90 protein-coding genes, 2 tRNA genes and 2 pseudogenes (1 of these 94 running past the window's edge) are annotated in these 115,343 nt (G+C 69.9%); 45 read left to right on the top strand and 49 right to left on the bottom strand.

Annotated features, from left to right (window positions below):
- Window positions 1-117: 117 nt before the first annotated feature.
- Window positions 118-573 carry a universal stress protein gene (locus QTN24_RS09800; RefSeq protein WP_124686617.1) on the bottom strand — a complete coding sequence of 152 codons (456 nt, stop codon included), beginning with the start codon at window positions 571-573 and terminating at the stop codon, window positions 118-120.
- Window positions 574-780: 207 nt separating this feature from the next.
- Between QTN24_RS09800 and QTN24_RS09805 the strand changes: the two genes are divergently transcribed.
- Complete coding sequence (locus QTN24_RS09805) at window positions 781-2,388, top strand: L,D-transpeptidase family protein (RefSeq protein ID WP_313836693.1); 1,608 nt, start codon at window positions 781-783, stop codon at window positions 2,386-2,388.
- Between the two features lie 25 nt (window positions 2,389-2,413).
- Entirely contained in the window at window positions 2,414-2,980 is a 567-nt protein-coding gene (locus QTN24_RS09810; RefSeq protein ID WP_313836695.1) for a YcbK family protein, read from the top strand.
- Here QTN24_RS09810 and QTN24_RS09815 read toward each other — a convergent pair.
- Entirely contained in the window at window positions 2,977-4,368 is a 1,392-nt protein-coding gene (locus QTN24_RS09815) for a PLP-dependent aminotransferase family protein (protein WP_124686620.1), read from the bottom strand. The two genes, QTN24_RS09810 and QTN24_RS09815, sit on opposite strands and share 4 nt — an antisense overlap.
- Window positions 4,369-4,490: 122 nt before the next feature.
- On the opposite strand from QTN24_RS09815, the gene QTN24_RS09820 reads away from it, so the two are divergent.
- The 3 genes from QTN24_RS09820 (at window position 4,491) to QTN24_RS09830 (ending at window position 7,743) form a co-directional block, all read left to right on the top strand.
- Window positions 4,491-5,777 (top strand): hydroxymethylglutaryl-CoA reductase, degradative, encoded by a 1,287-nt coding sequence (locus QTN24_RS09820; protein ID WP_313836696.1) that lies wholly within the window; start codon window positions 4,491-4,493, stop codon window positions 5,775-5,777.
- A 78-nt stretch (window positions 5,778-5,855) separates the two neighbouring features.
- Window positions 5,856-6,335, top strand: a complete 480-nt coding sequence (locus tag QTN24_RS09825) for a hypothetical protein (RefSeq protein WP_313836698.1) — start codon at window positions 5,856-5,858, stop codon at window positions 6,333-6,335.
- A gap of 19 nt (window positions 6,336-6,354) precedes the next feature.
- Window positions 6,355-7,743, top strand: a complete 1,389-nt coding sequence (locus QTN24_RS09830) for a tripartite tricarboxylate transporter permease (protein ID WP_172966188.1) — start codon at window positions 6,355-6,357, stop codon at window positions 7,741-7,743.
- Window positions 7,744-7,761: 18 nt separating this feature from the next.
- Here the strand turns inward: QTN24_RS09830 and QTN24_RS09835 are convergent, their stop codons facing one another.
- From QTN24_RS09835 to QTN24_RS09845, 3 genes are all read right to left on the bottom strand, one after another.
- Window positions 7,762-8,178: a type II toxin-antitoxin system VapC family toxin gene (locus QTN24_RS09835; RefSeq protein ID WP_313836700.1), complete on the bottom strand. Its 417-nt coding sequence runs from the start codon at window positions 8,176-8,178 to the stop codon at window positions 7,762-7,764.
- On the bottom strand, window positions 8,178-8,414 hold the full coding sequence (locus QTN24_RS09840) for a type II toxin-antitoxin system VapB family antitoxin (RefSeq protein WP_313836701.1): 237 nt from the start codon (window positions 8,412-8,414) through the stop codon (window positions 8,178-8,180). The genes QTN24_RS09835 and QTN24_RS09840 overlap by 1 nt, the downstream gene beginning before the upstream one ends.
- Before the next feature lie 122 nt (window positions 8,415-8,536).
- Complete coding sequence (locus QTN24_RS09845; RefSeq protein WP_313836703.1) at window positions 8,537-9,478, bottom strand: GlxA family transcriptional regulator; 942 nt, start codon at window positions 9,476-9,478, stop codon at window positions 8,537-8,539.
- Between the two features lie 126 nt (window positions 9,479-9,604).
- On the opposite strand from QTN24_RS09845, the gene QTN24_RS09850 reads away from it, so the two are divergent.
- Window positions 9,605-10,405, top strand: a complete 801-nt coding sequence (locus QTN24_RS09850; RefSeq protein ID WP_313836705.1) for an SDR family oxidoreductase — start codon at window positions 9,605-9,607, stop codon at window positions 10,403-10,405.
- Here the strand turns inward: QTN24_RS09850 and argH are convergent.
- Entirely contained in the window at window positions 10,390-11,895 is a 1,506-nt protein-coding gene (gene argH / locus QTN24_RS09855) for an argininosuccinate lyase (RefSeq protein WP_313836707.1), read from the bottom strand. The genes QTN24_RS09850 and argH overlap by 16 nt on opposite strands.
- A gap of 151 nt (window positions 11,896-12,046) precedes the next feature.
- On the opposite strand from argH, the gene QTN24_RS09860 reads away from it, so the two are divergent.
- A complete protein-coding gene (locus QTN24_RS09860; protein ID WP_313836709.1) occupies window positions 12,047-12,646 on the top strand; it encodes a histidine phosphatase family protein in 600 nt (199 codons plus the stop codon).
- 2 nt (window positions 12,647-12,648) lie between these two features.
- On the opposite strand, the gene QTN24_RS09865 is transcribed toward QTN24_RS09860, so the two are convergent.
- Window positions 12,649-13,644, bottom strand: a complete 996-nt coding sequence (locus tag QTN24_RS09865; RefSeq protein WP_124686628.1) for a LacI family DNA-binding transcriptional regulator — start codon at window positions 13,642-13,644, stop codon at window positions 12,649-12,651.
- A gap of 271 nt (window positions 13,645-13,915) precedes the next feature.
- Between QTN24_RS09865 and QTN24_RS09870 the strand changes: the two genes are divergently transcribed.
- The 4 genes from QTN24_RS09870 (at window position 13,916) to QTN24_RS09885 (ending at window position 18,791) form a co-directional block, all read left to right on the top strand.
- Window positions 13,916-15,082: an L-talarate/galactarate dehydratase gene (locus QTN24_RS09870; RefSeq protein ID WP_124686629.1), complete on the top strand. Its 1,167-nt coding sequence runs from the start codon at window positions 13,916-13,918 to the stop codon at window positions 15,080-15,082.
- A gap of 86 nt (window positions 15,083-15,168) precedes the next feature.
- Complete coding sequence (locus QTN24_RS09875; protein ID WP_313837079.1) at window positions 15,169-16,125, top strand: tripartite tricarboxylate transporter substrate binding protein; 957 nt, start codon at window positions 15,169-15,171, stop codon at window positions 16,123-16,125.
- A gap of 201 nt (window positions 16,126-16,326) precedes the next feature.
- Window positions 16,327-16,512 carry a hypothetical protein gene (locus QTN24_RS09880; protein WP_124686631.1) on the top strand — a complete coding sequence of 62 codons (186 nt, stop codon included), beginning with the start codon at window positions 16,327-16,329 and terminating at the stop codon, window positions 16,510-16,512.
- 44 nt (window positions 16,513-16,556) lie between these two features.
- Window positions 16,557-18,791 (top strand): phosphocholine-specific phospholipase C, encoded by a 2,235-nt coding sequence (locus tag QTN24_RS09885; RefSeq protein WP_313836715.1) that lies wholly within the window; start codon window positions 16,557-16,559, stop codon window positions 18,789-18,791.
- A 175-nt stretch (window positions 18,792-18,966) separates the two neighbouring features.
- Here QTN24_RS09885 and QTN24_RS09890 read toward each other — a convergent pair whose 3' ends face one another.
- Both QTN24_RS09890 and QTN24_RS09895 read right to left on the bottom strand, forming a co-directional pair.
- On the bottom strand, window positions 18,967-19,926 hold the full coding sequence (locus QTN24_RS09890) for a transporter (RefSeq protein ID WP_124686633.1): 960 nt from the start codon (window positions 19,924-19,926) through the stop codon (window positions 18,967-18,969).
- A gap of 174 nt (window positions 19,927-20,100) precedes the next feature.
- Window positions 20,101-21,162 carry an SMP-30/gluconolactonase/LRE family protein gene (locus QTN24_RS09895; RefSeq protein WP_313836717.1) on the bottom strand — a complete coding sequence of 354 codons (1,062 nt, stop codon included), beginning with the start codon at window positions 21,160-21,162 and terminating at the stop codon, window positions 20,101-20,103.
- A 243-nt stretch (window positions 21,163-21,405) separates the two neighbouring features.
- Here QTN24_RS09895 and serA point away from each other — a divergent pair, with 243 nt between their 5' ends.
- Together serA and QTN24_RS09905 are read left to right on the top strand one after the other, a co-directional pair.
- On the top strand, window positions 21,406-22,611 hold the full coding sequence (gene serA / locus QTN24_RS09900) for a phosphoglycerate dehydrogenase (RefSeq protein ID WP_124686635.1): 1,206 nt from the start codon (window positions 21,406-21,408) through the stop codon (window positions 22,609-22,611).
- Between the two features lie 171 nt (window positions 22,612-22,782).
- The gene (locus tag QTN24_RS09905) at window positions 22,783-23,760 is read left to right on the top strand and encodes a tripartite tricarboxylate transporter substrate binding protein (protein WP_124686636.1); all 978 of its coding nucleotides are present in this window, start codon (window positions 22,783-22,785) and stop codon (window positions 23,758-23,760) included.
- A gap of 69 nt (window positions 23,761-23,829) precedes the next feature.
- Here the strand turns inward: QTN24_RS09905 and QTN24_RS09910 are convergent, their stop codons facing one another.
- On the bottom strand, window positions 23,830-24,153 hold the full coding sequence (locus QTN24_RS09910) for a DUF4148 domain-containing protein (RefSeq protein WP_124686637.1): 324 nt from the start codon (window positions 24,151-24,153) through the stop codon (window positions 23,830-23,832).
- Between the two features lie 97 nt (window positions 24,154-24,250).
- Window positions 24,251-24,748, bottom strand: coding sequence for a redox-sensitive transcriptional activator SoxR (gene soxR / locus QTN24_RS09915; RefSeq protein WP_313836720.1), 498 nt, complete (start codon window positions 24,746-24,748; stop codon window positions 24,251-24,253).
- Between the two features lie 129 nt (window positions 24,749-24,877).
- On the opposite strand from soxR, the gene QTN24_RS09920 reads away from it, so the two are divergent.
- On the top strand, window positions 24,878-25,318 hold the full coding sequence (locus QTN24_RS09920) for a RidA family protein (protein WP_313836722.1): 441 nt from the start codon (window positions 24,878-24,880) through the stop codon (window positions 25,316-25,318).
- Window positions 25,319-25,418: 100 nt separating this feature from the next.
- On the top strand, window positions 25,419-26,150 hold the full coding sequence (locus QTN24_RS09925; RefSeq protein WP_313836723.1) for a PIG-L family deacetylase: 732 nt from the start codon (window positions 25,419-25,421) through the stop codon (window positions 26,148-26,150).
- A gap of 61 nt (window positions 26,151-26,211) precedes the next feature.
- Here the strand turns inward: QTN24_RS09925 and QTN24_RS09930 are convergent, their stop codons facing one another.
- The 3 genes from QTN24_RS09930 to QTN24_RS09940 all read right to left on the bottom strand — a co-directional run bounded on the left by QTN24_RS09930 (window position 26,212) and on the right by QTN24_RS09940 (window position 28,616).
- Window positions 26,212-26,484: a hypothetical protein gene (locus QTN24_RS09930; protein ID WP_313836724.1), complete on the bottom strand. Its 273-nt coding sequence runs from the start codon at window positions 26,482-26,484 to the stop codon at window positions 26,212-26,214.
- 12 nt (window positions 26,485-26,496) lie between these two features.
- Window positions 26,497-26,775 carry a hypothetical protein gene (locus QTN24_RS09935; RefSeq protein WP_313836726.1) on the bottom strand — a complete coding sequence of 93 codons (279 nt, stop codon included), beginning with the start codon at window positions 26,773-26,775 and terminating at the stop codon, window positions 26,497-26,499.
- A gap of 104 nt (window positions 26,776-26,879) precedes the next feature.
- Window positions 26,880-28,616, bottom strand: a complete 1,737-nt coding sequence (locus tag QTN24_RS09940; protein ID WP_313836728.1) for a BON domain-containing protein — start codon at window positions 28,614-28,616, stop codon at window positions 26,880-26,882.
- 281 nt (window positions 28,617-28,897) lie between these two features.
- Between QTN24_RS09940 and QTN24_RS09945 the strand changes: the two genes are divergently transcribed.
- Both QTN24_RS09945 and QTN24_RS09950 read left to right on the top strand, forming a co-directional pair.
- Complete coding sequence (locus QTN24_RS09945; RefSeq protein WP_124686644.1) at window positions 28,898-29,248, top strand: hypothetical protein; 351 nt, start codon at window positions 28,898-28,900, stop codon at window positions 29,246-29,248.
- Between the two features lie 197 nt (window positions 29,249-29,445).
- Window positions 29,446-29,931, top strand: coding sequence for a hypothetical protein (locus QTN24_RS09950; protein ID WP_124686645.1), 486 nt, complete (start codon window positions 29,446-29,448; stop codon window positions 29,929-29,931).
- A gap of 3 nt (window positions 29,932-29,934) precedes the next feature.
- Here the strand turns inward: QTN24_RS09950 and QTN24_RS09955 are convergent, their stop codons facing one another.
- Window positions 29,935-30,474, bottom strand: coding sequence for a malto-oligosyltrehalose synthase (locus QTN24_RS09955; protein WP_124686646.1), 540 nt, complete (start codon window positions 30,472-30,474; stop codon window positions 29,935-29,937).
- Between the two features lie 187 nt (window positions 30,475-30,661).
- Between QTN24_RS09955 and QTN24_RS09960 the strand changes: the two genes are divergently transcribed.
- Window positions 30,662-30,967 carry a hypothetical protein gene (locus tag QTN24_RS09960; protein WP_313836730.1) on the top strand — a complete coding sequence of 102 codons (306 nt, stop codon included), beginning with the start codon at window positions 30,662-30,664 and terminating at the stop codon, window positions 30,965-30,967.
- 93 nt (window positions 30,968-31,060) lie between these two features.
- Here QTN24_RS09960 and QTN24_RS09965 read toward each other — a convergent pair whose 3' ends face one another.
- From QTN24_RS09965 to QTN24_RS09985, 5 genes are all read right to left on the bottom strand, one after another.
- Complete coding sequence (locus tag QTN24_RS09965) at window positions 31,061-31,909, bottom strand: BON domain-containing protein (RefSeq protein WP_313836731.1); 849 nt, start codon at window positions 31,907-31,909, stop codon at window positions 31,061-31,063.
- 164 nt (window positions 31,910-32,073) lie between these two features.
- A complete protein-coding gene (locus QTN24_RS09970; RefSeq protein ID WP_124686797.1) occupies window positions 32,074-33,447 on the bottom strand; it encodes an MFS transporter in 1,374 nt (457 codons plus the stop codon).
- A 305-nt stretch (window positions 33,448-33,752) separates the two neighbouring features.
- The gene (locus QTN24_RS09975) at window positions 33,753-34,178 is read right to left on the bottom strand and encodes a short-chain fatty acid transporter (protein ID WP_313836732.1); all 426 of its coding nucleotides are present in this window, start codon (window positions 34,176-34,178) and stop codon (window positions 33,753-33,755) included.
- Between the two features lie 101 nt (window positions 34,179-34,279).
- Window positions 34,280-34,807: a winged helix-turn-helix transcriptional regulator gene (locus QTN24_RS09980; protein WP_124686648.1), complete on the bottom strand. Its 528-nt coding sequence runs from the start codon at window positions 34,805-34,807 to the stop codon at window positions 34,280-34,282.
- Window positions 34,808-34,999: 192 nt separating this feature from the next.
- Window positions 35,000-36,157, bottom strand: coding sequence for a porin (locus QTN24_RS09985; protein ID WP_313836735.1), 1,158 nt, complete (start codon window positions 36,155-36,157; stop codon window positions 35,000-35,002).
- Between the two features lie 283 nt (window positions 36,158-36,440).
- Here QTN24_RS09985 and QTN24_RS09990 point away from each other — a divergent pair, with 283 nt between their 5' ends.
- Window positions 36,441-37,214, top strand: a complete 774-nt coding sequence (locus QTN24_RS09990; RefSeq protein WP_313836737.1) for a TetR/AcrR family transcriptional regulator — start codon at window positions 36,441-36,443, stop codon at window positions 37,212-37,214.
- A gap of 50 nt (window positions 37,215-37,264) precedes the next feature.
- On the opposite strand, the gene uvrA is transcribed toward QTN24_RS09990, so the two are convergent.
- Window positions 37,265-43,147 (bottom strand): excinuclease ABC subunit UvrA, encoded by a 5,883-nt coding sequence (gene uvrA, locus QTN24_RS09995; RefSeq protein ID WP_313836739.1) that lies wholly within the window; start codon window positions 43,145-43,147, stop codon window positions 37,265-37,267.
- Between the two features lie 243 nt (window positions 43,148-43,390).
- On the opposite strand from uvrA, the gene QTN24_RS10000 reads away from it, so the two are divergent.
- Both QTN24_RS10000 and QTN24_RS10005 read left to right on the top strand, forming a co-directional pair.
- Complete coding sequence (locus tag QTN24_RS10000) at window positions 43,391-43,651, top strand: type II toxin-antitoxin system RelE family toxin (protein ID WP_124686652.1); 261 nt, start codon at window positions 43,391-43,393, stop codon at window positions 43,649-43,651.
- Window positions 43,648-44,061: a helix-turn-helix domain-containing protein gene (locus tag QTN24_RS10005; RefSeq protein WP_124686653.1), complete on the top strand. Its 414-nt coding sequence runs from the start codon at window positions 43,648-43,650 to the stop codon at window positions 44,059-44,061. The genes QTN24_RS10000 and QTN24_RS10005 overlap by 4 nt, the downstream gene beginning before the upstream one ends.
- Here the strand turns inward: QTN24_RS10005 and msrA are convergent.
- Window positions 44,024-44,530: a peptide-methionine (S)-S-oxide reductase MsrA gene (gene msrA, locus QTN24_RS10010; RefSeq protein ID WP_124686654.1), complete on the bottom strand. Its 507-nt coding sequence runs from the start codon at window positions 44,528-44,530 to the stop codon at window positions 44,024-44,026. The genes QTN24_RS10005 and msrA overlap by 38 nt on opposite strands.
- A 68-nt stretch (window positions 44,531-44,598) precedes the next feature.
- Here msrA and QTN24_RS10015 point away from each other — a divergent pair, with 68 nt between their 5' ends.
- The gene (locus tag QTN24_RS10015) at window positions 44,599-45,198 is read left to right on the top strand and encodes a uracil-DNA glycosylase family protein (protein WP_313836741.1); all 600 of its coding nucleotides are present in this window, start codon (window positions 44,599-44,601) and stop codon (window positions 45,196-45,198) included.
- A gap of 10 nt (window positions 45,199-45,208) precedes the next feature.
- Here QTN24_RS10015 and QTN24_RS10020 read toward each other — a convergent pair whose 3' ends face one another.
- Window positions 45,209-45,679, bottom strand: coding sequence for an Lrp/AsnC family transcriptional regulator (locus QTN24_RS10020; RefSeq protein ID WP_124686656.1), 471 nt, complete (start codon window positions 45,677-45,679; stop codon window positions 45,209-45,211).
- A gap of 81 nt (window positions 45,680-45,760) precedes the next feature.
- Window positions 45,761-46,231, bottom strand: coding sequence for an Lrp/AsnC family transcriptional regulator (locus QTN24_RS10025; RefSeq protein WP_124686657.1), 471 nt, complete (start codon window positions 46,229-46,231; stop codon window positions 45,761-45,763).
- A 167-nt stretch (window positions 46,232-46,398) separates the two neighbouring features.
- Between QTN24_RS10025 and QTN24_RS10030 the strand changes: the two genes are divergently transcribed.
- A complete protein-coding gene (locus QTN24_RS10030; protein ID WP_313836742.1) occupies window positions 46,399-46,680 on the top strand; it encodes an AsnC family transcriptional regulator in 282 nt (93 codons plus the stop codon).
- Here the strand turns inward: QTN24_RS10030 and QTN24_RS10035 are convergent.
- Window positions 46,669-47,604 carry a LysR family transcriptional regulator gene (locus QTN24_RS10035; RefSeq protein ID WP_313836744.1) on the bottom strand — a complete coding sequence of 312 codons (936 nt, stop codon included), beginning with the start codon at window positions 47,602-47,604 and terminating at the stop codon, window positions 46,669-46,671. The genes QTN24_RS10030 and QTN24_RS10035 overlap by 12 nt on opposite strands.
- A 115-nt stretch (window positions 47,605-47,719) precedes the next feature.
- On the opposite strand from QTN24_RS10035, the gene metE reads away from it, so the two are divergent.
- Together metE and QTN24_RS10045 are read left to right on the top strand one after the other, a co-directional pair.
- Window positions 47,720-50,110 (top strand): 5-methyltetrahydropteroyltriglutamate--homocysteine S-methyltransferase, encoded by a 2,391-nt coding sequence (gene metE, locus QTN24_RS10040; RefSeq protein WP_313836746.1) that lies wholly within the window; start codon window positions 47,720-47,722, stop codon window positions 50,108-50,110.
- Window positions 50,111-50,262: 152 nt separating this feature from the next.
- Window positions 50,263-52,368, top strand: a complete 2,106-nt coding sequence (locus QTN24_RS10045) for a TonB-dependent receptor (RefSeq protein WP_313836747.1) — start codon at window positions 50,263-50,265, stop codon at window positions 52,366-52,368.
- An 8-nt stretch (window positions 52,369-52,376) separates the two neighbouring features.
- Here QTN24_RS10045 and QTN24_RS10050 read toward each other — a convergent pair whose 3' ends face one another.
- The 15 genes from QTN24_RS10050 to QTN24_RS10120 all read right to left on the bottom strand — a co-directional run bounded on the left by QTN24_RS10050 (window position 52,377) and on the right by QTN24_RS10120 (window position 69,065).
- Window positions 52,377-54,038 (bottom strand): M30 family zinc metallopeptidase, encoded by a 1,662-nt coding sequence (locus tag QTN24_RS10050; protein WP_313836748.1) that lies wholly within the window; start codon window positions 54,036-54,038, stop codon window positions 52,377-52,379.
- Window positions 54,039-54,229: 191 nt separating this feature from the next.
- Window positions 54,230-55,639 carry a DUF1254 domain-containing protein gene (locus QTN24_RS10055; protein ID WP_313836750.1) on the bottom strand — a complete coding sequence of 470 codons (1,410 nt, stop codon included), beginning with the start codon at window positions 55,637-55,639 and terminating at the stop codon, window positions 54,230-54,232.
- Between the two features lie 299 nt (window positions 55,640-55,938).
- Window positions 55,939-56,015, bottom strand: a tRNA-Arg gene (locus QTN24_RS10060).
- A gap of 82 nt (window positions 56,016-56,097) precedes the next feature.
- Window positions 56,098-56,886 carry a hypothetical protein gene (locus QTN24_RS10065; protein WP_253700238.1) on the bottom strand — a complete coding sequence of 263 codons (789 nt, stop codon included), beginning with the start codon at window positions 56,884-56,886 and terminating at the stop codon, window positions 56,098-56,100.
- Between the two features lie 505 nt (window positions 56,887-57,391).
- A tRNA-Leu gene (locus QTN24_RS10070) sits at window positions 57,392-57,478 on the bottom strand.
- Window positions 57,479-57,582: 104 nt separating this feature from the next.
- Complete coding sequence (locus tag QTN24_RS10075) at window positions 57,583-58,863, bottom strand: amidohydrolase family protein (RefSeq protein ID WP_313836751.1); 1,281 nt, start codon at window positions 58,861-58,863, stop codon at window positions 57,583-57,585.
- Window positions 58,864-58,895: 32 nt separating this feature from the next.
- A complete protein-coding gene (locus tag QTN24_RS10080; protein ID WP_409559004.1) occupies window positions 58,896-59,849 on the bottom strand; it encodes an ABC transporter permease in 954 nt (317 codons plus the stop codon).
- The gene (locus QTN24_RS10085; RefSeq protein WP_313836755.1) at window positions 59,846-60,937 is read right to left on the bottom strand and encodes an ABC transporter permease; all 1,092 of its coding nucleotides are present in this window, start codon (window positions 60,935-60,937) and stop codon (window positions 59,846-59,848) included. The genes QTN24_RS10080 and QTN24_RS10085 overlap by 4 nt, the downstream gene beginning before the upstream one ends.
- Window positions 60,927-62,486, bottom strand: a complete 1,560-nt coding sequence (locus QTN24_RS10090; RefSeq protein ID WP_313836757.1) for an ABC transporter ATP-binding protein — start codon at window positions 62,484-62,486, stop codon at window positions 60,927-60,929. The genes QTN24_RS10085 and QTN24_RS10090 overlap by 11 nt, the downstream gene beginning before the upstream one ends.
- A 75-nt stretch (window positions 62,487-62,561) precedes the next feature.
- Entirely contained in the window at window positions 62,562-63,569 is a 1,008-nt protein-coding gene (locus QTN24_RS10095) for a BMP family protein (RefSeq protein WP_313836759.1), read from the bottom strand.
- Window positions 63,570-63,623: 54 nt separating this feature from the next.
- Window positions 63,624-64,313: a TetR/AcrR family transcriptional regulator gene (locus QTN24_RS10100; RefSeq protein WP_409559005.1), complete on the bottom strand. Its 690-nt coding sequence runs from the start codon at window positions 64,311-64,313 to the stop codon at window positions 63,624-63,626.
- 28 nt (window positions 64,314-64,341) lie between these two features.
- On the bottom strand, window positions 64,342-65,031 hold the full coding sequence (gene upp / locus QTN24_RS10105; RefSeq protein ID WP_313836763.1) for a uracil phosphoribosyltransferase: 690 nt from the start codon (window positions 65,029-65,031) through the stop codon (window positions 64,342-64,344).
- 111 nt (window positions 65,032-65,142) lie between these two features.
- A complete protein-coding gene (locus tag QTN24_RS10110) occupies window positions 65,143-66,450 on the bottom strand; it encodes a URC4/urg3 family protein (RefSeq protein ID WP_313836765.1) in 1,308 nt (435 codons plus the stop codon).
- Complete coding sequence (locus QTN24_RS10115) at window positions 66,447-67,685, bottom strand: GTP cyclohydrolase II (RefSeq protein ID WP_124685180.1); 1,239 nt, start codon at window positions 67,683-67,685, stop codon at window positions 66,447-66,449. Before QTN24_RS10115 ends, QTN24_RS10110 begins: the two co-directional genes overlap by 4 nt.
- Before the next feature lie 276 nt (window positions 67,686-67,961).
- Window positions 67,962-69,065, bottom strand: a complete 1,104-nt coding sequence (locus tag QTN24_RS10120) for an acyltransferase family protein (protein WP_124685181.1) — start codon at window positions 69,063-69,065, stop codon at window positions 67,962-67,964.
- 242 nt (window positions 69,066-69,307) lie between these two features.
- On the opposite strand from QTN24_RS10120, the gene QTN24_RS10125 reads away from it, so the two are divergent.
- Both QTN24_RS10125 and QTN24_RS10130 read left to right on the top strand, forming a co-directional pair.
- Window positions 69,308-70,210 carry an amino acid ABC transporter substrate-binding protein gene (locus QTN24_RS10125; RefSeq protein WP_313836768.1) on the top strand — a complete coding sequence of 301 codons (903 nt, stop codon included), beginning with the start codon at window positions 69,308-69,310 and terminating at the stop codon, window positions 70,208-70,210.
- A 156-nt stretch (window positions 70,211-70,366) separates the two neighbouring features.
- Entirely contained in the window at window positions 70,367-70,648 is a 282-nt protein-coding gene (locus QTN24_RS10130; RefSeq protein WP_313836770.1) for an amino acid ABC transporter permease, read from the top strand.
- Window positions 70,649-70,740: 92 nt separating this feature from the next.
- Here QTN24_RS10130 and QTN24_RS10135 read toward each other — a convergent pair whose 3' ends face one another.
- Window positions 70,741-71,580 carry a hypothetical protein gene (locus QTN24_RS10135; protein WP_253700240.1) on the bottom strand — a complete coding sequence of 280 codons (840 nt, stop codon included), beginning with the start codon at window positions 71,578-71,580 and terminating at the stop codon, window positions 70,741-70,743.
- Between the two features lie 409 nt (window positions 71,581-71,989).
- Between QTN24_RS10135 and QTN24_RS10140 the strand changes: the two genes are divergently transcribed.
- Genes QTN24_RS10140 through QTN24_RS10170 form a run of 7 tightly spaced genes read left to right on the top strand, consistent with a single transcriptional unit; the run spans window position 71,990 to window position 79,102 of the window.
- Window positions 71,990-73,705 carry a glycosyltransferase family 39 protein gene (locus QTN24_RS10140; RefSeq protein WP_124685184.1) on the top strand — a complete coding sequence of 572 codons (1,716 nt, stop codon included), beginning with the start codon at window positions 71,990-71,992 and terminating at the stop codon, window positions 73,703-73,705.
- On the top strand, window positions 73,702-74,073 hold the full coding sequence (locus tag QTN24_RS10145; RefSeq protein ID WP_124685185.1) for an SMR family transporter: 372 nt from the start codon (window positions 73,702-73,704) through the stop codon (window positions 74,071-74,073). The genes QTN24_RS10140 and QTN24_RS10145 overlap by 4 nt, the downstream gene beginning before the upstream one ends.
- A 4-nt stretch (window positions 74,074-74,077) precedes the next feature.
- Entirely contained in the window at window positions 74,078-75,253 is a 1,176-nt protein-coding gene (locus QTN24_RS10150; protein ID WP_313836775.1) for a DegT/DnrJ/EryC1/StrS aminotransferase family protein, read from the top strand.
- Window positions 75,232-76,224 (top strand): glycosyltransferase, encoded by a 993-nt coding sequence (locus tag QTN24_RS10155; protein WP_124685187.1) that lies wholly within the window; start codon window positions 75,232-75,234, stop codon window positions 76,222-76,224. The genes QTN24_RS10150 and QTN24_RS10155 overlap by 22 nt, the downstream gene beginning before the upstream one ends.
- Window positions 76,212-77,135, top strand: coding sequence for a formyltransferase (locus QTN24_RS10160; protein ID WP_313836779.1), 924 nt, complete (start codon window positions 76,212-76,214; stop codon window positions 77,133-77,135). The genes QTN24_RS10155 and QTN24_RS10160 overlap by 13 nt, the downstream gene beginning before the upstream one ends.
- Window positions 77,136-77,145: 10 nt before the next feature.
- On the top strand, window positions 77,146-78,198 hold the full coding sequence (locus tag QTN24_RS10165) for a bifunctional UDP-4-keto-pentose/UDP-xylose synthase (RefSeq protein WP_124685189.1): 1,053 nt from the start codon (window positions 77,146-77,148) through the stop codon (window positions 78,196-78,198).
- A gap of 7 nt (window positions 78,199-78,205) precedes the next feature.
- The gene (locus QTN24_RS10170; protein ID WP_313836782.1) at window positions 78,206-79,102 is read left to right on the top strand and encodes a polysaccharide deacetylase family protein; all 897 of its coding nucleotides are present in this window, start codon (window positions 78,206-78,208) and stop codon (window positions 79,100-79,102) included.
- A 3-nt stretch (window positions 79,103-79,105) separates the two neighbouring features.
- On the opposite strand, the gene QTN24_RS10175 is transcribed toward QTN24_RS10170, so the two are convergent.
- Genes QTN24_RS10175 through QTN24_RS10185 form a run of 3 tightly spaced genes read right to left on the bottom strand, consistent with a single transcriptional unit; the run spans window position 79,106 to window position 83,647 of the window.
- Entirely contained in the window at window positions 79,106-81,445 is a 2,340-nt protein-coding gene (locus QTN24_RS10175) for a heavy metal translocating P-type ATPase (RefSeq protein WP_313836784.1), read from the bottom strand.
- 56 nt (window positions 81,446-81,501) lie between these two features.
- Window positions 81,502-82,959 (bottom strand): heavy metal sensor histidine kinase, encoded by a 1,458-nt coding sequence (locus tag QTN24_RS10180; protein WP_313836786.1) that lies wholly within the window; start codon window positions 82,957-82,959, stop codon window positions 81,502-81,504.
- A gap of 10 nt (window positions 82,960-82,969) precedes the next feature.
- Window positions 82,970-83,647 (bottom strand): heavy metal response regulator transcription factor, encoded by a 678-nt coding sequence (locus QTN24_RS10185; protein ID WP_124685192.1) that lies wholly within the window; start codon window positions 83,645-83,647, stop codon window positions 82,970-82,972.
- 213 nt (window positions 83,648-83,860) lie between these two features.
- On the opposite strand from QTN24_RS10185, the gene QTN24_RS10190 reads away from it, so the two are divergent.
- Window positions 83,861-84,307 (top strand): hypothetical protein, encoded by a 447-nt coding sequence (locus QTN24_RS10190; RefSeq protein ID WP_313836789.1) that lies wholly within the window; start codon window positions 83,861-83,863, stop codon window positions 84,305-84,307.
- 45 nt (window positions 84,308-84,352) lie between these two features.
- Here QTN24_RS10190 and QTN24_RS10195 read toward each other — a convergent pair whose 3' ends face one another.
- A complete protein-coding gene (locus QTN24_RS10195) occupies window positions 84,353-84,658 on the bottom strand; it encodes an H-NS family nucleoid-associated regulatory protein (RefSeq protein ID WP_313836791.1) in 306 nt (101 codons plus the stop codon).
- A gap of 316 nt (window positions 84,659-84,974) precedes the next feature.
- On the opposite strand from QTN24_RS10195, the gene QTN24_RS10200 reads away from it, so the two are divergent.
- A complete protein-coding gene (locus QTN24_RS10200) occupies window positions 84,975-85,235 on the top strand; it encodes a copper resistance protein CopQ (RefSeq protein WP_124685195.1) in 261 nt (86 codons plus the stop codon).
- Between the two features lie 59 nt (window positions 85,236-85,294).
- Here QTN24_RS10200 and QTN24_RS10205 read toward each other — a convergent pair whose 3' ends face one another.
- On the bottom strand, window positions 85,295-87,361 hold the full coding sequence (locus QTN24_RS10205) for a putative bifunctional diguanylate cyclase/phosphodiesterase (RefSeq protein ID WP_313836795.1): 2,067 nt from the start codon (window positions 87,359-87,361) through the stop codon (window positions 85,295-85,297).
- A gap of 396 nt (window positions 87,362-87,757) precedes the next feature.
- Between QTN24_RS10205 and QTN24_RS10210 the strand changes: the two genes are divergently transcribed.
- On the top strand, window positions 87,758-87,889 hold the full coding sequence (locus tag QTN24_RS10210; RefSeq protein ID WP_409559006.1) for a glycine zipper 2TM domain-containing protein: 132 nt from the start codon (window positions 87,758-87,760) through the stop codon (window positions 87,887-87,889).
- Window positions 87,890-88,361: 472 nt separating this feature from the next.
- Here QTN24_RS10210 and QTN24_RS10215 read toward each other — a convergent pair whose 3' ends face one another.
- The 3 genes from QTN24_RS10215 to QTN24_RS10225 are packed head-to-tail and all read right to left on the bottom strand — an operon-like array spanning window position 88,362 to window position 90,988.
- Entirely contained in the window at window positions 88,362-89,534 is a 1,173-nt protein-coding gene (locus tag QTN24_RS10215) for an acyl-CoA dehydrogenase family protein (protein WP_313836798.1), read from the bottom strand.
- A 12-nt stretch (window positions 89,535-89,546) separates the two neighbouring features.
- A complete protein-coding gene (locus tag QTN24_RS10220) occupies window positions 89,547-90,530 on the bottom strand; it encodes a tripartite tricarboxylate transporter substrate binding protein (protein WP_313836800.1) in 984 nt (327 codons plus the stop codon).
- A gap of 50 nt (window positions 90,531-90,580) precedes the next feature.
- Window positions 90,581-90,988 (bottom strand): cupin domain-containing protein, encoded by a 408-nt coding sequence (locus QTN24_RS10225; protein WP_313836802.1) that lies wholly within the window; start codon window positions 90,986-90,988, stop codon window positions 90,581-90,583.
- Window positions 90,989-91,232: 244 nt separating this feature from the next.
- On the opposite strand from QTN24_RS10225, the gene QTN24_RS10230 reads away from it, so the two are divergent.
- The 8 genes and pseudogenes from QTN24_RS10230 to QTN24_RS10265 form a co-directional block, all read left to right on the top strand.
- Complete coding sequence (locus QTN24_RS10230; protein WP_124685201.1) at window positions 91,233-92,306, top strand: NAD(P)-dependent alcohol dehydrogenase; 1,074 nt, start codon at window positions 91,233-91,235, stop codon at window positions 92,304-92,306.
- A gap of 160 nt (window positions 92,307-92,466) precedes the next feature.
- On the top strand, window positions 92,467-92,688 hold the full coding sequence (locus tag QTN24_RS10235; protein WP_313836804.1) for an MbtH family protein: 222 nt from the start codon (window positions 92,467-92,469) through the stop codon (window positions 92,686-92,688).
- A gap of 2 nt (window positions 92,689-92,690) precedes the next feature.
- Window positions 92,691-93,422 carry an alpha/beta fold hydrolase gene (locus QTN24_RS10240; RefSeq protein WP_313836806.1) on the top strand — a complete coding sequence of 244 codons (732 nt, stop codon included), beginning with the start codon at window positions 92,691-92,693 and terminating at the stop codon, window positions 93,420-93,422.
- Between the two features lie 65 nt (window positions 93,423-93,487).
- Window positions 93,488-98,017, top strand: a complete 4,530-nt coding sequence (locus QTN24_RS10245; RefSeq protein ID WP_313836808.1) for a condensation domain-containing protein — start codon at window positions 93,488-93,490, stop codon at window positions 98,015-98,017.
- A gap of 3 nt (window positions 98,018-98,020) precedes the next feature.
- On the top strand, window positions 98,021-101,083 hold the full coding sequence (locus QTN24_RS10250) for an amino acid adenylation domain-containing protein (protein ID WP_313836810.1): 3,063 nt from the start codon (window positions 98,021-98,023) through the stop codon (window positions 101,081-101,083).
- Window positions 101,084-101,107: 24 nt separating this feature from the next.
- Window positions 101,108-108,552, top strand: a pseudogene (locus QTN24_RS10260) (amino acid adenylation domain-containing protein); the annotation flags it as partial.
- 114 nt (window positions 108,553-108,666) lie between these two features.
- Complete coding sequence (locus QTN24_RS24930) at window positions 108,667-108,894, top strand: phosphopantetheine-binding protein (protein WP_409559007.1); 228 nt, start codon at window positions 108,667-108,669, stop codon at window positions 108,892-108,894.
- A pseudogene (locus tag QTN24_RS10265) lies at window positions 108,895-115,343 on the top strand (amino acid adenylation domain-containing protein) (its annotated part continues 1,381 nt past the right edge of the window); the annotation flags it as partial.

Raw genomic sequence — 115,343 nt, forward strand, 5'->3', positions numbered from 1 at the left:
GGGGGTTGGGGGGCTGTCATCGGCGGGAGTCTAGCACCGGCGTCCTCGCGTTGCGATAACTTTTCTTATCGCAATGGCTTGCGGTGCTACCCAAACCTTCCCGCCGCAGTTTGATGGTTAGTGGACCGACTCGCCCCGGATCAGCAGTACCGGCTTGGCCGACTTCGAAATCACGCCTTCGGAGACGCTGCCCATGATCACGCGCCGCATGCCGCGCCGGCCGTGGGTGCCCATCACGATCAGGTCGGCCTGCCATTGGTCGGCGTGGCTGACGATGGTCCCCGAGATGTTGCCCGGCGACACCGGCTTTTCGGCCAGCGCGGTCAGGCAGCGCACCCCGGCGTTCTCGAAGCGCCGCGACGCGGCCGCCAGCGCCTTCTGCCCCACGTGGACCATGCCGTTGACGATTTCGGTGGGATCGATATAGGCGTGCTCGAAGAACAGTTCGCTGTCATCCACCACGAACAGCACCTTGACTTCGGCCTGCAGTTGCTTGGCCAGGCCCACGGCCTGCGCGATGGCCAGTTCGGAGGACGGGCCGCCATCCACCGCCACGAGAATCCGCTCGTACATCGATGCACCTCTTGCGTCTGCGTTGTCGTTGCTACCAAGCATAGTTCCCGCGAAGCCGTGCAAATTGACCTGAATCAAGCGCGACGCAATCGTAGAAACTTTATTTCCAGATGTTCAAAGGGGTGGATCGATCACGATGATCGGATAGGATAGGCAGACGCCGAACGCAATCGACCTCATACGATGACTGTTGCCGCTGTTGCATGCATGACCCGGAAGTTCACGCCGGCCGCACTGCCCACGCGGGTCCGCCGGTCCCTCAATCAGGTGTTCGCCAGCGCCGGCACGGCATGGCTGCTCTGCAGCGCCACCGCCGCCCTGGCCCAGCCCCCGCAGGACCTGCTCTGGTTTGCCGAAGGCCGGCCTTCGCAGGCCGCGCAGGCCGCAATCAAGGCGCTCAGCGATTCGCCAGCCGACGGCCTCGATCCGCGCGACTACGACGCCGAGGGCCTGCAACGCACGCTTGGCGAGCTGGTCGGCGCCCCGGCCGCGTCGCCCGAAGCCGCGCAGCGCTTCGACACCGCGCTGACCCGCGCGATGACGCGCTACCTGGCCGACCTCCATCGCGGCCGCGTGGATCCACGCAAGGTCCACGCGAATTTCTCGGCCAGCAACCTGCCACCGTTCGATCCCGAGGCCTACCTGCGCAACGCCATGACCGCCAACCGGCTGGCCGACGCGCTGCGCGAGGCCGCCCCGTCGTTCCCGCTCTACGGCACGCTGCGCACCGCGCTGGCCAGGTACCGCAAGCTGGCGGCCGAGCCGTACTGGAAGGCGCCGCTGCCCGCACCGGCCGGCGGCAAGCTGACGCCGGGCCAGCCCTACGCCGCCCTGCCCCAGCTTGCGCAACGGCTGGAAGCGCTGGGCGATCTGGCGCCCGGCACCGCCGTGCCGCAGCGCTACGAAGGCGCGCTCGTCGATGGCGTCAAGGCGTTCCAGAAGCGCCATGCGCTGGATACCGACGGCGTGATCGGCGCCGGCACGCTGACGCAGCTCAATGTGTCGCCAGCCGCCCGCGTGGCGCAGATCGGCCTGACGATGGAGCGCCTGCGCTGGACGCCGCTGGCCGAGGGCCCGCGCATGATCGTGGTCAACGTGCCCGAATTCGTGCTGCGCGCCTACGACTATTCCGAAGGCAAGCTAGACATCAAGCTGGAGATGAAGGTCATCGTCGGCAAGGCGCTGGACACCCGCACGCCGCTGTTCAAGGAGGACATGCGCTACATCGAGTTCAGTCCGTACTGGAACGTCCCGTCGTCGATCGCGCGCAAGGAGGTCATTCCGAAGGCGCAGCGCGACCCCGGCTATTTCTCGCGGCAGGGCTTCGAGTTCGTCTACGGCACGCAGGCCAACGCCACGCTGAGCCAGGCGAACATCGACGCGGTGCTGAACGGGCAGGCGCGCATCCGCCAGCGCCCCGGCCCGCTGAACGCGCTGGGCGACATCAAGTTCATCTTCCCGAACAACCAGGCCATCTACCTGCACCACACGCCCACGCCGCAGTTGTTCAAGCGCGAGCGGCGGGACTTCAGCCACGGCTGCATCCGCGTGGAAGCGCCGGTGGCGCTGGCCCAGTTCGCGCTTCAGGGGATGCCCGAATGGACCGAGCCGCGCATCCGTGAGGCAATGACGGCTGGCAAATCGAAGACCGTCGCGCTACAGCAGCCCGTGCCCGTGGTGCTGGCGTACGGCACCGCCGTCGCGCGTGCCGATGGACGGGTATACTTCGTGCCTGACATTTACGGACAGGACAAGTTGCTGGACCAGGCGCTGCGGCAGCGCGCGGGCGCCAGGCCTGCCGTACGGCCTTCCTGAACGCCGCACCGTTGTAAAAGTTTCCATGTCCGATTCCAGCACCTCCCAGCGTCGCCGTTTCTTTCACCGTGCCGGCGCCATCGCGCTAGGCGCGGGCCTGTCGACGCTGGCACCGCGTGCCGCGCTGGCAGCGCTGGGCCCCGATGCCCGCTCGCTTTCCTTCGAACACACCCACACCGGCGAGCACCTGTCGCTGGTCTACGCGATGGGCGACCAGGTGCTGCCGCAGGCGCAGACGTCGCTCAATCGCTTCCTGCGCGACCACTATTCGGGCACGGTCGGCGAGATCGATCCGAAGCTGTTCGCCCTGCTGTTCAGCCTGCGCCGCGAGGTGGGCAGCAACGCGCCGTTCCAGGTGATCTCCGGCTACCGCTGCCCGCTGACCAACGACCGCCTGCGCAAGACGCGCGGCGGCGGCGTGGCCCGGCGCAGCCTGCACATGGACGGCATGGCCATCGACATCCGGCTGCCCGGCGTGCCGCTGGCAGACCTGCGCGACGCCGCGCAGTCGCTGCAGGTGGGCGGCGTGGGCTTCTACCAGTCCGACAACTTCCTCCACGTCGACACCGGCCGCGTACGCCGCTGGGGCTAACGCCGCTCCAGCACCTTGAGCAGGGCCGCCTCGAAGCGCGGGTCCTGCAGCGCGCCGACGTTGTAGCGCGACCACGGCTGCGGCGAATCCGCATCCACGCGGAACACGCGGCCGGGCGCGATCATCACCTTCTCCTGCAGCAGTTGCTCGGCCAGCGCCAGCGTGTCCGGCACGCCCGGCAGCGCGGCCCAGATGTACAGCGACTGCTCGGGCCGCACCAGCACCTCGGCGCCCAGCCGGTCGAACAGGGCCAGCGCTCGGCTCGTGGCCTCGGCCAGCCGCGCGCGCAGCCGCGTGATGTAGCGCTGGTAGTGGCCCTCGCTCAGGATCACGTCGACGGTCCGCTCGCAATATTCCGAACTGCTCACGTGGATCAGCGCCTTCAGGTCGGCCAGATCGCTGGCCAGGTCTGCCCCGCAGGCGATAAAGCCCACCCGCAGCGCCGCCGAGCATGACTTCGAGAAACTGCCGATATAGAGCGTCCGGTCGAGCTGGTCCAGCGCGGACAGCCGCGGCAGCGTGGCCGGCTTGAAATCGGCCAGCGGGTCGTTTTCCACCACCTGGATGTTGTATTTCTGGGCCAGTTGCAGCACCCGGAATGCCTTGGCCGCCGACAGGTCCGAGCCCGTCGGGTTGTGACCCACGGACTGCGTGAAGAACAGCCGCGGCCGTTCGCGGATCAGGATCTGCTCGAATGCCTCCAGGTCCGGCCCATCGGCCAGCCGCGGCACACCGACGATTCGCACACCCGCCAGCTTGAGCTTGCCGAACAGGGGGTAGTAGCCCGGATCGTCCACCAGCGCCGTCTCGCCCGGCTGAAGGAAGTAGCGGATGACCAGGTCCAGCGCGTCGTTGGCGCCGTGCGTCAGCACGATCTGCCGTGCTTCGGCGCCGATGCCCAGGTCGCCCAGCTTGCGCACCAGATGGTCGCGCAGCGGCGCGTAGCCGAACCGGTTGCCATAGCGGAACAGCGCACCCAGCCCGGTGCGCACGACCTTGTGGTGGTACTTGTCCAGGCGCGCCTCGGACAGCCATTCGACGGGCGGAAAGCCGTCGCCCACCGCCAGCACGTCGGGCCGGCTCTTGAGCTGCTCGCGCATCAGCCAGACGATGTCCATCGCCCGGTTCAGCGAGCCGGCATCCTCGTCCGGCTTCGGCCGGGCCGGTTGGGACGTCACGAAGTAGCCCGCGCCGCGCCGGGGCTCCACCAGCCCCCGCCCCACCAGGATTTCGAAGGCGGCGACGATCGTGTTTTTGCTATGGCCCTGCAACTGGGCCAGCTCGCGCAGGGACGGCAGTTTCTCGCCGCTGCGGTAGGCACCGTCCAGGATCTGGCGCTCCAGCATATCGGCCAGCGAGACGGAAATCGGCGTGGATTTTGGGCTCATAGGGGCACAGACCATCACAAGGGGAGGACAAGGTGGGCGCGACTGTCCCGCCAAACTGTACCTTTCGATACTGGTACAGCGTCCCTAAACTGTCTCCATCTTATACACATATGGAGACCTCAATGGCAACCGATTCCGCGCTTCCGAACTTTCGCGCGCTCACTCCGGCCCAGCGGCTCGAACACGTCGCCGCCGTGACCGGGCTGACCGCGGACGAGGCGCGCCTGATTGCCGAGCCCGGCGCGCTCGGCACGGATCGGGCCAACGGGATGATCGAGAACGTGGTCGGCACGTTCGACCTGCCGCTCGGCATCGCCGGCTACTTCCAGATCAACGGCCGCGACTACGTGGTGCCGATGGTGGTCGAGGAACCCTCGGTCGTTGCCGCGGCATCGTTCATGGCCAAGCTGGCGCGCCAGGACGGCGGCTTCCAGGCATCGAGCTCCGGCCCGCTGATGCGGGCGCAGGTCCAGGTGCTGGGCATTGCCGACCCGTTCGGCGCGCGCCAGGCACTGTTGCGCCGGCGCGACGAAATCGTCGCCCTGGCCAACAGCCGCGACAAGGTGCTGATCGGCCTGGGCGGCGGCTGCCGGGACATCGAGGTCCATGTGTTCCCCGACACGCCGCGCGGCCCGATGATCGTGATGCACCTGATCGTCGACGTGCGCGACGCCATGGGCGCCAACACCGTCAACACGATGGCCGAGGCTGTGTCGCCGACGGTGGAACGCATTACCGGCGGATCGGTAAGATTGCGCATCCTGTCGAATCTGGCGGATCTGCGACTGGCCCGGGCGCGCGTGCGGCTGACCGCCGACACGCTGGCCACGCGCGAGCGCAGCGGGGCCGAGATCATCGAGGGCGTGATCGATGCCTACACGTTCGCGGCCATCGACCCGTACCGGGCGGCCACGCACAACAAGGGCATCATGAACGGCATCGACCCGGTCATCGTGGCCACCGGCAACGACTGGCGCGCCGTGGAAGCCGGCGCGCACGCCTATGCCTGCCGCGGCGGCCGCTACACGTCGCTCACGCATTGGGAGAAGGACAACACCGGCGCGCTGGTGGGCACGATCGAGATGCCCATGCCGGTGGGGCTGGTTGGCGGGGCCACCAAGACGCACCCGCTGGCCCGGCTGGCGCTGAAGATTCTCGACGTGGATTCCGCGCAGACGCTGGGCGAGGTTGCCGTGGCGGTGGGGCTGGCCCAGAATCTGGGCGCCCTGCGCGCGCTGGCCACGGAGGGCATCCAGCGCGGGCATATGGCGCTGCACGCGCGGAACATCGCGCTGGTGGCCGGCGCGGTGGGCGAAGAAGTCGACCGCGTGGCGCGCCGCATGGCCGAGGAACACGATGTACGCACCGATCGCGCGGTGGCGCTGCTCCAGGAGCTGCGCAGCCGCTAGTCAGCAGTTCATCCTTGAAGAAAGAGCTGGCCAGGCGTGCAAAGGCATGCCCAGGCCAGCCGATATCGGAGACAAATCATGCATCCACACGAGAATGCATCGGAACGCCGCCTGGTGGAGGTCTGGGGCGACACGGCCGATACGACGCACCTGGCGTGGTCCATCGCCATCGGCGCCGCGGTCAGCCTGACCTGCTACTGGGCCGCGAGCCGGCTGCTGGCCGCCGTGGTGGATTCGCCCGAGCTGGCGCGCGCCTACGCCATGCTGGCCGGCCTGTTCGGCTGCCTGGTAGCCGGCCTGATCTGCGCCATGCTGTTCAAGCCCAAACGCATCGTCGTGGAAAACGAGACCGGCCAGACTGCGGCCCGCCTGGACGCGCTGCGCAAGCTGGCCGAAGACGCCGGCGGCATCGGCCCGATCCACGCGCTGCCGCCCGTGGTGGTGGCCGAACTGCGCGAGCTGCAACTGCTGGAACTGTTTCATTCGCCAGAACATCCCGGTGCCGCACCGGCCGGCGCCCCCGTGGCGCAGGCACTGGCGCAGCGGCAAGCGGTTTGAAGTCCCGGGGAGACCATTCATGATCGAATCCACACTGTTCTCGCATATTCTCGTCGCCGCCGGCATGGGGCTGGCCGGCGCCATCGTCTTTGCCGCCATCGGACTGATTTCCGGCACCGATGAAACCACCACGCTGGCGCCGCTCACGCTGCTGGTGGTGCTGCTGGGCGTGCCGCCCGAGGGCGTGTTCACGTTCTTCCTGGCCGGCGCCGTGGCCAAGCACATGACCCATGCCATTCCCACCGCGCTGCTGGGCATTCCCGGCGACACCATGGCCACGCCGCTGCTGCAGGACGCCAACCACCTGCGCAACCTGGGCGTGCCGCACATCGCGCTGCGCAAGATGATCTCGGGCGCCATTATCGCGGCCTTCGTGGCCGTGCCGCTGGCCGTGCTGTTCGCCGTGCTGCTGGCACCGTTCGGGCCGACCATCACCAAGGCGGCGCCGTGGATCTTCGTGGCGGCGGCCGTGATCATCGCCTACAGTTCGGCGGGCCGCTGGGCGTCGGTGGCCGCGCTGCTGCCGTTCGTGGTGGTGATCGTCGCGCTGCAGACGCTGACGGCCAAGTTCGGCGTCAAGCTCAGCATCAGCTACTTCCTGGGCATCGCCATCGGGCCGCTGATCGCAGACCTGTTCTCGTCGATCTCGCCCGTGGAACGCCCGCGCATGCGGCGCGACAAGGTGCGCACGTTCTCGCTGGCGCCCGACGTCAAGGGCTGGGCGGGCTATTTCCCGAACCCGCTGCGCGTGCTGGACCGCAGCCAGGTCAAGTGGACGCTCGGCACCGCCGTCATCTCCAGCGCCACGTTCGTGTTCAGCCCCGTGGCGATGACCGTGGTGCTGGGCGAACTGGTCGGCTCGCGCGTGCGCCACGCCTACCATCGGCTGACCACGGTGCTGAGCGCCCGCAACGGCGTGACCGAGGCCACCTACATCGCCGAGGCGCTGATCCCGCTGATCGCCTTCGGCCTGCCGCTGAGCCCGGTGGCCGCCGGCCCGGCCGCGCCGCTGTTCAACGCGCCGCCGGTCTACACGGTCGACGCCGGCGGCGGCCAGACCCACAACCTTCACAACCTGCTGAACCACTGGGAATTTCTGGGCTACGGCATGCTCGCCGTGGTGCTCGCGGCGCTGGTGTCCTACCCGTTCGCGATGAACCACGCGCGCCGCGCGGCCCTGTTCGTGGCCCGCAAGATCTCCCACGAGGCGATCATCGCCACGTTCGTCGGCCTGATCCTCGTGATCAGCGTCTGGGAAGGCAACTTCCTGGGCCTGCTGGTGATCCTGACAATGGGCCTGCTAGGCGGCCTGCTGTCGCGCACCATCGGCTTCAACACCGGCGTGCAGTTCATGGGCTATTACACGGCCGTGCTGACGGTGCCGGCGGTACTGAAGCTGGTGGGGTAAGGTCGGGCTGCCCCGCGGCTAGTGTTCGCGCGGGGCGGGCTGGGTCCAGTCTTCGATCTGGATGCCCGGATACGACGCGAAATCGCTCACATTGTTGGTGACGACGACTGCGCCGACGGACCGGGCGTGCGCGGCAATCAGCTTGTCGAGCGCGTCGGACTTTCGATGGCGCGTGGCCTTGCGGATGGCGCCATAGGCGTGGGCGGCGGCAGGCGTCAGCGGCAGCACCGGCACGCGTGCGACGAGCGCCTCCAGTGCGTGCCGGGCATGCTCGGGGGCGCTGGAAACCGATACACCGTATTCGAGTTCCGCAAGCGTAATCACCGACAGCACGACCTCACCCTCAAAGCATTCCGCCAGCCGCGCCGCAACCTGCGGCGGCTGCCGCTTCATCAGGTAGATGCAGATATTGGTATCCAGCATGTAGGTCGGCATCAGAGCGGATCCCTTTCCGACTGCGACTGCTCCTCACGGCCCTCGGCCATGAAGTCGGCCGGAAAACTGGCGAAGACATTCAGCAGTCCGGTGAGACGCCTGCGGGCCGGGCGGATGCGCAATTCATCGCCCACCCGCTCGATCTCGAATGGAATATCGGTATCCGGATAGGCAAGATCGGCGGGAATCCGAATGGCCTGCGAATTGCCGTTTCGGAAGAGTTTCGTGCGGTGCATGGCGGCCTCTGAACAGATAACGAAACCAGTATACGCCGCCGACGCCAGATGTACATACCGTGTGTACATCTGGCTCACATGCATGCTTGGCGTCACATTTCCGAACCATGCCTGGGAATTGGTCAGCTTCTCGCCTCCCGCCGCACCGCCTGCGGCGGCATGCCGAAGCCGCGCAGGAAGGCTTCGCGCATGTGGCGGCGGTCGCGGAAGCCGGTTTCGCGGGCCACTACATCCAGCGGGTGGCGGCTTTGTTCGATCATCAGGCGGGCGGCTTCCAGGCGCAGGCTTTCGATGGCCTTGGCTGGCGACTGGCCGGTCTCTGCCGTGAATACGCGGCTGAACTGGCGGGGGCTCAGGTGGACGGCGGTGGCCAGGTCTTCCACGGTCAGCGCGCGGTGCAGGTTCTTGCGCGCGTAAGCGAGCGCGCTCTGGATGCGGTCGGACTTCGGCGCCAGGTCCAGCAGTTCGGAATGCTGCGACTGCCCGCCCGCGCGGCGCTGGTACATCACGAGCTTGTGGGCCACGGACCGCGCGGCGTCGGCGCCGAGGTCCTTTTCCACCATCGCCAGCGCAAGATCGAAGCCGGCCGTCATGCCCGCCGACGTCCAGATTGGTCCGTCGACGATATGGATGCGGTCGTCCTCCACGCGGATCTCCGGATGGGCGCGCTGCATCTCGCGCGAGAAGAACCAGTGGGTGGTGGCGCGGCGGCCGTCGAGCAGCCCGGCTTCCGCCAGCACGAACGCGCCGGTGCAGATCGACGCCACGCGCCGCGCCCGGGGCGCCGCCTTGCGCATGAAATCGAGCACCGGGGCCGGCGCGGGGGCGGCAATCGGATCGCCCACGCCCGCGACGATCCAGGTGTCCACGGTCACGCGCGCCGTTGCCGGCCGCGCCTCGACCGTCACACCGAGCGACGACCGCACCGGGCCGCCCGGCACCGCATAGACGTCGATCCGGTAGAACGGCTCGCCCGCCACCAGGTTCGCGTACTCGAAAACAGCCTGGGCGCCCAGCGTCATCATCTGGAAGCCGTCCGTCAACAGAAACCCCACCCGGTGCATTCCCGCCCCTCGCCATGTCCGATGTCCTGAAAACGGACTATATACGTCATTTCGGCCAGGGCCAACCTTCCCTACCATGCTTCCCATGGATGCCGCGCATCCCCCACCACCCGAATGGAGAAGCTCATGTCCCCGCAACCCTACCTTGGCACCGCCCTCGTCACCGGCGCATCGTCCGGCATCGGCGCGATCTACGCAGACCGGCTGGCCCGGCGCGGCCACGACCTCGTGCTGGTCGCCCGCAGCCGCGACAAGCTCGACGCGCTGGCGCGGCGCATCACCGACGAAACCGGCCGCGCGGTCGAGGTGTTTCCGGCCGACCTGGGCGACCGCGCGTCGCTGGCCACCGTCGAAGACAAGCTGCGCACCGATGCCAGCATCACGCTGCTGGTCAACAACGCCGGCATCGGCACCCATACGCCGCTGCTGGACAGCGACGTCGACCAGATGACCAGGATGATCGAGCTGAACGTGACCGCGCTGACGCGGCTCAGCTATGCCGCCGTGCCCGGCTTCGTGGCGCGCGGCCAGGGCACCATCGTCAACATCTCGTCGATCGTGTCCATCGCGCCGGAGATCCTGAACGGCGTCTACGGCGGCAGCAAGGCGTTCGTCACGGCGTTCAGCCAGTCGCTGCACCACGAGCTGGCGGCCAAGGGCGTGCGCGTGCAGGCCGTGCTGCCCGGCGCCACGGCCACCGATTTCTGGGAAACGGGCGGCCTGCCGGTCGAGCACCTGGATCAGGCCATCGTCATGCCGGCGGCGGACCTTGTCGACGCCGCGCTGGTCGGACTGGACCGCGGCGAGCTGATCACGATCCCGTCGCTCCACGCGGTGGAGCACTGGCAAGCCTACGAAGCCGCGCGCGGGGCGATGGCCGCGGTGCTGTCGCAGAACACGCCGGCGGCGCGCTACGCCAGGGACTGAAGCCGCTCCACCGCGCGCCGCAGCGCGGCCCGGCTGGCGTCGACAGTGACACGCAGCGCGTCGATGGCCTGCCGGTCGCGCGCCAGTTCGTCGAGCTGGTCGGCCACCTGCTGCCGCACCAGCGCCGGGGCCGGCCCGCCGGCCGACTGCCGCGCCGCCACGCCCTGCACGGGATCGAGACAGCGCGCCACGACCTCTGCATCGACGTCCAGCGCCCGGCCCGTGTGCGCGGCGGCGGCCCGGTTCACCATGCCGCTGTCGATCTCGCTGGCCGGCAGGTAGCGGTCGAGCGCCTCGCGCACCACGGCGCCGACCACGTGGTGCGCCTCGCGGAACGACATGCCGGCGTCGCGCACCAGCATGTCCGCCAGATCGGTGGCCGACGAGAAATCGCAGCGGGCCCGGTCCAGCATGTTTGCGCGACGCGGCGTGGCGGTCTGCAGCACCAGCTTCAGCAGACTCGCGCAGCGCAGCGCCTCGTCGGTAGCCTCCCAGAAGCCGCGCATGCTTTCGCGGTTGCCGTCGCCGGAATGCGTGAAATGGCTGCCCTTGAGCGCCGCCAGCGACGCCGTGAGCATGCCGATCATGTGGCCACCCTTGCCCTTCAGGTACTCCAGCACCACCGGGTTTTTCTTCTGCGGCATGATGCTCGACGTGCCAGCCACGCTGTCCGGAAAGTCGATCAGCCCGAACTCGGGCGTGGCCCAGACGTAGAGGTCCTGCGCCACGCGGCCCCAGGTGACCGTGGCGATGGCCATGGCCGACAGGATCTCCCAGGCGAAATCGCGCGACGCCACCGCATCGAGCGCGTTCGGCGCGTAGGTGCCAAAGCCCAGCCAGCGGGCCGTGGCCCCGCGGTCGATCGGAAACGCGGTGCCGGCCAGCGCGCCAGCGCCCAGCGGGCAGGCGTCCAGCCGGTCCAGCGCCTGGCGCAGCCGCGCGATGTCGCGCCCCAGCGCCTGCGCCACGGCGCACAGGTAGTAGCCATACGTGATCGGCTGCGCGGCCTGCAGGTGCGTGTAGCCGGGCATCACGGCATCGGCGTGGGCATCGGCCTGCCGCAGCACCACGTCGCGCGTGTCGGCCAGCGCGGCCAGCAGCGCCAGCACGGTGTCGCGGGCGCGCAGGCGGTCATGCGTGGCCAGGATGTCGTTGCGGCTGCGCGCCACATGCAGGCGGCCGCCCGCGTCGGCGCCGGCCATCGCCATCAGGTGCGCTTCGTAGTTGAAATAGGCGTCCTCGCGCTCGGGGTCCAGCGGCACCGCATCGGGGCCGTCCTGCTCGATCCGCAGCAGCGCCCGCGCCAGCGTGGCGGCCACGTCCGTCGGCACCAGTCCGGCGCCATGCAGCATGACCAGGTGCGCCGCGTTGATGTCGGTGAGATAGCGAAAGCCGGGGGCGAACTCGCGCGCCAGGCGCGGCAGGTAGATATGCGCGCAAACCTCGGGGGCGGTGGCTTGCGTCAGGCGGCGGCTGACCTTCGATTCCATGCAACTCTCCTCGTTGATGGCGCCGAGTATGGGAATCGCACGGTCATACCGTCAAATCACAGTTTGCACGGGGGTCATACGGTTTTGTTATGCGCCTGGCCGTGGTCTATCGTGAAGGACGTCCACCCCGGACGCCCCGCCGGAGCCCGCCGTGCCCACTCGCCGCCGCCTGCTTGCCCTCCCCGCCGCCCTCTGGACGGCCACCCTGCCGGCGCTCCTGCCGCCCCGCGCGCACGCGGCAACGTCGCCCGTCGACCTGACCCGCCCGAACGTCGTGGTCGTGCTGCGCCATGCCCGCGCGCCGGGGGTGGGCGATCCCGCCGGTTTCCGGCTCGACGACTGCGCGACGCAGCGCAACCTCTCCGCGGGCGGGCGCGAGCAGGCGCGCAAGCTGGGCGAACGATGGAAGGCGGTCGGATTCCGGCCCACGCAGGTGCTCAGCAGCGCCTGGTGCCGCTGCCAGGACACGGCGCGGCTGATCGGCCTGGGGCCGGTACGCGTGGAACCGATGCTGAATTCGTTCTTCGGGTCAGACGCCGCCGCGCGTGACGCGCAGATCAAGCGGCTGTCGCGCTATATCGACCAGCTCGACCCGCGCGGCGGGCCGTACCTGCTGGTCACGCACCAGGTGGTGGTCACGGCGCTGACCGGCCATGATGCCGACAGCGCCGGCGGCGTAACAATCGAACTGCCGGTGGCGGGACAGGCGCGGCGCGTGACTGTGCTGCCCGCGCCCGAAGTGGCCGACTAGCGTCAGGTGGAGCCGCGCTCGACGATGCGGAAGCCGACGTCGACCACCGGCTGCGCCACCGTCTCGCCGCGGCAGCGCGCCAGCAGCAGCCCGGCCGCCAGCGTGCCCATGCCCGCGCCATCGACCTGCACGGACGTCAGCGACGGCACCATGTGCGCGGCAAAATCGGCGTCGCCAAAGCCGCAGACGGCCAGATCCTCGGGCACGCGCAGGCCGCGCGCCCGCGCTTCCTCGATCACGCCCTGGGCCAGTTGGTCCGAGCTGCAGAAGATGGCCTCGATGCGCGGGTCCTGCGCCAGCAGATCGCCCAGCGCCTGCCGTCCGAGCCCCAGGCTGCTGGGCGCCGGCACGCGCGCCACGGGCACGTCGTGGCCCAGTGTCGAGACAAAGCCTTCGCGCCGCACGGCGGCCCGCTGGTCGTCGCCGGTGGCGATGCCAAAGCGCCGCCAGCCCTTCGACAGGAAATAGCCCGCCACGGCGCTGCCGACCTTCAGGTGCGAGAACCCCACGGCCATGTCCACGGGCCGGTCGCTCAGGTCCCAGGTCTCCACCACGGGAATGCCAGACCGCCGCAGCCGGTCGCGCGAGGCCTGCGCGTGGACCAGCCCGGTGACGACGATGCCGTCCGGGCGGCGGCTGATCATCGTGCCCAGCAGCGCCTCCTCGCGCGCGTGGTCGTAGCCGGTCTGGCCCAGGATCAACTGGTAGCCGGCCGCGTCCAGCGCATCGGTCAGCGCCTTGACCGTCGGGATGAACTGCGCCACCGCGATATTGGGCACCAGCGCGGCCACGGTCATGGTACGGCGCGACTTCAGGCCGCCGGCCAGCAGGTTCGGGATATAGCCGGTGGCCTCCACCGCCTGGCGCACGCGGGCGATGGTCTTGTCGGAAACCAGGCCGGGGTTGCTCAGCGCGCGCGAAGCGGTAATCAGTGACACGCCGGCCTCGCGGGCGACGTCGTGCAGCGTGACAGACTTGCTGCCGGATGAATCGGACATAAGGGGTTTGCGGTGCGGGTAAACGACTACGCCAGGTGCGGCCCGCCCCGATTGACCGGGGCGGATGACAACGTTAGCATTCTTTCCATTCGCTGTCCCGGCGACGTGTTGCCGGTGACGCGAAAGCAGCTTTGGGCCATCGCCAGTCAATGCATGGCCCCGGATGATAGCAATGCCCGTGCGGCCGGTTTCGGCCGTTTTTTGACAACGATGTCATACGATGTCTGAAGTCTGGAACCTGGTTCCGACGCTTTACTGGATGCGCCCGCCCATGACCGCCCCGTCTGTCTCGCCCGCTTCGCAACGCCCCTCCGCCGCCGACGCCATCACGTCGATCCGGCTGTCGTCCTGCTACCTGCCGCTGGCCACGCCGATCAGCGACGCCAAGGTGCTGACCGGGCGCCAGAAGCCGATGACCGAAGTGGCCATCCTGTTCGCGGAAATCCGCACCGCCAGCGGCCACGAGGGGCTGGGCTTCAGCTATTCCAAGCGCGCGGGCGGCCCGGGCCAGTTCGCCCACGCCCAGGAGATCGCCCCTACCCTGCTGGGCGAAGACCCGAGCGACATCGGCAAGCTCTGGGACAAGCTGTGCTGGGCCGGCGCGTCGGTAGGCCGCAGCGGCCTGTCGACGCAGGCCATCGGCGCGTTCGACGTGGCGCTGTGGGACCTGAAGGCCAGGCGCGCGGGGCTGTCGCTGGCCAAGCTGCTGGGCGCCCACCGTGACGCCGTGCGCTGCTACAACACGTCCGGCGGCTTCCTGCACACGCCGCTGGACCAGTTGCTGGTCAACGCGGCCGCGTCGGTGGAGCGCGGCATCGGCGGCATCAAGCTCAAGGTCGGCCAGCCCGACGGCAAGCTCGACATCCAGCGCGTGTCGGCCGTGCGCGAGAAGCTGGGCGATGCGGTGCCGATCATGGTCGACGCCAACCAGCAGTGGGACCGCCCCACCGCGCAGCGCATGTGCCGCACGTTCGAATCGTTCAACCTGGTCTGGATCGAGGAACCGCTGGACGCCTACGACCACGAGGGCCACGCCGCGCTGGCGCAGCAGTTCGATACGCCGATCGCCACCGGCGAGATGCTGACCAGCGCCGCCGAGCACTGGGATCTGATCCGCCACCGCGCGGCCGACTACCTGATGCCCGACGCGCCGCGCGTGGGCGGCATCACGCCGTTCCTGAAGGTCTGCGCGCTGGCCGAGCATGCCGGGCTGATGATCGCGCCGCACTTTGCGATGGAGCTGCACGTCCACCTGGCCGCCGCCTATCCGCGCGAGCCGTGGGTCGAGCATTTCGACTGGCTGGAGCCGCTGTTCAACGAGCGGCTGGACATCGCCAACGGCCGGATCATCGTCCCCACCCGCCCCGGCCTGGGGCTGACCATCAGCGACCAGGCCCGCGCCTGGACGCGCGAGCAGGCCGAATTCGGCACGCGCTGACCCGCGCTGCCGGCCACACGCACAACACACGCACAACACACGCACAACACACGCACAACACACGCACAACGAAGGAGACAACGATGATGAAGAAAGCGCTGGTATCGCTACTGCTGGGCGCCACGATGGCCGCCGCCCACGCGGCCTGGCCCGAAAAACCCGTGACGATGATCGTGCCGTTCCCGCCGGGCGGCTCCACCGACAACATCGCGCGCATCCTGAGCGCCAAGTTCCAGCAGACGTTTGGCGGCAGCTTCGTGGTGGACAACCGCCCGGGCGCGGCCGGCATGATCGGCGCGGCGGCAGCCAGGCGCGCGCCGGCCGACGGCTACACGCTGTTCGTGTCGTCGCTGGGCCCGTTCGTGATCGGCCCCCACCTGACCAAGAACGCGGGCTACGACCCGACCAAGGATTTCGACTACATCAGCGTGGCCGTGCAGGCGCCGAACGTGCTGGCCGTGCCGGCCGCATCGCCGCACAAGTCGCTGCAGGACGTGATCGCGTTCGAGAAGGCCAACCCGAACAAGATGTCGTTCGCGTCGGCCGGCAACGGCACCAGCGACCACCTGACCGCCGAGCTGTTCTGGCAGCAGACCGGCACCACCGGCGTGCACGTGCCGTACAAGGGCGGCGCGCCGGCGCTGAACGACCTGCTGGGCGGCCAGGTGGATGCCACGTTCATGAACATCAACACCGCCGTGCCGCACCTGAAGGCCGGCAAGCTGCGCGCGCTGGCCATCACCAGCACCAAGCGCTCGCCGATCCTGCCCGACGTGCCGACCATGGAGGAACTGGGCTACAAGGGCGTGACGGTCTACTCGTGGCAGGCCATCGCCGCGCCCAAGGGCCTGCCGGCGGATATCAAGGCCAAGCTCCACAATGCCGTGGTGGCCGCGATGAACGACCCGGCCAACAAGCCCAAGCTGCTGGAACTGGGCTTCGAGGTCGTCGCCAACACGCCGGAGCAGTTCACGGCGTTCCAGGCGTCCGAGTTCGCGCGCTGGAAGAAGGTCATCCAGACCGGCAACATCACGGCCGACTGATTCGGCCGTCGTCCCCCTCCTACCACGCCTGCGGGGCGCCTTCATGGCGCCCCGTCTTATTTCGGTGATGTCGCCACAGTTTTACATTCGGTTTCACGAAGCGGCGATTGCGTCACTGGCCTGTCACGTTCCCTCCTTAGCCTTGCGGGGCTTCCGGCCATCTGCCGGAGCAAGACAACCCCTCCAGTCGAAGGAATCCCCATGCCATCCCTGCTGCGCCCTGCCCGGGTGCTGCTGGCCGTCTGCCTGACGGTCGCGGCACTGTCCGCCTGCGGCGGCAACGACGACGCCCCGGCACCGTCGAATCCGACCAACCCCGGCAACCCGTCGAACCCCTCGGACCCGTCCACCCCGTCCCAGCCCGTCGAGAAGCGCTGCGCGCCCTGATCGCCTGCCCCGCACCGCCACCAACCCTTGCCCGTTTCCAGAACATGACATCCCGCCGCAAATTCCTGCAGGCCAGCGCCGGCGCCGCCTTCTCGGCCGCAGCCCTCGCCACCTTTCCGCCCAGCATCCGCCGCGCGCTGGCCATTCCGGCCAGCAACGTCACCGGCACCATCATGGACGTCCAGCACGTCGTGATCCTGATGCAGGAAAACCGCTCGTTCGACCACTACTTCGGCACGCTCATGGGCGTGCGCGGGTTTGGCGACCGCATCACGATCCCGATGCCGAACGGCCGCAAGGTCTGGCAGCAGGAACGCGCCAACGGCACGCTGATCACACCGTACCACCTGGACGACCAGGCCGGCAACGCCCAGCGCGTGTCCGGCACCCCGCACGCCTGGGCCGACAGCCAGCAGGCGTGGGACAACGGCCGCATGTCGCGCTGGCCCGTGGCCAAGACCGACACGTCGATGGGCTACTACAAGGAAAAGGAAATCCCGTTCCAGTTCGCCCTGGCCAATGCGTTCACGATCTGCGACGCCTACCACTGCGCCATGCACACGGGCACCGACGCCAACCGCTCGTTCCACATGACCGGCACCAACGGCGCGATGCCGCAGGGCGTGGCCTTCGTCAACAACGAGTGGGACGCCATCAACGGCACGGCCGGCGACGCCAACACCGGCTACACGTGGAAGACCTACGCCGAGCGCCTGGAAGAGGCAGGCGTGAGCTGGATCAGCTACCAGAACATGCCCGACGAATGGGGCGACAACATGCTGGGCGCGTTCCGCACGTTCCGCCAGGCCAACCTGAACTCGGGCTTCCCGGTGTCCAGCGGCGGCGCGCCGGGCGCCCCGTACAACAACACGGGCCAGGCGCTGCCGTACCACGCCTACAACGCGGCCACCGACAACGCGGCCAATCCGCTGTACAAGGGCATCGCCAACACGCTGCCGGGCGCGCAGCCGGAGCAGTACCTCGATGCGTTCCGCCGCGACGTGATGAACGGCACGCTGCCGCAGGTGTCGTGGATCAACGCGCCGTCGATCTATTGCGAGCATCCGGGGCCGTCGAGCCCGGTGCAGGGGTCGTGGTTCCTGGCCGAGGTGCTGGACGCGCTGACCGCCAACCCCGACGTCTGGAGCAAGACCGTCCTGCTGATCAACTTCGACGAGAACGATGGCTACTTCGACCACGTGCCGTCGCCGTCGGCCCCGTCGCGCAACGTCGACAAGAGCTACGCCGGCAAGACCACGCTGTCCGAGGACGACCTCAAGGCCGAGTACTTCGACCACGGCCCGCCGGCCGGCAGCACCAGCCAGCCGGCCAAGGACGGCCGCGTCTACGGCCCGGGCCCGCGCGTGCCGCTGTACGTGATCTCGCCGTGGAGCCGGGGCGGCTGGGTCAACTCGCAGGTGTTCGACCACACGTCGGTGCTGCGCTTCCTGGAAGCCCGCTTTGGCGTCAAGGAGCCGAACATCAGCCCGTACCGCCGCGCCGTCTGCGGCGACCTGACCAGCGCCTTCAACTTCAAGTCGCCGAACACCGAGCCGCTGCCCGCGTTCAGCGGCCCGTCCACGCGCACCCAGGCCGACCAGATCCGCGCCGCGCAGCAGGCCCTGCCGCAGGTGCCGGTGCCGCGCGACATGCTGCTGCCGCAGCAGGCGCAGGGCACCCGGCCGTCGCGCGCGCCGCCCTACGAGCTGCACACCAGCGCCCGCTGCCACGCCAGCGGCCAGGTGGAACTGGTCTTCGCCAACACGGGCGGCCAGGCGGCCGTGTTCCACGTGTACGACGTCAACAAGCTCGACCGCAACCCGCGCCGCTACATGGTGGAAGCTGGCAAGACGCTGACCGACAGCTGGGACGCCGCGCTGGACAACTTCGGCAAGTACGACCTGTGGGTGCTCGGCCCGAACGGCTACCACCGCCGCTTCACCGGCGACGTCAAGACGCTGGGCGCGGCGCAGGCAGCGCCCGAGATCCGCGTCTGCTACGACATCGCCAACGGCAACGTCTACGTCGACCTGATGAACCAGGGCGCCAGGCCGTGCACGTTCACGGTCACGCCGCTGGCCTACCGGACCGACGGCCCGTGGAAGGCTGACGTGGCCGCCGGCGGCACGTCGACGCTGGACTGGAAGCTGGCCGACAGTGCCCAGTGGTACGACTTCGCGGTCACGTGCAGCAGCGACCCGACGTTCTACCGCCGCTTTGCCGGCCGCGTCGAAACCGGCCGCCACGGCATCAGCGACCCGGCGATGGCATTGGGTTGAGCGTGGATTGAGCTGATGGGTGGCGCCCCTCTCCCGCGCGCGGGAGAGGGGCTTCGGGAGAGGGCGTCGAGGTTCTGCTTGCCGAGTGGTGGCAACTTGTACCGCCGGCCCTCACCCCCGGCCCCTCTCCCGCGCGCGAGAGAGGGGAGAAACCCTCAGCTTGAGATGCGGGCTGTCAGAACACCAGCGTCGCCGTGGCCAGGAAGGTTGCGGTGCCGTCGAGCCGGTTCTTGCTGGCGACGGTTGGCACCCAGCGCAGGCTGAACGACAGCGGATGCTTGCCGGCCAGCCTGGTGTCGTAGGTCACGATCGGGCCGATCGCGAAGTCGTGGCCGCGAAAGCCGTTCAGGCGGTCGGCCACGGGGCCGGTATCGTCGCCGAGCTGCTGGACCGTGCCCATCACCACGCCGGCGCCCCAGGCGCCGAATTTCTTGACGCCCATGACGTCCAGCGTGAACAGCGGCGCGTTCTGGTAGTCGGTGGCGCTGTTGCGCGTGTAGAACTGAAACGCGGCCACCGCGTTGAATTCCAGCCCGTACTGCGGCATCAGGTGGGTGAACGCCACCTGCGGCACGAAGGTCCAGGTGTTCAGGCCCGGGTTGGCCAGCGCGTTCTTGTCGTACTGGCCGGTGGGGGCCCAGATGTTGAAGCTCAGCGCCATGTGGCTGGTCTTCGAGAAGTGATAGCCGGCGATGACCGGCGCGAAATAGATGTCGTAGAGGTTCGATGCCCGGTCCGAGCTGCCGCGCGAGAACGCGCCGTTGGCGCCCGTGAAGGCCGTGGTGGCGTGCACCGACGTCCAGACATAGGGCAGCGTGAAGCTCGTGGCAAAGTTCCAGGCGCCCGGGCCGGTGTTCCAGACCTTCATCACCGTTGCCAGCGTCAGCGCCAGCTTGGCGTCGATGCCGGCCGTGGTGCGTCCGCCGATGGCTACCTCGCGCCCGCCGCTGACCGACCCGTCCAGGTAAAGCTGCTGGAGGTTGCCGATCCAGACCGGCTGGTCCGGGATCACCCCCACGTTGGGCGACACGCTGGTGCCGGCCACCGGCCGCCCGAGCGCGCCTTCGGTGGCCTGCGCGGCCAGCGGTGCCAACAGCCCGGCGGCCGCCAGGGCGCCCAGACATGCGCGTTTCATGAAGGTCTCCTCGTGGGTGCGGGCAAGCCCGCCTGGACGGTGGCGAATGCCGCATCGTCGCAGATTCCACGCGGATTGGAAGTCAGTTTTCTCGGTGGGTGATTTCAATAGTTTTTGTCAGAGCCGGCGGCCCCGGCGGCCACGTATCGGCCGCCGGTGGTGCGCCAGTCAGACTCAGACCGCGCCGCGTGTTTCCACGTACAGCGCGTACACCGAATGGCTGCTGGCCATGTACAGGCGGTTGCGCTTGGGCCCGCCGAAGCACAGGTTGGGGCAGCGCTCGGGCAGGTGGATATGGCCGATGGCCTTGCCCTGCGGGCTGAACACGCGCACGCCATCGAGCTTGGCCGGGTCCGCGCCGGGCGCCCCGCTGCTGCCCCAGCCGGCCCAGATGTTGCCGTCCACGTCGACCTTGAAGCCGTCCAGCGCGCCGGGGCCGTTGGCATCGATCACGCGCGTCTTGCCGCTCAGTTGGCCGTCGGCGCCCACGTCATAGGCCCACATCACGCGGTACGGCTGCGCGCGGGACTCGATCACGTACAGCTTGCGCTCGTCGGGCGAGAACGCCAGGCCGTTGGGGCCGTTCAGGTCGGCGATGACCTGCGTCACGCTGTTGTCCTTGGGGTCGATGCGATAGACCGCGTGCGGCAGTTCCGACGCGGCCTTGTCGCCCTCCCAGTCGCCGGCGATGCCGAACGGCGGGTCGGTGAACCACAGCGAGCCGTCGGACTTGCAGACGATATCGTTGGGCGAGTTGAAGCGCTTGCCCTGGTAGCGGTCCGCCAGCACCGTGATCGAGCCGTCGTACTCGGTGCGGGTCACGCGCCGCGTCAGGTGTTCGCAGCTCACCAGCCGGCCCTGCCGGTCGCGGCAGTGGCCGTTGGTGAAATTGGCCGGCGACCGGAACACGCTCCACTGGTTGGTCGTTTCGTCGAACTTGATGATGCGGTTGTTCGGAATGTCCGAGAACAGCAGGTAGCGGCCATCGGCAAAGTACACCGGCCCCTCGACCCAGCGGAACCCGGTGGCCACCTGCTCCACGGTGGAGCTGAACAGGCGGTACTTGCCAAAGCTCGGGTCCAGGATCTCGACGGCGGGGTCGGGGTAGCGCTGGGCCGGCTTGAATTCGAAAGCCTGGGCCAGGGCCTGGCCGCTCGCGGCGGCGGCGCCAAGGGTCGCGCCGGCCTTGAGCCACTGGCGGCGGCGGGTATCGACGTTGGACGGATGCGATGCCATGCGGTCTCCTCTTTGGGATGCCGGACGGGTGCGTTGGAGGCCGCGTCCAGCGTCGTTATAGTTGTCCGACATCCTATGAGAAAGTGCGCCGCGTGACAAGCACTTGTATGATGACTGGCCGGTCCCTATGGCTTGCCCATAACCCCAGCACGGGAAAGGCTCGGTGCTATTGTCTGGTTGTGCGCGTCCGGGACAGGACGCCTGATCCGCCTTCTCAACTCCTCTGAAGCACGCCCTACCCTCATGGCAAGCGCTCTCCTGCTCGAAAACATCCACGCCAGCGGCCAGCAACTGCTGGGCCGCCATCAGATCGACGTCGCCACGCAATCGAAGGCGCTGGCCGGCGACGCCCTGCTTGCCGCCGTCCGCGACCACGACCTGCTGGGCATCCGCTCCGCCACGCACCTGGGCGCCGAACACTTTGCCAACGCCCAGCGGCTGCTGACGGTTGGCTGCTTCTGCATCGGCACCTCGCAGGTGGACCTCGGGGCCGCGGCCCACGCCGGCATTCCGGTGTTCAACGCGCCGTTCTCGAACACGCGCTCGGTGGCCGAGCTGGTGATCGGCCAGACCATCATGCTGATGCGCCGCATCCCCGAGAAAAGCCGCGCCGCGCACCAGGGCCAGTGGCAGAAGACGGCCAAGGGCTCGTTCGAGATCCGTGGCAAGACCATGGCCGTGATCGGCTACGGCAATATCGGCGCCCAGGTGGGCATCCTGGCCGAGGCGATGGGCATGCGCGTGGTGTTCTATGACGTCCGCCCGCGCCTGTCGATTGGCGGCGCGGTGCCGATGCACTCGCTCGAAGACGCGCTGGCGGCGGCCGACGTGGTGACGCTGCACGTGCCCGCCACGCCCCAGACGCGCAACCTGCTCAACGCCAAGGCGCTGGCCGCCATGCGGCCGGGCAGCATCCTGCTCAACGCGTCGCGTGGGACGGTGGTCGATATCGACACGCTCGCCGCGATGCTCGACAGCGGCCACATCGCCGGCGCCGCCATCGATGTGTTTCCGGAGGAACCGCGCAGCAATACCGATCCGTTCGTCACGCCGCTGCAGGGCAAGCCGAATGTGATTCTGACACCGCACGTGGGCGGCAGCACCGAGGAAGCGCAAGAGAACATCGGCGTCGAGGTGGCCACCAAGCTGGCCAACTTCCTGGAAACAGGCGCGACGATCGGCGCCGTGAACCTGCCGCAGATCCAGCCGAACCCGCTCGATTCCCCGGCGCGGGTGCTCAACATCCACTACAACCGGCCCGGCACGCTGTCGCACCTGAACCAGGCGCTGGCCGAGATTGGCGCCAACATCGAGGCCCAGCAACTGCAAACCGAGGGCGACATCGGCTACGTGATTACCGATATCAGCCTGGTGCCGCCGGCCGGCTGGGCCGACACGCTGATGCAGCACGAGGCATTCATCCGGTCGCGCGTGATTGTGAACAGCTAGGCCAGCCCACCCGCATGCAATGCAGGCTACGCATGCGGGCGATGAAATCGGTGGATAAGCGCGGGACCTGCGCAAAGTCCCGATGGCGAGGCGTCTCCGGGGTTGTCATACTGGCCAAACAACCTCGCAGACCGGACATGACAGATCCGGCAGACAACCCAGGAGACCCTCATGCAACGACGACGCTTGCTTGGCGCCGCGCTGGCCCTGTCCGGGCTGACGCTGGCCGCCGCCGGCCCCGCCCTGGCGGCCGACGAATTCCCCACCCGTCCCATCCGGCTGATCGTGCCCTACGGCGCGGGCGGCGTGACCGATCAGGTGGCACGCGCGCTGGCCGATGCCGCCGGCCGCGAGCTGGGCCAGTCCATCGTGGTCGAGAACAAGCCCGGTGTCAGCGGCACGCTCGGCGCCACGCAGATGGTGACCACCGAGCCAGACGGCTACACGCTCAGCATGGCGCCCGTGGTGATCTTCCGGCTGCCGCACGTGCAGAAGATGCGCTACGACCCGCTCAAGGACCTGACGTACGTGTCGATGATCGCGGACTACAACTTCGCGGTGGCGGTGCGCAAGGACGCCAAGTGGCAGACGATGCAGGAGCTGATTGCCGACGCCAAGGCCGACAAGAAGGGCATCAGCTACGGCACCACCGGCATCTACGGCAGCCAGCATCTGACGATCTCGGAACTGGCGCGCGTCACGCAATCGAACTGGACGCACGTGCCGTACAAGGGCGACGCCGAGGCCATCACCGCGCTGCTGGGCGGGTCGTCGGACGTGGCCGTGCTGTCGAACACGCTGCTGCCGTACGTGCAGAACGGCCAGATGCGCGTGCTGGCCACGCTGTCGGAGAAGCGGGCGGCCGATTTTCCGAACGCGCCGACGCTGAAGGAGATCGGCTATCCGGTCTGGTCCAATTCGCCGTTCGGCATCATCGGCCCGGCCAACATGAAGCCGGCCGTGGTCAAGCGGCTGGACGACGCCTTCCGCACCGCGCTCAAGGACCCGAAGTTCCTGACCGTGACGCGCCAGTACGGCATGGACACCAACTACATGGGCCCCGACCAGTACGCCGCCTACGCCCAGAAGGCGTTCAAGACCGAAGGCGAGATCATCCGCCGGCTGGCCGACGCGATGAAAAACCAGTAGCGCCCGGCCGCGCCGGGGAGGCGGCGGCCGGGCGCGGGACGCGGCAGGGTCATGGCAAGCCGCTCCGGGTCAGGCTCCGTCGTAGAACGCGTTGCGCGGCAGGTCGATGCGCGGCACCGTGTTGGCGGCGTGCATGCTCGCCATCGGCTGCACCGTCTGCACCGGCTGCTTCACGCCCTGTTCGGCCGCGACCTTGGCCTCGGCGCGCTGCAGGTCGACCGGATAGTCGTCGTCATTGCGGCCCGGCTGGTAGCCGGCCTTTTCCAGCGCGATCAGGTCGGCCCGCACCTCGGCGCGGGTCACCGGCGCCTGGGCGCTCTGCACGCTCTGGGCGAACGACATTGCGGGGATTGCCACGATCGTGGCGCCAATCAGCATCTTCCATGTGTTCATGATTTGCTCCTTGTGTCAGCAGGGGTTGCGAACAAGCTGAATCATGGACGTCAAAGGCCAATCGGCTTTTTCAGTTCGCACGACGGTTGTTCCGTTGTCACGGTCCGCGGCGCGCGGCCCCAGGGCAGGCGCCGGGCTCCACGTGCGCGCCCGGGCCCTCGCCGGCCATCACATCCTGCGGATTGCGTAGCGGACACGCCTTCAGCGACAGGCAGCCGCAGCCGATGCAGCCGTCGAGCTGGTCGCGCAGCAGGGTCAGCATGCGGATGCGGGCGTCCAGGTCCTCGCGCCACGCGGCGGACAGCCGCCGCCAGTCGGCCACGGTTGGCGCCTTGCTGGCGGGCAGATGCGCGAACGCGTCGGCGATCGTCGCCAGCGGCAGCCCCATGCGCTGCGCCACGCGGATGACGGCCAGCCGGCGCAGGATGCCGCGCGGATAGCGGCGCTGGTTGCCCGCGCTGCGGGTGCTGGCGATCAGCCCCTTCGATTCGTAGAAATGCAGCGCGGAGACGGCAATGCCGCTGCGCTCGGCCACCTGGCCGATGGTCAGCGGGTCTTGCGCCCGCAGCCTCGGCGCGTCTGGTGTCTTGGTCATGGTCGTCATCGGAAAGCCCTTGCACCGCGCGATGGTATCGCAACCGCGCTTGACCTCAAGTGCGCTTGAGGTCTGATACTGCCGCGACGCCTTTCCGTGGACCCTCACCCCCTACCCCAGGACCCTGCCATGCTGCTCGAATCGCCCCGCGCCCCCTATCTGCAGTTCATGAACCCGCCCGACCTGTACGACCCCCGGCTCAACGGCTATTCCCACGTGGCCGTGGCCACCCGCCCGGCCCGGATCATATTCGCCGCCGGCCAGGGCGGCGAGGACATGTGCGGCGGGCTGCGCGCCGACTTCGCGGCGCAGGTCAACCAGGCGCTGGCCAACCTGCGCGTGGCGCTGCAGGCCGGCGGCGCCGACATTCCGGACATCGCCAAGATCACGGTGCTGATCGTCGACCATTCGATGGAGCGCCTGGCCGTCTTCAGCCGGGCCTGGCAGGCGCTGCTGGGCGAATGGCCGGCGCCGCCCTGCACGTTGATCCCGGTGCCGCGGCTGGCGCTGGACGGCATGCTGTTCGAGATCGAGGCGGTCGCCGTGCTGCCCGAAGCGCCGGGGGATTGATACCGCCGTTCGCCGGACCGGCACGCGGCTTGCAACTTTTCCGATCATGCCCGGCTATACGGCCGGGTTGCCCTTCCTGACCGGCCGGAGTTGCAACCGTATGGAAATTCCACACCCCCTGACCATCATTTCGCCCCATCTGGAAGACGCGGTATTCAGTTGTGGCAGCCTGCTGGCCGCCAGCCGGCGCGCCATGGTCATCACCGTGTTCGCGGGATTGCCCGATCGCCACCAGCCCGCGCGGGCGCGCGACAGCGCGGCGGGTTTCACGTCCGCGCGGCAGGCCATGGAGGCCCGCCGCCAGGAAGACGCCCGCGCGCTGGCCACGCTAGGCGCCCAGCCCGTGTGGCTGGACTTTCTGTCGCAGGACGAAGGCCCGCGCTACGACCCGGTAACCATCGCCGTGCGGCTGGGCCGGCTGCTGGCGCTCCAGCCCGGCAGCACGATCCTGGCGCCGATGGGGCTGCGCCACGCCGACCACATGCTCGTCAATGCCGCGTGCATGCTGGTGCGTGAGGCCGCCTATGTCGACGTGCCCGAGACCGTGCCCAGCACGCACCCGACCGTCGCGTCATCGTTCCGCTGGATCTTCTACGAGGAAGCCATCCACCGCCGCGTGCCCGGCGCGCTGCAGAGCCGCATGGCCAGGTGGTGGCAGGAGGGGCTGCTGGCGTCGCCGGTGCACATGCCCGTTGGCGTGTTCACCGCGCAGAAGGCCCGCGCGGTGCAAGCCTACGAGCGCCAGCTAGGGCTGTTCTCGCCGGCACAGCTTGCCGACGTCTGCGCGCCCGAGCGCTATTGGTCGCTCGACGCGGCCGATCTGGTGCGATAGCCGATGAACCAAGCCCAGGCCCCGCGCGTGGCGGGGGCCCGGCATCGGATTGCTGCGTTGGTTACGGCCGCTTGGCCGGCGCCGTCTTCGGCGCGGAAGCGGGATAGTCGTAGGTCTGCGCCGCAGAGGCGCCCTGGTTCGACGCGGTGCCGCTGCCCGACTTGCGATGGCCGTCCTTCGACACACCCGTCGACGGCGCACCGGGCGCCACGTCCGACGCGGCCATGCCCGGCCCGCGATTATCCACCTTGGGCGTCTGGGTAGACGTCTGGGCGTGGGCCACGCCGTACATGGCCAGCAGCGCGATGGCGCTGGCAGCTATCGAATGTCGCATGGTGTCCTCCTCTCAGGAACGGTTGTCGACCGGCGGAGCGTCCGGGTCGCGGCTGCCGGGGTCCAGCAGGTCTTCGCTGCCCACGCCCGGCGGCATCTCGCCGCGCTGCGGCTCGCGCGCGGTGGCGCGTTCCTCGTCGGCCGCGCGGCGGGTGGCTGTGGGGTCCCGTTCCTCGCGCGCTTCGGTGGGGCGGGTGCCGTCCGGCTGGGCGGCGCTGCTTTCCAGCGTGTCGTGGGCGCGCCGGCGGTCGCGGTTGCGGCGGCGACGGGTTCCTGCATAGGCGAAAGGCATGGCATCTCCTCGTTGGAATGGATGGTTGGCGGATGCACGTGCGGGGCGCCACGCGCCGGTCCGGTCAGCACAGGCCGACCAGACCGGCGCGGGCAAACGCGTCGTCAGCTACCCGACTTGCCCGGCGTCGAGCCGCTGCCGAGGCCGCCCGACGTACTGCTGCTGCCCAGGCCGCTACTGCTGGTGCTGCTGCCGATGCTGCTGCCCAGGCTGCCGCTGCTGCCGGACGCACTGGACGCTGCGCTGGTGCCCTGGCCCGACAGACCCTGCGACTGGCCGCTGGTGCCGCTGGTGCCGCTGGCACCACCGCTGCCGCTGCCGCCCGATCCGCTGCCGGCCAGGCCGCCGGTGCGGCTGACACCCTGCCCGCCAGCCGAGCCCGATTCCCGCGAATCGCGCGAGTCACGCGATTCCCGCGCGACGCGGATCTGGTTGTGCACGTCCTTCACGCCGAACACGTCATCGACCATGTCCTCGATGCGGTACTTCTGCTGGCGATCCTGCACCGTGCCGCTCAGTGTCACCACGCCGCCCGAGACCGATACCTCCACCTCGCGTACGTCGACGCGGCTGGTCATCGCCAGCCGTTCGCACAGGTCCTCGCGGATGCGCTCGTCCGAGCGCTGGTAGCCCTTCGGTCCCACCCGCTGCGAGCGGCGCGCCGCTGCCGAACCACCCGCGCCACCGTAGCCACGATTCAGGTCGCTGCGCTCGTCGGCGCCGGTAAAGTGTTCGTACGCGCGTTCGTCGGGGTCATAGCGGCCCCCGCTGCTGCGTCCGCCCGAACCGTAGCCATAGCCGCCCGAGCGTTGCTCACGCCCGTAGGTCTGGCCGCGGAACTGCTCGCCGCCGCCCTGGCCGCTGCCATAGCGCTCGCTGCCGATGTCGGACTGGCCATAGCCGCCGCGATAGTGGGTGCGCATGTCGGCTTCGGATCCGGTCGGGCCCGACCAGTCGTCGCCCCAGGATTGGCCGCCACGCGACTGGCCGCCACCCGCCTGGCCCCCCTGGCTCCATTGCCCCGAGCGGCCGGACTGGCCCGCTTGCCCGAACTGACCGGACTGACCGGACTGACCGGACTGGCCCGACTGGCCCGATTGCCACGACTGTCCGCCGCGCTGGCTACCCGACTGGCCGCCCCATGACTGGCCCCGGCCCTGCGATTCACCACCCTGCGACCAACGACCCTGCCCTTCCCGTCCGCGCTCCCAGCCACCTTGGCGCTGGGATTGCCCGCCGCGTGCCGGCTGGTCCCATGCGGCGCGGCCTTGTCCCCATTCATCGCGCTGGCTGCCTTGCTGGCTCGACCATTCGCTGCCCCGGCCTTCCTGATGCCAGTCGCCCCAGCGCTCGCGCTCGTCGTGCTGCGACTGCGATCCATAGCGCTCGCGTTCGCCGCGCTGCTGGCCCTGCTGCCCGCCGGCCGACTGTCCGCCGCGCCGTTGCTGGTCGCCTTCGCCGTATTCGCCGTAGCGGCCCTCGCCGTAGCCTTCCTCGAAGCGGCGGCCCTGGCCTTCATAGCCGCCGTAGCCGCTGGACTGCGACACCGGCGACGATCCCGATCCCGACGTGCGCTGGCCGCCCCAGCTGCTGCCGCCGGCCTGCTGGCCGCTGCCCTGCCAGTCGCTGCCGGCGCCGGGCTGCTGGCTGCCACGCCCCTGCCCTTCGCTGCCGCCCTGCTGGCGGTGCGTCAGCCAGTCGCTGCCGCTGTACGCCTCCTGCTGGCGCTGGCGGGAACCCTGGCTTCGGCGGTCGTCACGGTCTTCCCGATCCTCGCCCTGGCTGCCGTAGCCGCCCTGGCGGTCGTCGTAGTCACTGTTCCTGCTATTCCCCTGGTTCATGAGCGTCTCCAGTACGTGGGTCAATACAGGGGAGGCGACGCAAGTTCCATACCGCTGCGGCCCGCGGGCGCGGAGTGCGCGCTGCCACCGCTCGCGGCGCGTCCCATGCGCCGCGCGGCACGCAGCCGGCGCGGACCGATTTACATCGGCATATAAATCCTGCCAACGTCCGCCACATGTTGTAGTCAACGACCTACAGGGGTTTCAGTCGGGCCCTCCTGAGCGGGCGGGTGCGCGGGACATATCGTGAAGTCACCGCCACCATTCCTTGGAGACGTACGATGAAACGCTTGCTTGCTATCACCGCCCTCGCGGTCAGTTCCGCCCTCTGCGTGCCTGCCATGGCACAACAGGCGCCTGTCTCGCCCAACGCACCGAACCCCAGCGCCCCGCCGGCACCGGAAGGTCCGTCGACCCAGCGCGGCAGCATGGGCACCACCACCACGCCGGGTGGCAGCGGTGCCATGACGTCCGATTCGACGATGCAGCACGACTCGATGAAGTCGTCCAAGCCCAAGAACACGGGTCAGCGCGCCAAGAAGCCGCGCGAGCAGAACGCATCGCCCACGGCCACGCCGACCGCGCCTTCGGGCCCGAAGGGGGATTCGCCGGACCCGGTGCCGAAGCAGTAACCATCGGTCCACGCAGCGGACCTGACTTTCCCCGATGTGCACGCGGCGCGCCGCACGCAGCTCTCCGGGGCGGCGCGCGGCGCGTTTTTTGCTTCTCCCCGTGGCTGGACTGCAGATTTTTCACAACGGACACGGGCTTGAAACGCTGGCCCCCGGGCGTGCGTCGCCTACATTGAATGCATGAACCGGAGACGGACATGGAAGGACTGAACACCTCGCTGGCGCGGCTCGGCCGCCATGCGATGCAGTGTGCGGAGGCGCTGTCGGCGGTGGCCGCCGCCGCGTCGGACCCGCAGATGCGGGCGGTGTTCGCGCACCGCGCCAACATGCAGCGCTGTGCGGCGGTGGAACTGGCGGCGCGCGCAGGCGCGGCCGCAGAAGGGACGTCGGCGCCGCTGCCCACGGTAGGCAGGCGTCGCGACCCACAGCAGATGCTGCCCCCGTCAGAAGCCGGCGAACTGCCGCTGGTGCGCTATGCGGCCCAGCAGGCCGGACGCGCCGCCGCGGCCTATGGCGAACTGCTGCGCGCGCCGCAGATCGAGCCCGAACTGCGACTGCTGCTGGCCCACTACTACCGGGGCGCGACCGAATTGCAGCGTCTGCTGGAGCAGCGCGCGATGGAGTTCGGCTCGGCCCGCACCGCCGGCATGGCCGCACGGCGCGCCACGCCGCCGATGCACTAGCCGTCAGACCTGCCCCGCCGGGGTCCGCAGCGCGGCCTGGCGCCGTGCGGTCAATTCCTGCTGCGGCTGGTAAGGACGAATCACCACGGCGACATAGTCCTGGTCATCGGGATTGACGACCAGATAGACCAGCCCGGACATCACCAGCGCCACCTCGCCCAGCTGCGCGGCCACGCGCGCCGCCACGAAGTACTGCAGCAGGTTGGGATCCACGGACGTGTCGATGGCCCGCGCCGCCGTGCAGATGGTCATCATGCACTGCTCCACCGCGCGGCACACCACGATCACTTCATCGAGCGCATGGCCGGTCTGGGCCGCCCGGACCAGCACGGACACGCCCTGGCTGGTGTGGGCCCGATGCCAGCCGGGCTTGGCGGCAAACTCGGGCAGCGTCAGCTTGGCCCCGGCCTCCTGGGCCGCGACATTGAATTTCTGCGCAAAGTCGTGCGGGCTGATCGACAGCAACTGCTTTTCGACGGGCGTGGACGATACGGCCACGGACGATGCCACGCTGAGGGTGGCCAGGACGGCAGTGAGGTTCATCGCTTGTCTCCCACGCACGATGCTTCCCTTGCTTCAGCAATAGCCGTTCCAGCCCGCTGGCGGGCAGTGCGGCGCCGGTCCCCTGGCTTCCACTATAGGCGTCCGTTGGCGTCCGCCACGGCTCCGCTGCAACTGGCATGCAACTTGCCGCCTCCTGCTTTTAGATCGACACGCAAAAGGAGCCACGATGAGCAAGACCACCCGACAAGGACGCCCTGAAGCCGCCGCACCGGACGTCGACCCGAGCGAGACCGAGAGCATTCCCAGCACGCTGGACCCGACGCTCGACCCGGAGACCACCGAGGAGCTGGAACGCGAGATCGGCGATATCGCGCCGGAGAATCACGAGCCGCCCGAGGACGAGATTCCCGAGGAAGCGATCTTCGAGGAAGTGCGCCGCGCCGCCGAGGAATTGCCGGCCGACACGCCCGTGGACCGTGCCGACCAGACCGACAAGCGCATGGAGAATCCGCCCAGCGGCAGCGACCTGTAGCCGGGCGCCGCCCAGCAAAAAAGCCCCGGCCAGGCCGGGGCTTTGTCCATGGCGCGCGGGTGGTCCGCGGGCGCCCGTGCGGCGGCCAGGCCGCTATTCCGATGCCAGCACGCCGTACGGGCGCACGTGCAACTGGTTGACGACGTCGGACACGCCATAGGTATCGTCGACGATGTCCTCGATCTCGTACTTCATGCGCCGGTTGTCCACCGAGCCCGTCAGCGTGACCACGCTGCCGGTCACCGTCACCGTGACATCGCTGACGTCGACGGTCGGGGCGTGGGTCAGGCGCTCGCAGACTTCCTCGCGCACCCGCTCGTCCGAGCGCGTGTAGTTCTTCGGTCCGGCCTGCCGCCCGCCGTACGGACGCTGCGATTCGCCGCCATAGGCGTACGGGCCTCGGCCCTGCACGGCGTCGCCGGTGCGCGGGCGTTGGCGGAAATTGCGGCCCGCCCGCACGCCGTAGTCCTCGTAACCGGTTTCATAGCCGCCGCGGGTGCCGGCCCAGCGTTCGTCGCTGTCGCGCGACGGGTTGCGCGCCGAAGAACGCGATGCGGCGTCGTAGCCGTCCTCGTAGCCGCTGCTGTAAGCGCTGACGTAGCCGGGGCTGTGCGGCGAGCTTTCGTCGCGCGATTCCTCGTAGGTGGAGCGGCCCGGGTAGTACACCGTGCCGCTGCGTGACCGCCATCCGCCGCTCAACTGCGCCGTGCGGCCCTGCCGCCACGCGCCTCGGCTGCGCGGGTCCTCGTCGCGGCCGCGCGTGTCGCCGTTGTCGTAGGCGTCATAGGGGTTGCGTTCGGTGGCGTTGCCATAGCGGCCTGCGGACAGGTCACGGTCGCGCCAGTTTCGATCGTCGCCAGGCACGTGGCCATAGCCCTCCTCATAGCCTCCGTAGCGCTGATCGGGCCTGCGGCGACGTCCGTAGTCGTCTGATCGGTTCATTGCCTTGCCTCCGTGTAGCTGGGGCGATACGCCCCGATACCCGGGATGCGGGCAAGTTTCATACCGATGCGCCAGCCCATGAAAAATGGCGCCCGGGCCACGGGCGCCATGCACAATCTACAAGGTCTGCGCGCAGGTCTTGCCCCTGCCGTCCGCCTTGATCGTCAGGATGACTTGCCGGCGCCCTGCATCGCCGCGCTGTCCGCGCTCTGCGGCGTGACCAGCCGCAGCCAGCTTGCGACGGCCGCCGCGGCGGCGAACCCGGCGCCCAGGCCGAGCGCCAGCGTCGGGCCATGCGCGCCGGCAATGCCGAACGACAGCGCCACCAGTGCCGCGCCAGTCGCCTGTCCCAGCAGCCGCGCCGTGGCCACCACGCCGCTTGCGCCGCCGGCCCGCTCGCGCGGCGCGCTGGCCATCAGCGCCTTGAGGTTCGGCGACTGGAAGAAGCCAAAGCCGGCGCCGCAGATCGCCATCCGGATGCCGATGTTCAGCACGCTGGCGTCGGCCGGCATCATCGCCAGCGACGCCATGCCGGCCGCCATGATCGCCAGCCCGATGCCGCCCAGCAGCCCCGGCGGATAGCGGTCCGACAGCCGCCCGGCAATCGGCGCCATCAGCGCCACCACGGCCGACCACGGCGTGAGCAGGAAGCCGGTTTCCACCGGGTTGCGGCCCAGCACGTGTTCGAAATAGAACGGCAGCGACACGAACGCCAGCCCCTGGGCCGCGAACGAGCAGACGGCGGTGGCCGTGGACAGCGCGAACATCGGCCGCTTGAGCAGGTCCACCGGCAGCATCGGCGCCGGATGGCCGCGCTCGCGGCGCAGCAGCAGGCCAAAGGCAATCACGAACACGGCGGCCGCCGCCACCACGTATTGCACCGGCTCGCGCTGCACGCCCTCGCCCAGCGCGAAGATCAGCGCGGCGAACGTGATGGCGTTGAGCACGGCCGCCACGGGGTCAAAGCGGTGCTGGCTGCGCTTGGTCTCCGGCAGCGACGGCCACGCCATGAACAGCGCCAGCAGCCCGATCGGCAGGTTGACGGCGAACAGCCACGGCCACGAGCCAAATGACAGGATGACCGACGCCACGGTCGGCCCGACCGCGAACGACACGCCCACGATGAGCGCGTTGAGGCCCACGCCGCGCCCCAGCCGGTGGATCGGAAAGATCGCGCTGATCAGCGCCGTGTTGACGCTCATGACGGCCGCCGCGCCAATACCCTGCAGCAGCCGCGCGGCCGCCAGCGTCGGCAGCGACCACGCCATCGCGCAGATCACAGACGAGACGATGAACACGATGACGCCGCCGATGTAGATGCGCCGGTGGCCGACCACGCCGCCCAGCGCCGCGAACGGCAGCAGCGTGGCCACCATCGCGAGCTGGTAGGCGTTGATGATCCAGACCGACGCCGCCGGCGTGCTGTTCAGGTCGGCCGCGATGTTCGGCAGCGCGGTGTTGGCGATGGCCGTGTCCAGCGTGGCCAGCGACACGGCAATCATGATCGCGGCCATCGCGCGCTTCTCGCGCGGGGTCATCGGGGAGTCGGCGGGTGGCACGGCGGCTTGGGCAGGCTGGCTGGCGGGGCTGGTCACGATATCGATCCGGGGGCGGCTGGTACGACGGACGGCGGCGTGAATGACGCAGCAATCATTGCGCAGTCAAGCATCGCCAGATCGAGACGATACGCCAAAACGCCAAGGCTTGCTCGGGCGCAAATCGGGACGGGGGGATCGGTCGGACGGAACCGGCGGGGCCGGGCGGGATCGACCATGCAACATGGCCGGCGTTCCGTCGGGAACGCCGGCCAATATCGTGGAACCGAAAAGAAACGAATGCCCGGCTAGTGCGGGCCGTAGCGCATCTGGACGTCGTCCACGCGCTGCGTGCGGACGTTGTAGAGGCAGGTGTAGCGGAAGCCCATTGCTTCCTCGCTGGCATCGGGTTCGAAGGTACCCTCGCCGCTCACGGCTGTCTGGTTGACGGTCTGCTGGGTGATGCGTTCGCGGTCCGGCATCATCATGACGCTGCCCGGCTGCGGGTAGCGCATCTTGACCGCGTCGGCCACGCGCTTTTCGCAGGCGTTGCCGGCAGCTTCCAGCTGCGCGCGGCTGAAGCCGCCCTGGGACGGCGTGGTGATCGTCGCGGGCGCCGTCGGCTGGGTACGCGGCGGCTGCGGTGGCGGCATCGGGGTGCTGGCACAGCCGGCCAGCCAGGCGGCCGTCAGCAAGGCTGCGGCGGTGAAAAAGGGGGTCGGGAAGCGAGGCATCAGGTCTATCCGGAGTCGGCGGGAAACCGTCGGAGGACGGGCTGCAGGTCCTTGGACTCTATGCCAGAAATGCTTTTGGAGCAACCTGGCAGCCGCCCGGCTCAGGCCGCCGGTACCTTGGCCGCCGCCGGACTGGCCATGTGCGAAGCCGCCGACGAGAGCCGGTCGCGCGTGCGATCGTCGGCCGCCGGGCCGGCGCGCATGACGTGGCGCTTGCCCATCTGCAGCGGTTCGCCGGTGGCCGCATCCACCAGCAGCGGCTCCACCACCTTGCCGGTCTCGCGGTCGACGATCTGCACGCTGGCACCCTCGGGCGCGAAATTGCGGTTGCCCCAGGCCAGCAGCGCCAGCAGCACGGGCCGGAAGTCGCGCCCGCAGTCGGTCAGCACGTATTCATAGCGCGGCGGGCGTTCCGAGTACTGGCGCTTTTCCAGCAGGCCCTCCTCGACCAGCCCGTTGAGCCGCCGCGTCAGCATGTTCGGCGCGATGTCGAGATTGCGCTGGAATTCGTCGAAGCGCTTCGTGCCGTAGAACGCATCGCGCAGGATCAGAATGCTCCACCACTCGCCCACGCGCTCCAGGCTGCGGGCGATGGGGCATTGCAGGTTGCGGAATGTCTTGCGTTGCATGGTGTTCGGACCTTTTTTGCGCCTGTGCGATGCCGATGATACGCATCTTTCGTCGCCAGCCCGCCAAAGCACCTGCCCGTCGTGATGAAAAAAGGCGCCGCACCCGATGGGCTGCGGCGCCGCAATGCCTGCGCGTCGTGGAGTTCGCGCCGGCCCCTCGCCTGGCGTTGGCGGCCCGGGCGCCGGGCCCGGTCAGAAGATGTGGCGCATGCCCAGCGAAATGCCAAGCTGGCCGCTGGCATCGGGCGTCTTGTAGTAGACCTGCGACGTCGACGGCAGGTAGCCGACCGACTGGCCGTTGGGCAGGTACGAGATGTTGTCCCAGTTCAGCGACGCATTGCGCGCGTAGTTGACCGCGAAGAACACGTCGGTGCGCTTGGACAGGCTGTAGTCGGCCAGCGCCAGGTACTGCTGCGGGTTCTTCGGATTGGTCGACACGCCGTTGATGCGCGCCGCCTTGATGTCGTCGTAGTAGTAGGCCAGGGTCAGGCGCAGCGCCGCCGACGCGTCCCAGCTCACGCCGGCCCAGTACATGTCGTCGCGATGGGGCAGCAGCGTGGGCGTGCCCGTGGCCGGCGCCACCGAATTGCCCCAGCGATAACCCGCCACCATCTTGACCGGCCCCAGCCGGTAGCTGCCGCCCACCATGGCGCGCATGTCGCGGCCGTGGTCGTTCGACCCCGACGTGCCGGCCGCCTGCGCCGTGTTCAGCGTCTTGACCTCGTCATAGGCCGCCGCCAGCCCCAGCGGCCCGGCGTTGTACTGCAGGCCCACGCCGTAGGCCGAGCCGGCCGCGAACGTGCCCGAGCGCTCGCCGAACGACCAGTGGGCCATCGCCGTGACCGGGCCGAACGTGCCCTGGTACTGGACCATGTTGTTCTCGCGGAAGTTCGGGCCGGCGATGCCCACCACCGGCTCGAATTCCGGCGCGTACGCCACCGGCGTGAAGCTGCCCATCGTCAGGAACGCGGACGTGTACTGGCGCCCGAACGTCAGCTTGCCCCACGGGTTCTGCACGCCCACGAACGCCTGGCGGCCGAACAGCAGCCCGCCGTTGCCCAGCCGGCCGTCGTCGGCGTTGAACTGGTTTTCCAGCACGAACAGGCTCTTCAGGCCGCCGCCCAGGTCTTCCACGCCGCGCAGGCCGAAACGCGACTGCGCGATGCCCGACGAGTTCATGAACACGGCGGAGCCGCTGCCCGGCGCCAGCACGCCATTGCTGGTGTTCTGGACGTGGTTGACGTACTGGATGCTGGTGGTCACGACGCCATAGAGCGTCACGGACGATTGGGCCCAGGCGGCTGGCGCCAGCAGCGCGCCGACGACAGCGGCGAACAGCGTCTTCTTCATTGTTTGTGGTTCCGAGAGGGAGTGGCTGATGGCGCCAGTGGTCTCCTCCGTCCGGCGCCCGACGCACGGCCGTTGCCGGCCGCATTCCGCCGGATTAATCCCTTGTATTAATCCGACATGGACGCAGGCTAATGGCATCCGACGGTTCAGATAGCTAGGGCTTTCCCGAAGCGGGTATGAAATTGAAGGAATTACGATGCGGATCAGATGTCGGACATCCGCTTTTTCCGTATCCTTGCGAAGCTTTCATTTCGATAACGACAAGCCTCCACGCAAAGCCCCCATGAAGCTCAAGCAAGCGCGCGCCCTGATCGCCGACGAGCCCCGCACCCCGGCCGCCCCCCGGCCGCGCCGCGCGGCGCCAGCCGAGACGGCCTCGACCGACGACGCCACGGCGCCCGACAGCCGCGACGGGCTGACCGACACCGCGCGGCGCATCCTGGAGATTGCCGAGCGGCTGTTTGCGGAGCAAGGGGTGGAGCAGGTGCCGCTACGGCAGATCGTGGTGGAAAGCGGCCAGCGCAACCGGTCCGCCCTGCACTATCACTTTGGCTCGCGCGAGGCGCTGGTCAGCCACCTGCTGAACCGGCGGCTGCACCAGGTCAACGAGATCCGCCACCGCTACCTCGACGCGCTGGAAGGCCGCGGGCAGCCCATCGACATCCACGGCGTGGTGCAAGCCACCATCCGCCCGCTGGTCGACGTGGTCCTGCACACGGACTGGGGCACCCACTACCTGCAGGTGCTGGCGCAGACCACGTTCAGCCCCGGCCTGCTCAACAAGGGCCTGGTCGACAAGACGGCCATGAGCGCGCTGTACCGCGTGCGCGAGCACGTGTACGGCCTGCTGCCGGACGTGCCGCGGCCCGTCATGAAGCTGCGGCTGATCTGGTTCATGGACACGGTGGTCTATTCGCTCGCCCACTGGGTGCGCGAGCGCGGCAAGCGCGTGCGCAGCGATCCGCCGGTGGAGGAACTGGTCGACTTCTGCGCGGCGGCGCTGGCCGGGCCACGGCCGCCGCCATCGCCACCGGGCCGGCCGGCGCGGACGCGCTAGCCGCCCACGCCCACCCGCACTCGTCCCGCCCGCCCGGCGACCGCTGCCGGTCAGCCCGCCGCGCGCGCCGCGTCCGGTGCGTCCGGCGCCGTGCGTGCCAGCACCGGCACCAGCGCGGCCCCGGTGTGGCTGGCCTTGATGCGCGCCAGCGCCTCCGGATCGGCCGATCCGACGATGGTGCCGCCCTGCGCGCCGCCTTCCGGCCCCAGGTCGATGATCCAGTCGGCCTCGGCAATCACGTCAAGGTCGTGCTCGATCACCACCACGCTGTGGCCGCCATCGGTCAGCCGGTGCAGCACGCGGATCAGCCGCGCCACGTCGGCCATGTGCAGGCCCACGGTGGGCTCGTCCAGCACGTAGAGCGTGTGCGGCGCCTTCTGGCCGCGCCGCGTGATGTCGTCGCGCACCTTCGACAGCTCGGTGACCAGCTTGATCCGCTGCGCCTCGCCGCCGGACAGCGTTGGCGACGGCTGGCCCAGCGTCAGGTAGCCCAGCCCCACGTCCTTCATCAGCTGCAGCGGATGCGCGATCTGCGTGATGGCGGCGAAGAACGCCACGGCCTCGTCGATCTCCATCGTCAGCACGTCGCCAATGTTCTTGCCGCGCCACGTCACCGCCAGCGTCTCCGGGTTGAAGCGCTGGCCATGGCAGACGTCGCACGGCACCTTCACATCGGGCAGGAAGCTCATGCCGATGGTGCGCACGCCCTGGCCCTCGCAGGCCGGGCAGCGCCCCTCGCTGGTATTGAACGAGAACCGCGACGCGCTGTAGCCGCGCGCCTTGGCCTCCAGCGTCTCCGCGAACAGCTTGCGGATCGCGTCCCAGACGCCGATATAGGTGGCCGGGCACGAGCGCGGCGTCTTGCCGATCGGCGTCTGGTCCACTTCGAGCACGCGGTCGATCGATTCCCAGCCGCTGATGGCCTCGCAGCCATGCCAGGCATGGGCCACGCTGAGCTGCCGGGTCGCCGTCGGCTTGCCGGCCTTTTCAGCCGCCGCGCGGGCGCGGCGCGTGGCCGGCGACGACATCACCGAGCGGCCCACCGCATCCAGCAGGTTGGTCATCAGCACGTCGCGCGCCAGCGTGGACTTGCCCGACCCCGACACGCCGGTGATGGCCACCAGGCGTCCAAGCGGAATGCGGGCCGTCACGTCGCGCAGGTTGTGCAGGTGCGCGCCGTGCACGGTCAGCCATTGCGCGGGCTCGGCTTCCTTGCCGGCCCGGGCAGGCCGTACCGGCCGGCGCGGCTGCAGCGGGTGGATCATCGGCCGGGCCAGGAAGCGGCCGGTCGTGGAATCGGGCGCCGCCGCCAGCGCGGCCACGCCACCCTGGGCCACCAGGTTGCCGCCGCGCTTGCCCGCGCCGGGGCCGATGTCGATGATGTGGTCGGCGCGCCGGATCGTGTCCTCGTCATGCTCCACCACCACCAGCGTGTTGCCCTTGTCGCCCAGCTTGCGCAGGGCGTCGAGCAGGATCTGGTTGTCGCGCGGATGCAGGCCGATGGTCGGCTCGTCCAGCACGTAGCAGACACCCTGCAGGTTGCTGCCAAGCTGCGCGGCCAGCCGGATCCGCTGCGCCTCGCCGCCGGACAGGCTCGGCGCGGCACGGTCCAGGCTCAGGTAGCCCAGCCCCACCTCCTCCAGGAACTGCAGGCGGCTGGCGATCTCGGTCACCACGTCGCGGGCGATCTCGGCGTCGCGGCCGGTCAGCCGCAGGCCGTCGACCCAGCGCCGGGTGTCCGATACCGTCCACTGCGCCACGTCGGTAATCGCGTTGGTGTCGAAGGTCACGGCCCGCGCCGCGTCGTTCAGGCGCGTGCCGCCGCAATCCGGACATGGCGTATCGGCCACGCCTTCGGGCTCCTGCTCCTCCGACGGCAGCGTCTGCTCGCGGCCGCGGTCGTCGCCACCCATCACGGTGTCGTCGTAGGCCGCGCGCTGCTCGCCGGTCAGCGCCAGCCCGGTGCCCACGCAGGTGCCGCACCAGCCGTGCTTGCTGTTGTACGAGAACATGCGCGGATCGAGTTCCGGATAGCTCGTGCCGCAGACCGGACAGGCGCGCTTGGTCGAGAACACCACCGTCTCGCACTCGTGCGTGGTGCCGCACTGCATCGCGTCGCTCAGGCCGTCCAGCGGGGCCAGCAGGTGCATCACGCCCTTGCCGGCTTCCAGCGTCTGGTCCAGCAGCGCGCGCAGCGTCGCCTCGTTATCTGGCGAAACGACGATGTCGCCGACCGGCAGCTCGATCGTGTGCTCGCGGAAGCGGTCCAGCCGCGGCCACGGGTCCACGGGCAGGAATTCACCGTCGACGCGCAGGTGCGTATTGCCGCGCGCCTTGGCCCACTTGGCCAGGTCGGTATAGACGCCCTTGCGGTTGACCACCAGCGGCGCCAGCAGGCCCACGTGCTGGCCGCGATAGTTGCGCAGCAGTTGCGCGGCAATCGACGCGGGGCTCTGCGACGTCACTGGCGCGCCGTCGTGCACGCAATGCTGGATGCCCAGCTTGACGTAGAGCAGGCGCAGGAAGTGCCAGACCTCGGACGTCGTCGCCACGGTACTCTTGCGCCCGCCGCGCGACAGCCGCTGCTCGATGGCCACGGTCGGGGGGATGCCATAGACCGCGTCCACCTCCGGGCGGCCCGCCGGCTGCACGATCGACCGTGCATAGGCGTTCAGCGATTCCAGGTAGCGCCGCTGACCTTCGTGGAACAGGATGTCGAACGCCAGCGTCGACTTGCCCGACCCGGACACGCCGGTGATGACGTTGAACTTGCCATGCGGGATATCGACGTTCAGCGCCTTGAGGTTGTGCTCATGAGCGTTGACGATGCGCACCACGCCCTCGCCTTCCACGGCGCGGCGCGCCCGGGCGGCCTGCACCGCCGCCTGCAGCGGCAGGCCGTGGCGGGCCTGTTCCTCGCGCTCCGCCGCCAGCGTGCCGGCCTCGCCGAGCGCCTGGTCGTAGGCCACCAGCGCGTGCCCGGTATGCGAGTCCGGGCAGCCCTTGACCGTCTCGGGCGTGCCCACGCACAGCACCTGCCCACCGGCGTCGCCGCCTTCCGGGCCCAGGTCGATGATCCAGTCCGACGCGCGGATCACGTCCAGGTTGTGCTCGATCACGATCAGCGAGTGGCCGCCGTCCAGCAGCTTGCCGAACGCCCGCATCAGCTTGGCGATATCGTCGAAATGCAGGCCGGTGGTCGGTTCGTCGAACATGAACAGCCGCTTCGGCAGCACCACGGCCTTGCGGTTCTTTGCCGGCTGGGCGGCGGCCGTCTCGGCCAGGAAGCCGGCCAGCTTCAGGCGCTGGGCCTCGCCGCCCGACAGCGTCGGCACGGGCTGGCCCAGCTTCACGTATTCCAGGCCCACGTCGGCAATCGGCGCCAGCACGCGCAGCACGGCGCCGTCGCCCTCGAACAGCGCCGTGGCCTCGCTGACGGTCAGCTCCAGCACGTCGGCCACGCTCAGCAGGCGCGGCGCCTGTCCGCGCGCGGCACGCTCGATCTTGACCTCCAGCACTTCGGCGCGATAGCGGGTGCCGTCGCAGTCCGGGCAACGCAGGTAGACGTCGGACAGGAACTGCATCTCCACGTGCTCGAAGCCCGAGCCGCCGCAGGTGGGGCATCGGCCATCGCCCGAGTTGAAGCTGAACGTGCCGGCCGTGTAGCCGCGCTGCAGCGCCAGCGGCGCCTTGGCGAACAGCTTGCGGATCTCGTCGAACGCGCCCACGTAGCTGGCCGGGTTGGACCGTGCGGTCTTGCCGATCGGCGACTGGTCGACGAACACGACGTCATCGACCAGCTCTGCCCCGGCCAGGTCGCGGAACGCGCCCGGCGACTCGGTGGCCTTGCCGAAATGGCGCGCCATCGCCGGGTAGAGCACGTCCTGCAGCAGCGTGGACTTGCCCGAGCCCGACACGCCCGTCACGCAGACCAGCCGGTTCAGCGGAATCTCGACCGTCACGTCCTTGAGGTTGTGCTCCGTCGCGCCTTCCAGCCGCAGGCGCGGGGTGCCGTCGTCCACGGGGCGCAGCTGCCAGTCCGTGGCGTCGGTCACGCGCCGGCGGCCACCCAGGTAGTCGCCGGTCAGCGTCGGCTCGCCGCGGATGGTCTCGGGCGTGCCGTCGAAGATGATCGACCCGCCGCGCTCGCCGGGGCCGGGGCCCATGTCGATCAGGCGGTCGGCGGCCAGCATGACCGACGGGTCGTGCTCCACCACCACAAGCGTGTTGCCCGCGTCGCGCAGCCGGTGCATCGCCTCGACAATGCGGTTCAGGTCGCGCGGATGCAGGCCGATGCTGGGCTCGTCGAGCACGAACAGCGTGTTGACCAGCGACGTGCCCAGCGCGGTCGTCAGGTTGATCCGCTGCACCTCGCCGCCGGACAGCGTGCGGCTCTGGCGGTCCAGCGTCAGGTAGCCCAGGCCCACGTCGCACAGGTACTTGAGCCGCGTGCGCACTTCGGCCAGCAGCAGCTTGAGCGCGTCGTCCAGCAGCGCAGTGGGCAGCGTCAGGTCGTCGAAGAAGCGCCGGATACGCGCGATCGGCATCAGCATCAGGTCGTGCACGGTCAGGCCCGGCAACGATTCGAGCTGGCTGCGGTCCCAGTCCACGCCACGCGGCAGGAAGCGGCCGGCCGGCGCCAGCACGGCGTCGGCGTTGTCCCGGCTGCCCAGGCGCCACAGTAGCGCCTCGGTCTTGAGCCGGGCGCCGCCGCAGGTCTCGCACGGCGTGTAGCTGCGGTACTTCGACAGCAGCACGCGGATGTGCATCTTGTACGCCTTCGACTCCAGGTAGTTGAAGAAGCGCATCACGCCGTACCACTGCTTGTTCCACTGGCCCGTCCAGTCCGGCGATCCGTGGATGACCCAGTGCTGCTCGGCCTCGGTAAGCTGGTTCCACGGCAGGTCGCGCGGGATGCCGGCCTTGGCGGCGTAGCGCATCAGGTCGTCCTGGCACTCCTTCCAGGCCGGCGTCTGCATCGGCTTGATCGCGCCGTCGCGCAGCGACTTGCGGCCGTCCGGGATCACCAGGCCCAGGTCCACACCGATGACGCGCCCGAAGCCGCGGCACGTTTCGCAGGCGCCATAGGCCGAGTTGAACGAGAACAGCGCCGGCTGCGGATCGGCGTAGCGGATGTCGCTCTCGGGGCTGTGCAGGCCCGTGGAGAACTTCCAGACCGGGCCCTCGCCGTCATCGGTCACCACGTTCACGCTGACCCGCCCGCCGCCGCGCTTCAGCGACGCCTCGATGGCCTCCACGGCGCGGGCTTTTTCGACATTGCCGATGCGGAAGCGGTCTGCCACCACGTCCAGCACCTTGCGCCGGCCCGTGGGCGATTCCACGATCCGCTGGCCGTGCACGCGGGTATAGCCGCTGACCGACAGCCACTGCGCCACCTCGTCCTCGGTGGCCGACTCCGGCAGTTCCACCGGAAACGTAACCACCAGCCGCGCATCGGCAAACGGCTGCCCGGCCGCGGTGCGGGCCTGCAGCTCGGCGTAGATGGTCTCGGGGGAATCGTGGCGCACCGGCAGCGCGCTCTGCTTGTCGAACAGCTCGGCCGCGCGGGCGTAGAGCAGCTTCAGGTGATCGTTCAGCTCCGTCATCGTGCCGACCGTGGAGCGCGAGCTGCGCACCGGGTTGGTCTGGTCGATGGCGATGGCGGGGGGCACGCCGTCCACCTTGTCCACCTGCGGACGGTCCATGCGGTCCAGGAACTGGCGCGCATAGGCGCTGAAGGTCTCGACGTAGCGACGCTGGCCTTCGGCGTACAGGGTGTCGAACACGAGGCTCGACTTGCCCGACCCGGACGGCCCCGTCACGACGGTCATCTGCCCCGTGTGCAGGTCCAGATCAATGTTCTTGAGATTGTGCTGACGGGCGCCGCGGATGCGAATGGTGCCGGAATCTGACAATTTCTTGCCTCGAATCAATAGGTTGGAAGCGAAACCTGAAGTGTTGCATGCACTTGGGTGCGCAGGGCTCCGGAGGCGGAGGTGCCGTAACTATACTGTATAAACGTACAGCCTTCCTGACAGCCAGCAGACAATTCTGATTCTGGCGCCGAGGGATGGACGCGCCGCCGAACCGTCCGCTACATTGCCCTCGACCGTCAAGCCGCCCCCCGGATACAGCAAACTTTGTTTGCAATGAATTAGCTTTATGCTAACCTCGGGATGCAGCACACGATCGACTTCACCAGACAGGCTACACAGCAGTTGTTGGCGATGCCACGAAACATTGCCGCCAACATCCGCGCCAAGATCGACTTGCTGGCGGCCAATCCGTACGCGCCGAACCAGAACGTCAGGAAACTTGCCGGCCGGGATGCCTTCCGGCTCCGCGTGGGCGACTGGCGCGTCGTGTACAGGATCGAGGCCGGGCAACTGGTGATCGTGGTGCTGACCGTCAAATCCCGTGGGAGTGCCTATTCATGAACGCCATCCAATTCATCGAGCGTGACGGCCAACGCGAGTACGCGATCGTGCCGATCGACATCTGGGAGCGGGTCCGCGAACTCGTCGAGGATGCCGAAGACGTGCTGCTTCACGACGCCGCCGTGGCGGCCGACGACGGCTTTCGCGTGCCGTCCGCCGTGGTGGACGCGCTGCTGGCCGGCGACCATCCGGTCAAGGCGTGGCGCATGCACCGCCGCCTGACCCAGGACGCGCTGGCCACGGCCGCCGGCCTCAGCAAGCCCTACCTGAGCCAGATCGAAACCCGCAAGCGCGACGGCAGCGTGGACGTGCTGCGGGCCCTGGCCACGGCGCTCGGGGTGCCGCTCGACGCGCTGGTCGAGCGCCCGGCGGCTAGCCCTGCTGCGGCAGCTTCCAGCCCGGCCGGATGAAGTGGCAGGTATAGCCGTTGGGAATCCGCTCCAGATAGTCCTGATGCTCGGGCTCCGCTTCCCAGAACGGGCCGGCCGGCACGATCTCCGTGACGACCTTGCCGGGCCAGAGGCCCGACGCGTTCACGTCGGCCACGGTCTGCTCGGCCACGCGCTTCTGGGCGTCGTCGCGGTAGAAGATGGCCGATCGGTAGCTGGTGCCGACGTCGTTGCCCTGCCGGTTCCGCGTGGTCGGATCGTGGATCTGGAAGAAGAATTCGAGGATCTGGCGGTAGCTGATCTGGCCGGGATCGAACACGATCTCGATCCCCTCCGCATGGGTGCCGTGGTTGCGGTACGTGGCATTGGGCACGTCGCCGCCGGTATAGCCCACGCGCGTGGTCAGCACGCCGGGGTAGCGGCGCAGCAGGTCCTGCATGCCCCAGAAGCAGCCGCCGGCCAGGATCGCGGTTTCGGTTTGTGTCGTCATGGTCGTGTTCCATCGCAATGCATCGAGCCTCGTAATATACGCACACGCCACGGAATCCGCTTGCCACGATGAAGTCCCCCCACCGCGCCAAAGGTGTCATCGCGTCCCTGCGGCGCGAGATTGCCGATTGCACCCACTGCGCCGCCGATCTGGCCGCCGGGCCGCGCCCGGTGCTGCAGTTCAGCGCCACTGCCCGCATCCTTGTCATCGGCCAGGCGCCGGGATCGCGCGTGCATGCCAGCGGCGTGCCGTTCGACGATCCCAGCGGCGACCGCCTGCGCGACTGGATGGGCATCGACAAGGACACGTTCTACGACGCGTCGCGCGTCGCCATCATGCCGATGGGGTTCTGCTATCCGGGCAAGGGCAGGAGCGGCGACCTGCCGCCCCGCAAGGAGTGCGCGCCGCGCTGGCATGCGCGCGTGCTGGAATGCCTGCCCGCTGACCGTCTGACGCTGCTGGTCGGCAGCTACGCGCAGGCCGCCTATCTGCCGACGCCGGCCGGGACGTCGATGACAGCCCAGGTGGAGGACTTCCGGCGCCACGGGCCGGCCGTATTTCCGCTGCCCCACCCGTCGTGGCGGGTCGTGATGTGGATGCGTCAGCACCCGTGGTTCGAAGCCGAGCTGTTGCCCGCGTTGCGGGCGGCGGTGCAGGCGCGGCTGTAGGCCGGCCCGGTCAGCCCAGCGGCAGCGCCGTGCTGTACAGCACCTGCTTGAGCGCGAAGCTGGAGCGGATGTTGGCCACGCCGGGAATGCGCGTGATGTGGTCGATGATCAGCCGTTCCAGCGCTTCCACGTCCGGCACCACCACGCGCAGCAGGTAGTCGGCGTCGCCCGACATCAGGTAGCACTCCATCACCTGCGGCAGCGCCCCGATCTTGCGCTCGAACGTGTCCAGCGTCTCGCGCCGCTGCTTGTCCAGCGACACCGAGATAAAGACCACCACCTTGAGACCCAGCCGCCGCGCGTCCAGCAACGTTACCCGCCGCGAAATCACGCCGATCTTCTCCAGCCGCTTGACGCGCGCCAGGCACGGCGACGGGGACAGGTTGATGCGGCTGGCCAGCTCGACGTTGGTCAGGCTGCCGTCACGCTGCAGTTCGCCCAGGATCCGGATATCCGTGGCGTCGAGGTCGATATCCAGCATGATTGGCTTGTGGGAAGGGAGGTGGTCAGCATTCTATGCTGCCGATATCGGGATGAACAGTGGCGGACCGCCGCCCCGGGCTCACGGCTGGACCGACGGCTCGCGCTTCAGCGTCCGCAACACGAACGTCGAGTGGCTGTGCCGCAGGCCCGGCAGCTTGTAGAGCTTGTGGCGCAGGAACTCCTCGTAGCCCTCGGTGCCGGCCACCGCCACCTTGATCAGGTAGTCGTACTCGCCCGTCAGCAGATGGGCTTCCAGCACTTCGGGCAGTTCGGCCAGCGCCTCGCCAAAGCGGTGAAGCATGTCGTCGTCATGTCGATCCAGCGTCACTTCGATCAATACGGTGTCGGGCAGGCCCAGGGCCTTCTGGTTCAGCAGCGCCGCGTAGCCGCTGATGACCCCGGCATCTTCCAGGGCCTTCACGCGGTTCCAGCAAGGCGTGGCGGACAGGCCGACGCGCTCGGCCAGCTTGGCGTTCGAAATCCGTCCATCCCGGCGCAGTTCGCGCAGGATGCGGCGGTCCATGTCATCGAGTTTGGGAACGTTTGTCACGAGGTTGTCGGCAAGAAAAAAGAATTCTCCGTAAATATACGCCGAACCACGTATTTCTTCTCCATTTCGAATCGGAATGGAGAAAATTCAGAAGCCCATTTTGCCACCCGGCTGGTAGATTTACCGGACCCCTAGCGAATCACTTCGCGCCACGAACCGGACCCGCCATGCCCGCCCTGCACCTTTCCCTGCAACTCGACAATGCCGACGTCTTTGGCAGCCTGGAATGGGTATTGGCCAACGCCCGTCGCACCGGCCTGTCGCTCGCGCAAATGCATTTCGACGCCAGCCGGGCCAATGCCGTGCGGCTGCACTGCGCGGCGCCGGCCGTGGAATTGCTCGAACTGTTCGTGCGGCGGGTGGCCCACGGCGTGGACCTGGACATCGTCGATGCGGAATTTTCCGACGATGTCGATGCCGTTGAGGCCCAGGAGCCGCTAGCCGCCTGACGGCCCGGCGTCGTCCAGCAGTTCGATGCCGTCCAGCTCGGCCGCGCACGTTTCGCGCACGATCGACACGAAATCGCCCACGTACGGGCGGTCCGCCATCGCCACCGGCAGCACGGCATAGAGCTCGCTCCACAGGCCCTTGGCGCCGATGCGCTTGGCCAGCACGTAGTCGTGATCGACGTAGTTCTTGACGCCCCAGTTGGGCAGCGCGGCCACGCCGCGGCGGCTGGCCACCAGTTGCAGCACCGCCACGGTCAGCTCGGCCGTGCGCCGTTCCAGGTGGATTCCGGCCGGCTCCAGCACCTCGCGGATCAGGTCGATGCGGGTTTCGGGCACCGGGTAGGTAATCAGCGTCTCGCCCGCCAGGTCGGCGGCCTCGATGCGCCGCTTGTTGCGCAGCCGGTGCTCGTTGGCGATGACCGCCAGGATCTCGAAACGGAACAGCGGCGCCACCGCCAGCCCGCGCTTCGACGGCGGCTTCGACCCGATCACCATGTCCGCCTTGCCCTGCGCCAGCAGCGCCAGCGGATCGGCATGAAAGCCGGCCACGAGGTCGATTTCAACTTCGGGCCATCGGCGTCGGAATTCGTCCATTACGGGCATCAGCCAGTCGAAGCAGGTGTGGCACTCCAGCACCACGCGCAGTTCGCCCCGGGTATCGCTCTTCAGGCGCAGCAGGTCGCGCTCGGCGGCGCTGATGGCGGCCAGCGCCTCGCGCGCCAGCGCCAGCAGCCGTTCCCCGGCCGGCGTGAAGCGCAGCCCTTGCCGCGTGCGATCGAACAGCGCCATGCCGTAGTGCGCCTCGATGGCCTTGATCTGGTGCGACAACGCCGACTGGCTCACATGCACGCGCTCGGCGGCCGTGGCGAGCTTGCCCGAATCGGCAATGGCCACCAGCGACCGGAAATGCCGGACCTCGATCATCGCCCCACCCCTGTGACTTGAATGAAATTCATACTTTGTTTAAAACATCTCGCTTGATTCATTCTAGCCGGGAATCGACACTGTGCGCCACGACAGACATCACCGGAGCACAGGCATGGCACAGACACACGTTTTGGGTTTTCCGCGCATCGGCGCACGGCGCGAGCTGAAGTTCGCGCAAGAAGCGTTCTGGCGCGGCGAGACCTCGGAGGGCGCCCTGCGCGAAACCGGCGCCACGCTGCGCCGCCGCCACTGGCAGCTGCAGGCCGATGCCGGGCTGGCCACGGTCGCGGCCGGCGACTTTGCCTGGTACGACCAGATGCTGGGGCTGACCACGCTGCTGGGCGCCCTGCCCGCCCGCTTCGGCTTCGATGCCGCCGCGCTGACGCTGGCGCAGTACTTCGCGCTGGCCCGCGGCAACGCCGAGCAGCCGGCCATGGAAATGACCAAGTGGTTCGATACCAATTACCACTACATCGTCCCGGAACTGGACGCCGACAGCAGGTTCGATGGCGGCACGACGTGGTTCTTCGACGACATCGACGAGGCGCTGGTGCAGGGCCTGCCGGTGCGTCCGGCGCTGATCGGGCCGGTGACCTACCTGTGGCTGTCCAAGTCCCACGTGGCCGGTTTCGACCGCCTGACGCTGCTGCCGAAGGTGGTGGCAGCGTATCGGCGCATCCTGTCGCAACTGCACGCCCGCGGCATCGAATGGGTCCAGATCGACGAGCCCGCGCTGTGCCTGGACCTGCCGCCCGCCTGGCGCGACGCCTACGACCACGCCTACGCGGCGCTGGCCGATAGCGGCGTCAAGCTGCTGCTGGCAACCTACTTCGACACCGCCGAGGACCACGCCGCCCGCGTGGCCACGCTGCCGGTCCACGGCTTTCATATCGATCTCGTGCGCGCCCCGCAGCAACTGCAGGCGTGGCTGGCCGTGCTGCCGGCCACGGCCGTGCTGTCGGTTGGTGTGATCGACGGCCGCAACATCTGGCGCGCCGACCTGCGCAAGGTGCTGGCCACGGTGGCGCCGCTGCACGCGAAGCTGGGCGACCGGCTCTGGCTGGCGCCGTCCTGCTCGCTGCTGCACGTGCCGGTGTCGCTGGACGCCGAGACGCGGCTCGATCCCGAACTCCGAAGCTGGCTGGCCTTCGCCACTGAGAAGCTCGACGAGTTGCACACGCTGGCCACCGCGCTCGTGCATGGCGAGGCCGCCGTGGCAGACAAGCTGGCCGCCGCCGATGCCGCGCTGGCATCGCGCCGCACCTCGCGCCGCGTGGTGAACCAGCAGGTACAGAAGCGCCTGGCCGCCGTGACAGCCGACATGGCCGAGCGCGCCAGCCCGTTCGACCATCGCATCGTGCGGCAACGCGACGCGCTGAAGCTGCCGCCGCTGCCCACCACGACGATCGGATCGTTCCCGCAGACGCCCGCCATCCGCCAGACCCGCGCCGCCTACAAGCGCGGCGACATCGGCGCGCTGGAGTATCTGGAACGCATTCGCGGCGAGATCGAGCTGGCCGTGCGCAAGCAGGAGGCGCTGGGCCTGGACGTGCTGGTCCACGGCGAGGCCGAGCGCAACGACATGGTCGAGTACTTCGGCGAGCAGCTTTGCGGCTATGCGTTCACCGAGAACGGCTGGGTGCAGAGCTACGGCTCGCGCTGCGTCAAGCCGCCCGTGATCTTTGGCGACGTCTACCGGCCGGAGCCGATGACTGTCGATACCGCGCGCTTCGCCCAGTCGCTGACCGACAAGCCGATGAAGGGCATGCTGACCGGCCCCGTGACGATGCTGCAGTGGTCGTTCGTGCGCGACGACCAGCCGCGCGCGCAGACCGCCCGCCAACTGGCGCTGGCCATCCGCGACGAGGTGTGCGACCTGGAAGCGGCCGGTATCCGCGTGATCCAGATCGACGAACCGGCGCTGCGCGAGGGGCTGCCGCTGCGGCAGGCGGACTGGGCCGCGTACCTGGAGTGGGCGGTCCAGGCGTTCCGGCTGTCGGCGTCGGGCGTGGGCGACGAGACGCAGATCCACACCCACATGTGCTACGCCGAGTTCAACGACATCCTGCCCGCCATCGCCGCGATGGACGCCGACGTGATCACGATCGAGACCTCGCGCTCGGCCATGGAGCTGCTGGAAGGCTTTGGCGCGTTCGACTACCCGAACGAGATCGGGCCGGGCGTCTACGACATCCATTCGCCGCGCGTGCCGACCGTGTCCGCCATGACCCGGCTGCTGGAGCGCGCCTGCGAGGTGATTCCGCCGGAACGGCTGTGGGTCAACCCCGACTGCGGACTTAAGACGCGCGGCTGGCCCGAGACCGAGGCAGCCCTGGCCAACATGGTCAGCGCGGCGCGCGCGCTGCGGCAGACGCTGGCCGGACAGGCGGGCACCCAGTGGAAGCGCGCCAGCCGGCCGGCGGCGGGCGTGGCGCATGCCGCCGGCAGCCATGTGCACGGCGCCGCCTGCGGACCAGCTTGCACCGGGCAGGCGGCGCTGTAGGCCGACGCAAACCGGCTGAGCTTATGCGCTGAAGCGCACGTTGCGTCGCTGTGTCGCATGGCGCGGCGGCGTGCGTCTTCGTATGCTTCGGGTCGAGCCAAACAAGAACATGCGAGCCACGCCGGCCTCTGGCGTGGGACTCGACCCAGCGAATGAAACTAGCCACACCTTGGCGCCGCGTTGCGGTGCTGCCTGCCGCCGCGCTGACCGGCGCGGCGTTTGCCCAGTCCGCTACGGTCCCCGGCGCGGAATCTTCATCCATCCAGACCCTTCCCACCGTTACCGCCACCGCGCAGGCCGTCGGCTCGCTGACCGCGCCGGGCCTGGCCCGGCAGCGCCAGTCGCTGTTCCAGTCGGCCGGCTCGGTCGGCTTTGTCGAGGCGCAGTCGTTTGCCAACACCTATGCGTACGACCTGCGCGACGTGCTGAAGGACTCGCCCGGCGTCTACGTGCAGGACCGCTACGGCCAGGAACTGCGGCTGTCGGTGCGCGGCTCCGGCGTGGCGCGCGGGTTTCACACGCGTGGCATCGAGATCCTGCAGGACGGCGTGCCGACCAACTTTGCCGATGGCAGCGGCGACTTCTACCAGATCGATCCGCTGTCGCTGACCGCCGCCGAGGTCTACAAGGGCGGCAACGGCCTGGCCTACGGCAGCACCACGCTGGGCGGGGCGATCAACTTCACCACGCCCACCGCGCTGACCGCCGAGGCGCCCAACATGGTGCGCGTGGACGGCGGCAGCTTCGGCACGATCCGCGGCAGCGGGCAAGTCTCGCGCCAGATCGGCCAGTGGGACTTCCTGGCCAACGCCACGGTCAGCCACGCCGAAGGCTGGCGCAACCACGAGCGCGGCCAGTACGAGCAGATCAACGCCAACGTGGGCTACCGCTTCAGCCCGGCCGTGGAGACGCGGTTCTACTTCGGCGCCTACATCGTCGACCAGCTGCTACCCGGCGCGCTGACGCTGAACCAGGCGCTGACCACGCCGCGCATGGCGTCGGCCAGCGCGCTGGCGGGCGACCAGGCGCGCAACACCCGCACCGAGCGGCTGGCCAACGTCACCAGCATCCGGCTCGACAACGGCCAGATCGACTTCACGACGTGGGGCATCCACAAGAGCCTGTACCACCCGATCTTCCAGGTGGTGGACCAGGACAGCTGGACCTACGGGTTCGCGCCGCGCTACACCGGCACGTTCACGCTCGGCGGCATGCGCAACCAGCTGATCGCCGGCGCGCGGTTCTTCGGCGGCAACAACAACGCGCGGCAGTACGTCAACGTGAATGGAGACCGGGGCGCGCAGACGCTGAACGCCCGGCAGGACGCCTACAACTACGAGGCGTACCTGGAAGACCGCCTGTACGTGCTGCCCACCGTGGCGCTGATGGCCGGCGCCAAGGCCTACCGCAACCGGCGCGAGTACACCGACTTCGGCGGCCTGCCGGCCAATCCCGCCGCCAAGTCGGACGCCACCACGTTCAGCGGCGTCAATCCGAAGTTTGGCGTGCTGTGGGAGCCGAAGCCGGACATCCAGGCGTTCGTCGACATCACGCGCAGCGCCGACGTGCCGGACTTCTCGGACCTGAACCAGACCATCGGCACCACGCAGCAGTTCGTGCCGCTGGCCGCCCAGCACGGCTGGACGCTGGAACTGGGCACGCGCGGCAAGTGGGATCGCTTTGCCTGGGACGTGACCGCCTACCGGTCGCTGCTGCGCGACCAGTTGCTGCAGTACACGGTCAGCGCCGATATCCCGGCATCGACGTTCAACGCCGGCAAGACGGTGCTGCAGGGGGTGGAACTGGGCGCCAGCGCCGAGCTGCTGCGCGACGTGGCCGCCCGGGGCGACAAGGTGACCGTGTCGCAGATCTGGAACTACAGCGACTTCCGCTTCGACAACGACCCGGTGTACGGCAACAACCGCATCGCCGGGGTGCCGAAGCACGTGCTGCGCACCACGCTGGCCTACAGCCGCAACAGCCGCCTGCGCGTGGCCGGCACGATCGACTGGGTGCCCAGCGGCGCCTATGTCGACTACGCCAACACGCTCAAGGTACCGTCGTACGTGCTGTTCGGCATCGAGGCCAGCTACGAGTTCGAGCGTGGCGTGACGCTGTTCCTCGACGCCCGCAACCTGGCCGACAAGCGCTACATCAGTGACTTCAGCACCGTCACCGACGCGCGCACGGCCAACACGTCGGTGTTCTACCCCGGCGTCGGCCGCGCGTTCTACGCCGGGGTACGGTACCGCTTCTGACGGCGGGCTTACACCTTGCCGTCGTGGATCACCACCGACAAGGTGGTGCGCGGCGGCACCGTCACGCTCTCCCGGTACGTCCCCTTGACCTGGCGCCGCACGACTGGCGCCATCGCATACGGCGCCAGCTTGTCCTGTAGCTCTGCGGGCAGCTTGCGCGTGGCGACCTGGGTCTGCAGGTCGATGGCGGGCAGCGGGTAGTCGGCGTCGGTGCGCGCCGGATAGCCGTAGCCGCCGGGCACGGCGGCGGCCGGCACCAGCGCGCCGACACTGGCTGCCCAGCGACGCAGTTCGGGCACCATGCCCGATTCCGGCCGCACCGCACGGATGGCCGCGTCCAGCACCTGTTCGGACGCGGTGTGCGTGCTGTCGTTGAGCAGCTTGCGGAAGAACGGCATGCCGAGTTGCCGGTTCAGGAAGCCGCCCCACGCCCCCCAGACCCCATAGCCGTCGCACGCGTCACCGGCCTTCGGCCACACCGTCACGCTGCAGCCATACATCGGCGTGGTCAGGTACTGCGGCAGGCGGTAGTCGCGCACCTCGTTGTATCCGTCGCCAAGGATGTGGGTCGCATAGTCCTGCACCATGACGGCCGAGCCCTCGTCCAGCCAGTCGGCCAGCGCGTAGTCGGCGCCAAGCCGCACCGGCCGGCGGTAGAAATTCTGCATGTGCAGCGATTCGTGGACCAGCGTCTGGATCGTGGTTCTCATCCCGTCTGGCCTGTCGCCGGACAGCGTGGCGGTATTCAGGAACACCGCGACGGCCTCGTTGCTGGTCGATGTCTCCGTCCCCGGCTCGTTGACAAACGCGTTGGCAGCCAGGAAGTAGCCGGCGGTGCCCTCCTCGGCCAGCCGCAGCAGCACGATGTTGACCGGCTGGCGGTCCGGCGCGATCAGGTCCGACTCGGTGTGCGGGCCCCACATCGGCCCGCCGATGTCGACCAGGAAATCGTGGATTCCGTCGCGACGAGCATAGATCGTCGCGATTGCATCGAGCATGGCGTCGGTCACCTGGCCGGGCCCGTACGCGCTGTCCTCCAGCCAGACGTTGACGACCACGCCGTCGCGCGTGGTCGTCTGGCGGCGCAGCGTGGTATCGCGCGGCTCGCCATCGTCGGTGTACCAGGGCCGCTCCGCGCCGGGCTGGCTGTCGATGACACTGGGCAGCCGCGACCCGCCGTCCAGCGTATCGGCCGCCATCGGCGGCGCACCCTTGCGCGCCTTGAGCCGCTCCAGCCGCTCGATAAATCCGCGCGTGTTGAACGCCCGGATCCGGTCGGCCGTCGACACCCCGGCATAGGCCACCGCGACGCGGTTCATCGCCATCTGCGGCACCTGCGCCGTCGCCGGTGACGACTGTGCCACGGTTGGCGACACCGGCTCCGACTGCGGCTGCGACAGCGGCTGGCCACTATCGTTCGAGAACACCAGCGTCACGTCGTTGCCGGGCAGCGTGCCGATGGCCACCGGAACTGTGACCGGCTGGTCGCTGGCATTGGTGTAGGCCCACACACCAGTACCCCGGCCGGCATAGAGCGTCGGCGCCAGCGCACCACAGTCAGTACACGCCGGCGTCACGGTCGACACGGGCGCCGAGTCGTCACCGGAACATCCGGCAATGCCGACCGCGGCCAGCAACCATGTCAGACGCTTGAATTTGGGGGATTGCATCGTTACTCCTTCTTCCACTTCAGAACGGAGTTAGCGTGCGCGTCACGACGTCCGGGTGATTTGACGCCTTCCTAGGCCGACCCAGCTTTCAGCGAACAGCTATGCATCGCCCCTTCCCAATTTGAGATAGCGCAAAAAGAAAAAGCCCTTCCCACCAGGAAGGGCTTCTTTCCAACCACACCGGCGCCGGTTCAGTTCACGCGCTGCACCGGCGGGGGCATCCACTTGCCGTCCAGCAGTACCTGGTCGGGCCAGTAGGCGCGCATCATCAGGTTGAAGGCGTCAGGCGGGGCGGGCAGCCAGTTGGCTACCTGGTTGGCGGCCGGGCGTTCGTACTGGATGAAGATGTCGAGCGATCCGTCGCGGTTATAGCGCAGGCGGTCGCGGCTGCCGATCGAGTAGCGTTGCAACGGATTTGCGACAAGTGCCTGCTTGTCGTTGTATGCGCTCAGCGACCAGAACGCCTTGGCCGGCGGGAGCTGGCCTTTTTCGAAATGGAGCACGTAGCGGCTGCCGCCGTCGAACGGGCGGCCGGTGGCGTCGGCGCGGGCGATGGGGTAGACGGCGTCCTCGGGCAGGTTGGCGCCCAGGCCGGACATGGCCACCGCGGCGCGGCGGGCGTAGTCGGCGCCGTAGTTGCCGGCGTCGCGCTGCACGCGCCAGCCCGAATTGCCGGCCGCGTTCTTGCGGGCCTCCACGGTGATGGCGGCCAGGGCCGCCGTGGCGCCCTCCTGCACGGCGCGCGCGGTGGACGGCTCCAGCACCGTGGTCTTGAACGGTTCGCCGGCCTTGATGCCCATCCGCTGCATCTTCTCCAGCATCGCCACGTCGTCAGGGCCCGGCGGATTGGTCTGCAGCAGCGCCGCCATGCGGCTGAAGAACGCCTGGGCGTCCATGGCCGCCACCTGCTCGGCGGGTGGGGTCTCGGTGTCGATCAGCCCCACGCGCGGCATGGCCGGCGGCGGGTTGCGATTACCCTTGCGCCAGGCGGACAGCGGCACCAGCCGCAACTGGTCCTGCAGGCGATGGACGTTGCCGTAGTCGCCCTTGCCGTTGGTCTGGAAGCGGCCGATCAGCCAGACCATGCCGGTCGGCGCGCGCACCTCGGTCACGCCCTTGGGCAGGGTGCCCCGCCAGTCCGGCCCGACGATCGCGAACGCGCCGCGCCGGGTGCCGGTGGTGCGCTTGCCCGGCGCCGCGAACACGTTGGTCCAGGCGTCGACCATCTGCATCACGTAGTAGCGGCCGCCGGTGTCCGGCACGCTCAGCACCACCGGCTCGGCCGACACATCGACCCAGGCCGTGGAAATCAGCGTATCGGCATTGGCGCTGACGCCGCTGGCCAGCGCCGCGTCGGGCAGCGCGCGATGATGGTTGAAGCTGTTGGCCGGCGTCCGGGCCGTCATCACCTCGCGGGTGACGTCCATCAGCACGAGCGGATAGCCATAGGTGAACACGTCCGCCGACAACGTCTTCATGGCCTGGTCGGAGGGCGGCTGCTCGGCGGCAGGCGCGGCGACGGGCGCGGGCGTGGTCGTGCAGGCGGAAAGACAGACGGCAAGCGCGAGCACGCTTGCCAGTTGGCGTATCGATAGGTTCATGACCCCGTTTCCCAGTGTGGTGGCGACCTTTCGGGAACAACCGCTGAACGTGCCGGGGGGCGCGTGTTGCTCCGGAGGCGCATCTATTCCGAACGAATGATGTGCCTGCGGCTTGGCGGCTGTCAATGACCCCTGCGGACCGTTCCGGGGGATATCGAACACTGGTATGGCGGGGGCTGCGGCGGGCTGCGCCGCCATGTCGGACAGGCGTCACGCGGCGCGTTTTTCCAGCGGCCGGGCGCGCTGCGGGCGCCGGAAATGACGAAGGGCTTCCATTGCTGGAAGCCCTTCTATATAGGTGGCGCGGCTGGCAGGATTCGAACCCACGACCCCTTGGTTCGTAGCCAAGTACTCTATCCAACTGAGCTACAGCCGCACGCGAGGGACGCATTGTATCGCAATTCGTCGCATTCGCAAGTGCTTTTTGCAGCGGGATGTGGAGCGGCCGGCGCGGCGCGTCACCATCGGTACCTGGCGCCCACCGTGCCCCCCGCGTTGCGGCCGCCGCGTGCCTTGACCCAGAGCTTGAGCCCGGTGGGCGAGTTGCTGTGGGCGCCGACATTGAACGAGAACATGCCGCGCAACAGGTCGGTGTCGATCCGCGTGCCGTTGATGTTGATCGACTTCGTGCGGCTGTCCTGCCACCAGTCGGCCTCGACGAACGGATACACGCCATTGAGCCGCGTCGGCGCCGCGCTGTAGAGCCGCACGGCGAGCCCCGTGGCACTGACCGCGCCCGGCGGCGCGTCCCAGTTGCCGGGCACCGGCGCCATGCCGGGCCGGTACGCCATCTCCACGCGCGGCTGCAGGGTCAGGCCACTGCCACTACGCGACAACGGCGCGTCCAGCGCCAGCGCCATGCTGCGCGCGCGGCTGTCGAGCGTGCCGGTGGCGGTGGTGGCATCGTCGAGATGAACGGCCGGCGCACGTGGCGCGCTGCTGAAGCGGGCCACCACGCGGTCGATCGACGCGAGGTTGATCGTCACCGGCTCGGCGTCGACGGCCGCGTCCGGCGGGTTGCGCGACGCGCGCACGGGGACGGGCAGGTCCGGGCCGTCGTCGAGCATGGCCATGCGCGGTGGCGCGAGCGACGGCGGCGCGTCCAGCGCCTGCGCGGCGGCCACGGCCGGCGGCTCGGGCGGCGGACCCAGCGCGGGCGCGTCCGGTGTCACGGACGCCATCGCCAGCGCGTCGCGGCCCGACATGCCGTCCATCGACTCCTCGGCATGCACCACGGCGCTGAGCATCAGCGCGAGTACGAAATAAAGGGGGAGACTGGCGTGCCCGGGATGCGCGCAGACGCGCCCCTCCCGGCCGGACCATTGCCCGGCACACTCCTCTCTCCCGCACATCAGCTGTACGGACATGGTGACCACCTCGTCGGGCGTTGTAGGAAGCATGCCCGATCAGCTTGAGCATAGGTCAAAGGCCGTGCGACGGTTAGCGTCGAATGTGCGATGGCCCGCCGCCTGAATGGCTGACGTCAGGGGGGAAAAGGGATGAGTTGGATGATGTCGGACGAGAGAAGGAGTCCGGGAGAGATTGCCCTTTCTGTGCGTACAAAAGAAAAAGCCCTGCTCGATGAGCAGGGCTTTTGAATTGGTGCCCAGAAGAGGACTCGGTCACCCGGGCGCGACCCCGGGCTGGGCTTGCAAGCCCAGCCTTTTCGAGTCCTCGCGGGCAGTCCTCAAGGACTGCCCTTTCTGGGCGTACAAATGAAAAGACCCTGCTCGTTGAGCAGGGTCTTGAATATGGTGCCCAGAAGAGGACTCGAACCTCCACAGTGTTGCCACCGCTAGGACCTGAACCTAGTGCGTCTACCAATTCCGCCATCTGGGCTTCGTTTCGCTGCATTGCTGCGGCGATGCGAAGACCGTGATTATGCTGAGCGGGCCAGGGGCTGTCAACACCCTTTTCGCAGAAACCTTAAAAATCGGAAACCGTCAGCCCCGGTGTAGCCGGAAGTCGACTTCGGCCGGCCGGCCCGGCAGCGACAGGCTGGCCGTGGCCGGGGCCGTGCGCGCCAGCACCTTGCCCGCGCGCATCACCAGCAGACGCGTGGCCCGCAGCCGGATGGCCTCGACCGGGTCGCGGGCCTGCAGCAGAACCAGGTCGGCGCGGCAGCCGGGCGTCAGTCCGTAGCCTTCCAGCCCCAGGATCGTGGCCGGGGTTTCCGTCACGGCCCGGAAGCACGCGCGCATGCCGTCCTGCCCGGTCATCTGGGCCACATGCAGGCCCATGTGGGCCACCTCCAGCATGTCGCCCGAGCCCAGGCCGTACCAGGGGTCCATCACGCAGTCGTGGCCGAATGCCACCGGGATGCCGGCGGCCAGCAGTTCCGGCACGCGGGTCATGCCGCGACGCTTCGGGTAGCTGTCGTGGCGGCCCTGCAGCGTGATGTTGATCAGCGGGTTGGCGATGGCGGCCAAGCCGGCCTCGCGCATCAGCGGCAGCAGCTTGGACACGTAATAGTTGTCCATCGAATGCATCGACGTCAGGTGCGACCCGGTGACCCGGCCCTGCAACCCCAGCCGGACCGATTCACTGGCCAGCGTCTCGACATGGCGCGACAGCGGGTCGTCGCTCTCGTCGCAATGCATGTCCACGCGCAGCCCCCGCTGGGCCGCCTCCTCGCACAGCAGCTTCACGGACGCCGCCCCGTCAGCCATCGTCCGCTCGAAATGCGGGATGCCGCCCACCACGTCCACGCCCATGTCCAGCGCGCGCCGCAGGTTGTCCAGCGCGCCGGGCGCGCGCAGCACCCCGTCCTGCGGAAACGCCACCAGTTGCAGGTCCAGGTACGGACGCACCCGTTCGCGCACGTGCAGCAGTGCCTCGGTGGCCAGCAGGCGTGGATCGCAGACGTCCACGTGCGAGCGGATCGCCAGCAGCCCCTTGGCCACGGCCCAGTCGCAGTAGGCCAGCGCGCGCTCGACGATGGCCTCCTGCTCCAGCATCGGCTTCAGCTCGCCCCATAGCGCGATGCCCTCCAGCAGCGTGCCGGACGCGTTGACGCGCGGCAGCCCGTACGACAGCGTCGAATCCATGTGGAAATGCGCGTCGACGAACGGCGGCGACACCAACTGGCCGGCCGCGTCCAACTCCTCGCCGGCCGTGGCCGCCAGCCGGGGCTCCACGGCGGCAATCCGGCCGTCGGCGATGCCGATATCGACATCGGTACGGCCATCGGGCAGGTTGCAGTGACGCAGGATCGTATCGAACATGGGGATGGGTTCCGTGGGATTCGGTTGCAGGGTCAGCGCTCGCCCTTGCGGTACGGCTTCATCAGCGCCTGCGGATAGGCCGCGCGCCGCGCCACCAGTACCAGCGCAAGGATCGACAGGATATACGGCAGCATCAGGTAGATCTGGTACGGCAGCGGCGGCAGCCCCGGCAGGCTGGCGCCGCCCTGCTGCAGCCGCAGTTGCAGCGCGTCGAACGCGGCGAACAGCACCGCGCCCAGCAGCGCGCGCCCCGGCCGCCACGACGCGAACACCACCAGCGCCACGCAGATCCAGCCGCGCCCGTTGATCATGTTGAAGAAGAACGCGTTGAACGCCGACAGCGTCAGGAACGCCCCGCCCACGGCCATCAGCGCCGACCCGGCCATGATCGCGCCGATGCGCACCATGCCCACGCGGATGCCCTGCCCCTCGGCCGCGGCCGGATTCTCGCCAACCATCCGCAGCGCCAGCCCCAGCGGCGTGCGGTAGAGCAGCCAGGCCAGCAGCGGCGCCATCAGCAGGGCCAGCAGCGTCAGCGCGGTCTCGGCGGCCATCACGGTGCCCACCAGCGGCACGCCGGCCCACCCTGTCATCGGCGGGAACGGGGTGATCGTCGGCGGCGTCGATACCTGCGCAAAGCCCAGCCGGTAGGCATAGTAGGACAGGCTCGTGGCCAGCATCGTCACGCCCAGCCCGGACACGTGCTGCGACAGCGCCATCGACACGGTCAGCCAGCCATGCAGCAGCCCGAACGCCAGCCCCACCGCCGCGGCCACCGCCACGCCGCCCCAGAGCGGCGCGCCCTGGTAGACGGCCAGCCAGCCGGAGAACGCCCCGGCCACCATGAGTCCCTCGATGCCAAGGTTGAGCACGCCAGCGCGCTCGCACAGCAGCACGCCGAGCGTGCCGAAGATCAGCGGCGTGGCCACGCGCAGCACCGCGATCCAGAACGGCGCGCCGGCCACGATATCGAACAGTTCCATCAGGCCACCTTCCCGATCCGGTCGAAGCGGATGCGATAGCGGGTCAGCATCGTCGCCACCAGCATGGCCAGCAGCGCCACGGCGACGATCACGTCGGCGATGGCATTGGGCACGCCCACCGCGCGGCTCATGCCGTCCGCGCCCACCAGAATGCCGGCCACGAACACCGCCGACGCCACCACGCCAATCGGATGCAGCCCCGCCAGCATGGCGATCACCACGCCGGTGTAGCCATAGCCGGGCGACATGTCGAGCGTCAGGTAGCCGGTGCGCCCGGCCACCTCCACCACGCCGGCCAGCCCGGCCAGCGCGCCGGACAGCATCGCCGCCAGCAGCGTCACGCGCGCCACCGGCATGCCGGCAAACGCGGCGGCGCGCGCGTTGGCGCCCACCGCGCGCATCTGCAGCCCGAACACCGTGAAGCGGTTGATGGCCCAGACCAGCACCGCCAGGCCGATGGCCGCCAGCAGGCCGCTGTGCACGCGCGATCGCTCCAGCAGCCGCGCCAGTTCCAGCTCGGGCACCAGCGCCACCGACTGCGGCCAGCCCATCGCCAGCGGGTCCTTCATCTGCCCGTCGAGCATCGTCGACACGCCCAGCAGGACAATGAAGTTCAGCAGCAGCGTGGTCACCACCTCGTCCACGCCGAGCCTTGTCTTGAGCATGGCTGGCAGCAGCAGCAACAGCGCGCCGGCCAGCATGCCGGCCGCCACCATCAGGCCGAACAGTACGCCCGGCGGCAGCGAGGCGGCCCACGGCGCCGCCGCGCCATCGACCTGCCCGCCCACAGCCACCGCCGCCAGCGCGCCCAGGTACAACTGTCCCTCGGCGCCGATGTTGAAAAGCCGCGTGCGGAACGCCACCGCCACGGCCAGGCCGGTCAGGATCAGCGGCGTGGCGCGCGTCAGCGTCTCGGACCACGCAAAGCGCGAGCCGAATCCGCCTTCCAGCAGCAACAGGTAGGCCCGGCCGACCGGCGCGCCGGCGGCCGCCACCAGCAGCGCACAGATCAGCAACGTGACGACGATGGCGCCCACCGGCGCCATGACCAGCGCGGTACGCGACACCGCGGAACGGGCTTCAAGCCGCATGGGCCACCTCCGCGTCGGCATGGCTGCCATCGGCGCCGGCCATCGCCAGGCCAATCGTGCCGAGCGTCCAGGCCGGCGTGGCGCGCGCGGCGCCCAGCCGGCCCGCGTGAATCACCGCGATGCGGTCCGCCAGCGCCATCAGTTCGTCCAGGTCTTCCGAAATCAGCAGCACGGCCGCGCCGCGCGCCGCCGCCTCCAGCAGCTGGCCGCGCACGTAGGCCACCGCGCCAATGTCCAGCCCCCAGGTCGGCTGGCTGGCTACCACCAGCACCGGCGCCTGCGTACCGCGCACCGAGAACGCGCGGCCCAGGATCAGCTTCTGCATGTTGCCGCCCGACAGCGCGCGGGTCGGCACGTCGATGCCGCCGCCGCGCACGTCGAAACGCCGCACCAGTTCGCCCGCAAACCGGCGCGCCGCGCGGCCCCGGATCACGCCGCCCCGCACAAAGCCGGGCTGGCCCAGTTGCTCGACGATGGCGTTCTCCCAGACCGCGAGGTCGCCCACCGCGCCCTCGGCGTGGCGGTCCTCGGGAATGCGCGCCACGCCGGCCGCGATCCAGCGGCGCGGCGCGGCCGGCAGCGCCTGCCCGTGCAGCGTGACCTGCCCGGCGGACGCGGCCACCACGCCGCTCATCAGTTCAGCCAGCGCCACCTGTCCGTTGCCCGAGACACCCGCGATGCCGACGATCTCGCCCGCATGCAGCGCCAGCGACACGTCATGGAGCCCCGGCCGCCCGGCCACGGCCGGCACGGTCACGCGGTCCAGCCGGGCCACCACTTCGCCCGTGGCCGTGGGCGCGGCGCGCACCGGCATCTCCACGCGGCGGCCCACCATCAGCTCGGCCAGTTCCGCCTTGCCCGTGGCGCGCGCGTCGCGCTCGGCCACCAGCCGGCCGCCGCGCAGCACCGCCACGCGATGCGAGACACGCAGCACCTCGTCGAGCTTGTGGCTGATAAAAATCACCGACAGCCCTTCGGCAATCAACTGCGCCAGCGTGGCGAACAGGCTGTCCACCTCCTGCGGCGTCAGCACGGCGGTGGGTTCGTCCAGGATCAGCACGCGCGCGCCGCGATACAGCGCCTTGACGATCTCCACGCGCTGGCGCTCGCCCACGGAGAGCGATCCCACGCGCGCCTGCGGCTGCACGGCCAGGCCAAAGCGCCGGGCCAGGTCGTCGATGCGCGCCCGCGCGGCGCCGCGCCGCTGGCGCCAGCGCCACAGCGGTTCGGTGCCGATCAGGATGTTGTCCAGCACCGACAGGTTGTCCGCCAGCGTGAAATGCTGATGGACCATGCCGATGCCGGCCGCCAGCGCGGCGCGCGGGTTGCCCGGCGGCAGCGCCACGCCGTCCACCTCCACGGTGCCGGCGTCGGCCACGTAGTGGCCAAACAGGATATTGACCAGCGTGCTCTTGCCGGCGCCGTTCTCGCCCAGCAGCGCCAGCACCTCGCCACGGTGCAGGTCCAGCGAGATATCGTCGTTGGCCACCAGCGCGCCGAACCGCCGGGTGATATGCGAAAGCCGGAGGACCGGCGGTTCCTGGGACATCGATGTCGGGATAGGCAATGGATACGGCCCCGTCCGCGCGGAACGGGGCGATGCAGGGTGGACCGGCAAACGCGCTTACGGCGTCGACTTCGGCTCGGTCTCCACGACCTTGACCGCGAACTTGCCGTCGAGGATCGCCTTCTCCTTCGCGCGGACCTTCGTCATCACGTCGGCCGGCACCTTGCCCTCGAACGTGCCCAGCGGCGCCAGTTCCGCGCCCTTGTACTTCATCAGCGAATACTGGCCGTAGTCCTCGTTCCTGAACTGGCCGGCCTTGACCTTGGCCAGCGCGGCCGCGATGGTCGGCTCCATGTGCCAGAGCGCGGACGCCACCACGGTCGCCGGATACTGCGGCTGGGTGTTGATGACGTTGCCGATGGCCAGCTTGCCGCGTTCCTTGGCCGCGTCCGACACACCGAAGCGCTCGGCGTACAGCACGTCGGCGCCCTTGTCGATCATCGCGAAGGCGGCTTCCTTGGCCTTGGGCGGGTCGAACCACGAGCCGATGAAGCTCACCGTGAACTTCACCTTCGGGTTCACCTCGCGCGCGCCTTCCATGAACGCGTGCATCAGCCGGTTGACCTCGGGAATCGCGTAGCCGCCCACCATGCCGATATGGTTGGTCCTGGTCATGCCGCCCGCGATCATGCCGGTCAGGTACGACGGCTCCTGGATGTAGTTGTCGAACACCGAGAAATTCGGCGCCTGCGGCTTGCCCGACGACCCCATCAGGAACGCCGTCTTCGGATAGTCCTTGGCCACCTTGCGCGCCGCGCCTTCCACCGCGAACGACTCGCCGACGATCAGCCCGGCGCCCTGCTCGGCGTACTGGCGCATCACGCGCTCGTAGTCGGCGTTGGACACGCTCTCGGAGAACACATAGTCGATCTCGCCGCGCCCCTTGGCCTCGTTGAGCGCCTTGTGGATGCGCGACACCCACTGCTGCTCCACGGGCACCGTGTAGACCGCGGCCACCTTGACCCTGGCCTGCGCGTGGACGGCCGGCGGCAGCCCGACGGCCGCCAGCGTGGCGGCTGCGGCGGCGGCCTTGAGCCAGGTACGGCGAACGCTTCCCTTTTGCATGACTTCACTCCCCTTTTTCTGGTTGGTCGATGGTGATGATGGATAGCCGCCGGCTCAGGCGGCAGGGCTGCCCGGCCCGCTCTCTGGCGGGGCCAGCCCGCAGCCGCGCAGCAGCAGCGCCACCAGGTGCTCGGTGGCGCGCTCGAAGTCCTGCGCGTCCAGCGCGCTGACGTCCAGCACCGCGCAGACCTGCGCCTCGAAATCGGCATAGGTCTGCGTGGCGGCCCAGATCGTGAAAAACAGGTGGTACGGGTCTACCGGCGCCATCTGGCCGGCGTCGATCCAGGCGCGGATCACCAGCGCCTTGCGCGCCACCAGTTCGCGCAGCGCCTGGCGCAGCACGCCGCCAATCTCGGGCGCGCCGTGCAGCAGCTCGTTGGCGAACACGCGCGAGGCATCAGGGTGGCTGGCCGACAGCCGCATCTTGGCGCGGATGTACTGCTCCAGCGCCAGCCGCGGCGGGTAGTCGGCGCTGATGATGTCGGTCTCCGACAGCCACAGGCTCAGCGTATGCGCCAGCACGGCCCGGTACAGCGCCTGCTTGGTGCGGAAGTAGTAGTGCAGGTTCGACTTGGGCACGCCGGCGCGCGTGGCGATGTCCGCCATGGTGGCCCCGGCAAAGCCGGCCCGGGCAAACACGTACTCCGCCGCGCGCAGGATCAGCGCCTCGTTCTCCTGCCGGATGCGGCCGCCCGCCGGTGGGGCGGCGCGCGGCGCGGCGCGTGCGTGGACCCGGGCGTCCATCATGCGTCGTCCATCGGTCGGCCGCCGGTCACTTGGTGCCGTACAGCCGGTCGCCGGCGTCGCCCAGCCCCGGCACGATGTAGCCGTGGTCGTTGAGCTGCTCGTCGATGGCGGCGGTGACGATGGCCACGTCCGGATGCGCGGCCTGCAGCGCGCGCAGGCCGGGCCGCGAGGCGATCAGGCAGACGTACTTCATCGTCGTCACGCCGGCCTCCTTGAGCCGGTTGATGGCTGCCACAGCCGAGTTGCCGGTGGCCAGCATCGGGTCCACGACGATCACAAAGCGCTCGTGGATGTCCTCGGGCATCTTGAAGTAGTACTCGATGGGCTCCAGCGTTTCCGGGTCGCGGTACAGGCCGATATGCCCGACGCGCGCGGCCGGCAGCAGGTCCAGCATGCCGTCCAGGAAGCCGTTGCCGGCGCGCAGGATCGACACCAGGCAGAGCTTCTTGCCCGACAGCACCGGCGACTGCATCGGCGCGATGGGAGTGCGGATGGCGATGGTCTCCATCGCCAGGTCGCGCGTGGCCTCGTACGTCAGCAGCTGGCTGATCTCGCGCACCAGCCGCCGGAAGTTGTCGGTGGTGGTTTCCTCGCTGCGCACCAGCGTCACCTTGTGCTGCACCAGCGGATGGTTGACCACCATCACGGCGGGCGTGGCCGCGCTGGTGTCGGCAAAGGTCTCCACGGCCGTCGGTGCGTGGGTCATGTCGTTCATGGTGCGCTCCTGGTTGTCCGGGTGTCGCCCGGTGCGGGCGCAGCGGGCCGCCGGCCGCCAGGTGGGGCGGCCGGCCGATGCCTGCGCTGCGAATGCTTCGTGGTCCTGCCGCTAGAACACCGTGCCGTCGCTCTGGATCTCGAACGGCGGCGGGCCGCCCGGCGGCCGGCGCTGCGCCGCGATGCGCCGCCCCGCCGCCCAGGTGCCGCCTTCCAGCACGCGCGCCAGCGGAAAATCTTCGGCCTTCAGGCCCAGCGCCTGGCGCACCGCGTCGGCCACCAGATCCAGGCCGGTCACGGTCAGCGCGCGCCATTCCACGATCTCGGGCTCGTCCACCGTATGGGCGCGGCTGGCAAACTCGCGGTCGCGCGGCACGGTCAGTTCGAAGTCGTAGAGCAGGCCGCCGTTGCGGTACTCGGGCAGGCCGGTCAGCGCGTCCAGGCCCACCACGGTCAGGCCGCCGTCCTCCAGCGGCTCCAGCAGCGAATAGGTCAGCCACTGCGTGAGCTTGTGGAATGGCACCAGCCCGCCCGGCGCGGCCGGGTGCCGCCAGCAGTCGCCCAGCGACACGCCATCCATCTGCACGCGGCCCGGCCACACCGGACCCAGCGCCACCAGCAGCGTGCGCAGCACGAACGAGGCTTCGATCCGATGGTCCTGCGCGTGCGCGGCCAGGTAGTCGAACAGGTTGCCCAGCCGCGCCGGCGTGCCGAACACGGCCGGCGTGGCCTGCATCACCTCGCCCAGCCGGCGCAGCAGCCCGGCGCGCCCTTCCAGCCCCACCAGCGGGTTGTGCTGGGCCACCTGGAACGCCGTGGCGATGGTCGACGCGTCGATGCGGGCCAGCCGCTCGGCATCGGCGCGCAGCGGATCGCCCGGCTCGGCCGAGAAGCCGCCGCGCGCGAACAGGTCGAAGCTGGCCACGCCCAGCCCTTCGGACCGCGTCAGCATCATGTCGCTGGCCGGGTCGCGGTAGCGCCAGTCCGGCCCCGCGCCGGCATCGAGCAGCACGCTCGGGATGACGAGGTCGATGCCGATGCGCGCGCGTTCCGCGCAATGGTCGGCGCCCGACATGCCCGCGCGCTCGCACAGGATCTGCCAGCGGTTGATCGATTCCTGGCCCGGCCCGCCGCTCTCGAAATGGCGCCAGCGGCTGTGGTACGGCACCTTCAGGTCCGGGTAGCGGCGCCGGATCGTGGCGGCCACGTAGTCGGCGATGGCATGCACCCGGTCCGGATGCCAGGTAAAGCGTTCGGACTCGCCGGATGCGACGAATTCGGTCACGGCCGCGCAATGCGTGCGCACCGCCTGGCCGCTCAGCAGCGCCGCGGCGGGGTGGTCGGCCGGCACCGGGCTGTGCCAGCCGCTGCCCGTGCCGGGGTCGTGTCCGGTCGTACCTCCTGCGGGATGTTCGTTCATTCGTTCAACCCCCTGCCCTTTGCCAGGGCGAGTTCGTTGGCATCCGGCGGCGTGTAGCTGGTGAAGTAACCCGCCGCCACCTTCGCATCGATTTCCACGCGCGCATCGGCCGGGATCAGCGCATCGGGGATGGCCACCTGCTCCACCACCTCGATGCCCTGCGCGGTCAGCGCGCCATGCTTCATGTTGCTCATCGAGGCCCAGCGGTCGATGCGCCGGATCCCGAGCCAGTGGAAGACGTCGGGCATCAGTTCCTGGAACCGCATGTCCTGCACGCCGGCCACGCATTCGGTGCGCGCGAAGTACGTCTCCGCGCGATCCCCGCCCACCTGCCGCTTGCGAGCGTTATAGACCAGGAACTTGGTGACCTCGCCCAAAGCCCGGCCCTCCTTGCGGTTATAGACCACGAGCCCCACGCCGCCCTGCTGGGCCATCTCGATGCACACCTCGATGCCGTGCGCCAGGTAGGGCCGGCAGGTGCAGATGTCGGAGCCGAACACGTCGGAGCCGTTGCATTCGTCGTGCACGCGGCAGGCCACGCGCGTCTCGGGCTTGCCGAGCTGGCTGATGTCGCCGAAGAAGTAGAGCGTCATGCCGCCGATGGGCGGCAGGAAGACCTTCAGGTCCGGCCGCGTCACCAGTTCCGGAAACATGCCGCCGGTTTGCTCGAACAGGCTGCGGCGCAGGATGCTTTCCTTGATGTTGAAGCGCCGCGCGATGCCGGGCAGGTACCAGACCGGGTCGATGGCGGCCTTGGTCACGCGCACGTCGCCGTTCGGATAGAGGATGTCGCCATCGGGCTTGAGCCGGCCGGCCGCGATGGCGGCGCCCAGCTCGGGCATGTTGATGTGGGCGCGCGTGATGGCGATGGTCGGGCGGATGTCGAAGCCGGCCGCGATGCGGTCCGCGAAGACCGTGGAGACCAGGTGGCCCCAGGGGTCGAGCGAGACGATCTTGTCCGGGTCGCCCCATTGTGCGTGCGGGCCGATGGCCTCGGCCGGCGCGGTGTCGGTCAGGTCCGGCCGGTGCGCGCGCTGCAGGCTGCCCGACGCCACCGCCAGCGCGCGGTAGATCGCATAGGCGCCCGCATGCGTGCCGATGACGTTGCGCTGCGCGGGGTCGGTCAGGCTGGCGATCACGGGGCCCCGCTCCGCGGCGGTGGGCGCGCCCCACTGGATGGGCTCCGCCGGCTTGTCGCGCCGCGCGTGCGAAGTCAGGACGATGTGATCGGACATGGTCGCCTCCCCGGTGCTGCACCGGAACACGAATCCTGACCAGATGGTCAGGTTTACATGTTCATACTAGGCAACGTCCATGCCAACGCCCAAGTGGGGTTGTTACGGTTGGTGAGGACCCGTACGCACCGGCCGGGTGCGGCGGGGGACGGACATGCGGGGCCGCGCGGGTACTTCGCGGTGCACGTGCACCAGCATCCACCGGCCGGCCCGCCATAAAAAAGCGGCACGATCCGGTAAGGATGCGTGCCGTTTCTGGCGCTTAAGGGGGCCGGGTCAGCCGCCGGCCCGCTGCCCCAGCCGCCCGCGCGCGCGGTTCGGCAGCCCGGCCGTCAGCCAGCCCACCACGGCGCGCACCGGGTTGCCGGCCTCCACATAGCGATGGAAGACCGCGCCGGCGGCGTTGCTGGCCACCCAGGCGAACACCATGCCGGCTGCGTTCAGCATCGGCCGGCCCGGCGCCACGTGCGTGACCACGGCGTTGACGACCAGGCAGACCGGAAAGTGAACCAGGAACACCGAGTAAGAGATCTTGCCGAAGTACGCCGTCAGGCGGCCGCCCGGCCAGTGTTCGAGCCAGCCGCCCCGGCGCGACACCGCCAGCAGCACCGCCGCCGCCAGCGCCACCGCGATCCGCGTGCGGAAATCGACGGCCAGCGCCGCCAGGCCAATCGCGGCCAGCGCCACCAGCGCCCAGCGCGAGCGGTCAGGATGCGACGCCCAGAACGCCAGCGCGCCCAGCCCGTAGGCGCCGAAGAAGTAGACGGCCCAGATGTCCCAGGCCGCGTCGCGGTTGAACCAGAACAGCGACGCGCCGGCCAGCACGGCCACCAGGGGCACCGCCAGCGGCAGCGCCTGGCGGGCCACGGCGCGCGACAGCCAGAGCACCGCCACCATCAGCGCAAACAGCTGCAGGTCGATGGCGATATACCAGACGCCGGCCGACAGCGCGTCCACGTCCAGGATGTTGTGCAGCAGCAGCACATGGGCGACGAACTGCGCCAGATGCGGCGCGGCGGGAATGGAATCGTGCTGCATCCACGTGCGCGCGATGGCGGCGCCGGCAATCGCCACGAGGATGGCGGCCGAGAACGGCACCACCAGCTTCTGGTAGCGCCGCCAGACGGTCAGGACGGGATTGGCCACGGTCAGGTAGCCGTCGGGGGCCAGGCTGCGCGCGGCCAGGAAGCCGCTGATGACCAGGAAGACCTGCACGGCGATGCGGGCGTAGTCGGCCAGCCAGCCGATCAGGCCCGGCGCCAGAGGCTGCGCGGCGTCCGACATCGGCCCGTAGAACGCCAGGTGATGCCACACGATCAGCTGCGAGCTGACCGCCTTCAGTGCGTCCACACAGGCCAGACGGGAAGGACGGGGGCTCATTTTCGTTATTTTGTTATGCGGAAGATACAAAGTGGCGGCATTGTACCGGAACGGTGCAGCCGGAAATCCGGCGGCGCGGGGGTCGAGGGTAACGGGATGTAAGGCGAGCGGCCGGATGCCGTATCCGCCACTGCACGCGGGCCGTGGCGCCCCGTTTCCGTGCATTAGCTAATAAGAAACAAATTCTTCGCGCGGGCCGGGTGCGGGTATACCCTTGCGGCTTTCCCTGCCTGACCCCGACCATGTCGCTGACCGCTGTCCTGCCTTCCCTCCGACGCCTGCTGGCCGCCGTCGCCCTCGCCGCCGCGCTGCCCGCCGCGTTTGCCCAGAGCCCCGTGCTCGACAAGATCCGCGAGACCGGCACCATCACGCTCGGCTACCGCGAATCGGCGCTGCCGTTCTCGTTCGCCGACGATCGCGGCCAGCCCGCCGGCTACGCGGTGGACCTGTGCCTGCGCGTGGCCGACGCCGCCAAGCAGAAACTCGGCCTGAAGGACCTGAAGGTGCGCTGGCTGCCGCTGACCCCGCAGAACCGCGTGCCGGCCGTCGTCAACGGCCTGGCCGACCTGGACTGCGCGCCCAACACCAATACGCTGGAGCGCCAGAAGCAGGTGGCTTTCAGCGTGTCGCACTACGTGTCGACGGTGCGGATGCTGGTGCGGGCCGATTCGGGCATCCAGTCGTTCAGCGACCTGCGCGGCAAGACCGTGGTCACCAGCGCCGGCTCCACGGGTGACCGCCATGTGCGCCGCCTGAAGGGCGAGTACGGCTTCCACGACGTCTACGCCAAGGACCACGGCGAATCGTTCCTGCTGCTGGAAACGGGCCGCGCCCAGGCTTTCGTCATGGACGACGTGCTGCTGGCCGGCCTGCGCGCCAAGTCGAAGGACCCGTCGCAGTACGTGATCGTCGGCCCGGCGCTGTCGGTGGAGCAGAACGCGCTGATGATGTCGAAGGCCGATCCGGCCTGGAAGCAACTGGTCGACCAGACGCTGACGCGCACATTCGCCAGCCCGGACGCCGCCGCGCTGCAGAAGCGCTGGTTCCAGCAGCCGATCGGCAATCGCGGCACCAACCTGGCGCTGGCGCCGTCCGCCGAGGTCGTCAACGCCTGGAAGCACCCCTCCGACGCCGTGACGGAATAGCCATTTCCGGGGCGCCGCCCCCGGATAACCCCTGAGTTGACGCCCCGCCAGCCCTTGTCCACACTGGCCCGAGCCCGGTTCTACCGTCCGGTAGGCCAGGCGACAACACGAACCGCCTTCGTGGAACCCACCGGCGGCAACTCAGAGGAGAACCCGATGCACAAATTGATCGCCACCGCCATCGCCCTGGGCCTGGCCACCGCGTCCGCAGCCGCCGTCGCCCAGGACAAGAAGTCGTTCGATCCGTACTCGCAGGGCGCCAAGGCCGGCGAGAAGTTCGACACGTACAGCCAGGGCGCGAAGTCGGGCGACAAGTTCGACCCGTACTCGCAAGGCGCCAACAAGAGCACCCGCGCCGACCTGACCGACCAGACCACGGCCGCCCCGAAGCAGCCGAAGGCCAAGAAGTCGACCAAGAAGGCGGCGCCGGCGAATTGAAGCGCGGTCGGCCAATGTGCGGCCGATCATCAAAAAATGGAGCCGTGTCAGGCTCCATTTTTCTTTCCGGGCGGTCGGGCAAGCTGCGGCGGCTACCGGCCCGCCTCCACCGGATCCATCTCCAGCGCCGTCACGTCCACCTGGTACACCTCGTTGTTCTGCCGGATCTGCGTGCGGAGCACGAATGCTTCCATCGGGCAGTACCAGTCGGTCACGTGCAGCACGCTCGGTTCCAGTTGCAGGATTTCGTCGCCCACCATCAGCGGCCCCAGCGACGTGCGTTTCTCGTAGGTGATCGGCATGCACTCCTTGCGGCCCATCACCGTGTTGATCATCTGCTTGCGGCCGACGTGCCGGGAGCCGACGATGATCGACGCATGCAGCGCCTGCATGCTGCCAACCACCTCGTCCTTACCCAGCGGATAGATCTTCAACGCCACGCTGGACTGGAAGGTCTCGCCTTCCAGGATGGCGCCTTCCTTGATGTCCACGCCGGCATAGTTGAAAACGCCGCTGCCCGTGAACGACGCCTCCCCGAACATCCGCGCATAGCGGGCCCGGGCGTTGATGACGGCGTTGCGGCTGTCGATGCGGGTGCGCGAGGTGGCCGCGTTGCGGTCGATGTTGATCTCGTGGACCTGGTCCATGACCACCGGCGGGCCCATCAGCGCCGCAAAGGCCGACTTGGAGCGGACTTCGAGCTGGGCGCTGCATCCGCGTGCCGTTCGCATCACTTCACGCAAGGTCATGGTGATCGACAGCGGCATTGTCCCGTCGCCCTCCATCTGGACGCGGGAACCCGAGCGGAACCACGGCGCGTCGCAGAGCGCGGCGGCGGCGGGCATCGGCGGCGACATGCCGGACACCGGCGCGGCATCGGGCGCCGACGCCTGCGCGAATGCCGCCGGCGTCACCGCGGCAAGCAGGGACATCACGGCGGACAACAACAAGAGCCTCGGCGCCCGGGTCATGGGGATCTTTCCAAATCAGTGGCCGGCGGCCGCCAGGTCAGTGTCTGCGGGGGTAGGTGCCGGAATGGCGCAAGTATTGCGCGAAATCCGCGCGGCGGAAATGGGGCTTCGGGGTCAATTTCCGTGAACGCCCGGTCGCCGCGCCGGCCTGACCCGAAACGGCCGGCGGCGCCATGCGCTCGTGCTAACATTGCGCGCCCGTGGATGCCGCCCGGCGCCTGCGTACGTGGCGTGCGGGCCCTGCGGCGCCTGCCGCGCGGCCCGTGTCGGACCCCTTGTCCACCAATTCGCGCCATGCCGCGTTGTGGGGAGTCCGCCACCGGGCCACCTGACGAACAGCCTCCGGGACCCCGGCCATTTCAGGAGAGATATGCGTAGTTCTTCGCCCACGCGCCAAGCCGGGCTGCCAGTCGGCATGGTTGCGCTCGTTGTCATCGGCGTCCTGCTGGTCTGGTTCGGTACCCTCGATGCCCGCCACCTGCTACGCCCGGACGAAGGCCGCTACGCCGAGATTTCCCGCGAGATGTTCGCCACCGGCGACTGGGTCACCATTCGCTACAACGCCCTCAAGTACTTCGAAAAGCCGCCCTTCCACCTGTGGGTGACCACGCTGGCCTACGAGCTGTTCGGCGTGGGCGACTGGCAGGCCCGGCTGTGCGTGGCGCTGTCCGGCATCGCCGGGCTAGGCGTGACGATGCTGGCCACCGCGCGCTGGTTTGGGTGCCGCGCGGGCCTGCTGGCCGGGCTGGCGCTGCTGGCCATGCCGATGTGGAGCGTGACCGGCCATTTCAACTCGCTCGACATGACGCTGTCCGGCGCGCTGGCCTGCGTGCTGGCGAGCATGCTGCTGGCCCAGCACCCCGAGGCCACGCCGCGCGCGCGGCTGGGCTGGATGCTGGCCTGCTGGGTGGCGATGGGCGTGGCCATCCTGACCAAGGGGCTGGTCGGCATCGCGCTGCCGGGGCTGGTGCTGGTGGTCTACACGCTGCTGACGCGCGACTATGGCCTCTGGCGCCGGCTGCACCTGGTGCCCGGCATCGTCGTGCTGCTGGCGGTGACCGTGCCGTGGTTCTGGCTGGTATCGTCGCGCAACCCCGAATTCCCGCATTTCTTCTTCATCCACGAGCACTGGGACCGCTACACGTCCACCGTGCACGCGCGCAAGGGGTCGATCTGGTTCTTCGTGCCGCTGCTGGTGGCCGGCATGCTGCCGTGGCTGGGCCTGGTGCCGCGCATGTGGGACGTGGTGCGCGACCGCGCCGGTGCCGCGCGCGGCGTGGGCGGCAAGCCGTTCCAGCCGGCGCTGCTGAGCCTGGTCTGGTTTGGCGCGATCTTCGTGTTCTTCAGCCTGTCCGGCTCCAAGTTGCCCGGCTATATCGTGCCGGTGTTCCCGGCGCTGGCCATCCTGGCCGCCGTGGCGCTGGACCAGATCAACGAGCGGTCCTGGAAGCGCCAGATCAACGCGCTGCTGGTGCTGGCCGTGGTGGGGCTGATCGCCGCGCCCATCGTGGCCACGCTGGACCGGCCGAGCAATCCCAACGTCGTGTTCCGCGCATTCGCCGTCTATGTGGGCGTGGCGTTTGCGGTGCTGCTGGCCGGGATGCTGCTGGCGCGCCGGCTGCTGGAAACCCGCGGGCTGTTCCCAAGCATCACCGCGTTCGCGCTGTCGATGTTCCTGACCTGCACCATCGGCCTGATGGGCCACGAGGTCATGGGCCGCCGCGCGTCGGGCGTGGACATGCTGCCGGCCATCAAGGCCGTGCTCAAGGACGACATGCCGATCTACGGCGTGCGCATGCTGGATCACACGCTGCCGTTCTATCTTGGCCGCACGCTGACCATGGTCGAAGCTGCCGACGAGCTGTCGTTCGGCACCGAGCAGGAGCCGGACAAGTGGGTCCCGACGCTCGACGCGTTCATCGCCAAGTGGCAGGACGGCCAGCCCGCGCTCGCCATCATGTCGCCGGACATGTATGACAGCCTGGCGGCGCGCCAGGTGCCGCTCTACGTGGTGGCGCGCGACCTGCGGCGCGTGGTCGCCAGCAATTTCCCGCCGCCGGCCCCGGCGCCCCGGAACACCCCATGACCCTGTCGACTTTCGCTTTCATCCTCACGGGCGTGCTGCTCAACGCCTGCGCGCAGCTGCTGCTCAAGGCCGGCACCAACGCCGTGGGCGCCATCACGCTGGAACGCGCGACGATCCTGACCACGGCGTTCCGCGTGCTGACCCAGTGGCCGGTGATCGCCGGACTGACCTGCTACGTGATCAGCGTGGGCGTGTGGATCGTCGGGCTCTCGCGCGTGGATGTTTCCATCGCCTACCCGATGCTGTCGCTTGGCTACGTGGTCAACGCGCTGGCCGCGTGGTGGCTGTTCGGGGAGATGATCGGCCCCTTGCGCATGGCCGGCATCGTGCTGATACTCGCTGGCGTTTTCCTGATTGCCCGTTCCTGACCCCATGACTGCTTCCGCTCCGCAGGATTTCCTGCCGTTCGTCCGCCCCCAGATCGACGACGCGACCATTGCCGAAGTGGGCAAGGTGCTGGCATCGGGCTGGATCACGTCCGGCCCCAAGGTGCAGGCGTTCGAGGCGGCGCTGTCCGACCTGTTCGGCGGCCGGCCCGTGCGCACGTTCTCCAACGGCTCGGCCACGATGGAGATTGCGCTGCGCATCGCCGACATCGGCCCGGGCGACGAGGTCATCACCACGCCGATCACCTGGGTGGCCACGGCCAACGTGGTGCTGGCCGTGGGCGCCAGGCCGGTATTCGTCGACATCGACCCGGTCACGCGCAACATCGACCTGGACGCCGTGGAGGCCGCCATCACGCCGCGCACGCGCGCCATCATGCCGGTGTACCTGTCCGGCCTGCCGGTCGACATGGACCGGCTCTACGCCATTGCCGGGCGCCACGGCCTGCGGGTCATCGAGGACGCCGCGCAGGCCATCGACTCGCGCTGGCGCGGCCAGCGCATTGGCGCGTTTGGCGACCTGGTCAGCTTCAGCTTCCAGGCCAACAAGAACATCACGACCGTCGAAGGCGGCTGCCTGGTCATGAACACGCCCGAGGAAGCCCGGCGCGCCGAGCGCCTGCGGCTGCAGGGCGTGATCCGCACCGGCATGGACGGCATGGACGTCGAGGAACCGGGCGGCAAGTTCAACCTGACCGACGTGAACGCGGCGATCGGGCTGGCGCAACTGGCGCAGCTCGATGGCATCACCGCCCGCCGCGCCGCGCTGGCCGAGACCTATTTCCGCTGTGCGGCGGACCTGGGCCTGGCCGACCTGGGCATCGAACTGCCCGTGCCGCGCGACGCCGATGTCGCCACCACGAACTGGCACATGTTCCAGGTGGTGCTGCCGACCGACCAGCTTGAAGGCGGCCCGGCCGACGCGCGCCGCCGCGTGATGGAAGCCATGCGCGAGCGCGGCGTGGGCACCGGTGTCCACTACCCGCCCGTGCACCTGTTTACCTATTTCCGCTCGCTGGGCTGGCGCGAGGGCATGCTGCCGCATGCCGAGCGCATTGGCCGCGGCATCGTGACGTTGCCGTTGTTCCCGGCCATGCAGGCCGCCGACGTCGAGCGGGTTTGCGCAACCCTCAGCGAAACATGCAAACGTCTCTCTCACTAAGTCCCGTCGAGGTCTCGGTCGTCATTCCCGTCTACAACGAGGAAGACGGCTTGCAGGCGCTGTTCGACCGCGTCTATCCGGCGCTGGACAGCCTGGGCGAATCGTACGAGATCATCTTCGTCAACGACGGCAGCGCGGACCGCTCGCCGGCGATGCTGGCCGCGCAGTACCACAAGCGCCCCGACGTGACGCGGGTGATCCTGTTCAACGGCAACTTCGGCCAGCACATGGCCATCCTGGCCGGCTTCGAGCACACGCGCGGGCGCATCGTCATCACGCTGGACGCCGACCTGCAGAACCCGCCCGAGGAAATCCCGCGCCTGGTGGCCGAGATGCGCAAGGGCCACGACTACGTGGGCACCATCCGGCGCCAGCGCAACGACACGGCGTTCCGGCGCTATGCGTCGCGCGCGATGAACCGGCTGCGCGAGCGCATCACCAAGATCAAGATGACGGACCAGGGCTGCATGCTGCGCGCCTACGACCGGAACATCATCGATACGATCAACGCGTGCCGCGAGGTCAACACGTTCATCCCGGCGCTGGCCTACACGTTCTCGTCGAACCCTGTCGAGATCGAGGTGGGCCACGAGCAGCGCCACGCCGGGGAGTCGAAATACTCGCTCTACCAGCTCATCCGGCTGAACTTCGACCTCGTGACCGGTTTCTCGATCGTGCCGCTGCAGTGGTTCTCGGCCATCGGCACGATGCTGTCGATCACGTCGGCCGGGCTGTTCGTGGTGCTGCTGATCCGGCGTTTCATCCTGGGCTCTGAAGTCCAGGGCGTGTTCACGCTCTTCGCCTTCAACTTCTTCCTGATCGGCATCATGCTGTTCGGCATCGGCCTGCTGGGCGAGTACATCGGCCGGATCTACCAGGAAGTCCGCGACCGGCCGCGCTACCGCATCCAGGCGGTGCTGGAGCGCGACCCCGAACGTGACGGCCAACCGGAGGCATCGTGCGCGCCGTAGTCTTTGCCTATCACAACGTCGGCGACCGCTGCCTGCGCGTGCTGCACGCGCAGGGCGTGGACGTGGCGCTGGTGGTCACCCACCGCGACCGGCCCGACGAGAACATCTGGTTCCAGCGCGTGGCGGACACCGCCGCGGAGCTGAACCTGTCCTTCGTCTATGGCGAGGACCCGGCCGATCCGGCGCTGGCCGACGCGATCCGCGCCGCCGCGCCCGACGTGATCTTCTCGTTCTACTACCGCGCGATGATCCCGGCCGACGTGCTGGCCATCGCGCCACGCGGCGCCTTCAACATGCACGGCTCGCTGCTGCCCAAGTACCGGGGCCGCGTGCCCGTGAACTGGGCCGTGCTGCATGGCGAGACCGAGACCGGCGCCACGCTGCACGCGATGGAAGCCAAGCCCGACGCCGGCTACATCGTCGACCAGACCGCCGTGCCGATCCTGCCCGACGACACCGCCGGGCAGGTCTTCGAGAAAGTCACCGTGGCCGCCGAGCAGACGCTCTGGCGCGTGCTGCCCGCCATGAAGGCGGGCCAGACGCCCAAGCGCCCGAACCGGCTGGCCGACGGCAGCTACTTCTCGGGCCGCAAGCCCGAGGACGGCCGGATCGATTTCCGGCAGCCCGCGGCAGCCGTCTACAACCTGATCCGCGCCGTGGCGCCGCCCTACCCGGGCGCGTTCACTGACCTGGCCGGCCGCCGCTTCATCGTGGCGCAGGCGCGCCGGCTGGACGCCGCCGCCGTCCCCGGCGGGCTGCCACCGGGCCTGCACGTCGTGGACGGCCGCATCGTCGCCATCTGCGGCGACGGCGGCGCGCTACGGGTGCTGCAACTGCTGCAGGGCAGCAGCGCCGACCATGCGGACCCCGTGTCCGCCCCCGAATTCCAGAACATCACCGCACAGCATTGAAAGGATAGCGATGAAAAAGGTCCTGATTCTTGGCGTCAACGGCTTCATTGGCCACCACCTGACGCGCCGCATCCTGGAGACCACGCAGTGGGAGGTCTACGGCATGGACATGGCGTCCGACCGCCTTGGCGACCTGGTGAACCACCCGCGCATGCATTTCTCCGAGGGTGACATCACGATCAACAAGGAGTGGGTCGAGTACAACATCCGCAAGTGCGACGTGATCCTGCCGCTGGTGGCCATCGCCACGCCGGCCACCTACGTCCGCAACCCGCTGCGCGTGTTCGAGCTGGACTTCGAGGCCAACCTGCCGATCGTGCGCAGCGCCGTGAAGTACGGCAAGCACCTGGTGTTCCCGTCGACCTCCGAGGTCTATGGCATGTGCACCGATGACGAGTTCGATCCCGAGGCGTCGTCGCTGGTCTACGGCCCGATCAACAAGCCGCGCTGGATCTACGCCTGCTCCAAGCAACTGATGGACCGCGTGATCCACGCCTACGGCATGGAGCAGGGCCTGAACTACACGCTGTTCCGCCCGTTCAACTGGATCGGCGCCGGGCTGGACTCGATCTTCGAGTCGAAGGAAGGCTCGTCGCGCGTGGTGACGCAGTTCCTGGGCCATATCGTGCGCGGCGAGCCGATCAAGCTCGTCGACGGCGGCGCCCAGAAGCGCGCGTTCGCCGATATCTCGGACGGCATCTCGGCGCTGATGCAAATCATCGAGAACAAGAACGGCGTGGCCAGCGGCAAGATCTTCAACATCGGCAACCCGGCCAACATCCACTCGGTGCGCGAGCTGGCCGAGATGATGCTGTCGATGGCGGCCGAGTACCCCGAGTACGCCGACTACGCGCGCCAGACCCGAATCGTGGAAACGTCGTCGGGCGACTTCTACGGCAAGGGCTACCAGGACGTGCAGCACCGCGTGCCGAAGATCGACAACACGGTGCAGGAGCTGGGCTGGAAGCCCGAGGTGACGATGGAGCAGGCGCTGCGCCGCATCTTCGAGGCATACCGCGACAAGGTGGTGGACGCCCGCACGCTGGTCGACGGCGACAACTGATCCGTCCATGGCCCGCATTTGCCTGAAGGTAGACGTCGACACGCTGCGCGGCACCCGCGAGGGCGTGCCGGCGCTGCTGTCGATGCTGTCGGCCGTGCAGGCCGACGCCACGTTCCTGTTCAGCCTGGGGCCGGATCACACCGGCTGGGCGCTGCGGCGGGTGTTCCGGCCCGGCTTCCTGAAGAAGGTGTCGCGCACGTCGGTGGTGTCCAACTACGGCCTGCGCACGCTGATGTACGGCGTGCTGCTGCCCGGCCCCGACATCGGCCGCCGCGCCGCCGCCGAGATGCGCGCGGCCGCCGCCGCGGGCCACGAGTGCGGCATCCACACCTGGGACCACGTCTACTGGCAGGACAACGTGCGCACGCGCGACGCCGGCTGGACGCGCCGCCAGATGCAGCAGTCGTTCGACCGTTTCACCGACATCTTCGGCGCGCCGCCGCCCACCCATGGCGCGGCCGGCTGGCAGATGAACGACGAGGCGTTCCGCCAGATCGACGACTGGGGCATGGCCTACGCCTCCGACGGGCGCGGCACCGGCCCGTACCGGCCCACCGTGGCGGGCCAGCCGTGCCGGCACGTGCAGATGCCGACCACGCTGCCCACGCTCGACGAACTGATCGGCGTGGACGACCTGACCGAGGACAACGTCCACCACGCGGTGCTCAAGCTCACCGAAGGCGACGCCGACCACGTCTTCACGCTCCACACCGAACTGGAAGGCGGCAAGCTGGCGCCCGTGTTCCGGCGCCTGCTGGCCGGCTGGCGCGCCCAGGGCCACGATCTGGTGTCGATGGCCACCTACCATCGCCACCTCGACGCGGCGTCGCTGCCGGCGCAGCCCGTCGCCTGGGGCGAGATTCCCGGCCGCAGCGGCGAACTGATCCTCCAGCCGCAGCGCTGAGCCTCACCCCTTGCGCGTCAGCCGCAGCCCGTTGAACACCACGAGCAGGCTGGCGCCCATGTCCGCGAACACCGCCATCCACATCGTGCCCAGGCCCATCAGGGTCAGCGCCAGGAACACAGCCTTGATGACCAGCGAGAGCGCGATGTTCTGCCGCAGGATGGTCGACGTCTGACGCGACAGCCGCACGAACGTCGGAATCTTGCGCAGGTCGTCGTCCATCAGCGCCACGTCGGCGGTTTCGATGGCCGTGTCGGTGCCGGCCGCGCCCATCGCAAAGCCGATGTCGGCACGCGCCAGCGCCGGGGCGTCGTTGATGCCGTCGCCGACCATGCCGACCTTGCCGCCCTGCCCGTGCACCTGGTCGGCCAGCGCCGCCAGCGCATCGGCCTTGTCCTGCGGAAGCTGATGGCCGCGCGCCTCGTCGATGCCGACGGCCTTGCCGATGGCCTGCGCCGTGTGCGCGTTGTCGCCGGACAGCATCAGCGTGCGCACGCCCAGCGCGTGCAGTTGCTCGATGGCCTGCCGGCTCGACTCGCGCACCGTATCGGCAACACCGAACAGCGCCAGCGCGCGGGCCGGCTGGCCGCCGGCGGGCAGCGCCGCCAGCATCACGATCGACCGCCCCTGCCGCTCGATGGCCTCCAGCCGCGCCTCCAGCGCCGGCGAGCAAGCGCCGAGGTCGTGGATCATCCGATGGTTGCCGAGCCGGTACGCCACGCCGTCCACGGCACCGCCGACACCCTGCCCCGGCACCGCCGCAAAGTCGGTCACGTCCAGCCGCGCCACGCCGTCCGCATCGGCGGCGATGGCCACCGCGCGCGACACCGGATGGTCCGACCGCCCCGCCAGGCTGGCCGCGATGGCGCGCGCCTGCGGCACGTCATCGGCCAGCAGCGCGAAATCGGTCTGCGCGGGCTTGCCGTGCGTCAGCGTGCCGGTCTTGTCCAGCGCCAGCCACTTCAGCCGGTGGCCCTGCTCCAGGTAGACGCCGCCCTTGATCAGGATGCCGCGCCGCGCCGCCGCCGCCAGCCCGCTGACAATGGTCACGGGCGTGGAAATCACCAGCGCGCACGGGCAGGCAATCACCAGCAGCACCAGCGCCTTGTAGATCCACGCCAGCCACGGCGCGCCCATGGCCAGCGGCGGCACCACGGCGATTCCCACCGCGATGGCGAACACCACGGGCGTGTAGATTCTGGCGAACTGGTCGACGAAGCGCTGGGTCGGCGCGCGGCTGCCCTGGGCCGCTTCCACGGCATGGATGATGCGTGACAGCGTGGAGTCGTTGGCCGGCGCGGTCACCGCGTATTCGAGTTCACCGGACTGGTTGATCGACCCCGCGAACAGCGCGTCGCCCGGCGACTTGTCGACCGGCACGCTTTCGCCGGTGATGGGCGCCTGGTCCAGCGCCGATTGCCCGCGCATGACGCGGCCATCGAGCGCCACCCGCTCGCCCGGGCGCAGCCGCACCGTTGCGCCCACCGTCACCGTGCGGGCCGGCACGGCCTGCCACGTTCCGTCGGGCTGCAGCACCGTGGCCTGCTCGGGCGCCATCGCCATCAGCCCGCGCACCGCGTTGCGGGCGCGGTCCAGCGACGCGGCCTCGATCCGCTCGGCCAGCGCGAACAGCGCCATCACCATCGCCGCCTCGGGCCACTGGCCGATGAACATCGCCCCGGTCACGGCGATGCTCATCAGCGCGTTGATGTTCAGGTTGCCGTTGCGCACGGCGATCCAGCCCTTGCGATAGACGCCCAGCCCCGCCAGCAGCACCGTGGCCAGCGCCAGCGCGGCCGGCAGGTACGGCGTGGCCACGTTGAACCACTCGGCCAGTTCGGCGCCCAGCGCGGCGGCCCCGCCCAGGGCCAGCGGCCACCACGGCTTGCGGGCCTCGCTGGCGGCCACCTGCGTGCCATCGTCGGCGGCACCGGCCAGCGGCTCGGCCTTCATGCCGAGCGATCCGATCGCCTGGACGACCGGGTCAGTGGAATCGAGTGTGTGATGCACGGTCAGCACGCGCTGCATCAGGTTGAAGTCCAGCGCCGCCACGCCCGCCATGCCGCCGAGCTTGTTGCGGATCAGCGTTTCCTCGGTCGGGCAGTCCATGGCATCGATGCGGAACGCCGCAGCGCGGGTGCCGGCCGGCGCCGCCAACGGCGGGGCAACCGGCGTGGCGGTTGCGCCACATTTCCCGCCACAGCAGGCGTCGGCCGGTGGGTGGTCGTGGGGATGATCGTGAGAATGGTCGTGGGAGTGGTTGTGCGGATGGTCGTGGGAGTGGTCGTGCGAATGACCGGGCGCGACCGGTGGCAGGACGTTGTCGGGTGTCGAACGGGCCATGATGGGGTCCTCGTAGCGTATTACCTGCCATTGAAGACCCTGTAGCGGCTACAAGGTCAAGTGGCCGGGGCCGGCAACGGGCCCACCGCGTCGGGGAACAGCAGTTCGAAGACCGTCTCGCCCTCGGCGCTGCGCACGCCGACGCTGCCGCCGTGGAGCCGCATGATCGTGTCGACGATGGCCAGCCCCAGCCCGGTCGACGACGCCGAGTTGCGGCGCGACGGATCGGCGCGGTAGAAACGGCCGAACAGGTGCGGCAGCGCTTCCGGCGCGATGGCCGGGCCGCCGTTGAGCACCGTGATGGCGGTCTGGCTGGCCTGCGGGCAGACGCACATCCGCACCATGCTGCCGGCCGGCGCGTGCCGCAGCGCGTTGTCCAGCAGGTTGATGACGGCCCGCCGCAGCAGCGTCTGGTCGGCCACCACCGTGGCGTACCCCGACACCGACACGGTCACGTTGCGGTCGGCGGCCACGGCCTCGAAATACTCGGCGATCTTGTCCAGTTCCGCGCGCGCGTCGATGGGCCGCGCGCCAAGCGCCACCTGCGCATTGTCGGCCCGCGCCAGGAACAGCATGTTCTCGATCATGCGCGACAGCCGCTCGTATTCCTCCAGGTTCGACTCCAGCACCGCCTCGTACTCGGCCGGCGTGCGGCGCTGGGCCAGCGTCACCTGCGTCTGGCCGACGAGGTTGCTGATCGGCGTGCGGAAATCGTGCGCCAGGTCGGCCGAGAATTGCGACAGCCGCGTGAAGCTGTCCTGCAGCCGCGCCAGCATCGCGTTCAGGGCGCCGGCCAGTTCGCGCAACTCCTCGGGCGCGCCGCCCACGTCAAGCCGCGTGGCCAGCCGGCTTGTCGTCACCGCGGCCGCGTCGCTGGCCATCCGGCGCAGCATCCGCAGCCCGCGCCGCGCCAGCAGGAACCCCAGCGCCGCCGCGACAATCGCGCCGCACAGCACGGCGCCCAGCAGTTCGCCACGGTACTCGCGCATCAGCGCCACGCGGTAGCCGGCGTCGCTGAGCACGATGATCTCGACGGTCCGCTCGGTATTGCCGATCTGGCCCAGCGCCGCCATGCCGCGCGACGGCACGCCATTGCGCGGCAGCCAGGTCTGCAGCAGCGATTTGTCGGGCGTGGTGGTCACCGGCAGCACGCGCAGCGGCGGCAGGGTTTCGTTATGGGGATTGAGGGTGATGAGCGGGTCGCCGTCGCGCGTGCGGACGACGAGGATCAGGCCCTCGTGGCCCATCGCGATATCGGCAAAGCGATGCGTGTCGGTGCGGATCTCGTTCTCGTCGGCCACCTCTCGCAGCAGGTGGCGCACCAGCAGCACCTCGCCCACCAGCTCGCCCTCGTCGCGCGACTGGAGCTGGCTGCCGAGCGCGCTGGACAGGTACGTGGCCACCCCGACCAGGATGGCGGCCGTGGTCAGCCCGTAGGCCAGCGCCAGCCGCGTGGTCAGCGAGGCAGGCATCCATGCATCGATCGCGCGGCGCACGCGCAGCAGCCGTTTCATGCCGGGCCGCTCACACTTCTTCGGATTCGTCGAGCACGTAGCCCATGCCGCGCCGCGTGTGGATCAGCTTCTTCGGGAACGGGTCGTCCACCTTGGCGCGCAGGCGCCGGATCGACACGTCGACGACGTTGGTGTTGCTGTCGAAGTTCATGTCCCAGACTTGCGAAGCGATCAGCGAGCGCGACAGCACCTCGCCGCGGCGCCGCGCCAGCAGTTGCAGCAGCGCGAATTCCTTCGACGTCAGGTCGATCTTCTGGCCCGCGCGCGTCACGCGGCGCCGGATCGTGTCGATCTGCAGGTCGGCCACTTCCATGAACTCGCTCTCGCGCAGCGGGCCGCGCCGCAGGATGGTGCGAATGCGGGCCACCAGCTCGGCGAACGCGAACGGCTTGACCATGTAGTCGTCGGCGCCCAGTTCCAGGCCCTTCAGGCGGTCGGACAGCTCGTCGCGGGCGGTCAGGCACAGCACCGGGGTGTCCTTGTCGCGCCGCAGGTCGCGCAGGACCTGCCAGCCGTCGATGCCGGGCAGCATCACGTCCAGCACGATCAGGTCGTAGTGCTGTTCGCGCGCATGGGCCAGGCCGTCCACGCCGTCGCGGGCCAGGTCGGCCACGAAGCCGGATTCGGTCAGCCCCTTCAGCAGATAGTCGCCCGCCTTCGGTTCGTCTTCGACAATCAGGATACGCATGGTGCTTCTACGGACCGGCCTGCTGCCGGCCCTGCCTTTCAGTTTGCAATGGAGACCCTAGACACTATCCGAGGTTAGCCGCTTTTGGGGCAACATTGCACGAATGTCATCGTGATTTGGCGAATTTTCTGCATCCAACGCAGTACAATGCCGGCTGCCCACCCCCGGGCCCTGCGGCGCCCCCTGGACGCAGGCCAGCCTCTCCATCCCAGCATGAAACGTCAGATTGCCCAATCCCTGTTGTGTCTCGCCGTGTTCGCGGTGCCCGTGCAAGGCGCCCTGGCGTCAGCCATGCCGCGCTGTGCGGGCGTGACGGCGATCGGGCTGTCGATGCAGGAACGCCATGCGGCGATCAAGGCCGAGGCGGAAGCCGAAGCGGGGATGGCGGCCCGGGAGCGCGCCCGGTGCACCGAGGCGTCCGCGCGCGAGGGCCGCGACCTGCCGGTCTGGCACGATGCCCAGCCCGCCGGCCGCACTACCGAGCCGCCGGCTGACACTTCGCATCATGTGTATCGGGGCGCGGAATACTGTCACGCCTGCGTGGCAGAAGCGGCCAGCACGATGGTGCTGCCGGAACTGCCGCCGGCGGCCCTGCAGCACAGGCGCCACGCGCTGCCGCTGGCCAGCGCCACCGCGCTGGCGGACCTGCCGGCCTGCTGAAGGATGGAAACCGGGCGCCTTGCCGGCGCCCGCGCATCGTGACGTTCAGTCGACGCGGTAGAAATCGATCGACTGCCCGGCGTTGACCGCCCGCTGCAGCCAGTCGGGATACTCGCCGGTGCCGTCCCAGGTCTGACCCATTGCATTGCGATACATGACGCGCCCTGCCCCGGCCTCTGCGGCCTTGTTGGCGGGGGCTTCGGCGTGCCCGGCCGGCCCGGCCTCGGCTTCTTCCTCGTGATCGGCAAAGCAGCCTGCTTCGACAAGGTGGTCGATTGTCAGGCCATGGTGATCCATCTGCTCGCGGATCCAGGCCACCGCGGCTTGTTTGGCTGCATCAGACTCGGACATGACGTATCGTGCGCGCCGCCACGAAAGCGGGGCGGACTGGGGAAATGATTGCGGGGAACGGTCCGCGCAGAAAAAAGCCGGCGAACCAGAACCCGATTCTACAGGGTGTTGCGGCCGGCATCGGTGGAATCGTCTGAAAGCCGCGCCAGCGGCCCTGCCGGCATGCGTCCGGCGACGCATGACACTGATGTCATGCGTGGGTCATGTTGACGTGTACGGCCGTTGCCTAGACTTGCCGGCAAGGTCGCACTGACGGCCGAGTCATCAAAGACCGCAACATTTCCTCGATCCAAGCCTCTCGAACCAGGAGTTCACCATGTTCAAGAAAGCCCTGCTCTATACCGCCCTGGCGACCACGCTCGCCGGCGCCGCCACGATGGCCAACGCCGCGCCCCGCAGCGCCGATCCGTACACCGACGGTGCCCGCGTGACCAACCGCGACGGCTACGTGGAACGCCTTGGCACGCGTGACGTCTACACCGACGGTGCCCGCGACGTGCGCGACGCCCGCAACCCGTTTGTCGACGGTGCGCACGACGTACGCGACGCGCGCAGCCCGTACACGGACGGCACCTGATCCTTCCCGAGACGCCCGGCAAACGGGCGGTGACGGCCCTTTCGGGCCGCCGGCGGCGCTCAATGCGCCGCCATTTCTTTCATGAACTGCGCCGGCGGCACCGGCCTGCCCAGCAGGTAGCCCTGCAGCGCGTCGCAGCCCAGCCCCGCCAGGAACGCGCGCTGCGCCGGCGTCTCCACCCCTTCCGCCACCACCTGCAGGTTCAGCGTACGGCCCAGCGCGACAATGGCCGACACGATGGCCGCATCCTCAGAATCCTCCGCCAGGTCCCGCACAAAGCCGCGGTCGATCTTCAGTTCGCTTGCCGGAATCCGCTTCAGGTGCAGCAGGCTCGAATAGCCGGTGCCAAAGTCGTCGATGGCGATGCGCACGCCCATCCGGTCGAGCTGGGTCATGATCGCCAGCGTTTCCTCCACGTCCCGCATCGCCGTGCTCTCGGTGATCTCCAGCGTCAGGCTGGCGGCCGGAATGGCGTGGCGCGCCAGCACCTCCGCAATCGTGTCGATCAGCCCGGCATGGCAGAACTGCAGCGTCGACAGGTTCACCGCCATGGTCCAGTCCGCGTGGCCCGCCGCATGCCAGATGGCAAGCTGGCGGCAGGCTTCGTCCAGCACCCACTTGCCGATCGGCACGATGGCGCCGGTCTTCTCGGCCAGCGCGATGAACTGGTCGGGCATCAGCAGCCCATGCACCGGGTGCTGCCAGCGCAGCAGCGCCTCTGCGCCCACCGGCTTGTTGGTCGATGCCGAGAACTTGGGCTGGTAGTGCAGCGCCAACTGGCCCTTGCGCGTGACGCCGCGCAGGTCCTGGATCAGCATCTGCTGCACGCGCGCCTGGTGGTTCATCGACCCTTCGAAGAAACAGTACGCGTTGCGGCCCGACGCCTTGGCGTGGTACATCGCCGCGTCGGCGTTGGTCATCAGCGTGTCCTGGTCGGCCCCGTCGGCCGGATAGAGCGCGATGCCGATGCTGCCCGACACATGCAGCGCGTGCCCGGACACCGTCACCGGCTCGCGCAGCGCCTCGATCAGCTTTTCCGCCACCACGCCTGCGTCGGCCGGGTCCTCCACGCGCACCAGCACCACGAACTCGTCGCCGCCCACGCGCGAGATCGTGTCCTCGGACCGCGTCGACGCCCGCAGCCGGCCGGCGATTTCCACCAGCAGGCTGTCGCCCACCTGGTGGCCGTAGGTATCGTTGACGCCCTTGAAGCCGTCCAGGTCGACGAACAGCACGGCAAACGTGGCCGGCTGGCGTGCCGCGCCCTGGATGGCCTGCTGGAAGCGGTCTTCCAGCAGCACGCGGTTGGGCAGGTGGGTGAGCTTGTCGTGCAGGGCCAGGAACTCCAGCTCCTTGTTGGCCACGCCCAGCGCGTCGGCCAGCATGGCCGTGCGCATCTCCAGCCGCATGTCCAGCACCGAAGTAATCAGCGCCACGGCAATCACGCAGACCGTGATGACGATGATCGGCAGCGCCAGCGTGGCGCTGTCCACGCCCGTGCGCGCCGCGCCGCAGATGCTGCCCAGCGGAAAGCGGGCCGCCGCCATGCCCGTGTAGTGCATCGACGCAATGGCCCCGCCCATCACCACCGCCGCGCCAAAGCGCAACTGGTGCACGCGCGGCATGGCCCGCCGCAGCCGGAACGCGATCCACAGCGCCACGCCCGACGCCGCCACGGCAATGCCGATCGACAGCATGAACAGCGCCGGCTCGTAGTCGATGGCCGGGCGCATGCGCAGCGCCGCCATGCCCGTGTAGTGCATGGCCGAGATGGCCGCGCCCAGCACCAGCGCGCCCAGCGCCAGCCGGCGCGGCGGCAGGTATTCCTGGCTGACCAGATGCAGCGCGAACGCCGACGCCAGCACCGCGATCAGCAGCGACGCCCCGGTGATGGCCGGGTCGTAGCCCAGCGGAATCGGCAGCCGGAACGCGAGCATGCCGATGAAGTGCATCGACCAGATGCCCACGCCCATCGCCACCGCGCCGCCGGCCAGCCACATCCGCGCGTAGCGGCCCCGGCCGGCGGTGGAGATGCGCCCCGCCATGTCCAACGCCGTATAGGACGCCAGCACGGCAACTAGCACGGAAAACAGGACCAGAATCGCGTCGTAACTCGGGGACATCATCGCAGCAGGTGACGGGGCAGTGGCTTGGCAGGCCCGCCATATTGAGGGGAGTGGCGATCCGGGCGTGAATCTCCCGCCATCCTCAAGGGTTATCGGTCGTTGCAGCCCAGACTGAAGCGGGATTGTGCATCAGCGGCGTTGCTGCCGCACGGACTACCCCGTTTGTTGTCTTGACACACCAGCCGGGCCGATTCGGACCCGTCCGACAAACGCCGACACCGCAATCAGCGCGCACCGGAGATGCCGCCGGGGCCGAGCCAACTATGCTTGAGGCGTGGTGAACAACACATGGCGACGCGCAACGCAGAAGGAGAACCGGGCGGCGCCAGGCAAGGAGAACACATCATGTGGAAACGACTGACGGCGATCATCGCGGTAGGCGCATGTGCGTGGGCGATGTCGGGCTGCACGGCGACCGGCGCGGTCGCGGGCGGCGTGGTTGGCCATGAGGTCAGCGACGGCAGCGCGCTCGGCACGGTTGGCGGCGCCGTGGTTGGCGGCGTGATCGGCCACGAGCTGGGCAAGTAATTTTCGATTTCCGCGGCCGGGACGGCGGGCAGGGTCGTCCAGGTTTGCGCGGCATGGGCTCTTAGATGGGAAGACCATGCCGCCGCGCGCCGCGCCATGAGCGTCGGCCGTTGCGCCCTTCAACGATGATTTCGGACGTTTTCATCGCTGAAAGGCACAGCGGCATCCACGGCGAAAGATCCTCACCGATCGTCATGGCGCGGCAGCGGGAAACCTGCAACGGGAAAACCCCGGACGATTGCGTCCGGGGTTTTTTCTTTTGCGCGCGGCTTCTGCAATGGCGATCGGTGGTCTCCGCTCTCCCGCGAAGCGGAAGGCCGGGGCAGAGGGCCGGTTCCAATGGCGACAAGTCGGCAAGCAGAACCTCAACGCCCTCACCCCCAACCCCTCTCCCGCTCGCGGGAGAGGGGAGCGAAAACACCCCGCCCTTCAACCACCCGCAATACAAATTCGGCAGCCCCATCAACCACCGTCAATACGACTTCGGCAGCCCCAGCACCCGCTCTGCAATGTGGCACATGATCAGCTGGGCGCTGACCGGTGCGATACGCGGGATGTACGACTCGCGCAGGTAGCGCTCCACATGGTATTCCCGGGCGTAGCCCATGCCGCCCAGCGTCAGCACGGCGGTCTGGCATGCCTGGTGAGCGGCCTCGGCGGCCAGGTACTTGGCGGCGTTGGCCTCGGCCCCGCACGGCTTGCCGTTGTCGTAGAGCCATGCGGCCTTCCAGACCATCATGTCCGCCGCCTCCAGCGCCATCCACGCCTGTGCCAGCGGGTGCTGGATGCCCTGGTTCTGGCCGATTGGCCGCCCAAACACGGTCCGCTCGCGGGCGTAGCGCGTGGCCGCGTCCAGCGCGGCGCGGCCCAGGCCCACGGCTTCGGCGGCGATCAGGATGCGCTCCGGGTTCAGCCCGTGCAGGATGTATTCGAATCCCCTGCCCTCCTCGCCAATGCGGTCCTCGGCCGGCACCATCAGCCCGTCGATGAACAGCATGTTCGAATCCACCGCGCCGCGCCCCATCTTGTCGATCTCGCGCACCTCGATGTGGTCGCGGTCCAGCGCCGTGTAGAACAGGCTCAGGCCCTGCGTGGGCTTGGCCACCGCGTCCAGCGGCGTGGTGCGCGCCAGCAGCAGCATGCGCGTGGCCACCTGCGCCGTGGAAATCCAGATCTTGCGGCCGTCCACGCGATAGGCGCTGCCATCGGCCGTACGCACCGCCTGGGTCTTCAGGTGCGTGGTGTCCAGCCCGGCATCGGGCTCGGTCACCGCAAAGCAGGCTTTCTCGTTCCCGGCAATCAGCGGTGGCAGCGCGGCCGCCTGCTGGGCCTCGTTGCCGAACACCACCACCGGGTTCAGGCCGAACACGTTCATGTGGATGGCCGACGCCCCCGAGAATCCCGCCCCCGACGCCGACACCGTCTGCATGATCAGCGCGGCCTCCGTGATCCCCAGGCCCGCGCCGCCAAAGCGCTCGGGCATGGCGATGCCCAGCCAGCCGGCGCCCGCCATCGCCTGGTGAAACGCTTCCGGAAAGCGGTGCTCGCGGTCCAGTCCGGCCCAGTAGTCGGGCCCGAAGTCGGCGCAGAGCTGCGACACCGCCTCGACGATCGCGTTTTGTTCGGCCGTCCTTTCAAAGTTCATCTCCGCTCCCGTTCATTCCGGCTGGATGCCCGCGTCCTTGACCAGCTTGGTCCACTTGACCAGCTCCCCGGCCACGAACCCCGCAAACTGCTGCGGCGTCTGCCCGAACGCCTCGAAGCCCAGCGCCTCGAACTTCGGCGCCACGTCCTTGCTGTTGGCGATCTTCGTCAGCTCGCGGTTCAGCCGATCCACCACCGGCTGCGGCGTCCGGGCCGGCGCGAACACGCCGTTCCACGACGTGATGTCGAAACCCTTGAGCTCCGGCGTGTCGCCAATCGGCGGCAGGTCCGGCAGCAGCCGGCTGCGCTGCGCCGTGGTCACCGCCAGCGCGCGCATCTTGCCGGCCTTGACGTTGGCGATGCCGGCCGCCACGTCGACGAACATCATCGGCACCTGCCCGGCGATGACGTCGGTCATGGCCGGCGGCGTGCTCTTGTACGGCACGTGCAGCAGGTCGACCCGGGCCATGCGGCCCAGCGTGGCGCCGGACACGATGCCGGTGCTGTTGCCGCTGGCGTACGACATGCCCGGATGCGCCCTGGCGTAGGCAATCAGCTCGCCCACGGTCTTGACCGGCAGCTTCGGATTGACCACCAGCATGAACGGCAGGTTGCCCATGCGCGCCACCGGTGTGAAATCCTTGATCGGGTCGTACGGCAGCTTCTTCATCAGCGACGGATTGGCCGAATGCGTCGTGTTGGTGGTCATGAACAGCGTGTAGCCGTCCGGCGCGGCCTGGGCCACCAGCTCGGCCGCGATCGCGCCATTGGCGCCGGGCCGGTTGTCGACCACCACGTTCTGGCCCAGCGCATCGCCCAGTTCCTTGGCGGTGATGCGCGCCACGGCGTCGGTGCCGCTGCCGGCCGCGAACGGCACCACCAGCCGGATCGGCCGGCTGGGCCAGGGGTCGGCGGCCTGCACGGCCAGCGGCAGCGCGGCCGCGGGCAACGCCAGGATGGCGGCGACGAGCGTGCGCCGCGCGCGGAATGTCAGCATGGGGGTTCCTCCAGGTTATCGGCGTGGCTGCCGGTTCGATCGGGCGTCGCTCAGGCCGGGCGGATCACGCGGTCCGGCGATTCCTCGTACGGCGGGGCGTAGATGACCAGCAGCTTGACGGGCTCGTCGCTGATCACCGTGAACACGTGCATCGCATCGGCCGGAAAGAAGCAGCAGTCGCCGGGCCCCAGTTCGCGGGACTGGCCGGCGACCTCGGCCCGCGCGCGGCCTTCCAGCACGTAGCAGACCTGCTCGATGCCCGGATGGGCATGCGGCAGCGCGCCCTTGCCGCGTTCGATGGTGCCGTGGATCACTTCGAGCTGGGTGGCGCCGACGTTCTCGCGCCCGATGATGCGGCGGTTCAGCGTGCCGACGTGGTTGGCGGGGTGATACCCGGCCACGTCCTCGGTGCGGACGAAATAGGTGGGGGCCGCCTTGGCGGCGGACGATGCTGTCATGGGTAGGCTGTCTCCAACATCGGCGCCGTGCCGGCTGGCCGGCGCCTGTTTTCATGGTTGTGAAACAGATTTTATGCTCATGAAATCTGCCGTCAACTAGGGGTTGGTACCGATGCACCCCGGTGCAATACCGGCCGGTCGGGCTTTCCCGATCCACATCAAGGTCCGCGCCGTGGCACGCACTAGACTGGCTCGGTACGGGCCGCGCCCGTGCGTTTCGCCGAAGTCTCCAAGGAGTCCACCCATGACCACCATGCGCGCCGCAGTCTTCCAGGGTCCCGGCAAGATCATCCTGCAGGAAAAACCCATCCCCGCCGTCGGCCCCGGTGACGCCCTGATCCGCATTACCACCACCACGATCTGCGGCACCGACGTCCACATCCTCAAAGGCGAGTACCCGGTCCAGCCGGGCCTGACAATCGGCCACGAGCCGGTCGGCATCATCGAGAAACTGGGCAGCAACGTCACCGGCTACCGCGAAGGCCAGCGCGTCATCGCCGGGGCCATCTGCCCGAGCTTTCATTCCTATGCGTGCCAGGACGGCTGCGCGTCGCAGGACGGCCAGGCGCACGGCCACGGCTACAAGCCGATGGGCGGCTGGCGCTTCGGCAACACCATCGACGGCACCCAGGCCGAGTACGTGCTGGTGCCCGACGCCCAGGCCAACCTTGCCCCCATCCCCGACGCACTGACCGACGAACAGGTGCTGATGTGCCCGGACATCATGTCCACGGGCTTCGCGGGCGCCGAGCAGGCCAACATCAAGATCGGCGATATCGTCGCGGTCTTCGCGCAGGGGCCGATCGGGCTCTGCGCCACGGCCGGGGCCCGGCTGCGCGGCGCGTCGAAGATCATCGTCGTCGACGGCATCGAGGAACGGCTGGCGATTGCCCGGCTGATGGGTGCCGACGCCACGGTCAACTTCCGCCAGGTGGACGTGGTCGACGAGATCCTGCGGCTGACCGACGGCCGGGGCGTCGACGCCTCGATCGAGGCGCTCGGCACCCAGGCCACGTTCGAGGCGGCGCTGCGGGTGCTCAAGCCCGGCGGCACGCTGTCCAGCCTGGGCGTGTACTCCACGGACCTGCACATCCCGCTGGGCCCGTTCGCGGCCGGGCTGGGCGACCACCGCATCGTCACGTCGCTGTGCCCGGGCGGCAAGGAGCGCATGCGCCGGCTGATGAACGTGATCGAGACCGCGCGCGTGGACCTGGCGCCGCTGGTCACCCACCACTACAAGCTTGACGACATCGAGGCCGCCTACGACCTGTTCGCCCACCAGCGCGACGGCGTGCTCAAGGTGGCCATCACGCCCTGACCCGCCGGGGGCGCCTGGCGCCCCCAAACCATTGCCAAATCAACGGCTTGCCGCCCCCGCCGCCCCCTTTCACTAAATAATCCACGGCCCCTTTCGTCCAACAGGGTGATGCCGCCACCAGCGCGCGGCCCCGCCACTCCGTACCGAAAGGGAGCCTTTCATGAGTTTCGACCGCGACGACGCCACGTTCCTGGTTCTCGTCAATCACGAAGAGCAGTACTCGATCTGGCCCGACTACAAGCCCGTGCCCGGTGGCTGGCGCGCGGCGGGCTTCAGCGGCAGCAAGCAGGCGTGCCTGGACCACATCGAGCGCACCTGGACGGACATGCGTCCGCTCAGCCTGCGCCGGTTCATGGAGGAGCCAACGCGGGCGGATGCCTGACCATGGCCGCCCTGCAACTGTTCTGCCTGCCCCACGCCGGGGCCAGCGCCACGGGCTACCTGCGCTGGCGGCGCCTGCTGCCGGCCGATATCGCGCTGGTGCCGCTGGAGCCGCCGGGCCGTGGCGCGCGGCTCGACGCCCCGCTGCTGCGCGACTTCGAGCCGCTGGCCGCCGACCTGGCCGACCAGTTGAGCCGCCTTCGCACTGCCCCCACGCCGTTCGCGATCTTCGGCCACAGCATGGGCGCGCTGCTGGCCTGGCGCGTCTGCCATCTGCTTCATGAGCGGGGCCAGCCGCTGCCGCGCCGGCTGCTGGTGTCCGGCTGCGCCGCCCCGAGCCGGCGAGACCCGCAGCGCCTGGCCGCATTGCGTGGCGATGCCGCGCTGATGGCCGATCTGCGCAAGCTCGGCGGCACGCCCGAGACCGTGTTTGCCGAGCCCGAGCTGCTGCGCCTGACGCTCGACGTGCTCGATGCCGACTACCGCGTCTGCGAGCGCTTTCGCCGCGCCGACGCCGCGCCGCTGCCCGTGCCGCTGCACGTGTTCGCCGGCCGCGACGATCCAATCGCACCGGCCGACCTGCACGCCTGGGCCATCGAAACCGCCGCCGGCCACACGCTCGACTGGTTCGCCGGCGGGCATTTCTTTCTGCACGACGACCCGGCCGCCGTGGTGCAACGGCTGCTTGCCCACCTGGACCACCCCGCCGCCTTGCCGTCGCTCGCGCCCGCCTGAGCCCCGCCGACCCTGCCGCGCCGCGCCCGCCCATCGCCAACCGTCTTCCCTGGAAAGCAGACTCCATGCCGTCCGATCCGAACGTCCCGGCCACGCTGGTGGCCCACCTCGACCGTCTGGCCGCCCAGCGCCCCGATGACACGGCGCTGATCGTCATCGACGCCGAAGACGAGACCCGCTACGACTACGCCGCGCTGCACGTCCGCGTGCGCGCGCTGGGCGCCCACCTGGCCGCGCAGGCCGCCCCCGGCGACCGCGCGCTGCTGCTGATGGACAGCGGCATCGACTACGTGACCGCGTTCTTCGCCTGCCTCTACGCGGGCCTGATTGCCGTGCCGGCGTTCGAGCCCGGCGCCGTGCGGTCAGCCCAGGTGGCGCGGCTGCGCGCGATGGCCGCCGACGCCGAGCCGTCCGTCCTGATCGCCACCGCCGCGCAAGCCGCCGCCCATGCCGATGCCCTGGCCGACATCGCGCCGGCCGCGCGCATCGTCCACGCCGACGCCGCGCACGCGCCGGCCCCGTCCGGCTGGCAGCCCTACCGCGCCGAGCCCCGGACGCTGGCCTTCCTGCAATACACGTCCGGCTCCACGGCCGCGCCCAAGGGCGTGATGGTCAGCCACGGCAACGTCATGGCGAACGAGGCGGCCATAGCGGACGGCATGGGCATTGGTCCGCACGACGTGATTGCCACGTGGCTGCCGCTCTATCACGACATGGGGCTGATCGGCGGCCTGCTGCAGCCGATGTTCGTCGGCGTGCCGGTGGTCATGATGTCGCCGCAACGCTTCCTGGAACGCCCCGTGCGCTGGCTGCAGGCCATCAGCCGCCACCGCGCCACGGTCTCGGGCGGGCCGGACTTTGCGTACCGGCTCTGCGTCGAGCGCGTGCGCGACAGCCAGCTCGACGGGCTAGACCTGTCGAGCTGGGCGGTCGCCTACTCGGGCGCCGAGCCGGTGCGCGCCGACACGCTGCGCGCCTTCGTCGACCGCTTCGCGCCGGCCGGCTTCCGCGCCCCGGCGCTCTACCCGTGCTACGGCCTGGCCGAAGCCACGCTGTTCGTCACCGGCGGCCCGCGCGGCGGCGGCATGGCCTGCACCACGTTCGATGCCGGCGCGCTGGCGCAAGGCCGGGCCGAAGCGGTGGATACGGGGCTCGAACTGGTGGCCTGCGGCTTTCCGCGCGCCGGCCATGCCGTGCGCATCGCCAGCCCCGACGGCACGGCGCTACCCGACCACTGCGTCGGCGAGATCGAAGTCAGCGGGCCCAGCGTCACGCACGGCTACTGGCGCAACGCCGACGCCACGGCCGCCACGTTCGGCGCCGAAGGATGGCTGCGTACCGGCGACCTGGGCCTGCTGCGCGACGGCCAGCTCTACATCGCCGGCCGCCGCAAGGACCTGATCATCGTGCGCGGCCAGAACCTCTATCCGCAGGACATCGAGCGCGCGGTGGAAGCCCGCGTGCCCGCCGCCCGACGCGGCCGCGTGGCCGCCTTCGCCGTGCAGACGCCCGACGGCGAGGCCATCGGCGTCGCCGCTGAAATCTCGCGCCCGGACCAGAAGCGGCTGGGCCACGATGCGCTGGTGCAGGCGCTGGCGCTGGCCGTGGGCGATGCCTGCGGCGAACCGCTGGCCGTCGCGCTGCTGCTGAACCCGGGTGGCCTGCCCAAGACCACCAGCGGCAAGCTGCAGCGCAGCGCCTGCCGCCAGGGCTGGATCGACGACAGCCTCGACGCCTGCGCCATCTGGGCCCATGGCCGCTTCACGCGCGGCGGCATCGGCGGCCCCGTTGACGCCGCGGAAGCCCCGCGCGGCGACACCGAAATTGCGCTGGCCGCGCTATGGCAGGAACTGCTCGGCACCGCGCCCGCCAGCCGCCACGCGCACTTCTTTGCCAGCGGTGGCAGCTCGCTGACGGCCGCGCAACTGGTGGCCCGGCTGCGCGCGCAGTACGGCGCCGGCATCGCGCTGCGGCTGCTGTTCGATCATCCGACGCTGGCCGCCTGCGCCGCCGCGCTCAACAGCCATTGCGCCGATATGCCGGCTGGCGCCGACCCCCAAGTCGCCGCCATCGCCCCGTCCCCGCGCACCGGCCCGCTGCCGCTCGCGCCGGCCCAGCACCGGCTCTGGCTGACCGACCGCATCGCCAACCCGGCCCAGCGCTGGACGTACAACATGGCCGGCGGCCTGCGCCTGACCGGACCGCTCGACACCGCCGCGCTGCACGCCAGCCTCAACGCACTCGTCGCGCACCATGAGATCCTGCGCACCGGCTATCCCGCCGATGCCCATGGCGATCCGTACGCGCACATCGTGCCCGCGCTGGCCATCGACCTGCCCGTCAGCGACATTTCGGGCCTGAGCCCCGCCCGGCGCGACGCGGCGCTGCAGGAACTGGCCGAGGGCCAGGCCCGCGAGCCGTTCGACCTGGCCCAGCCGCCGCTGCTGCGCGCCCGGCTGGTGCGGCTGGCGGACGACGACCACGCGCTGCTGGTCACGCTGCACCATATCGTCGGCGACGGCTGGTCCATCGGCGTCCTGCTCGATACACTCGCCACCGCCTATAACGCCGCCCGCGCCGGCCAGCCCGCCACGCTGGCGCCGCTGCCGATCCAGTACGTCGACTACGCCGCCCACCAGCAGGCCGAAGCGCGCCACCCGCGCAGCCAGGCCGACGCCGACTACTGGCGCACCGCGCTCGACGGCGCGCCACGGCTGCCCACGCTACCCACGCCGCATCGCCGCCCGCCTGTCGCCGCGTCCGATGGCGCCGCCTGCCACGCCGAGCTGCCCGCCGCGCTGCTGGCCCAGGTCGACGCGCTGGCGCACCGCCACGGCGCCACGCGCTACATGGTGCTGCTGGCGGCGTTCCACCTGCTGCTGCATCGCCTGGGCGATGCCCGCGACCAGCTCGTCGGCATCGACGTGGCCGGCCGCACGCGCCGCGAGCTGGAAGGGCTGATCGGCTTCTTCGTCAACGTGCTGCCGCTGCGCGCGCAGCCGCGCCCGGACATGCCGTTCGGCGACCTGCTGGCGCAGATCCGCGCGCAGACGCTGGCCGCCTTCGACCACCAGTCGCTGCCGTTCGACCGCATCGTCGAAGCCGCCGGCGTGCCGCGCGAGCGCGCATGGCATCCGCTGGTGCAGGTGCTGTTCGTGCTGCACAACACGCCGGCCGCCGCCCGTGCGTTCGATGGCCTGCAGGCCCGTCGCCTGCCCACGCCCGTGCATGCCGCCAAGTTCGACCTGGCGGTGTTCCTGGACCCCCACGCCGACGGCCTGCGTGCCGAATGGGTCTACGCCACCGCCCTGTTCCCGCGCGCCACCGTGCAGCGCCTGGCCGACGCCTACGGCGCCGTGCTGGCGCAAGCCGTGACCAACCCCGCACGCGCGCTGTCCGGCTTCGACGTGCCGGCCGGCCTGTGCGATCCCGTTCGCGACGCCGTTCGCGCCCCTGTTTCCGAGACGCCCGCCATGCCCACCGCCCAAGTGTCCAGTCCCAGCAAGCTCGACAAACTCGACAAACTCGCCAGGCTCGGCAAGGCCGCCAGCAAGCCGCCGGCCGCGGCACCGGCCGGCGCGCCCGTGCGCACGTCGTTCCTGTCGCCGGGGCAGACCTTCCCGATCGTGATCGAGCCGGCCTCGCCGGACCTGGACCCCGTGGCCTGGGCGCTGGCCCATCGCGACGAGATCGAGGCCACGCTGTGCCGCCACGGCGGCATCCTGCTGCGCGGCTTCGGGCTGCGCACGCCGCAGGAGTTCGAGGCGTTTGCCGAATCGATCGAGCCGGGCCTGTACGGCGCCTACGGCGACCTGCCGAAGAAGGAAGGCGGCCGCAACACCTACCGCTCCACGCCGTACCCGGAGCGCGAGATGATCCTCTATCACAACGAAAGCGCGCACCTGTCGCGCTGGCCGCGCAAGCAGTGGTTCTTCTGCGAGCTGCCGTCGCCGGTGGGCGGCGCCACGCCCATCGTCGACTGCCGCGAGATGTACCGCCGCCTGCCGGCCGACCTGGCCGCCCAGTTCGAGGCCAGGGGCCTGCGCTACGTGCGCACGTTCAACGACAAGCTCGACGTGAGCTGGCGCGACTTCTTCAAGACCGACGACCGCGCCGAGGTGGAAGCCCGCCTGCGTGCATCGGGCACCGATTTCACGTGGCTGGATGCCGACACGCTCCAGACGCGCGAGCGCTGCCCGGCCGTGATCGCCCACCCGGTCACCGGCGAGCGCAGCTTCTTCAACCAGGTGCAGTTGCACCACACGGCCTGCCTGGACCCCGAAGTGCGCCGCGACCTGCTGGAGATCGTCGGCGCCGACCGCATGCCGCGCCAGGTGACGTTCGGCGACGGCAGCCCGATTGGCGACGACGTGATGGCGCTGCTCGGCGCGCTGTACGAGGCGTGCGCCGTGCGCTTCGACTGGCGCCAGGGCGACGTGGTCATGCTCGACAACATGCTGGCCGCCCACGCGCGCGACCCGTTCGAGGGCCCGCGCAAGATCGTGGTGGCGATGGGCGACATGTTCGAACGCCGCGACCTGCCGCCGCTGGCCGCCGCGCCCGCCCGTCAGGACGCCGCCGCGCTGGAGGGCTGAGCCATGAACGCCATCGTCCAACCGTACGCCACGCTGGATGCCCACGCCCAGCCGCTGGGCCGCGAGCAACGCGCGCTGGAAGCGCACGCGGGCACGCCCGTGACGCTGACCGCCACGGTCGACGGCCCGCTCGACATCGCCCGGCTGGAACGCGCACTGGCCGGCGTGGCCGCGCGGCATCCGGCCACCTGCCTGGCCTTCGGGCGCGTCGACGGCCTGCGCGGGCTGCGCCAGCACTTTGGCGCCGGCGATGACCTGCCCGCGCTGGGCTACCACGTCCGCACGCCCGCACCCGCCCGTACCGCGCTGACGCTGACCGCCCACGCGCTGGCCATCGACGGCCCGAGCCTGCGCACGCTGATGCGCGAACTGGCGCTGGCCTATGCCAACGACGCCGCCCCGGCCGACGCGCCGCCGCTGTCGTACGCCGACTATCTGGACTGGACCGCCGGACTGGCGCAGGAAAACATCGACGCCGGCCGCGACTACTGGCACGCGGTACGCGACCGTCTGGCTTCACTCGACGCGCCGCGCCTGCCGTGGCGCCAGCAACCCGGCGACGCCACCGCGCTGCAGGCGATCCCCGTCGCGCTCGGCGCCGAAGAGGCCGCCACCATCGCCGGCTGGGCGGCCACGTTCAACGTATCGCCCGCGCACGTGCTGCAGGCTGCATGGTGGCTGCTGCTGGCCCGGCTCGATCCCGCCGCGCCGTTCTGCGCCGGCTGGGTCAACGACTGCCGCGACGACTTCGAGGCGCTGGCGGGCGCCGTGGGCCGCTATACGTCGGTGCTGCCGGTCACGGTGGCGCCCGATCCGGCGCGGCCCTTTGCCGACTGGCTCGCCGCGTTCGGCGGGCAGCTTCAGCAGCACATGGACTGGCGCGAACACGCGCCCGCCGACATCGCCACCGCCGCCGCGTCGCGCTACGTGTTTGCCGTGACGGCCGCCGATCCGGCGCATGTGGCCGGCTGGCACATCGGCTGCCCCGCGCTGCTGCTGCCCGGCACCACGCTGGCGCTGGAAATTCAGACGCACGGCAGTGGCCAGCCGCAAACGTTGGTACTGCACCATGACGCCAGCTTCCGCGCTGACGACGTGGCGTGCCTGCTCGACCAGTACCGCACGCTGCTGCACACGCTGCGCGCGCAGCCCGACACCGCCGTCGGCGCCCTGCCGCTGGCCACCGCCGCCGACCGCGCCCGCGCCACCGCGCTGCACGCGCCGGCGCAGGACTTCGGCACCGCATCGCTGCCGCAACGGCTGGCGCGCTGGGCCGCCGAACGGCCGCAGGCCGCCGCGCTGTCGGCTGATGGCCGCACGTGGACCTATGCCGAACTGGCCGCGCGCGTGGACGCCATCGCCGCACAGCTGCCGGCGCTGGGCCTGCGTCCGGGCCAGCCAGCCGCGCTGGCGCTGCCGCGCTCGGGCGAACTGGTGATCGCGCTGCTGGCGGTCATGCGCGCTGGCGGCGCCTACCTGCCGCTCGATCCGGCCTGGCCCGCGCAGCGCCGCGCGCAGATTGCCGCCGATGCCGGCGCCACGTGCCTGATCGAACCGGCCGACATGGCCGCGCTGATGGCCGCGCCCGACGCGCCCGCCGCGCTGCCGCTGCCTGACCTTGCTGCCACGGCCTACGTGCTCTACACGTCGGGCTCCACGGGCACGCCCAAGGGCGTGCCGATCGCGCACGGCCAGCTACTGAACTACGTCGCCGCCGTGGGCCATGCGCTGCGCCTCGACGCCTGCCAGCGCTTTGCGCTGACATCGACCGTCGCGGCCGACCTTGGCAATACCACGCTGTTCGGCGCGCTCTGGCATGGCGCCTGCCTGTGCGTGGCAAACGATGCCGACATGCAGCACGCGGCCGGCTTCGGCGCCTTCCTGGCGCGCGAGCGGGTGGACTGCCTGAAGATCGTCCCGTCGCACCTCGATGCGCTGCTCGACGCATCGGGCGACTCCCTGCCGCTGCCGACGGACGCCGTGATCGTGATCGGCGGCGAGGCCGCCTCGCCTGCGTTCCTCGCCCGCCTGCGCGCGCAGGCCCCGGGCGCGCGGCTCTGCAACCACTACGGCCCGACCGAAACCACGGTGGGCATCCTGGTCCACGACGCCGGCCCCGTGGCCGACCTGTCCGGCCAGCCGCTGCCGCTGACGCGCGTGCTCGCCAACGGCGTGGCGGAAATCCGCACCGCCGCGGGCCATCTCGCGACGGCCGGCGAAACCGGCGAGCTATACCTTGGCGGCACCCAGCTTTGCGCGGGCTACCTCGGCGGCGCGCACGCCGACGCCTTCGTGTCCAATCCCGAGCATCCCGGCCAGCGCCTGTACCGCAGTGGCGACCTGGCGCGCTACCTGCCGCACGGCGGCATCGAACTGGTCGGCCGCGCCGACAGCCAGGTGAAGGTGCGCGGCTTCCGCATCGAGTGCGGCGAGATCGAGCAGGTACTGGCCGCACTGCCGGGCGTGCGCCACGCCGTGGTGCTGCCACTGGCCGCCGCGGACGGCACCACGCAACTGGCCGCGTGGCTGGTGCCGGCCGACCCCGCACAGCCGGCCACGGCCGCCCAGCGCGGCGCGCTCAAGCAGGCACTGGCCGAGCGCCTGCCCGACGCGATGATCCCGACGCAGTGGTCCGTCATCGACGCGCTGCCGCGCCTGCCGAACGGCAAGGTGGACCGCCGCGCGCTTGCCCAGGGCGCCGTGGCGGCCCAGCCCGCAGCCGGTGAACCGGCGCGCGAGCCCGCAACGGCGCTCGAAGCGCTGCTGCTGGACCAGATGCGCGACCTGCTGGGCGCCGGCCAGCTTGGCGTGACCGACGACCTGTTCGAAGCCGGCGGCCATTCGCTGCTGGTCATCAAGCTCGTGGCGCGCGTGCGCAAGCTGCTGAAGCTCGACATCGCGCCGGCCGTGGTGTTCGACGCGCCAAGCGCCGCCGCGCTGGCCAGCGCGCTGCAGGCCGCCAGCCCCGACCCCACCGCGCTGGAAACGCTGGCCGGGCTGCAACGCCAGCTAGCCGCCATGTCGCCCGAAGCCCGCGCCGCGCTGCGCGCCAGCGCCACTGCTTGACGCCATCCATCAGGACCCGAATTCATGACGCCCTCGCCCTCCGCCGAGCAGGCCGCATTGCTGGCGCTGCTGCTCGAACAGGACGCCGACACCCCGCCGGAGCCCGCCACTGACGCCGCGCAGGACGCGCCGCTGTCGTTCTCGCAGCAGCGGCTGTGGTTCCTGCTGCAGTACGAGCCGGGCAGCACCGCCTACAACCAGACGCGCGCGTTCGTGCTGCGCGGCGCGCTGGACCGTGCCGCGCTGGACCGCGCGCTGCGCGCCGTGCTGGCCCGGCATCCCGCGCTGCGCACGCGCTTCGTGGCCGATGGGCAGGCGCCGGGCGCGCTGCCCCGGCAGGTGGTGGAACCGGCGCCGGCCTTCGCGCTGGCCGAGGCGCCGCTGGCCGCCGGTGACGCCGCGCTGCACGCCCGCATCGACGCCGAAGCGGCACGCCCGTTCGACCTCGCCCAGGCGCCACTGCTGCGCGCCACGCTGCTCGCGCGCGGCGCCGACGACCACGTGCTGCTGCTGTCGCTGCACCACATCGTCTCCGACGCCGTGTCGAACGCGGTCATCGCGCGCGACCTGTCCGCCGCCTATGCCCAGGCGCTGGCCGGCCACGAAATCGCGCTGCCGGCACCTGCCGCCACCTTTGCCGCCCATGCCCGGCAGCAGCGTGCGGCACTGGCCAGCGGCGCGCTCGACGCCCAGCGCGACTGGTGGCAGCGGCTGCTGGCAGCCACGTGCCCGCGCTGCAACTGCCGACCGACCGGCCGCATGGCGCCGAGGCCGAACGGATCGCGCGGCGCGTCAGCACGCCGCTGCCGGCGCCCATCGCCAGTGCGCTGCGCACGTTCTGCGCCGCCCAGCGCGCCACCCCGTTCGTGGCGCTGCTGGCCGCGTGGCAGGCGCTGCTGGGCCGCTACGCCGGGCAGGACGACTTCGCGGTCGGCGTGCCGCACGCGGGCCGCGACGGCGACGGCTTTGACGACGTGGTCGGCTTCTTCGCCAACACGCACGTCTACCGCTCGCGCCTGCTGCCGGGCATGACCGGCCGCCGCCTCTGCGAGGCGCTGCGCGCCGACGCGCTGGGCGCGCTGGGCCACGCCGCGCTGCCGTTCGAAGTGCTGCTCGACGGCATGCAGGTGCCGCGCGACGCCGGCCGCACGCCGCTGTTCCAGGTCATGTTCAACCTGCGCAATACGGCAGGCGCCGCCCCGCTGGCGCTGGCGGGCCTAAGCACCGAAACCGTCGAGGCCCGCGAGACCGGCGCCAAGTTCGACCTGATCCTCGACGTCGAACAGGCGCCCGACGCCACCACGCTCCATCTCGAATACGACACCGCGCTGTTCGACGCCGCCACCGCGCAGCGCCTGCTGCGGCACTACGTCACGCAGTTGTCCGGGCTGCTGGCCAATCCCGACCTGCCGCTCACGGCCACGCCGCTGCTCGATGGCGAGGCGGCCGACGACGCCGCCGCGCTGGCGCATCAGCGCGCCGCAGGCCGGCCCGCGCAGCGCGTGGCCGACCCCGAGCCTGCCCATCGGCAGATCGCGCGCCACGCGACGCAGCGCCCGGACGCCATCGCGCTGCGCCACGGCGACACCACGATGACCTACGGCGAACTGGACCGCCGCGCCAACCGGCTGGCCCATCGCCTCATCGCGCTTGGCGTGGGGCCGGAGTCGCGCGTCGGCATCGCGCTGGAGCGTTCGCCCGCGATGATCGTCGCCATGCTGGCGATCCTCAAGGCCGGCGGCGCCTACGTGCCGTTCGATCCCGCCTATCCGGCCGAGCGGCTGGCCTACCTGTTTGCGGACAGCGGCATTGCCGCGCTGCTGACGCAGGCCAGCCTGCGCGGCCTGCTGCCCGCACGCGACGCCCTGCCGGTGCTGCTGCTCGACGGCGACGACAACGACGGCTGGCCCGACCACGCGCCCACCGTCGACGTGCGGCCCGACCACCTGGCCTACGTGATCTATACCTCGGGCTCCACGGGCCGGCCCAAGGGCGCGCAGCTCCAGCACGGCAACCTGTCGCGGCTGCTGGCGGCCACGCAGCACTGGTTCGGCTTTGGCGCCGACGATGTCTGGACGCTGTTCCACTCCTACGCGTTCGATTTCTCGGTGTGGGAAGTCTTCGGCGCGCTGTGCCACGGCGGCCAGCTCGTGATCGTGCCGTTCCACGTGAGCCGCTCGCCGCAGGACTTCATCGCGCTGCTGCGGCAGGCCCGCGTGACCGTGCTGAACCAGACGCCGTCGGCGTTCCGCGCGCTGCTGGCCCAGCCCGAGCTCTATGGCGCACCACTGGCGCTGCGCCACGTGATCTTCGGCGGCGAGGCACTGGACCCGCAGGCGCTGCAGCCGTGGATCGACCATTTCGGCGATGCGTCGCCGCGCCTGATCAACATGTACGGCATCACCGAGACCACGGTGCACGTCACATACCGGCCAATCACGCGCGCCGACCTGGACCCAAGCAACCGCGCGCGCAGCCCCATCGGCGCCCGCATTCCAGATCTGGGCGTGCGCGTGCTCGATCCGGGCCTGAACCCCGTGCCGCCCGGCGTGGCCGGTGAACTCTATATCGCTGGCGACGGCCTCGCGCGCGGCTACCTGAACCGCCCCGCCCTGACCGCCGAACGCTTTATCCCCGACCCGTTTGCCACCGATGGCGCGCGGCTCTATCGCACCGGCGACCTTGCGCGCTGGCTGCCCGATGGCGAACTCGAATACCTGGGCCGCATCGACCAGCAGGTCAAGATTCGCGGCTTCCGGATCGAGCCGGGCGAGATCGAGGCGCGGATCATGGCGCACGGCGGCATCGGCAACGCCGCCGTGCTGGCCGTGGACGGGCCGTCCGGTGCGCGGCTGGTGGCCTACGTGGTGCCGGTGGCCGGCAGCACGCCCGACGTGCCGGCGCTGCGCGCGGCGCTGGGCGACGAACTGCCCGACTACATGGTGCCGGCCGCGTTCGTGGTGGTCGACGCGCTGCCGCTGACGCCCAACGGCAAGCTGGACCGTCGCGCGTTGCCCGCGCCGGGCTTCGACAACGCGCAGGCGTTCGTCGCGCCAGAAGGCGACGCGGAAACCGCGCTGGCCGCCATCTGGGCCGAGGTGCTGGGCCTGCCGCGCGTGGGCCGCGCCGACAACTTCTTCGAACTGGGCGGCGATTCGATCCTGAGCCTGCAGATCGTGGCGCGCGCCCGCGCGGCTGGCTGGCTGCTGACGCCGCGCCAGTTGTTCGAGCGCCAGACGCTGGCCGAACTGGCCGCCGTGGCCACGCGCGCGCCCGGGGCCGTGGACGATGCCGTGCCAACCGGTGCCGTGCCGCTGCTGCCAATCCAGGCCGACTTCTTCGCGCTGCCGCTGGCCAATCGCCATCACTGGAACCAGTCGGTGCTGCTGGACTGCCACGCCGCTCCCGACTTGGCGGCGCTGTCGCAGGCGCTGGGAGATCTCGTGGCCCATCACGACGCGCTGCGGCTACGCTTCACGCAGCGCGACGGCGCGTGGCAGCAGGTCTATGCGGCCGCCGAGCCCTGCACGGACCTGCTCTGGGTGCGCCACGCCGATGACGAATCCGGGCGGCTGGCGCACTGCGAGGCGGCCCAGCGCAGCCTCGATATCGCCAACGGTCCGCTGCTGCGCGCCGTGGCGCTGAAAACCGGCGGCGCATGGCAGTTGCTGCTCGTCATCCACCACCTGGCCGTCGATGGCGTGTCGTGGCGCGTGCTCGTGGAAGACCTGCTCGGGGCCTATCGCCAACGCTTGCAAGGCGAGGCCCCCAAGCTGCCGCCGCGCACCGCGTCATACCAGCGCTGGGCGCTGGCCCTGCGCGACCACGCCGGGCGCCGGGCCGACGAATTGCCGCACTGGCAGGCGCTGGCCGCCATCGACGCCGCGCTGCCGGCCGACGATGCCACGGCAAGCTCGACGCTCGCCAACCGCGCCGACGTCACGCTGACGCTGCCCGCCGATCTGACGCAGGCGCTGCTGCAACGCGCGCCGGCCGCCTACCGCACGCGCGTCAACGACCTGCTGCTGACGGCCGTGACACGCGCGCTGGGCAACTGGGCCGGGCGTCCGCAGGTGCTGGTCGATCTGGAAAGCCACGGCCGCGCGGCCGGTGTCGACGACGCCATCGACCTGAGCCGCACGGTCGGCTGGTGCACCACGCTGTTCCCGGTAGCGCTCGACGCCAGCGGCGACCTGGGCCACGCCATCCGCGCCGTCAAGGAGCAATTGCGTGCGGTGCCCGGCGAAGGCATCGGCTTTGGCCTGCTGCGCCACTTCGGCACGCCCGCGCAGCAACAGGCGCTGGCCGCCGTGCCGCGCCCGCAGGTGGTCTTCAACTATCTGGGCCAGTTCGACGCCACGCTGGCCGACGACGCCCCGTGGCGGCGTTCGTCAGGCGCCACGGGCACCGCGCAAGACCCGTCCGCGCCGCTGTCGCATCCGCTGTCGATCAGCGGGCAGGTGTTCGACGGCCAGCTTCACCTGACGCTGGCGTTCAGCCGTACGCGGCATCGCGGTGCCACCATCGAACAACTGGCCGACGCGATCCGCGCCGAGCTGGCAGCCGTCATCGCGCACTGCACCTCGGGCGCGCAGGGCATGTCGCCATCGGACTTCCCGCTGGCGCGGCTGACGCAGGCCGGGCTCGACGCTCTGGGCCTGGACGCCGCGCAGGTGCAGGACATCTACCCGCTCTCGCCGATGCAGGCCGGCATGCTGTTCCACTGCCTGTACGCGCCCGCCGGCAGCGCCTACACGAACCAGCTACGTGTGGACGTGGACGGGCTGGACGCAGACCGCTTTGTCGCCGCATGGCGCGCCGCGCTGGCGCGGCACGACAGCCTGCGCAGCGGCTTTCTCCATCGCGGCGACCAGCCGCTGCAATGGGTGGCCAAGGACGTGGCGCTGCCCGTCACGGCCGAGGACTGGACCGGCCGCGACGCCGCCGCGCTCGACCGCTTCGCGCAGGACCAGCTCGCGCAGCGCTTCGACCTGGACCGCCCGCCACTGATGCGGCTGGCGCTGCTGCGCAAGGGCGCCGCTCGCCATCATCTGGTCTGGACCGTCCACCACCTGCTGCTGGACGGATGGAGCACCGCGCAACTGCTGGGCGAAGTGCTGCGGCACTACTCCGGCGAGCCGCTGGCCGCGTCGGGCAGCCGCTTTGCCGACTACATCGGCTGGCTCCAGTCGCGCGATGCCACGGCCAGCCAGGCGTTCTGGCAGGTCAGCCTGCGCCCGCTGGAATCGCCCACGCAACTGATGGCGGCGCTGCCGGCGCCGGCGGCCCACGCGGCCGGCCATGCCGAGCAGCACCATCTGCTCGATGCCGCCGAGACCGCCGCGCTGGCCAGCTTTGCCCGCGCGCAGAAGGTGACGCTGAACACGCTGGTGCAGGCCGCGTGGCTGCTGGTGCTGCAACGCGCCACGCGGCAGGACGGCGTGGCATTCGGCGCCACCGTGGCCGGGCGCCCGGCCGACCTGCCCGCCGCGCAGCAGATGCTGGGCCTGTTCATCAACACGCTGCCCGTGGTGGCCGCGCCACGCGCGCAGCAGACCGTGGGCGACTGGCTGCGCGAGGTGCAGGCGCTGAACCTGGCGCTGCGCGAGCACGAGCACACCCCGCTCTACGACATCCAGCGCTGGGCCGGCCACGGCGGGCAGGCGCTGTTCGACTCGATCGTCGTGTTCGAGAACTACCCGGTGGATGCCGCGCTGCGCACCGCGCCGGGCGGGCTCGCCTTCGGCAACGTCACCAACCGCGCCGAGACCAACTATCCGCTGACGCTGGTGCTGGCGCAGACCGACGTGCTGCGCCTGACCTGCCGCTTCGACCGCGCGCGGATCGATGACGCCCAGGCGCAGCGGCTGGCGCAGAGCCTATACCACGTGATGCGGGACATGGCGCGCGATGCGGCGCGTCCGCTGGGCCAGATCGGCCTGTCGCCGACATCGGTGGCCGCGCCGCCCGCGCCGGTGCCGGTGCAGCCGCTGGCCCACTACCGGTTCGAGGCCCACGCGGCCACCACGCCGGACGCCGTTGCACTGACCGCCGACGGCCAGACGCTGAGCTACCGCGAGCTCAACCGCCGCGCCAACGCGCTGGCCGCGCGGTTGCTGGCGCGCGGCGTCGGGCCCGACGTGCCGGTGGGCGTGCTGGCCGAGCGCTCGGTGGAAATGGCCGTGGCACTGCTGGGCATCCTCAAGGCCGGCGGCGTCTACGTGCCGTTCGATCCAGACTACCCGGCCGACCGGCTGGCCTACATGGTCGACGACAGCCGCGTGACGCTGCTGCTGACGCGCCACGCCGGCCTGCCGCAGACGGCCGCGTGCGCCGTGCCGGTGATCGACCTGACGGCGCCGGCGCTGTACGACGGCGACGCGGCCAACCCGGCCGTCGACCTCGATCCGCGCCATCTGGCCTACGTGATCTACACGTCCGGCTCCACCGGCCGGCCCAAGGGCGTGGGCATCTCGCACGCCGCGCTGGCGCACTACCTGCATGGCGTGCTGGCCGAACTGGCGCTGCCGCCGGGCCTGCGCATGGCGATGGTGTCCACGCCGGCCGCCGACCTGGGCCACACCGTGCTGTTCGGCGCGCTGGCCAGCGGCGCCGCGCTGCACCTGCCCGAGCGCCGCTGCGTGTTCGATGCGGCGGCGTTTGCGCGCGACATGGCCGGCCATGGCGTCGACGTGCTCAAGATCGTGCCAAGCCACCTGCGGGCGCTGCTCGATGGCGCGACGGCGGCCGGCGTGCCAGAGGCCGACGTGCTGCCCGCGCATACGCTCGTGCTCGGCGGCGAGGCCACCGACGCCGCGCTGCGCGCGCGCATCCACGCGGCGCGGCCGGACTGCCGGCTCGTCAATCACTACGGGCCGACCGAAACCACGGTCGGTGTGCTGGTCCATGTGGCCGGCACCACGCCCCGGCCCGGCGCCGGCCTGCCGCTGGGCCAGCCGCTGGCCGGCACCGTCGCCCACGTGCTGGACGCCGACTTGCAGCCGCTGCCCGATGGCGTAGCCGGCGAGCTGTACCTGGGCGGCCCGGCCCTGGCGCGCGGCTACCTGGGCCGCGCGGCACTGACGGCGGACCGCTTCGTGCCGGACCCGTTCGCGGCCGACGGCGCGCGCCTGTATCGCACCGGCGACCGCGTGCGGCGCCATGCCGACGGCCGCTTCGCGTACCTGGGCCGCATCGACGACCAGGTCAAGATCCGCGGCTTCCGCGTGGAGCCCGGCGAAATCGCCGCGCAACTGGCCGCGCTGCCGGGCATCCGGCAGGCCGCCGTGGTCGCCGCTTCGGCCGACACCGGCGTGCAGCTCGTGGGCTATGCCGTGCCCGACGCCGGCGCGCAGCCCGATGCGGCCGCGCTGCGCCGCGCGCTGGCGGCCGTGCTGCCGGGCCATATGGTGCCGGCCGCCATCGTGCTGCTCGATGCGCTGCCGCTGACCGCCAACGGCAAGCTGGACCGCCGCGCGCTGCCCGCGGCCAATGCGCCGCTGGCCACCGCCGGCGAGCCGCCGCAGGGCGACGTGGAGATCCGGCTGGCCGCCATCTGGCAAGACCTGCTGCACGTGCCCGTGGTGCATCGCCATGACAACTTCTTTGCCCTGGGCGGCCACTCGCTGCTGGCCGTCCAGCTTCTCTCCCGCATCCAGGGCGAACTCGGCATCGACGCGCCGCTGGCGCTGCTGTTCGGCGCGGCGACGCTGGTCGAACTGGCCGCCGCGCTGCCGTCGCAGCAACGCCATGCCGACGAAGCCGCCCTGCTGGAGCTTGAAGTGTTTGCCAATTCCCTGGAGTCAGTCTGAATGATCGAAGCCAACACCGCGGCGCGTCTGGCCGCGCGCTTTGCCACGCTGGCGCCGGCCCAGCGCCGCGCCTTCCTCGACAAGATGGCCGAGCAAGGCATCGCATTCGCGCAACTGCCGATTCCCGCGCTGCCGCGCGCCGACGCCGGCGCCGTGCATGACGCGCCGCTGTCGTACGCGCAGCAGCGGCAGTGGTTCCTGCACCGCTTCGAGCCGGACAGCGCCGCGTATCACATCAGCAGCAGCGTCGACCTGCGCGGCACGCTGGACGTGCCCGCGCTGGAAGCCGCCTTTGCCGTGCTGGCCCAGCGCCACGACGCGCTGCGCACCGCCTTTGTGGCCGATGCCGATGGCCAGGTCACGCAGCGGGTGCGCCCGGCGGTGACGATCGCGCTACCGGTCACCGACCTGTCCGCCGACCCGTCCGCCGCCGATGCCCGCGCCGCCGCCATTGCCGAGGCACCGTTCGACCTCGGCCACGCGCCGCTGCTGCGCGTGCACCTGCTGAAGCTGGGCACGCAGGCCCACCGGCTGGTGCTGGTGATGCATCACATCGTCTCCGATGGCTGGTCGATGCAGTTGCTGATCGACGAACTGGCCGCCGCATACCGCGCACAACGCGCCGGCCAGGCGCTGGCGCTGCCGGCCCAGCCCATCGGCTACGCCGACTACGCGGCCTGGCAACGCAACTGGCTCGAAGCCGGCGAACGCGAGCGCCAACTGGCGTGGTGGTGCGACACGCTGGCCGGCGCACCCGACGTACTGGCGCTGCCGACCGACCGCCCACGCCCGGCCGCCGCCGCGTACGTGGCCGACCGGTGCGAGATCGACCTGCCCGACACGCTGGCCGCCCGGCTGCGCACGCGCGCACAGGCTCAGGGCGGCACGCTGTTCATGGCGCTGCTGGCCGGCTTCCACGCGCTGCTGCACCGCTATACGGGCAGCGGCGACATCTGCGTCGGCGTGCCGGTGGCCGGCCGCAACCGTATCGAGACCGAGCGCGTGGTGGGCCTGTTCGTCAACACGCAGATCGTGCGCGGCCGCATCGACGGGCGCCAGCCGCTGTCCGCGCTGCTGGACGGCATCCGGCAGGCCGTGCTGGGCGCGCAGGCGCACCAGGACCTGCCATTCGAGCAACTGGTGGATGCGCTGCAACCGGCGCGCAGCATGAGCTACCACCCGCTGTTCCAGGTCGTGCACAACCATCGGCGGGGCGACCGCGCCGCGCGGGTGTCGCTGCCCGACCTCGAACTCGAAAGCGCGCCCGTGGGCGAGCGCAGCACGGCGCTGGAACTGACGCTCGACACGCGCGAAGACTCGGCCGGCCGCATTCACGCGTCGTTCCTCTACGCGCGTGAACTGTTCGACGCGGCCACCGTGCAGCGGCTGGCACGCCACTACCTGCGGCTGCTGGGGCAACTGGCCGACGACCCGTCCGTGGCGCTCGGCGCCGTGGACCTGCTCGACAGCAGCGAACGCGACGCACTGCTGCAGATCGGCCACGGCATCGCGCCGGACGACGACTGCCTGCCCGTCCACGCCCATATCGCCCGCCATGCCGCCGCGCAGCCTGACGCCATCGCCGTGATCTGCGGCGAGCAATCGCTGCGCTATGGCGATCTGCTGGCCCGTGCGGACCGGCTGGCGGCCACGCTGCGTGCGCGCGGCATCAGCGCCGAGGATCGCGTCGGCATCGCGCTGTCCCGCTCGCCCGACATCATCGTCGCCCTGCTGGCCGTGATGCGCGCCGGGGCGGCATACGTACCGTTCGACCCGAGCTATCCGAAGGACCGGCTGGCGTACCTGTTCGACGACAGCGCAATCCGGCTGCTGGTGACCGAGCCGGCGCTGCTCGACGTGCTGCCAGCCCCCGCCGCGCTGCCTGTGCTGACGCTGGACATGGTCAGTGCCGATGTGGCGCCGCTGGGCGAGGTCGCCGTCCATCCGGACCAGCTGGCCTACGTGATCTACACGTCGGGCTCGACGGGCCGGCCCAAGGGCGTGTGCGTGTCGCACGGGCCGCTGGCGATGCATGTGGCGGCGACCATCGAGCTTTACGAGATGAGCCCGGCGTCTCGGGAACTGCACTTCCTGTCGTTCGCCTTCGATGGCGCCCACGAGCGCTGGCTCTGCGCGCTGGCCTGCGGCGGCTCGCTGGTGCTGCGCGATGACACGCTCTGGACGCCGGAGCAGACCGCCGAGGCCATGGCCCAACACGGCGTGACCAACGCCGGTTTTCCGCCGGCCTACCTGCGCCAACTCGCCGAGCATTGCGAGCAACGCGGCGAGCATCCGCCGGTGGCGCTCTACTCGTTCGGCGGCGAGGCGATGCCGCGCGGCGCCTTCGCGCAGGCGCGCCGGGCGCTGGGTGCCCGGACCTACATCAACGGCTACGGCCCCACCGAGACCGTGGTCACGCCGATGGTGTGGAAGGTCCGCGCCGACGCGGCCGACTTCACCGGTACGTATGCGCCGATTGGCCGCCCCGTGGGCGACCGCCGCTGCTACCTGCTCGATGCCGAACTGAATCTCGTGCCGCCCGGCGTGGCCGGGGAGTTGTATATCGGCGGCGAGGGCCTGGCGCGCGGCTACCTGAACCGCGCGGCCATGACGGCCGAGCGCTTCGTACCGGACCCGTTTGCCGAGGATGGCGCGCGGCTCTATCGCACCGGTGACCTCGCCCGCTGGCTGCCGGACGGTCAGCTTGAATACCTGGGCCGGATCGACCAACAGCTCAAGATCCGGGGCTTCCGGATCGAACCGGGCGAGATCGAGGCGCGGATCGTCGGGCAGGCTGGCGTTGCCCATGCGGCGGTGCTGGCGGTGGACGGGCCATCCGGTGCGCGGCTGGCGGCCTATGTCGTCGCCGCCGACGGTGCGCGCATCGACGTCGAAGCAATCCGCGCCGCGCTGGCTGCCGAACTGCCCGACTACATGGTGCCGGCCGCGTTCGTCGTACTCGACGCGCTGCCGATGACGCCGAACGGCAAGCTCGACCGCCGCGCGCTGCCCGCGCCGACGTTCGACAGCGCCCAGGCGTTCGTCGCGCCCGAGGGCGATGCCGAGACCGCGCTGGCCGCCATCTGGGCGGCCGTGCTGGGCGTGCCGCGCGTGGGCCGGGCCGACAACTTTTTCGAACTGGGCGGCGATTCGATCCTGAGCTTGCAGATTGTCGCGCGTGCCCGCGCGGCGGGCTGGCTGCTGACGCCACGCCAGTTGTTCGAGCGCCAGACGCTGGCCGAACTGGCCGCCGTGGCGGTGCCGGTGGGCGCCGACGTTGTCGACGACCATGCCGCGCCGCGTGGCGCCGTGCCGCTGCTGCCGATCCAGGCCGACTTCTTCGCCCAGCCGATGCCGCGCCGCGACCACTGGAACCAGTCAGTGCTGCTGGACTGCCGCGACGGCCTGGATACCGACGCGCTGCGCCGGGCCCTCGACGACATCGTCACCCACCACGACGCGCTGCGGCTGCGCTTCACCCCTGATGGCAGCGGCTGGCAGCAGGTCTATGCCGACGCGGAGCCGTGCGCCGATCTGCTGTGGGTGCGCCATGCCGATGACGAATCCGGGCGGCTGGCGCACTGCGAGGCGGCCCAGCGCAGCCTCGATATCGCCAACGGTCCGCTGCTGCGGGCCGTGGCGCTGGAAACCGGCGGCGCGTGGCAACTGCTGCTGGTGATCCACCACGTCGTTGTCGATGGCGTGTCGTGGCGCGTGCTCGTGGAAGACCTGCTGGCGGCCTATCGCCAGCGCCTGCAAGGCGACACACCCGCGCTGCCGCCACGCACCGCGTCGTACCAGCGCTGGGCGCTGGCGCTGCGCGACCACGCCGCGCGCCGGGCCGACGAGTTGCCGCACTGGCAGGCGCTGGCTGGCATCGACGCCACGCTGCCGACCGTCAATGCCGACGCGCCGTGCACGATGGCAGCGCGCGCGCACGTCCATCTGACCCTGCCGGCCGACCTGACGCAGGCGCTGCTGCAACGCGCGCCGGCCGCCTACCGCACGCGCGTCAACGACCTGCTGCTGACCGCGCTGGCTCGTGCGCTGTCGGGCTGGACGCAACGCGCGCAGGTGCTGATCGATCTGGAAAGCCATGGCCGCGCGGCCGGCGTCGATGACGCCATCGACCTGAGCCGTACGGTCGGCTGGTTCACGACCGTGTTCCCGGTGGCGCTGGATGCCAGCGGCGACGTGGGCCACGCCATCCGCGCCGTCAAGGAGCAACTGCGCGCCGTGCCGGGCGAAGGTATCGGCTATGGCCTGCTGCGCCGCTTTGGCACGCCCGCGCAGCAGCAGGCCCTGGCCGCCGTGCCGCGGCCGGAGGTCGTCTTCAACTACCTGGGCCAGGTCGATGCCACGCTGGCGGGCGACGCCCCGTGGCAGCGCGCGGCCGGTGCCACCGGCGCCAACCAGGACGCCGCCACGCCGCTGTCGCATCCGCTGGCCGTCAGCGGGCAGGTGCAGGATGGCCAACTGCGGCTGTCGCTGGCCTATGCGCGTGGCCGCTACGCCGCCTCCGCCATCGACGCGCTGGCTGCCAGCCTGCGCGCGGCGCTGGAGGACGTGGTCAACCACTGCACGTCGGGCGCCGTCGGGCTGACGCCGTCCGACTTCCCGCTGGCGCGGCTGTCGCAGGCCGAGCTGGACGCGCTGGCGCTGGACCCGGCCGCCACGGCAGACCTGTACCCGCTGTCGCCGATGCAGGCCGGCATGCTGTTCCACAGCGTGTTCGGCGAGCACGGCAGCGCCTATACCAACCAGTTGCGCGTGGACGTGACCGGTGTCGATCCGGCGCGCTTCACGGCCGCGTGGCAGGCCGCGCTGGCGCGCCATGACAGCCTGCGCTGCGGCTTTCTCCATCGCGCCGGCCAGCCGCTGCAGTGGGTGGCCCGCGACGCGGCGCTGCCGGTACGGATCGAAGACTGGACCGGGCGCGACGCGGCCGAGATCGACGCCTTTGCCGCCAGCGAGCGCGCCATGGGCTTCGACCTTGCCCGGCCGCCGCTGATGCGCGTGGCGCTGCTGCGCACCGGGCCGGACCAGCACCATCTGGTCTGGACCGTCCACCACCTGCTGCTGGATGGCTGGAGCACGGCCCAGCTACTCGGCGAGGTGCTGCGCCACTACGCCGGCGAGGCGCTGCCCGCTACGGCGGGCCGCTTTGGCGACTACATCGGCTGGCTCCAGTCGCGCGATGCCGACGCGAGCCGGGCGTTCTGGCAACAACAGCTTGCGCCGCTGGACGCCCCGACCCGGCTGCTGGCCGCGCTGCCGGCGCCGGAAAACGGCCAGGGCCAGGGCGAGCACCATCACCAGCTCGATGCCGACGAAACCGCCGCACTGGCCAGCTTTGCCCGCGCGCAGAAGGTGACGCTGAACACGCTGGTGCAGGCCGCGTGGCTGCTGGTGCTGCAACGCTGCACGAACCAGCCGTGCGTGGCGTTTGGCGCCACGGTGGCCGGGCGCCCGGCCGACCTGCCGGCCGCGCAGCAGATGCTCGGGCTGTTCATCAACACGCTGCCCGTGGTGGCCGCGCCGCAAGCCGCCATGACCGTGGGCGACTGGCTGCGCGAGGTGCAGGCGCGCAACCTTGCCATCCGCGAGCACGAGCACACGCCGCTCTACGATATCCAGCGCTGGGCCGGCCACGGCGGGCAGGCGCTGTTCGACTCGATCGTCGTGTTCGAGAACTACCCCGTGGATGCCGCGCTGCGCCGCACGCCGGGCGGGCTGGCGTTCTCGGGTGTGCGCAACCTTGCCGAGACCAACTACCCGCTGACGCTGCTGTTCGCGCAGAACCAGGCCGATCCGCTGCACCTGACCTGCCGCTTCGACCGCGCGCTGCTGGCCGAGGACCATGCGCGGCAACTGGCCGCCAGCCTGTTCGCGGTGCTGCGCCAGATGGCCGCCGACGCCGCGCGCCCGCTGGCGGGCATCGGCCTGCTGGCGCCGGCCGAAGCGCGTGCCGCGCTGGCGCAAGGCGCCGTGGCCGAGCCGTATCCGCCCAGCCAGCCCGTGCATCGCCTGTTCGAAGCCCACGCCGCCGCCCAACCCGACGCCATCGCGCTGTGCCTGGGCGACCAGTCGCTGACCTACGGCGCGCTGAACCGCCGCGCCAACGCACTGGCGCACCGGCTGATCGCGCGCGGCGTGGGGCCGGACGTGCCCGTGGGCGTGCTGGCCGAGCGCTCGTTCGAGATGGTGGTGGCGCTGCTGGCCATCCTGAAGGCCGGCGGCGCCTACGTGCCGTTCGATCCCGACTACCCGGCCGACCGCCTGCGCTACATGATCGAGGACAGCGGCGTGGCGCTGGTGCTGGCGCAACGGCCAGACGCGATGCCGCCGCTATCGCACGCGATCACGCCGCTGGACCTGCGCGCAAGGGCCGGGCACGACGATGGCGACGCGGGCAATCCCGCGCCGGCGCTGTCGCCCGAGCATCTGGC

The organism is Cupriavidus sp. SZY C1 (assembly GCF_032190535.1).
GTDB lineage: Bacteria > Pseudomonadota > Gammaproteobacteria > Burkholderiales > Burkholderiaceae > Cupriavidus > Cupriavidus pauculus_C.

Excerpts from the sequence above, each read along its gene's own strand:
- upp (WP_313836763.1), bottom strand. The coding sequence starts at position 65,031 with ATGAACGACATGACCCACGCACCGACGGCCGTGGAGACCTTTGCCGAC.
- QTN24_RS09815 (WP_124686620.1), bottom strand. The coding sequence starts at position 4,368 with ATGAGCCCAAAATCCACGCCGATTTCCGTCTCGCTGGCCGATATGCTG.
- QTN24_RS09975 (WP_313836732.1), bottom strand. The coding sequence starts at position 34,178 with ATGCCTCGCTTCCCGACCCCCTTTTTCACCGCCGCAGCCTTGCTGACG.
- QTN24_RS10075 (WP_313836751.1), bottom strand. The coding sequence starts at position 58,863 with ATGTTCGATACGATCCTGCGTCACTGCAACCTGCCCGATGGCCGTACC.
- QTN24_RS10120 (WP_124685181.1), bottom strand. The coding sequence starts at position 69,065 with ATGAGCCCCCGTCCTTCCCGTCTGGCCTGTGTGGACGCACTGAAGGCG.
- QTN24_RS09985 (WP_313836735.1), bottom strand. The coding sequence starts at position 36,157 with ATGAAGAAGACGCTGTTCGCCGCTGTCGTCGGCGCGCTGCTGGCGCCA.
- QTN24_RS09930 (WP_313836724.1), bottom strand. The coding sequence starts at position 26,484 with ATGCGACATTCGATAGCTGCCAGCGCCATCGCGCTGCTGGCCATGTAC.
- QTN24_RS09800 (WP_124686617.1), bottom strand. The coding sequence starts at position 573 with ATGTACGAGCGGATTCTCGTGGCGGTGGATGGCGGCCCGTCCTCCGAA.
- QTN24_RS10145 (WP_124685185.1), top strand. The coding sequence starts at position 73,702 with ATGACCCTGTCGACTTTCGCTTTCATCCTCACGGGCGTGCTGCTCAAC.
- QTN24_RS10250 (WP_313836810.1), top strand. The coding sequence starts at position 98,021 with ATGAACGCCATCGTCCAACCGTACGCCACGCTGGATGCCCACGCCCAG.
- QTN24_RS10170 (WP_313836782.1), top strand. The coding sequence starts at position 78,206 with ATGGCCCGCATTTGCCTGAAGGTAGACGTCGACACGCTGCGCGGCACC.
- QTN24_RS10190 (WP_313836789.1), top strand. The coding sequence starts at position 83,861 with ATGAAACGTCAGATTGCCCAATCCCTGTTGTGTCTCGCCGTGTTCGCG.
- QTN24_RS10090 (WP_313836757.1), bottom strand. The coding sequence starts at position 62,486 with ATGTCCCAGGAACCGCCGGTCCTCCGGCTTTCGCATATCACCCGGCGG.
- QTN24_RS09935 (WP_313836726.1), bottom strand. The coding sequence starts at position 26,775 with ATGCCTTTCGCCTATGCAGGAACCCGTCGCCGCCGCAACCGCGACCGC.
- QTN24_RS10140 (WP_124685184.1), top strand. The coding sequence starts at position 71,990 with ATGCGTAGTTCTTCGCCCACGCGCCAAGCCGGGCTGCCAGTCGGCATG.
- QTN24_RS10085 (WP_313836755.1), bottom strand. The coding sequence starts at position 60,937 with ATGCGGCTTGAAGCCCGTTCCGCGGTGTCGCGTACCGCGCTGGTCATG.
- QTN24_RS10110 (WP_313836765.1), bottom strand. The coding sequence starts at position 66,450 with ATGAACGAACATCCCGCAGGAGGTACGACCGGACACGACCCCGGCACG.
- argH (WP_313836707.1), bottom strand. The coding sequence starts at position 11,895 with ATGGAATCGAAGGTCAGCCGCCGCCTGACGCAAGCCACCGCCCCCGAG.
- QTN24_RS10200 (WP_124685195.1), top strand. The coding sequence starts at position 84,975 with ATGTTCAAGAAAGCCCTGCTCTATACCGCCCTGGCGACCACGCTCGCC.
- QTN24_RS09895 (WP_313836717.1), bottom strand. The coding sequence starts at position 21,162 with ATGGCATCGCATCCGTCCAACGTCGATACCCGCCGCCGCCAGTGGCTC.
- QTN24_RS09865 (WP_124686628.1), bottom strand. The coding sequence starts at position 13,644 with ATGTCCGATTCATCCGGCAGCAAGTCTGTCACGCTGCACGACGTCGCC.
- QTN24_RS10115 (WP_124685180.1), bottom strand. The coding sequence starts at position 67,685 with ATGTCCGATCACATCGTCCTGACTTCGCACGCGCGGCGCGACAAGCCG.
- QTN24_RS10155 (WP_124685187.1), top strand. The coding sequence starts at position 75,232 with ATGCAAACGTCTCTCTCACTAAGTCCCGTCGAGGTCTCGGTCGTCATT.
- QTN24_RS09965 (WP_313836731.1), bottom strand. The coding sequence starts at position 31,909 with ATGAACCGATCAGACGACTACGGACGTCGCCGCAGGCCCGATCAGCGC.
- QTN24_RS09820 (WP_313836696.1), top strand. The coding sequence starts at position 4,491 with ATGGCAACCGATTCCGCGCTTCCGAACTTTCGCGCGCTCACTCCGGCC.
- soxR (WP_313836720.1), bottom strand. The coding sequence starts at position 24,748 with ATGACCAAGACACCAGACGCGCCGAGGCTGCGGGCGCAAGACCCGCTG.
- QTN24_RS10220 (WP_313836800.1), bottom strand. The coding sequence starts at position 90,530 with ATGCTGACATTCCGCGCGCGGCGCACGCTCGTCGCCGCCATCCTGGCG.
- QTN24_RS10125 (WP_313836768.1), top strand. The coding sequence starts at position 69,308 with ATGTCGCTGACCGCTGTCCTGCCTTCCCTCCGACGCCTGCTGGCCGCC.
- QTN24_RS10020 (WP_124686656.1), bottom strand. The coding sequence starts at position 45,679 with ATGCTGGATATCGACCTCGACGCCACGGATATCCGGATCCTGGGCGAA.
- QTN24_RS10175 (WP_313836784.1), bottom strand. The coding sequence starts at position 81,445 with ATGGCCCGTTCGACACCCGACAACGTCCTGCCACCGGTCGCGCCCGGT.
- QTN24_RS09920 (WP_313836722.1), top strand. The coding sequence starts at position 24,878 with ATGCTGCTCGAATCGCCCCGCGCCCCCTATCTGCAGTTCATGAACCCG.
- QTN24_RS09905 (WP_124686636.1), top strand. The coding sequence starts at position 22,783 with ATGCAACGACGACGCTTGCTTGGCGCCGCGCTGGCCCTGTCCGGGCTG.
- QTN24_RS09810 (WP_313836695.1), top strand. The coding sequence starts at position 2,414 with ATGTCCGATTCCAGCACCTCCCAGCGTCGCCGTTTCTTTCACCGTGCC.
- QTN24_RS09980 (WP_124686648.1), bottom strand. The coding sequence starts at position 34,807 with ATGCAACGCAAGACATTCCGCAACCTGCAATGCCCCATCGCCCGCAGC.
- QTN24_RS09940 (WP_313836728.1), bottom strand. The coding sequence starts at position 28,616 with ATGAACCAGGGGAATAGCAGGAACAGTGACTACGACGACCGCCAGGGC.
- QTN24_RS10225 (WP_313836802.1), bottom strand. The coding sequence starts at position 90,988 with ATGACAGCATCGTCCGCCGCCAAGGCGGCCCCCACCTATTTCGTCCGC.
- QTN24_RS10135 (WP_253700240.1), bottom strand. The coding sequence starts at position 71,580 with ATGTCCCTGCTTGCCGCGGTGACGCCGGCGGCATTCGCGCAGGCGTCG.
- QTN24_RS10095 (WP_313836759.1), bottom strand. The coding sequence starts at position 63,569 with ATGCAAAAGGGAAGCGTTCGCCGTACCTGGCTCAAGGCCGCCGCCGCA.
- QTN24_RS09945 (WP_124686644.1), top strand. The coding sequence starts at position 28,898 with ATGAAACGCTTGCTTGCTATCACCGCCCTCGCGGTCAGTTCCGCCCTC.
- QTN24_RS10240 (WP_313836806.1), top strand. The coding sequence starts at position 92,691 with ATGGCCGCCCTGCAACTGTTCTGCCTGCCCCACGCCGGGGCCAGCGCC.
- msrA (WP_124686654.1), bottom strand. The coding sequence starts at position 44,530 with ATGACGACACAAACCGAAACCGCGATCCTGGCCGGCGGCTGCTTCTGG.
- QTN24_RS10045 (WP_313836747.1), top strand. The coding sequence starts at position 50,263 with ATGAAACTAGCCACACCTTGGCGCCGCGTTGCGGTGCTGCCTGCCGCC.
- QTN24_RS09875 (WP_313837079.1), top strand. The coding sequence starts at position 15,169 with ATGAAGAAAGCGCTGGTATCGCTACTGCTGGGCGCCACGATGGCCGCC.
- QTN24_RS09955 (WP_124686646.1), bottom strand. The coding sequence starts at position 30,474 with ATGAACCTCACTGCCGTCCTGGCCACCCTCAGCGTGGCATCGTCCGTG.
- QTN24_RS10015 (WP_313836741.1), top strand. The coding sequence starts at position 44,599 with ATGAAGTCCCCCCACCGCGCCAAAGGTGTCATCGCGTCCCTGCGGCGC.
- metE (WP_313836746.1), top strand. The coding sequence starts at position 47,720 with ATGGCACAGACACACGTTTTGGGTTTTCCGCGCATCGGCGCACGGCGC.
- QTN24_RS10245 (WP_313836808.1), top strand. The coding sequence starts at position 93,488 with ATGCCGTCCGATCCGAACGTCCCGGCCACGCTGGTGGCCCACCTCGAC.
- QTN24_RS09830 (WP_172966188.1), top strand. The coding sequence starts at position 6,355 with ATGATCGAATCCACACTGTTCTCGCATATTCTCGTCGCCGCCGGCATG.
- QTN24_RS09925 (WP_313836723.1), top strand. The coding sequence starts at position 25,419 with ATGGAAATTCCACACCCCCTGACCATCATTTCGCCCCATCTGGAAGAC.
- QTN24_RS09845 (WP_313836703.1), bottom strand. The coding sequence starts at position 9,478 with ATGCACCGGGTGGGGTTTCTGTTGACGGACGGCTTCCAGATGATGACG.
- QTN24_RS10215 (WP_313836798.1), bottom strand. The coding sequence starts at position 89,534 with ATGAACTTTGAAAGGACGGCCGAACAAAACGCGATCGTCGAGGCGGTG.
- QTN24_RS09990 (WP_313836737.1), top strand. The coding sequence starts at position 36,441 with ATGAAGCTCAAGCAAGCGCGCGCCCTGATCGCCGACGAGCCCCGCACC.
- QTN24_RS09885 (WP_313836715.1), top strand. The coding sequence starts at position 16,557 with ATGACATCCCGCCGCAAATTCCTGCAGGCCAGCGCCGGCGCCGCCTTC.
- QTN24_RS09950 (WP_124686645.1), top strand. The coding sequence starts at position 29,446 with ATGGAAGGACTGAACACCTCGCTGGCGCGGCTCGGCCGCCATGCGATG.
- QTN24_RS10130 (WP_313836770.1), top strand. The coding sequence starts at position 70,367 with ATGCACAAATTGATCGCCACCGCCATCGCCCTGGGCCTGGCCACCGCG.
- QTN24_RS10205 (WP_313836795.1), bottom strand. The coding sequence starts at position 87,361 with ATGATGTCCCCGAGTTACGACGCGATTCTGGTCCTGTTTTCCGTGCTA.
- QTN24_RS10185 (WP_124685192.1), bottom strand. The coding sequence starts at position 83,647 with ATGCGTATCCTGATTGTCGAAGACGAACCGAAGGCGGGCGACTATCTG.
- QTN24_RS10235 (WP_313836804.1), top strand. The coding sequence starts at position 92,467 with ATGAGTTTCGACCGCGACGACGCCACGTTCCTGGTTCTCGTCAATCAC.
- QTN24_RS10030 (WP_313836742.1), top strand. The coding sequence starts at position 46,399 with ATGCCCGCCCTGCACCTTTCCCTGCAACTCGACAATGCCGACGTCTTT.
- serA (WP_124686635.1), top strand. The coding sequence starts at position 21,406 with ATGGCAAGCGCTCTCCTGCTCGAAAACATCCACGCCAGCGGCCAGCAA.
- QTN24_RS10150 (WP_313836775.1), top strand. The coding sequence starts at position 74,078 with ATGACTGCTTCCGCTCCGCAGGATTTCCTGCCGTTCGTCCGCCCCCAG.
- QTN24_RS10065 (WP_253700238.1), bottom strand. The coding sequence starts at position 56,886 with ATGCTCAGCGCCGTGGTGCATGCCGAGGAGTCGATGGACGGCATGTCG.
- QTN24_RS10195 (WP_313836791.1), bottom strand. The coding sequence starts at position 84,658 with ATGTCCGAGTCTGATGCAGCCAAACAAGCCGCGGTGGCCTGGATCCGC.
- QTN24_RS09890 (WP_124686633.1), bottom strand. The coding sequence starts at position 19,926 with ATGAAACGCGCATGTCTGGGCGCCCTGGCGGCCGCCGGGCTGTTGGCA.
- QTN24_RS09850 (WP_313836705.1), top strand. The coding sequence starts at position 9,605 with ATGTCCCCGCAACCCTACCTTGGCACCGCCCTCGTCACCGGCGCATCG.
- QTN24_RS10180 (WP_313836786.1), bottom strand. The coding sequence starts at position 82,959 with ATGAAACGGCTGCTGCGCGTGCGCCGCGCGATCGATGCATGGATGCCT.
- QTN24_RS09880 (WP_124686631.1), top strand. The coding sequence starts at position 16,327 with ATGCCATCCCTGCTGCGCCCTGCCCGGGTGCTGCTGGCCGTCTGCCTG.
- QTN24_RS09805 (WP_313836693.1), top strand. The coding sequence starts at position 781 with ATGACCCGGAAGTTCACGCCGGCCGCACTGCCCACGCGGGTCCGCCGG.
- QTN24_RS10230 (WP_124685201.1), top strand. The coding sequence starts at position 91,233 with ATGACCACCATGCGCGCCGCAGTCTTCCAGGGTCCCGGCAAGATCATC.
- QTN24_RS10050 (WP_313836748.1), bottom strand. The coding sequence starts at position 54,038 with ATGCAATCCCCCAAATTCAAGCGTCTGACATGGTTGCTGGCCGCGGTC.
- QTN24_RS09870 (WP_124686629.1), top strand. The coding sequence starts at position 13,916 with ATGACCGCCCCGTCTGTCTCGCCCGCTTCGCAACGCCCCTCCGCCGCC.
- QTN24_RS10100 (WP_409559005.1), bottom strand. The coding sequence starts at position 64,313 with ATGGACGCCCGGGTCCACGCACGCGCCGCGCCGCGCGCCGCCCCACCG.
- QTN24_RS09825 (WP_313836698.1), top strand. The coding sequence starts at position 5,856 with ATGCATCCACACGAGAATGCATCGGAACGCCGCCTGGTGGAGGTCTGG.
- QTN24_RS10005 (WP_124686653.1), top strand. The coding sequence starts at position 43,648 with ATGAACGCCATCCAATTCATCGAGCGTGACGGCCAACGCGAGTACGCG.
- QTN24_RS09910 (WP_124686637.1), bottom strand. The coding sequence starts at position 24,153 with ATGAACACATGGAAGATGCTGATTGGCGCCACGATCGTGGCAATCCCC.
- QTN24_RS10165 (WP_124685189.1), top strand. The coding sequence starts at position 77,146 with ATGAAAAAGGTCCTGATTCTTGGCGTCAACGGCTTCATTGGCCACCAC.
- QTN24_RS09970 (WP_124686797.1), bottom strand. The coding sequence starts at position 33,447 with ATGACCCCGCGCGAGAAGCGCGCGATGGCCGCGATCATGATTGCCGTG.
- QTN24_RS10055 (WP_313836750.1), bottom strand. The coding sequence starts at position 55,639 with ATGAACCTATCGATACGCCAACTGGCAAGCGTGCTCGCGCTTGCCGTC.
- QTN24_RS09835 (WP_313836700.1), bottom strand. The coding sequence starts at position 8,178 with ATGCCGACCTACATGCTGGATACCAATATCTGCATCTACCTGATGAAG.
- QTN24_RS09840 (WP_313836701.1), bottom strand. The coding sequence starts at position 8,414 with ATGCACCGCACGAAACTCTTCCGAAACGGCAATTCGCAGGCCATTCGG.
- QTN24_RS10035 (WP_313836744.1), bottom strand. The coding sequence starts at position 47,604 with ATGATCGAGGTCCGGCATTTCCGGTCGCTGGTGGCCATTGCCGATTCG.
- QTN24_RS10000 (WP_124686652.1), top strand. The coding sequence starts at position 43,391 with ATGCAGCACACGATCGACTTCACCAGACAGGCTACACAGCAGTTGTTG.
- QTN24_RS10210 (WP_409559006.1), top strand. The coding sequence starts at position 87,758 with ATGTCGGGCTGCACGGCGACCGGCGCGGTCGCGGGCGGCGTGGTTGGC.
- QTN24_RS09960 (WP_313836730.1), top strand. The coding sequence starts at position 30,662 with ATGAGCAAGACCACCCGACAAGGACGCCCTGAAGCCGCCGCACCGGAC.